Origin of the sequence: Janthinobacterium sp. DSP2-3-3 (assembly GCF_049897325.1) — a bacterium.
In the GTDB taxonomy this organism is placed as follows: domain Bacteria; phylum Pseudomonadota; class Gammaproteobacteria; order Burkholderiales; family Burkholderiaceae_D; genus Janthinobacterium.
Genome location: NZ_JAFCWA010000005.1, coordinates 1 through 113,852, shown reverse-complemented (window position 1 = coordinate 113,852; position 113,852 = coordinate 1). Strand labels below are relative to the sequence as shown.

The 113,852-nt window shown below is 62.1% G+C and carries 104 protein-coding genes, 5 tRNA genes and 1 pseudogene; 69 read left to right on the top strand and 41 right to left on the bottom strand.

Going from position 1 to position 113,852, the window contains the following annotated elements; genetic code table 11:
• The first annotated feature begins 313 nt into the window (after nt 1–313).
• Nucleotides 314–685 carry a YajD family HNH nuclease gene (locus ACP7DE_RS11775; RefSeq protein WP_010396763.1) on the top strand — a complete coding sequence of 124 codons (372 nt, stop codon included), beginning with the start codon at nt 314–316 and terminating at the stop codon, nt 683–685.
• On the opposite strand, the gene ACP7DE_RS11770 is transcribed toward ACP7DE_RS11775, so the two are convergent.
• Complete coding sequence (locus tag ACP7DE_RS11770) at nt 669–1,082, bottom strand: hypothetical protein (protein ID WP_426072280.1); 414 nt, start codon at nt 1,080–1,082, stop codon at nt 669–671. The genes ACP7DE_RS11775 and ACP7DE_RS11770 overlap by 17 nt on opposite strands.
• A gap of 79 nt (nt 1,083–1,161) precedes the next feature.
• Here ACP7DE_RS11770 and ACP7DE_RS11765 point away from each other — a divergent pair, with 79 nt between their 5' ends.
• The 8 genes from ACP7DE_RS11765 to ACP7DE_RS11730 all read left to right on the top strand — a co-directional run bounded on the left by ACP7DE_RS11765 (nt 1,162) and on the right by ACP7DE_RS11730 (nt 14,403).
• Nucleotides 1,162–2,445 carry a winged helix-turn-helix domain-containing protein gene (locus tag ACP7DE_RS11765; protein WP_426072279.1) on the top strand — a complete coding sequence of 428 codons (1,284 nt, stop codon included), beginning with the start codon at nt 1,162–1,164 and terminating at the stop codon, nt 2,443–2,445.
• On the top strand, nt 2,442–3,434 hold the full coding sequence (locus ACP7DE_RS11760) for a DUF2804 domain-containing protein (RefSeq protein ID WP_426072278.1): 993 nt from the start codon (nt 2,442–2,444) through the stop codon (nt 3,432–3,434). The genes ACP7DE_RS11765 and ACP7DE_RS11760 overlap by 4 nt, the downstream gene beginning before the upstream one ends.
• Before the next feature lie 116 nt (nt 3,435–3,550).
• Nucleotides 3,551–6,217: a bifunctional acetate--CoA ligase family protein/GNAT family N-acetyltransferase gene (locus ACP7DE_RS11755; RefSeq protein WP_426072277.1), complete on the top strand. Its 2,667-nt coding sequence runs from the start codon at nt 3,551–3,553 to the stop codon at nt 6,215–6,217.
• 162 nt (nt 6,218–6,379) lie between these two features.
• A complete protein-coding gene (locus ACP7DE_RS11750; protein WP_426072276.1) occupies nt 6,380–6,997 on the top strand; it encodes a hypothetical protein in 618 nt (205 codons plus the stop codon).
• 194 nt (nt 6,998–7,191) lie between these two features.
• On the top strand, nt 7,192–9,771 hold the full coding sequence (locus ACP7DE_RS11745) for a DUF349 domain-containing protein (protein ID WP_426072275.1): 2,580 nt from the start codon (nt 7,192–7,194) through the stop codon (nt 9,769–9,771).
• Entirely contained in the window at nt 9,768–10,241 is a 474-nt protein-coding gene (gene moaE / locus ACP7DE_RS11740) for a molybdopterin synthase catalytic subunit MoaE (RefSeq protein ID WP_426072274.1), read from the top strand. The genes ACP7DE_RS11745 and moaE overlap by 4 nt, the downstream gene beginning before the upstream one ends.
• A 121-nt stretch (nt 10,242–10,362) precedes the next feature.
• A complete protein-coding gene (clpB, locus tag ACP7DE_RS11735; RefSeq protein WP_426072273.1) occupies nt 10,363–12,969 on the top strand; it encodes an ATP-dependent chaperone ClpB in 2,607 nt (868 codons plus the stop codon).
• Between the two features lie 312 nt (nt 12,970–13,281).
• Nucleotides 13,282–14,403 (top strand): polyamine ABC transporter substrate-binding protein, encoded by a 1,122-nt coding sequence (locus ACP7DE_RS11730; RefSeq protein ID WP_426072272.1) that lies wholly within the window; start codon nt 13,282–13,284, stop codon nt 14,401–14,403.
• An 83-nt stretch (nt 14,404–14,486) separates the two neighbouring features.
• On the opposite strand, the gene ACP7DE_RS11725 is transcribed toward ACP7DE_RS11730, so the two are convergent.
• From ACP7DE_RS11725 to ppk1, 3 genes are all read right to left on the bottom strand, one after another.
• Nucleotides 14,487–14,612: a hypothetical protein gene (locus ACP7DE_RS11725; protein ID WP_254926692.1), complete on the bottom strand. Its 126-nt coding sequence runs from the start codon at nt 14,610–14,612 to the stop codon at nt 14,487–14,489.
• 299 nt (nt 14,613–14,911) lie between these two features.
• On the bottom strand, nt 14,912–15,370 hold the full coding sequence (sixA, locus tag ACP7DE_RS11720; protein WP_426072271.1) for a phosphohistidine phosphatase SixA: 459 nt from the start codon (nt 15,368–15,370) through the stop codon (nt 14,912–14,914).
• A 25-nt stretch (nt 15,371–15,395) separates the two neighbouring features.
• A complete protein-coding gene (ppk1, locus tag ACP7DE_RS11715) occupies nt 15,396–17,489 on the bottom strand; it encodes a polyphosphate kinase 1 (RefSeq protein WP_426072270.1) in 2,094 nt (697 codons plus the stop codon).
• Nucleotides 17,490–17,760: 271 nt separating this feature from the next.
• Here ppk1 and pstS point away from each other — a divergent pair, with 271 nt between their 5' ends.
• The 14 genes from pstS (at nt 17,761) to ACP7DE_RS11645 (ending at nt 32,175) form a co-directional block, all read left to right on the top strand.
• Nucleotides 17,761–18,810, top strand: coding sequence for a phosphate ABC transporter substrate-binding protein PstS (gene pstS / locus ACP7DE_RS11710; protein ID WP_426072269.1), 1,050 nt, complete (start codon nt 17,761–17,763; stop codon nt 18,808–18,810).
• Between the two features lie 223 nt (nt 18,811–19,033).
• Complete coding sequence (pstC, locus tag ACP7DE_RS11705; protein WP_225240714.1) at nt 19,034–20,005, top strand: phosphate ABC transporter permease subunit PstC; 972 nt, start codon at nt 19,034–19,036, stop codon at nt 20,003–20,005.
• A complete protein-coding gene (gene pstA, locus ACP7DE_RS11700; protein WP_426072268.1) occupies nt 20,002–20,898 on the top strand; it encodes a phosphate ABC transporter permease PstA in 897 nt (298 codons plus the stop codon). Before pstC ends, pstA begins: the two co-directional genes overlap by 4 nt.
• A 38-nt stretch (nt 20,899–20,936) precedes the next feature.
• Nucleotides 20,937–21,719: a phosphate ABC transporter ATP-binding protein PstB gene (gene pstB, locus ACP7DE_RS11695; RefSeq protein ID WP_426072267.1), complete on the top strand. Its 783-nt coding sequence runs from the start codon at nt 20,937–20,939 to the stop codon at nt 21,717–21,719.
• A 48-nt stretch (nt 21,720–21,767) separates the two neighbouring features.
• Nucleotides 21,768–22,478, top strand: a complete 711-nt coding sequence (gene phoU, locus ACP7DE_RS11690) for a phosphate signaling complex protein PhoU (protein WP_426072266.1) — start codon at nt 21,768–21,770, stop codon at nt 22,476–22,478.
• A 5-nt stretch (nt 22,479–22,483) separates the two neighbouring features.
• Nucleotides 22,484–23,173, top strand: a complete 690-nt coding sequence (locus tag ACP7DE_RS11685; RefSeq protein WP_034755074.1) for a response regulator — start codon at nt 22,484–22,486, stop codon at nt 23,171–23,173.
• Nucleotides 23,174–23,185: 12 nt separating this feature from the next.
• Nucleotides 23,186–24,502 carry a phosphate regulon sensor histidine kinase PhoR gene (gene phoR, locus ACP7DE_RS11680; RefSeq protein WP_426072265.1) on the top strand — a complete coding sequence of 439 codons (1,317 nt, stop codon included), beginning with the start codon at nt 23,186–23,188 and terminating at the stop codon, nt 24,500–24,502.
• Between the two features lie 75 nt (nt 24,503–24,577).
• Nucleotides 24,578–25,774 carry a selenoneine synthase SenA gene (gene senA, locus ACP7DE_RS11675; protein WP_426072264.1) on the top strand — a complete coding sequence of 399 codons (1,197 nt, stop codon included), beginning with the start codon at nt 24,578–24,580 and terminating at the stop codon, nt 25,772–25,774.
• A gap of 39 nt (nt 25,775–25,813) precedes the next feature.
• Nucleotides 25,814–27,760, top strand: a complete 1,947-nt coding sequence (locus ACP7DE_RS11670) for a UvrD-helicase domain-containing protein (protein WP_426072263.1) — start codon at nt 25,814–25,816, stop codon at nt 27,758–27,760.
• A 95-nt stretch (nt 27,761–27,855) separates the two neighbouring features.
• Nucleotides 27,856–28,767, top strand: coding sequence for an NAD-dependent epimerase/dehydratase family protein (locus ACP7DE_RS11665; protein ID WP_426072262.1), 912 nt, complete (start codon nt 27,856–27,858; stop codon nt 28,765–28,767).
• A 397-nt stretch (nt 28,768–29,164) separates the two neighbouring features.
• Entirely contained in the window at nt 29,165–29,548 is a 384-nt protein-coding gene (locus ACP7DE_RS11660; protein ID WP_426072261.1) for a LiaF transmembrane domain-containing protein, read from the top strand.
• Nucleotides 29,538–30,353 carry a LiaI-LiaF-like domain-containing protein gene (locus ACP7DE_RS11655; RefSeq protein ID WP_426072260.1) on the top strand — a complete coding sequence of 272 codons (816 nt, stop codon included), beginning with the start codon at nt 29,538–29,540 and terminating at the stop codon, nt 30,351–30,353. The genes ACP7DE_RS11660 and ACP7DE_RS11655 overlap by 11 nt, the downstream gene beginning before the upstream one ends.
• 5 nt (nt 30,354–30,358) lie before the next feature.
• Complete coding sequence (locus tag ACP7DE_RS11650; RefSeq protein ID WP_426072259.1) at nt 30,359–31,435, top strand: sensor histidine kinase; 1,077 nt, start codon at nt 30,359–30,361, stop codon at nt 31,433–31,435.
• A gap of 11 nt (nt 31,436–31,446) precedes the next feature.
• Nucleotides 31,447–32,175: a LytR/AlgR family response regulator transcription factor gene (locus ACP7DE_RS11645; protein WP_426072545.1), complete on the top strand. Its 729-nt coding sequence runs from the start codon at nt 31,447–31,449 to the stop codon at nt 32,173–32,175.
• Here the strand turns inward: ACP7DE_RS11645 and ACP7DE_RS11640 are convergent.
• From ACP7DE_RS11640 to ACP7DE_RS11630, 3 genes are all read right to left on the bottom strand, one after another.
• A complete protein-coding gene (locus ACP7DE_RS11640) occupies nt 32,172–34,445 on the bottom strand; it encodes a helicase C-terminal domain-containing protein (RefSeq protein WP_426072258.1) in 2,274 nt (757 codons plus the stop codon). The two genes, ACP7DE_RS11645 and ACP7DE_RS11640, sit on opposite strands and share 4 nt — an antisense overlap.
• A complete protein-coding gene (locus tag ACP7DE_RS11635) occupies nt 34,442–36,094 on the bottom strand; it encodes a VRR-NUC domain-containing protein (RefSeq protein ID WP_426072257.1) in 1,653 nt (550 codons plus the stop codon). The genes ACP7DE_RS11640 and ACP7DE_RS11635 overlap by 4 nt, the downstream gene beginning before the upstream one ends.
• A 94-nt stretch (nt 36,095–36,188) precedes the next feature.
• Nucleotides 36,189–36,893 (bottom strand): SMI1/KNR4 family protein, encoded by a 705-nt coding sequence (locus ACP7DE_RS11630; protein WP_426072256.1) that lies wholly within the window; start codon nt 36,891–36,893, stop codon nt 36,189–36,191.
• 148 nt (nt 36,894–37,041) lie between these two features.
• Between ACP7DE_RS11630 and ACP7DE_RS11625 the strand changes: the two genes are divergently transcribed.
• Both ACP7DE_RS11625 and ACP7DE_RS11620 read left to right on the top strand, forming a co-directional pair.
• Complete coding sequence (locus tag ACP7DE_RS11625; RefSeq protein ID WP_426072255.1) at nt 37,042–38,259, top strand: MFS transporter; 1,218 nt, start codon at nt 37,042–37,044, stop codon at nt 38,257–38,259.
• Nucleotides 38,256–38,885, top strand: a complete 630-nt coding sequence (locus tag ACP7DE_RS11620) for a helix-turn-helix transcriptional regulator (RefSeq protein WP_426072254.1) — start codon at nt 38,256–38,258, stop codon at nt 38,883–38,885. The genes ACP7DE_RS11625 and ACP7DE_RS11620 overlap by 4 nt, the downstream gene beginning before the upstream one ends.
• A 63-nt stretch (nt 38,886–38,948) precedes the next feature.
• Here the strand turns inward: ACP7DE_RS11620 and phaP are convergent, their stop codons facing one another.
• From phaP to ACP7DE_RS11600, 4 genes are all read right to left on the bottom strand, one after another.
• The gene (gene phaP / locus ACP7DE_RS11615) at nt 38,949–39,560 is read right to left on the bottom strand and encodes a TIGR01841 family phasin (protein WP_426072253.1); all 612 of its coding nucleotides are present in this window, start codon (nt 39,558–39,560) and stop codon (nt 38,949–38,951) included.
• Nucleotides 39,561–39,675: 115 nt separating this feature from the next.
• Complete coding sequence (locus ACP7DE_RS11610; RefSeq protein WP_426072252.1) at nt 39,676–39,870, bottom strand: hypothetical protein; 195 nt, start codon at nt 39,868–39,870, stop codon at nt 39,676–39,678.
• A gap of 47 nt (nt 39,871–39,917) precedes the next feature.
• Nucleotides 39,918–42,170, bottom strand: a complete 2,253-nt coding sequence (locus tag ACP7DE_RS11605; protein ID WP_426072251.1) for an ATP-binding protein — start codon at nt 42,168–42,170, stop codon at nt 39,918–39,920.
• A 115-nt stretch (nt 42,171–42,285) separates the two neighbouring features.
• Nucleotides 42,286–42,708 (bottom strand): winged helix-turn-helix transcriptional regulator, encoded by a 423-nt coding sequence (locus ACP7DE_RS11600; protein ID WP_426072250.1) that lies wholly within the window; start codon nt 42,706–42,708, stop codon nt 42,286–42,288.
• Nucleotides 42,709–42,825: 117 nt separating this feature from the next.
• On the opposite strand from ACP7DE_RS11600, the gene ACP7DE_RS11595 reads away from it, so the two are divergent.
• The gene (locus ACP7DE_RS11595) at nt 42,826–43,677 is read left to right on the top strand and encodes an SDR family oxidoreductase (RefSeq protein ID WP_426072249.1); all 852 of its coding nucleotides are present in this window, start codon (nt 42,826–42,828) and stop codon (nt 43,675–43,677) included.
• Between the two features lie 101 nt (nt 43,678–43,778).
• Here the strand turns inward: ACP7DE_RS11595 and ACP7DE_RS11590 are convergent.
• From ACP7DE_RS11590 to ACP7DE_RS11575, 4 genes are all read right to left on the bottom strand, one after another.
• Nucleotides 43,779–43,863, bottom strand: a tRNA-Leu gene (locus ACP7DE_RS11590).
• 76 nt (nt 43,864–43,939) lie between these two features.
• Nucleotides 43,940–44,024, bottom strand: a tRNA-Leu gene (locus tag ACP7DE_RS11585).
• 71 nt (nt 44,025–44,095) lie between these two features.
• Nucleotides 44,096–44,180 (bottom strand) — tRNA-Leu (locus ACP7DE_RS11580).
• 318 nt (nt 44,181–44,498) lie between these two features.
• Nucleotides 44,499–44,583, bottom strand: a tRNA-Leu gene (locus ACP7DE_RS11575).
• Between the two features lie 408 nt (nt 44,584–44,991).
• Here ACP7DE_RS11575 and rnr point away from each other — a divergent pair.
• From rnr to ACP7DE_RS11555, 4 genes are all read left to right on the top strand, one after another.
• Nucleotides 44,992–47,550, top strand: coding sequence for a ribonuclease R (rnr, locus tag ACP7DE_RS11570; protein ID WP_426072248.1), 2,559 nt, complete (start codon nt 44,992–44,994; stop codon nt 47,548–47,550).
• Between the two features lie 15 nt (nt 47,551–47,565).
• A complete protein-coding gene (gene rlmB / locus ACP7DE_RS11565) occupies nt 47,566–48,309 on the top strand; it encodes a 23S rRNA (guanosine(2251)-2'-O)-methyltransferase RlmB (protein ID WP_071078185.1) in 744 nt (247 codons plus the stop codon).
• A 132-nt stretch (nt 48,310–48,441) separates the two neighbouring features.
• A complete protein-coding gene (gene cysE, locus ACP7DE_RS11560) occupies nt 48,442–49,191 on the top strand; it encodes a serine O-acetyltransferase (protein WP_426072247.1) in 750 nt (249 codons plus the stop codon).
• Nucleotides 49,192–49,201: 10 nt separating this feature from the next.
• Complete coding sequence (locus ACP7DE_RS11555; RefSeq protein ID WP_426072246.1) at nt 49,202–49,900, top strand: YceH family protein; 699 nt, start codon at nt 49,202–49,204, stop codon at nt 49,898–49,900.
• 16 nt (nt 49,901–49,916) lie between these two features.
• Here the strand turns inward: ACP7DE_RS11555 and ACP7DE_RS11550 are convergent, their stop codons facing one another.
• Together ACP7DE_RS11550 and ACP7DE_RS11545 are read right to left on the bottom strand one after the other, a co-directional pair.
• Nucleotides 49,917–50,285: a tetratricopeptide repeat protein gene (locus tag ACP7DE_RS11550; protein ID WP_426072245.1), complete on the bottom strand. Its 369-nt coding sequence runs from the start codon at nt 50,283–50,285 to the stop codon at nt 49,917–49,919.
• A gap of 7 nt (nt 50,286–50,292) precedes the next feature.
• Nucleotides 50,293–50,742: a DUF4240 domain-containing protein gene (locus tag ACP7DE_RS11545; protein ID WP_426072244.1), complete on the bottom strand. Its 450-nt coding sequence runs from the start codon at nt 50,740–50,742 to the stop codon at nt 50,293–50,295.
• 324 nt (nt 50,743–51,066) lie between these two features.
• Here ACP7DE_RS11545 and udk point away from each other — a divergent pair, with 324 nt between their 5' ends.
• On the top strand, nt 51,067–51,702 hold the full coding sequence (udk, locus tag ACP7DE_RS11540) for a uridine kinase (protein WP_426072243.1): 636 nt from the start codon (nt 51,067–51,069) through the stop codon (nt 51,700–51,702).
• A 9-nt stretch (nt 51,703–51,711) separates the two neighbouring features.
• Here the strand turns inward: udk and ACP7DE_RS11535 are convergent, their stop codons facing one another.
• The 7 genes from ACP7DE_RS11535 to ACP7DE_RS11505 all read right to left on the bottom strand — a co-directional run bounded on the left by ACP7DE_RS11535 (nt 51,712) and on the right by ACP7DE_RS11505 (nt 66,558).
• Nucleotides 51,712–52,881 (bottom strand): HlyD family type I secretion periplasmic adaptor subunit, encoded by a 1,170-nt coding sequence (locus ACP7DE_RS11535; RefSeq protein WP_426072242.1) that lies wholly within the window; start codon nt 52,879–52,881, stop codon nt 51,712–51,714.
• On the bottom strand, nt 52,878–55,010 hold the full coding sequence (locus ACP7DE_RS11530; RefSeq protein ID WP_426072241.1) for an ATP-binding cassette domain-containing protein: 2,133 nt from the start codon (nt 55,008–55,010) through the stop codon (nt 52,878–52,880). Before ACP7DE_RS11530 ends, ACP7DE_RS11535 begins: the two co-directional genes overlap by 4 nt.
• Before the next feature lie 28 nt (nt 55,011–55,038).
• Entirely contained in the window at nt 55,039–56,307 is a 1,269-nt protein-coding gene (locus tag ACP7DE_RS11525) for a TolC family protein (protein ID WP_426072240.1), read from the bottom strand.
• A 135-nt stretch (nt 56,308–56,442) separates the two neighbouring features.
• Nucleotides 56,443–63,549 (bottom strand): hypothetical protein, encoded by a 7,107-nt coding sequence (locus tag ACP7DE_RS11520; protein WP_426072239.1) that lies wholly within the window; start codon nt 63,547–63,549, stop codon nt 56,443–56,445.
• A 761-nt stretch (nt 63,550–64,310) separates the two neighbouring features.
• Nucleotides 64,311–65,312, bottom strand: coding sequence for a hypothetical protein (locus ACP7DE_RS11515; protein WP_426072238.1), 1,002 nt, complete (start codon nt 65,310–65,312; stop codon nt 64,311–64,313).
• On the bottom strand, nt 65,309–66,181 hold the full coding sequence (locus ACP7DE_RS11510; RefSeq protein WP_426072237.1) for an ABC transporter ATP-binding protein: 873 nt from the start codon (nt 66,179–66,181) through the stop codon (nt 65,309–65,311). Before ACP7DE_RS11510 ends, ACP7DE_RS11515 begins: the two co-directional genes overlap by 4 nt.
• Nucleotides 66,178–66,558, bottom strand: a complete 381-nt coding sequence (locus ACP7DE_RS11505) for a GntR family transcriptional regulator (protein ID WP_426072236.1) — start codon at nt 66,556–66,558, stop codon at nt 66,178–66,180. The genes ACP7DE_RS11510 and ACP7DE_RS11505 overlap by 4 nt, the downstream gene beginning before the upstream one ends.
• Nucleotides 66,559–66,725: 167 nt before the next feature.
• On the opposite strand from ACP7DE_RS11505, the gene ACP7DE_RS11500 reads away from it, so the two are divergent.
• Nucleotides 66,726–68,081, top strand: coding sequence for a hypothetical protein (locus tag ACP7DE_RS11500; RefSeq protein ID WP_426072235.1), 1,356 nt, complete (start codon nt 66,726–66,728; stop codon nt 68,079–68,081).
• Between the two features lie 15 nt (nt 68,082–68,096).
• A complete protein-coding gene (locus ACP7DE_RS11495) occupies nt 68,097–69,056 on the top strand; it encodes a hypothetical protein (RefSeq protein ID WP_426072234.1) in 960 nt (319 codons plus the stop codon).
• On the opposite strand, the gene ACP7DE_RS11490 is transcribed toward ACP7DE_RS11495, so the two are convergent.
• From ACP7DE_RS11490 to ACP7DE_RS11475, 4 genes are all read right to left on the bottom strand, one after another.
• Nucleotides 69,053–69,796, bottom strand: a complete 744-nt coding sequence (locus tag ACP7DE_RS11490; RefSeq protein ID WP_426072233.1) for a DUF72 domain-containing protein — start codon at nt 69,794–69,796, stop codon at nt 69,053–69,055. The genes ACP7DE_RS11495 and ACP7DE_RS11490 overlap by 4 nt on opposite strands.
• A gap of 69 nt (nt 69,797–69,865) precedes the next feature.
• A complete protein-coding gene (locus tag ACP7DE_RS11485; RefSeq protein WP_426072232.1) occupies nt 69,866–70,621 on the bottom strand; it encodes a UDP-2,3-diacylglucosamine diphosphatase in 756 nt (251 codons plus the stop codon).
• 86 nt (nt 70,622–70,707) lie between these two features.
• Nucleotides 70,708–71,199, bottom strand: coding sequence for a peptidylprolyl isomerase (locus ACP7DE_RS11480; RefSeq protein WP_426072231.1), 492 nt, complete (start codon nt 71,197–71,199; stop codon nt 70,708–70,710).
• Nucleotides 71,200–71,270: 71 nt separating this feature from the next.
• Complete coding sequence (locus tag ACP7DE_RS11475; RefSeq protein WP_426072230.1) at nt 71,271–71,909, bottom strand: peptidylprolyl isomerase; 639 nt, start codon at nt 71,907–71,909, stop codon at nt 71,271–71,273.
• Nucleotides 71,910–72,186: 277 nt separating this feature from the next.
• Here ACP7DE_RS11475 and cysS point away from each other — a divergent pair, with 277 nt between their 5' ends.
• The 6 genes from cysS (at nt 72,187) to ACP7DE_RS11445 (ending at nt 78,497) form a co-directional block, all read left to right on the top strand.
• Nucleotides 72,187–73,584 carry a cysteine--tRNA ligase gene (gene cysS, locus ACP7DE_RS11470; RefSeq protein ID WP_426072229.1) on the top strand — a complete coding sequence of 466 codons (1,398 nt, stop codon included), beginning with the start codon at nt 72,187–72,189 and terminating at the stop codon, nt 73,582–73,584.
• A 32-nt stretch (nt 73,585–73,616) separates the two neighbouring features.
• A complete protein-coding gene (locus tag ACP7DE_RS11465) occupies nt 73,617–74,303 on the top strand; it encodes a DNA-3-methyladenine glycosylase family protein (protein WP_426072544.1) in 687 nt (228 codons plus the stop codon).
• Between the two features lie 54 nt (nt 74,304–74,357).
• Nucleotides 74,358–75,332 (top strand): acetyl-CoA carboxylase carboxyltransferase subunit alpha, encoded by a 975-nt coding sequence (locus tag ACP7DE_RS11460; protein WP_426072228.1) that lies wholly within the window; start codon nt 74,358–74,360, stop codon nt 75,330–75,332.
• 100 nt (nt 75,333–75,432) lie between these two features.
• Complete coding sequence (gene tilS, locus ACP7DE_RS11455) at nt 75,433–76,851, top strand: tRNA lysidine(34) synthetase TilS (protein WP_426072227.1); 1,419 nt, start codon at nt 75,433–75,435, stop codon at nt 76,849–76,851.
• A 195-nt stretch (nt 76,852–77,046) separates the two neighbouring features.
• A complete protein-coding gene (locus ACP7DE_RS11450) occupies nt 77,047–78,294 on the top strand; it encodes an aspartate kinase (RefSeq protein WP_426072226.1) in 1,248 nt (415 codons plus the stop codon).
• A gap of 110 nt (nt 78,295–78,404) precedes the next feature.
• Nucleotides 78,405–78,497 (top strand) — tRNA-Ser (locus ACP7DE_RS11445).
• 64 nt (nt 78,498–78,561) lie between these two features.
• Here ACP7DE_RS11445 and ACP7DE_RS11440 read toward each other — a convergent pair.
• From ACP7DE_RS11440 to ACP7DE_RS11390, 11 genes are all read right to left on the bottom strand, one after another.
• Nucleotides 78,562–78,780: a helix-turn-helix transcriptional regulator gene (locus tag ACP7DE_RS11440; protein WP_176375178.1), complete on the bottom strand. Its 219-nt coding sequence runs from the start codon at nt 78,778–78,780 to the stop codon at nt 78,562–78,564.
• The gene (locus ACP7DE_RS11435) at nt 78,777–79,070 is read right to left on the bottom strand and encodes a hypothetical protein (protein ID WP_426072225.1); all 294 of its coding nucleotides are present in this window, start codon (nt 79,068–79,070) and stop codon (nt 78,777–78,779) included. Before ACP7DE_RS11435 ends, ACP7DE_RS11440 begins: the two co-directional genes overlap by 4 nt.
• A complete protein-coding gene (locus ACP7DE_RS11430) occupies nt 79,067–80,059 on the bottom strand; it encodes a phosphoadenosine phosphosulfate reductase family protein (protein WP_426072224.1) in 993 nt (330 codons plus the stop codon). The genes ACP7DE_RS11435 and ACP7DE_RS11430 overlap by 4 nt, the downstream gene beginning before the upstream one ends.
• On the bottom strand, nt 80,056–80,475 hold the full coding sequence (locus ACP7DE_RS11425; RefSeq protein ID WP_426072223.1) for a hypothetical protein: 420 nt from the start codon (nt 80,473–80,475) through the stop codon (nt 80,056–80,058). Before ACP7DE_RS11425 ends, ACP7DE_RS11430 begins: the two co-directional genes overlap by 4 nt.
• Before the next feature lie 2 nt (nt 80,476–80,477).
• On the bottom strand, nt 80,478–81,179 hold the full coding sequence (locus tag ACP7DE_RS11420; protein ID WP_426072222.1) for a hypothetical protein: 702 nt from the start codon (nt 81,177–81,179) through the stop codon (nt 80,478–80,480).
• Complete coding sequence (locus tag ACP7DE_RS11415) at nt 81,176–83,314, bottom strand: DNA cytosine methyltransferase (protein ID WP_426072221.1); 2,139 nt, start codon at nt 83,312–83,314, stop codon at nt 81,176–81,178. Before ACP7DE_RS11415 ends, ACP7DE_RS11420 begins: the two co-directional genes overlap by 4 nt.
• Nucleotides 83,311–84,375 (bottom strand): UvrB/UvrC motif-containing protein, encoded by a 1,065-nt coding sequence (locus ACP7DE_RS11410; protein WP_426072220.1) that lies wholly within the window; start codon nt 84,373–84,375, stop codon nt 83,311–83,313. Before ACP7DE_RS11410 ends, ACP7DE_RS11415 begins: the two co-directional genes overlap by 4 nt.
• A complete protein-coding gene (locus tag ACP7DE_RS11405) occupies nt 84,372–84,719 on the bottom strand; it encodes a hypothetical protein (RefSeq protein ID WP_426072219.1) in 348 nt (115 codons plus the stop codon). The genes ACP7DE_RS11410 and ACP7DE_RS11405 overlap by 4 nt, the downstream gene beginning before the upstream one ends.
• Nucleotides 84,716–85,012 (bottom strand): hypothetical protein, encoded by a 297-nt coding sequence (locus ACP7DE_RS11400; protein WP_426072218.1) that lies wholly within the window; start codon nt 85,010–85,012, stop codon nt 84,716–84,718. The genes ACP7DE_RS11405 and ACP7DE_RS11400 overlap by 4 nt, the downstream gene beginning before the upstream one ends.
• Nucleotides 85,009–85,323, bottom strand: coding sequence for a hypothetical protein (locus ACP7DE_RS11395; protein WP_426072217.1), 315 nt, complete (start codon nt 85,321–85,323; stop codon nt 85,009–85,011). The genes ACP7DE_RS11400 and ACP7DE_RS11395 overlap by 4 nt, the downstream gene beginning before the upstream one ends.
• Nucleotides 85,324–85,871: 548 nt before the next feature.
• Entirely contained in the window at nt 85,872–86,642 is a 771-nt protein-coding gene (locus ACP7DE_RS11390; protein WP_426072216.1) for a S24 family peptidase, read from the bottom strand.
• A gap of 80 nt (nt 86,643–86,722) precedes the next feature.
• Here ACP7DE_RS11390 and ACP7DE_RS11385 point away from each other — a divergent pair, with 80 nt between their 5' ends.
• Together ACP7DE_RS11385 and ACP7DE_RS11380 are read left to right on the top strand one after the other, a co-directional pair.
• Nucleotides 86,723–86,998, top strand: coding sequence for a transcriptional regulator (locus tag ACP7DE_RS11385; protein WP_176375184.1), 276 nt, complete (start codon nt 86,723–86,725; stop codon nt 86,996–86,998).
• 20 nt (nt 86,999–87,018) lie between these two features.
• A complete protein-coding gene (locus ACP7DE_RS11380) occupies nt 87,019–87,639 on the top strand; it encodes a hypothetical protein (RefSeq protein WP_426072215.1) in 621 nt (206 codons plus the stop codon).
• Here ACP7DE_RS11380 and ACP7DE_RS11375 read toward each other — a convergent pair whose 3' ends face one another.
• Nucleotides 87,640–87,849, bottom strand: a complete 210-nt coding sequence (locus ACP7DE_RS11375; protein ID WP_426072214.1) for a hypothetical protein — start codon at nt 87,847–87,849, stop codon at nt 87,640–87,642.
• Between ACP7DE_RS11375 and ACP7DE_RS11370 the strand changes: the two genes are divergently transcribed.
• Nucleotides 87,848–88,264, top strand: coding sequence for a hypothetical protein (locus ACP7DE_RS11370; protein ID WP_426072213.1), 417 nt, complete (start codon nt 87,848–87,850; stop codon nt 88,262–88,264). The two genes, ACP7DE_RS11375 and ACP7DE_RS11370, sit on opposite strands and share 2 nt — an antisense overlap.
• Here ACP7DE_RS11370 and ACP7DE_RS11365 read toward each other — a convergent pair.
• The gene (locus ACP7DE_RS11365; protein WP_426072212.1) at nt 88,242–88,472 is read right to left on the bottom strand and encodes a hypothetical protein; all 231 of its coding nucleotides are present in this window, start codon (nt 88,470–88,472) and stop codon (nt 88,242–88,244) included. The genes ACP7DE_RS11370 and ACP7DE_RS11365 overlap by 23 nt on opposite strands.
• Before the next feature lie 222 nt (nt 88,473–88,694).
• Here ACP7DE_RS11365 and ACP7DE_RS11360 point away from each other — a divergent pair, with 222 nt between their 5' ends.
• The 27 genes and pseudogenes from ACP7DE_RS11360 to ACP7DE_RS11230 all read left to right on the top strand — a co-directional run.
• Nucleotides 88,695–89,462, top strand: coding sequence for a hypothetical protein (locus tag ACP7DE_RS11360; protein ID WP_426072211.1), 768 nt, complete (start codon nt 88,695–88,697; stop codon nt 89,460–89,462).
• Nucleotides 89,459–90,226: a replication protein P gene (locus tag ACP7DE_RS11355; protein ID WP_426072210.1), complete on the top strand. Its 768-nt coding sequence runs from the start codon at nt 89,459–89,461 to the stop codon at nt 90,224–90,226. Before ACP7DE_RS11360 ends, ACP7DE_RS11355 begins: the two co-directional genes overlap by 4 nt.
• 9 nt (nt 90,227–90,235) lie before the next feature.
• The gene (locus tag ACP7DE_RS11350) at nt 90,236–91,393 is read left to right on the top strand and encodes a tyrosine-type recombinase/integrase (protein WP_426072209.1); all 1,158 of its coding nucleotides are present in this window, start codon (nt 90,236–90,238) and stop codon (nt 91,391–91,393) included.
• A 1-nt stretch (nt 91,394) separates the two neighbouring features.
• Nucleotides 91,395–92,066, top strand: coding sequence for a hypothetical protein (locus ACP7DE_RS11345; protein WP_426072208.1), 672 nt, complete (start codon nt 91,395–91,397; stop codon nt 92,064–92,066).
• On the top strand, nt 92,063–92,305 hold the full coding sequence (locus tag ACP7DE_RS11340) for a hypothetical protein (protein ID WP_426072207.1): 243 nt from the start codon (nt 92,063–92,065) through the stop codon (nt 92,303–92,305). The genes ACP7DE_RS11345 and ACP7DE_RS11340 overlap by 4 nt, the downstream gene beginning before the upstream one ends.
• A 5-nt stretch (nt 92,306–92,310) precedes the next feature.
• Nucleotides 92,311–92,880 (top strand): SAM-dependent methyltransferase, encoded by a 570-nt coding sequence (locus ACP7DE_RS11335; RefSeq protein ID WP_426072206.1) that lies wholly within the window; start codon nt 92,311–92,313, stop codon nt 92,878–92,880.
• Entirely contained in the window at nt 92,877–93,167 is a 291-nt protein-coding gene (locus ACP7DE_RS11330) for a DUF4406 domain-containing protein (RefSeq protein ID WP_426072205.1), read from the top strand. Before ACP7DE_RS11335 ends, ACP7DE_RS11330 begins: the two co-directional genes overlap by 4 nt.
• A gap of 122 nt (nt 93,168–93,289) precedes the next feature.
• The gene (locus tag ACP7DE_RS11325) at nt 93,290–93,781 is read left to right on the top strand and encodes a hypothetical protein (protein ID WP_426072204.1); all 492 of its coding nucleotides are present in this window, start codon (nt 93,290–93,292) and stop codon (nt 93,779–93,781) included.
• Between the two features lie 185 nt (nt 93,782–93,966).
• Complete coding sequence (locus tag ACP7DE_RS11320; RefSeq protein ID WP_426072203.1) at nt 93,967–94,179, top strand: hypothetical protein; 213 nt, start codon at nt 93,967–93,969, stop codon at nt 94,177–94,179.
• On the top strand, nt 94,176–95,801 hold the full coding sequence (locus tag ACP7DE_RS11315; RefSeq protein ID WP_426072202.1) for an SGNH/GDSL hydrolase family protein: 1,626 nt from the start codon (nt 94,176–94,178) through the stop codon (nt 95,799–95,801). Before ACP7DE_RS11320 ends, ACP7DE_RS11315 begins: the two co-directional genes overlap by 4 nt.
• A 56-nt stretch (nt 95,802–95,857) precedes the next feature.
• Nucleotides 95,858–96,208: an HNH endonuclease gene (locus ACP7DE_RS11310; RefSeq protein ID WP_426072201.1), complete on the top strand. Its 351-nt coding sequence runs from the start codon at nt 95,858–95,860 to the stop codon at nt 96,206–96,208.
• A gap of 190 nt (nt 96,209–96,398) precedes the next feature.
• Complete coding sequence (locus ACP7DE_RS11305) at nt 96,399–96,872, top strand: terminase small subunit (protein ID WP_426072200.1); 474 nt, start codon at nt 96,399–96,401, stop codon at nt 96,870–96,872.
• The gene (locus ACP7DE_RS11300) at nt 96,869–98,557 is read left to right on the top strand and encodes a terminase large subunit (RefSeq protein WP_426072199.1); all 1,689 of its coding nucleotides are present in this window, start codon (nt 96,869–96,871) and stop codon (nt 98,555–98,557) included. The genes ACP7DE_RS11305 and ACP7DE_RS11300 overlap by 4 nt, the downstream gene beginning before the upstream one ends.
• A 66-nt stretch (nt 98,558–98,623) precedes the next feature.
• Nucleotides 98,624–99,874: a phage portal protein gene (locus tag ACP7DE_RS11295; RefSeq protein WP_426072198.1), complete on the top strand. Its 1,251-nt coding sequence runs from the start codon at nt 98,624–98,626 to the stop codon at nt 99,872–99,874.
• A complete protein-coding gene (locus ACP7DE_RS11290) occupies nt 99,852–100,700 on the top strand; it encodes a head maturation protease, ClpP-related (protein ID WP_426072197.1) in 849 nt (282 codons plus the stop codon). Before ACP7DE_RS11295 ends, ACP7DE_RS11290 begins: the two co-directional genes overlap by 23 nt.
• Nucleotides 100,700–101,986, top strand: coding sequence for a phage major capsid protein (locus tag ACP7DE_RS11285; protein WP_426072196.1), 1,287 nt, complete (start codon nt 100,700–100,702; stop codon nt 101,984–101,986). The genes ACP7DE_RS11290 and ACP7DE_RS11285 overlap by 1 nt, the downstream gene beginning before the upstream one ends.
• Nucleotides 101,987–102,038: 52 nt before the next feature.
• Entirely contained in the window at nt 102,039–102,200 is a 162-nt protein-coding gene (locus ACP7DE_RS11280) for a hypothetical protein (RefSeq protein WP_426072195.1), read from the top strand.
• Nucleotides 102,201–102,202: 2 nt separating this feature from the next.
• Nucleotides 102,203–102,544, top strand: coding sequence for a head-tail connector protein (locus ACP7DE_RS11275; RefSeq protein ID WP_426072194.1), 342 nt, complete (start codon nt 102,203–102,205; stop codon nt 102,542–102,544).
• A complete protein-coding gene (locus tag ACP7DE_RS11270; RefSeq protein ID WP_426072193.1) occupies nt 102,544–102,882 on the top strand; it encodes a head-tail adaptor protein in 339 nt (112 codons plus the stop codon). Before ACP7DE_RS11275 ends, ACP7DE_RS11270 begins: the two co-directional genes overlap by 1 nt.
• Nucleotides 102,883–102,887: 5 nt before the next feature.
• On the top strand, nt 102,888–103,376 hold the full coding sequence (locus ACP7DE_RS11265) for an HK97-gp10 family putative phage morphogenesis protein (protein WP_426072192.1): 489 nt from the start codon (nt 102,888–102,890) through the stop codon (nt 103,374–103,376).
• Nucleotides 103,373–103,780, top strand: a complete 408-nt coding sequence (locus ACP7DE_RS11260; RefSeq protein ID WP_426072191.1) for a hypothetical protein — start codon at nt 103,373–103,375, stop codon at nt 103,778–103,780. Before ACP7DE_RS11265 ends, ACP7DE_RS11260 begins: the two co-directional genes overlap by 4 nt.
• Before the next feature lie 69 nt (nt 103,781–103,849).
• A complete protein-coding gene (locus ACP7DE_RS11255; protein WP_426072190.1) occupies nt 103,850–105,061 on the top strand; it encodes a phage tail tube protein in 1,212 nt (403 codons plus the stop codon).
• 89 nt (nt 105,062–105,150) lie between these two features.
• On the top strand, nt 105,151–105,609 hold the full coding sequence (locus tag ACP7DE_RS11250) for a hypothetical protein (protein ID WP_426072189.1): 459 nt from the start codon (nt 105,151–105,153) through the stop codon (nt 105,607–105,609).
• 68 nt (nt 105,610–105,677) lie between these two features.
• Complete coding sequence (locus ACP7DE_RS11245; protein ID WP_426072188.1) at nt 105,678–105,929, top strand: phage tail assembly chaperone; 252 nt, start codon at nt 105,678–105,680, stop codon at nt 105,927–105,929.
• Nucleotides 105,930–105,965: 36 nt separating this feature from the next.
• Nucleotides 105,966–111,200 carry a tape measure protein gene (locus ACP7DE_RS11240; RefSeq protein ID WP_426072187.1) on the top strand — a complete coding sequence of 1,745 codons (5,235 nt, stop codon included), beginning with the start codon at nt 105,966–105,968 and terminating at the stop codon, nt 111,198–111,200.
• A gap of 14 nt (nt 111,201–111,214) precedes the next feature.
• Nucleotides 111,215–112,669 (top strand): hypothetical protein, encoded by a 1,455-nt coding sequence (locus ACP7DE_RS11235; protein WP_426072186.1) that lies wholly within the window; start codon nt 111,215–111,217, stop codon nt 112,667–112,669.
• Nucleotides 112,666–113,852, top strand: a pseudogene (locus tag ACP7DE_RS11230) (hypothetical protein); the annotation flags it as partial. The gene ACP7DE_RS11235 and the pseudogene ACP7DE_RS11230, both read left to right, overlap by 4 nt.

Genomic DNA, 113,852 nt, shown 5'->3' with positions numbered 1-113,852 from the left:
GGCGTTGCAGGGGTCTCGTTATCGCTATCACGGGCGCTTGCAGGCTATATTCATGGAAAAGGGGAGGGGCGGCGTGGCGCGCATGATAGCCGAAATCGGCTGCCTTGCGCGTAACCCTGTTGCCGCCGCTTCCATCGTCTGTTCGCGGTCTGTCGCTAGGCTTATTTTGCGTTAAATCAAGTATCTGTGGTGCCGCGCACGCTAAAAAAAGCACGCCGGCGGCGACACTGGCTGGCGGCGTGGCAGAAAAAGTACAATTGTGCCCCCATCCTCATTAAAATGAGTGCTTCTACCGCCCATATCGAAAGTTGTCATGCAGAGTAAAAAGCCCGACGCGGCAAGACTGGACAAGATCGTGGCCGAAGCGCGCCGCGCCGCCGACCAGCGCGAGAGCGGCTACCGCGAGCGCTCGCTGAAGATGTATCCGTGGGTGTGCGGCCGCTGCACGCGCGAATTTACGCGTGCCAATGTGCAGCAGCTGACGGTGCACCACCGCGACCATAACCATGACAACAATCCGCCGGACGGCAGCAACTGGGAATTGCTGTGCCTGTATTGCCACGACAATGAGCACTCGCGCTACCTGGAAGCGGACCGTGGCGCCGGCCTGCTGTCGGCCGAGGTGGCGCCCGCCACGCACAATCCGTTCGCCGCGCTGGCCGGCCTGATCAAAAAGAAGGACTGAGCGGGCCACCGGCGCCCACTCCATGCGCATCCTGCTGACCCAAGACGATCCGCGGCAAGAAGCCGGGGCGGGCTTTGAGGCGCACCGTGCCCGCATTCAAGGTGACGCGCTGGTTCAACTGGTAGCTGCTGCCCAGGTGCAACATGGTGTAACCGTGGTCGTCGCCCAGGGCGGCCTTGGCGGCGCGCGTGGCGGCCGAGGTGCCCGGATCGCGGAAGCGCTCGCTGCGGTACTCGGCGCTCAGCCAGCCGTTCCACTCGCGCGAGATTTCAGCTCGACGCCGCCCTTGACGGCCCAGCTTGGCGCTGCGTTCCACACGCCCTGCACGGTCTGGGTGCCGAGCTGGCCGGTAGGTCTGGCGGCCCGCGTCCGCGTCGTCGGCTGCGGTGTCGTGCACCTGGGCTGCGTGCAGTTGCCGGGCAAGCCGATAGCGATAAAACGTACAAGTGTCACGCGGAATGCGGTATCTTTCAGCTATGCACAGCCCAGACAAGCACATTCTTCCCGACCTCCCCCCTTTATCGCTGGCTGCCGCGCGCGCCTTGCACCTGGCCGCGCAAGGTTTGCTGCAGGCGCGCCGCAGGAAGGCTGTGAAGGCCGACGTGCTGGCCGCCGTGCGCCAGATGGGCGTGCTGCAAATCGACACCATCCATGTGGTGGCGCGCAGCCCTTATCTGGTGCTGTGGAGCCGGCTGGGCGATTATCCGCAGCCGTGGCTGGAGCAATTGCTGGCCGAGGGTGCGCTATTCGAATACTGGGCGCATGAAGCCTGCTTCGTGCCCATCGAGGATTACGGCTTGTACCGCCACCGCATGCTGGACCCGGCGGCCATGGGCTGGAAATACTCGGTAAAGTGGATGGCCGAGCAGGGCGATGCCGTGGCCGCCGTGCTGGAGCACATCCGCTCCAACGGCGCCGCGCGCTCGGCGGACTTTGAGCGCACGGATGGCCAGGCAGGAGGCTGGTGGAGCTGGAAGCCGGAAAAACGCTCGCTGGAAGTGCTGTTTACGTCGGGGGTGCTGATGATCGCCAAACGCCACAATTTTCAGCGCTATTACGATCTGGCCGAAAGAGTGCTGCCGGGCTGGCACGATGGCTTGCTGCCGCCAGAAGAGCAGGTGCGCCGGCGCCTGCTGCTGGCCAGCGTGAAGGCGCTGGGCCTGGCGCGGTCCAGCTGGATCAGCGATTATTTCCGCACCAAACAATCGCGCGCCAGCCTGGCGCACGATTTGCAGGCGCTGGTGGACGAGGGCGTGTTGCTGCGCTGCTCGGTGGTTGGCTGGGATGATGCCGTATATGTGCATGCCGGGCATGGCGAATTGATGCGCGCGGCGGCGGCCGGCAAGCTGGCGCCCACCTTGACGACGATATTGTCGCCATTCGACCCCGTCGTCTGGGACCGGCGCCGGGCCCTGGAATTGTTCGGCTTTGACTACCGGCTCGAATGCTATACGCCAGCCGAAAAGCGCCGGTATGGTTACTTTACTCTGCCGATTTTGCGGCGCGGCGCGCTGGTGGGGCGCCTGGATGCCAAGGCGCACCGCGCGCAGGGGCGCTTCGAGATCAAGTCGCTGGTGCTGGAAGACGGCGTGCGCCTCAGCCCCCGTCTGGTGCAAGACGTGGCCGGCGCCGTGCAGCGCCTGGCGCTCTGGCATGCGTGCCCGGATATTGCTATTGCGCAAGCGCAGCCCGCGCTATTTGGCGCGCAGCTGGCCGAAGCCCTGCAGGATGGCCGCGACGCGGTAAGGCGGGTCGCATGATGCTGCCACCAGCCCCGCCCGCGCTGCTCGACGCCGACGGCCAGCCCCGTTTTGGCCGCTACACGGGGCAATTGAATGCATTCGACTGGGCTGCGCTGGCGCCGCCGCACGCGCGCGGCGCCCTTTGGCGCTTGTTCCACCACAAGCGCTGGCATTATGTGGCCCTGTCCACGCCCACCCTGTTCTGCGGCGTGGCCATCGTTGACCTGGGCTGGACCAGTACGGCGTTCGCGTATGCCTTCGACCGCCACAAGGGCAAGATCGTGGCGACCTTTTCGCAGGACGGCATTCCCGGCCTGTGCGCGTCGCTGGCGCCGCATGCGGGCGCCAGCAGCCGCTTCCGCTTCCTCTCGCAAGTGATCTCCATCGAGGCGCAGCCGCAGCAACGCTACCGTCTGCAGCTCGACTGCGGCCATTTCGGCATCGATGCGGAATTCGGCCCGTCCGTGGCGCCCACCCTGCTGGCCGTGGGGCCCGTGGGCGAGGGCGGCAGCGTGCATGCCACGCAAAAGTCGGGCGGCCTGCCTTTGTGGGGCAGCGTACGCTGCGGCGCCAAGGGCTACAGCCTCGATGACGGCGTGGCCAGTTTCGACTATTCGAACGGCTTGCTGGCGCGCGAGACGGAATGGCGCTGGGCTTCGGCGCACAGCCTGGACCTGGGTTTCAATCTGCAGGCCGGCTATTTTGGCGCGCATGAAAACGCGCTGTGGCTCGACGGCCAGGTGTATCCGCTGGGTCGTGCGCATTTCGACTTCAATCCCGATAACCCGCTGGCGCCATGGCATGTGTGGACGGATGATGATCTGCTGGACCTGCATTTCAAGCCCGAGGGCGCACGGCGCGAGGATAAAAACCTGTGGGTCGCCGCCAGCCGCTACATCCAGCCCATCGGCACTTTCAGCGGCTGGGTGCGTACCAGCGCGGAAGCTCCCAAGCGCATCGTGGCACAGCTGGCGGGCGTGACGGAAAGCCACCGCTCACGCTGGTAGGCGCGCGCGGATTTTTTGCGAAACGCGCGACAAGGTCAAGTTTTTTTGGCAGCGCATCCTATACACTGGCGCAGCCACTCCGGCAATCCCGCTCCGGCAATCCATGAGGCCAGAACATGAGTATCCGTAATCTCGACAAGCTGTTCAAGCCGGCCTCGGTGGCCCTGATCGGCGCCACGGCGCGCGAGCACAAGCTGGGCGCCATCGCGCTGGCCAACCTGATGGGCGGCGGCTACCAGGGCAAAATCTGGCCTGTCAATCCCAAGTACGACCAGCTGATGGGTTTGAAATGCTACCGCAAGTTGGCGCAACTGCCGAAAGCGCCGGACCTGGCCATCATCTGCACGCCGCCCGCCACCATCACGGCCCTGATCCGCGAACTGGGCGCGCTGGGCACGCGCGCCGCCATCGTCATGACGTCCGGCCTCGACCCCGTGCGCGAGCAGTCGCTGCGCCTGGCCATGCTGAAGGCAGCCAAGCCGCATCTGCTGCGCATCCTGGGGCCCAACAGCATGGGCTTGCTGGTGCCGAAACTGGGGCTGAACGCCAGCTTCGCCCACCTGGGCGCGACCAGCGGCAAGATCGCTTTCGTGTCGCAATCGGGCGCGCTGGTGTCGGGCGTGCTCGATTGGGCCAATGCGCACGGCGTGGGCTTTTCCAAGTTCATTTCGCTCGGTGGCAGCTATGACATCGATTTCGGCGACTTGCTCGACTACCTGGCCGGCGACATCGACACGGCCGCCATCTTGCTGTACATGGAAGACATCCAGGCGGCGCGCAAATTCATGTCGGCGGCGCGGGCGGCCGCGCGCAGCAAGCCGGTCATCGTCTTGAAGGCGGGGCGCGCGCCAGAAGGCGCGGCCGTGGCGGCCTGGCATACGGGCGCGCTGGCCGGTTCCGACGCCGTGTATGACGCGGCCATCCGCCGCGCCGGCATGCTGCGCGTGTATTCGGCCGAGGAACTCTTCGACGCCGTGGAAACCCTCACGCATATCCGCGCCCAGCGCGGCGAGCGCCTGGCGATTTTATGCAATGGCGGGGGACTGGGCGTGATGGCCACCGATGCGCTGGTGGGCAGCGGCGGCAAGCTGGCCGATTTATCGCCCGATACCGTGATCGCGCTGGAAAAGGCCCTGCCACGGGGCTGGTCGCACGACAATCCCGTGGGCTTGCCCGGCGACGCGCCCGTGCAGCGCTATGTCGACGCCATCAAGCCGCTGCTCGACGAGCCGCAGGCGGACGCCTTGCTGCTCCTGCACGCGCCCACGGCCATGGTCTCGTCGATCGACATCGCCGAAGCCGTCACGCCGCTGATCAAGGCCACTTCGCGCACGGTGCTGTCGTGCCTGTTGGGCGGCACCACCGTGGCGCCCGCGCGCCAGGTCTTCAACCGGGCCGGCATTCCCACCTACGACACGCCGGAAAAAGCCGTGCATGGTTTCATGCAGATCGTGCAGTACCGGCGCAATCAGGAAACCCTGATGCAGGTGCCGGCGCAGCTGCCCATGTCGGCCACGCCGCGCCGCGCGCGCGTGCGCGAAATTGTCGCCGCCGCGCTGGCCGCCGGCCAGACGGTGCTGGGCGAATGCCGCTCGAAGGAAATCCTGGCCGCCTACGGCATCCCCGTGGCCATCACGCGCATGGCGGCCGACGTGGAAGAGGCGCTGGCCGTGGCGGCGGACATCGGCTACCCGGTGGCGCTGAAAATCCATTCGCCCGACATTGCCCACAAATCCGACGTGGGCGGCGTGGCGCTCGACCTCGACACGCCCGACATCCTGCGCACGGCCGCTGCCGCCATGCTCAAGCGCGTGCGCCGCATGCGCCCCGATGCGCTGATCGACGGCTTCACGGTGCAGCAGATGGCGCGCCGGCCGCAATCGCATGAATTGATCGTCGGCGTCACCACGGACGCCGCGTTTGGTCCCGTCATCCTGGTGGGGCAGGGCGGCATCGCCGTGGAAGTGACAGCCGACCATTCCATCGGCCTGCCGCCGCTGAACATGGTGCTGGCGCGCGATATGCTGGCGCGCACGCGCGTGTCGAAACTGCTGGCCGGCTACCGCAACCAGCCGCCGGCCGACATCGACGCCATCTGCTACACCTTGATCCAGGTGGCCGAACTGGTGGCCGACATCGGCGAACTGGCCGAACTCGACATTAACCCGCTGGTGGCCGACGCCGACGGCGTGATCGCCCTCGACGCGCGCATCCGTTTGCAGCCGGGCCAGAAGAGCGACCGCCTGGCCATCCGCCCGTATCCGCAGGAGCTGGAAGAACAGGTGACGTGGATGGGCCAGTCCATCCTGCTGCGCCCCATACGCCCCGAGGACGCGCCGCAGCACATGGATCTTTTCCACGCGCTGGACCCGGACGACGTGCGCCTGCGCTTCTTCACTTCCATGCGCGAGCTGCCCGTGTCCCAGCTGGCGCGCCTGACGCAGATCGATTACGACCGTGCCATGGCCTTCATCGCCACGCACACGGGCCCGGACGGCAAGCCGGAGACCCTGGGCGTGGTGCGCGCCGTGGCCGATCCGGACAATATCCACGCCGATTTCGCCATCGCCGTGCGTTCGGCCCTGAAAGGCAAGGGCCTGGGCCATATCCTGTTTGAAAAGCTGGTCGACTACTTCCGCAGCCGCGGCACGGAAGCGCTGGTGGGCGAGGCGATGGCGCGCAACAAGGGCATGCAGCGGCTGGTGAAAAGTTTTGGCGGAGAAGTCTCGCCGTCGGAAGAGCCGGGCGTGGTCAACCTGCATATCGGGCTGCGCGCGCCCTGAAAGAAGCCGCTGCGGGTTTGTGCAAGATCAAACCCGCCCCTGTCGCTAGTCTTTACACTTTCACTTCCAGGATGAGACATTCAGCGCGTTTTTGGGAGTGAGTACATGCTTACGGCAACATATATATTGGTTTCCCTGTCGGTGGAACAGGCAAGTATCCGCATGAGTTTGTTGGCATTTCAAAAATACATGCAGATGCAGCTGCGCCAGCAAAGCAGGCTGAGCCTGGCGCAATTGCAGTACACGGGCGACTGGCTGAACCGGCTGTACCAGGGGGGCTACTGGCGCAAGGTGGAGATGTATCTGATTCCCGCCATTCGCCAGGCGACGCCGCATGCCGATGGTTTGCTCAACGGTCTGCTCAATGAGCTCAACGGCTTGAACCACGCGGCGCTGGAAAGCATCAATGTGGTGCAGCAGCGCGCAGGTGCCGCCCTCGACAGCTCCGAGCAGCAGGCCGAGCAGCTGTGCGCGGCCATCGACACCTTTTGCGCGGCCTTGTTGCAGCGCCTGGAAAAAGAAGAGCGCGAATTGTTCGCGCTGGCGCGCAAGGTCATCGTGGGCGAAGCGTGGTTTGCCATCGCCTACCAGTTCCTCGCCCATGATGCGCGCGCGCAGGAAGCGCGCCGCGGCAAGGCGCAGGTGCTGCCCTTTGTTTTGCCAGTGCCTTTGCCGGCACCGGATACGCCCGACGGTGCCGCTGAAACCACGGGCATCGCCGGCACCGCCGCCACGGACGCCGTGCCTGCCGTGTCACAGCCGCAGCGCGCGCAGGCTTGAACGGATAGCGAGCGCACACCCCCGTCCGCCCGTTTGCGTCGGCTCCACGCCCTTGATTTTGCGCTGGCGCCAGCTTGGGAGATATGAGATTGTTAAATATTTAATGTTTATCATTTAGAAACTTGTACAGACCTGTTCGATGCAATACCCGTGGCTTTGTTATGATGGTGGTTTTGATCCACGCGAAACCCGTCATGTTCGAATTTCTTTTCAAGCGTTCTGCCAGCAAGCCTTCCACACCAGACCCTGTCGTGGCAGAACAGGCTGCCGCCTCGGCGCAGAGCGCATCGCGCCGCGCCGAACAGGTTGCGCGTGCCCATGCCGTGGCGGGCGACGAAGCCGCCGCCTTTGAATTCATTGTGTCCAGCGAATTTGCCGATGCCCGTCTGATCGCGGCCGAACACGTCCATGCCTTGCCGCTGCTGGAAAAACTCCACCAGGCCATGCGCAACACGGACCGCCGCGTCGCCAAGCTGATGCAGGGCCGCATCGACCTGATCCGCCACCAAGCGGCGGAAACCCAGCGCGCCCAGGCCAGCATCGATACCGCCCAGCGCCTGTTGAACGATGACAAGCTGAGCCCGAATCAGGTAGCTGAGCTGGACCGCCAATGGCAAGTCATCAAGGCCACGCCCGAACTGGCGACCGCCTTTAGCGCCGCGCGTGCCGCGCTGGCAGCCCGCCTGGAAGCGCAAGTGGTGTTGCAGCGCGCCGTGATCGACGCCGTCGCCGCCGCGCGCGCGCTGGCGAGCAACGGCCAGTCCGCCGGGGAACTGGCGCAAGCGCTGGCCCGCCTGGATGCGGAACATGTGCAGCATGCGCAATCGCCCGAACGCGCTTCGCTGCCGAAACATCTGCAGAGCGATTTTGCGCAGGCGCGCGAGCAGGCGCAGTCCGCCTTGCAAGCCTTGCAGCAGCACCAGGCCGTGTTCGACGTGCGCCAGGCAGCGCTGGCCGAATGGCAGGCGCAGGATGCCGCCACACTCGACGTGGATACCTTGAAGCGCGCTTGGCAAGCACTGCCGCGTCTGCCCGAATCGCCGCTGTCCGACAGCTTGCAGCAGCAATTTGCAGGCGTGCTGGCCAGCGCCCCGGCGCCGGTCGTTACTGCCGCGGCCGTGGCTACGCCAGCGCATGCCGAAGCGGCGCCGCGCAAGCCGCGCCAGGAGCTCGCTCCCGTGGCGAAAGAGGCGACCGAGCAGTTCTTCAAGGTGCTCGACGCCATGGAAGCGGCGTTGCAGGATGGCTTATTGCACGTCGCTTCCGAGCATGACAAGACTTTGCGCGATAGCAAACACGGTCGCCTGACACCTGTGCAAGCGGATCGCCTGGCCCATGTGCGCGGGCAATTCAAGCAACTGGCCGACTGGGCGCGCTGGGGCGGCAACGTGTCGCGCGAGGAACTGGTCAAGGCGGGCGAGGATTTGCGGGCACAGCAACTGCCAATGGCCGAGCTGGCCAAGAAAGTGGGCAGCCTGCGCGAGCGCTGGAAGTCGCTCGATACCTTGTCCGGCCCCGCGCCCAAGTCCCTGTGGGAGCGTTTCGATGCCGCCTGCAGCCTGGCGTATGCGCCGGCGGCCCAGCATTTCAAGCAACTGGCCGAAGAGCGCCACGGCAATGCGGCCAAGGCCCAGGAATTGATCGCGGAAACGGCAGCCCTGGCGGCCGAAGAGAGTACCGACTGGAAACATGTCGCGTCAAGCTCGCAGCGCCTGCGCCAGGCGTGGACGCGCCTGGGCACCATCGACCGCAAGGAAAAGAAACGCCTGGATACGGAATTCGGCGCCGCGCTGGACGCCCTGTCGAAACCGCTGGACACGCAGCGCCAGATCGAGACGGCGCGGCGCGAACAATTGATCGTCGAAGTAGGCTTGCTCAAGCCGTCCGAGCGCAACACCGTCGACATGCTGAAAGCCTTGCAAGACAAATGGCAGGAGCTGGCGAAAGCCTTGCCGCTGGAACGCCGCGCGGAACAGGCGCTGTGGCAGCGCTTCCGCGCCGCCTGCGACGATATCTTTGCCAAGCGTAAGGAAACGGCCCATGCGGCCGACCACGAGCGCCGCGAACACCTGCATGCGCGCGAGGCGCTGTGCGCCGCGCTGGAAACGGCCGTCGTGCCCGAGGGCGACGACAAGACCCGCAGCGCCTTTATCAATCACTTGCTGCGCGACACGCGTGCCGCCTGGAACGCCACCGGCCCCGTGCCGCGCACCAGTGAAGCAAAGATCGAGCAGCGCTACCAGGCGGCTGTTGCTGGCGTGCAAGCGCAAGCGGACGCCATCGCCGAGCGCGCCGATGCGGCCCAAGCCAACGCCCTGCGCGACAAGTTGCGCCTGGTGCAATCGCTGGAAGCCGCACTGGCTGATGGCGACGCCGGCGCCGACGCGCAAGCGTGGAGTGAGCGCTGGAGCGCCTTGCCGCCGCTCGACACCCAGTATGAACGCAGCTTGCAGCAGCGCTTTGCTGCCGCCCAGGCCGCACTGGGCGAGGGCGGCACCGCCTACGTGCAGCAATTGCAGGCCAACCAGGAGCGCTTGCGCGACGAGGTGTTGCGTCTGGAAATCGTCGCTGGCGTCGACAGTGGTGCCGAATTTGCCCGCGACCGCCTGAAAATGCAGGTGGAAGTGTTGCAATCGTCGCTCAAATCAGGCCAGAAGCCGCTCACGCAAGTATCGCAGCTGATGCAGTTGTGCGCGATAGCCGCCGCCACCGATGCGCGCACTGCCAGCCGCATCGAAACCTTGCTGCGGCGCATCGGAGGCCACGCCAAATGACCACTTGCGTCCGCGTCCAGCAAGCTGATTTTGACCTCAGTCAAGAAATTGCACAATTGCGTGCAGGCAATCCCAAGGTAGGCGCCGTCGTTGGCTTCGTCGGCACGGTGCGCGACATGAACGAGGGGCTGGACGTGGCGGCCATGGAGCTCGAGCACTATCCGGGCATGACGGAAAAGTCCATCGAGGGCATCGTCGAGCAGGCGCGGGGCCGCTGGCCCCTGTCCGGCGCGCTGGTGATCCACCGCGTGGGGCCATTGCTGCCGCAGGAGCAGATCGTGCTGGTGGCGGTCTCGTCCGCCCATCGGGGCGAGGCCTTTGCCGCCTGCGAGTTCATCATCGATTACCTGAAGACGGAAGCGCCGTTCTGGAAGAAGGAAGATACGCCGGAAGGCGCGCGCTGGGTCGATGCGCGCGACAGCGACGAGACGGCGCTGGACAAATGGACGGCAAAAGCAAGCGCCATTTGAATCGTGTCTGCCGCGCACGCTAGCATTTGCCCAAGTGCAGCGGTTTTCTGCTTTGTGTATGCTTGAAAAGTACTGCCTCACCCCAATTTGATTAGCAACTAATTAACCGGGAGCGCTTTTCATGCGACAAGACAAACTCACTACCAAATTACAGGAAGCCCTGGCCGATGCGCAAAGCTTAGCCGTGGGCAACGACAACCCCTATATCGAACCAGTCCACCTGCTGACGGCCCTGTTGAACCAGGACGACGGCGGCGCCCGTTCGCTCTTGCAGCGGGCCGGCGTCAACGTGGGCGGCCTGTCCAAGGCCCTGGGCGCCTCGATCGAACGCTTGCCGAAAGTGTCCGGCACGGGCGGCGACGTGCAGGTCAGCCGCGAATTCGTGGCCCTGCTGAACCTGGCCGACAAGGAATCGCAAAAGGCGGGCGACCAGTTCGTGTCCAGCGAAATGGTCTTGCTGGCCATGACGGACGACAAGTCCGACTGCGGCAAGCTGGCGCGCGAAAACGGCCTGACCCGCAAGGCCCTGGAAGCGGCCATCGACGCCGTGCGCGGCGGCAACAAGGTCGATTCGCAAGAGGCCGAAGGCCAGCGCGAAGCACTGAAAAAATACACGCTGGACCTGACGGAACGGGCGCGCAAGGGTAAGCTCGACCCTGTGATCGGGCGCGACGATGAAATCCGCCGCACCATCCAGATCTTGCAGCGTCGTAGCAAGAACAACCCCGTGCTGATCGGCGAACCGGGCGTGGGCAAGACGGCTATCGTCGAAGGCTTGGCGCAGCGCATCGTCAATGGCGAAGTGCCGGAGTCCTTGAAAGGCAAGCGCGTACTGTCGCTGGACATGGCCGCCTTGCTGGCCGGCGCGAAATTCCGCGGTGAATTCGAGGAGCGCCTGAAATCCGTGCTGAAGGAACTGGCCATGGATGAAGGGCAAACCATCGTCTTCATCGACGAGATGCACACCATGGTGGGCGCGGGCAAGGCCGAAGGCGCAATGGATGCCGGCAATATGCTGAAACCGGCGCTGGCGCGCGGCGAGCTCCATTGCGTGGGCGCCACCACCCTTGACGAGTACCGCAAGTACATCGAAAAGGATGCCGCGCTGGAACGCCGCTTCCAGAAAGTCCTGGTCGACGAGCCGACCGTGGAGGCGACCATCGCCATCCTGCGCGGTTTGCAGGATAAATACGCGCTGCACCACAAGGTGGAAATCACGGACGCGGCCATCATCGCCGCTGCCGAGCTGTCGCACCGCTACATCACGGACCGCTTCCTGCCCGACAAGGCGATCGACTTGATCGATGAAGCGGCGGCGAAGATCAAGATCGAGATCGATTCGAAGCCGGAAGTGATGGACAAGCTGGAACGCCGTTTGATCCAGCTGAAGATTGAGCGCGAAGCCGTCAAGAAGGAAAAAGACGAAGCGTCCTTGCGCCGCCTGGGCTTGATCGAGGAAGAGATCGTCAAGCTGCAGCGTGAATATAACGACTTCGAGGAAATCCTGAAGGCGGAAAAAGCCGTAGTGCAGGGCAGTACGCACATCAAGGAAGAGATCGAGCAAGTCAAGCTGCAGATGGAGCAGGCCACGCGCGAGAGCAACTGGCAGAAAGTATCGGAATTGCAATACGGCAAGCTACCGCAGCTGGAAGCCCAGCTCAAGCAGGCTGACAGCGGCATACCGAAACGCGATCCCGACCAGCCGAAATTGCTGCGCACGGAAGTGGGCGCCGAGGAAATCGCCGAAGTGGTGTCGCGCGCGACGGGCATACCCGTGTCGCGCATGATGCAAGGCGAACGCGACAAGCTGCTGCACATCGAAGAGAAGCTGCATGAGCGCGTCGTGGGCCAGGATGAAGCGATCACGGCCGTGGCTGACGCCATTCGCCGCTCGCGCGCCGGCTTAAGCGATCCGAACCGTCCTTATGGTTCTTTCATGTTCCTGGGACCGACGGGCGTGGGCAAGACGGAGCTGAGCAAGGCGCTGGCGACTTTCCTGTTCGATACGGAAGAATCGATGATCCGCATCGACATGAGCGAGTTCATGGAGAAGCATTCCGTGGCCCGATTGATTGGCGCGCCGCCCGGCTATGTGGGTTACGACGAGGGCGGCTACTTGACGGAAGCCGTGCGCCGCAAGCCGTACAGCGTGATCCTGCTCGACGAAGTGGAAAAGGCGCATGCCGACGTCTTCAACGTGCTGCTGCAAGTGCTCGACGATGGACGCATGACGGATGGCCAGGGCCGCACGGTGGACTTCAAGAATACTGTCATCATCATGACCTCGAACCTGGGTTCGCATAAGATCCAGGCCATGGAAAGCGATGATCCCGGTGTCGTGAAGCTGGCCGTGATGGCCGAGGTACGCTCGCACTTCCGTCCCGAATTCGTCAACCGCATCGATGAAATCGTCGTGTTCCACGGACTCGACGAGAAAAACATCGGCGCGATCGCGAAGATCCAGCTGAAGATCCTCGAAGAACGCCTGGCGCGCATGGACATGCAGCTGAGCTTGACGGACGCGGCCTTGCAGCAAATCGCCGAAGCGGGCTACGACCCGGTGTATGGCGCCCGTCCTTTGAAACGGGCAATCCAGCAGCAGATCGAAAATCCGCTGTCGAAGCTGATCCTGGAAGGCAAGTTTGGCCCGAAAGACGAGATCCGCATCGACGCCCGGAACGGCAACCTCGTATTCACGGGCGCGCAGGTGGGGCTGGATAAGGTGTAATGTTGGCAGGTCAATCCCTGCTGGATTGGAAGCTACCCCATTGGGGTAGCTTCCCCCGTCGGGTCTGACCCCAGTTTTTCGGCATGTGCAGTGAGGAGGATTTACAACGCCTAGCAAAACCGTAGCGAGCGGCAGTGAGTTGTGGCAGAGAAGCGCAACCGTACTTTAGTACGGTGAGCATCGCAGGCCGCAAATCGCGATGCGCAGTAGGTTTTGATAGGCGTCCTTAGGCAGGGCGGTATCAGGCTGGACCTGATGCCGCCCTTCTTGCTATCATCGTCACTATTTTCTGATTCTTCTGGAGGCGGTACGATGGCAAACACATGGCAAGCAGGGCGGCGCATTGGAGTGGGATTGACCTTGGCGGCGGCCATGTTGGCCTTGCCTGCCCAGGCTCAGGCTCAGGAAGAAAAAGTACTGAACATCTATAACTGGTCGGACTATATCGGCGACGATACGATCAAGAATTTTGAGAAGGAAACGGGCATCAAGGTACGCTACGACGTTTTCGACAATAATGAAATCCTCAATGCGAAACTGGTGGCGGGCAAGTCCGGCTACGATATCGTCGTGCCGACGGCCCAGTGGGCGCGCCTGCAGATCGACGCGGGCCTGCTGCGCAAACTCGACAAGAGCAAGCTGACGAATCTGGGCAACCTGGACCCCAACCTGCAAGCCAAGCTGGCGAAGATCGACCCGAACAACGATTACCTGGTCGACTGGCTGTGGGGCTACACGACGGTCGGCATCAACGTCAACAAGGTTAAGGCTGCGCTGGGTGGCATGCCCATGCCCGACAATGCCTGGGACCTGGTCTTCGACCCGAAATATGCAGCGAAGCTGAAGTCGTGCGGAGTGTCTTTCCTCGACTCGCCGTCGGAAGTGCTGCCGGCCGCCCTGCAATATCTGGGCAAGCCCGCGTACTCGAAAACGGCCGGCGACTACCAGGAAGCGGGCAAGGTGCTGCAAGCCATCCGCCCCTACGTGACCCTGTTTAGCTCGTCAGGCTATATCAATGACATGGCCAACGGTGCCGTCTGCGTCGCGCTGGGTTGGTCGGGCGACATCAATATCGCGCGCCAGCGCGCCATCGACGCGAAAAACGGCAATGTGATCCAGGTGCTGGTGCCGAAGACGGCCGCCCTGATGTTCGACACCATGGCTATCCCCGCCGACGCGCCGCACCCGAACAATGCGCACCTGTTCATCAACTATATCCTGCGTCCGCAAGTGCATGCCAGCCTGAGCAACAAGGTCTTCTACGCGAATCCGAATCCGGCCAGCATCAAGTATGTACGCAAGGACATTGGCGAGAACAAGGCCATTTTCCTGTCGGATGCCGACAAGCAGCGCATGGCCGCGCCGGAAGCGACCACGGCCGATATCCGTCGATTGATGACGCGCATCTATACGAAGTTCAAAACGGGAGTGTAAGCCTGGAGCGTAAAAACAACGATGGCGCGAGAGACGGGCTTGATAGCCGTCGCTGGCGCCATGCGATATTGCCGAGGTGAACACTACTCGTGGTAGCGGTCCATCAGCTTATGGTGGCTGCCGCGCATTTCTTCGATCAGTTCAAAGGCGACGAAGCCGATGATGGCGGCGAAGATGGCGATGAAGAGAAAAACGAGGAAGGTTAACATGGTCTTTCAGCCGCCGTTGGACGGCTGTCCGCTGGGTTGCTCAATGTGCCAGAGCAGCGCTCCGACACGTAGTTGATGCAATTAAACTCTAGCAGATCGGCCGCGCTTTACAAGGCTGTCGAGTTGCAATTTCTACTAGCATTTGTCCCTGCGCACTTTTTTGCGCATTTCCCTTATTTCACCACAAGGTCATGCGCCATCACGGCTTTCAAATAGACGCTGATCGGGTCGGCCGGTTCGCGTTGCGAGAACCTGTCCATTCTTGCGCTGGCCTTGCGCATTTCCCTGCTTGACTACCGTTATTTTACCACCAGGTCATGCGCCATCACGGCCTTTAAATAGACGCTGATCGGGTCGCCTAATTCTCGCTGCGAAAACCACCACGCGCTGGCCTTGCGCATTTCCCATTCCTGCTCCTCGCCCGTCAGCAGCAGGGCCGCCGCCTGTCCCAGCGTGGGCTGGTGGCCGACGATGAGCACGGTTTCCTTGCCGCCGGGCCAGTTGGCCGCCTTCAGGACGTCTTCCGCCTCGGCGCCAGGCGCCAGTTCCGGCATCAGCTTGAACTTGCGCCCCAGCGCTTCCGCCGTTTGCAAGGTGCGCAGGGCGGGGCTGACGAGGATGCGGCAATTTTCCGGTAGTTGCGAAGCCAGCCATTCGCCCATGCGGCGCGCCTGTTTCTGGCCTTTGACGGTCAGGGCGCGTTCGAGGTCGGGCAGGCCCGGCTCCGCTTCTGCGTGTCGCCACAAGATGAGATCCATGCTGTACTCCTGTGTGTAGAATTGCCTAATCGCCGACCTCCGCGCCCGGCGTGCCCAGTGCGTGCATCAAATACTGCTGGGCGCTGAACGGCGTTTGCTTGCCGCGCGGCTTGCGGCGCGCGTAGTGGCCTGTCGGCTCCAGTTCCCATGCATTCGTATTATCCTTCAAATACGGATTCAGGCCCTCGGCGATCACGCGCCGCTTCAACGCCCGGTCCAGCACGGGGAAGGCCACTTCTACGCGGCGGAACAGGTTGCGGCTCATCCAGTCGGCGCTGGCCAGGTAGACATCGTGTGCCAGGTCGTTGCGGAAGTAATAAATGCGACTGTGCTCAAGGAAACGGCCGATCACGGACCGCACCTTGATGTTTTCCGACAGACCAGGCACGCCCGGCTTCAGGGTGCAGGCGCCGCGCACGATCAGGTCGATCTTCACGCCATCGGTCGAGGCCGCATACAGGGCGCGGATCACGGATTCATCGACCAGCGCGTTGACTTTAACGATGATGCGCCCGCGCCGGCCCGAGCGGGCGATCTTCGCCTCGTTGCGGATGGCCTTGATGATTTCGCTTTGCAGGCCGAACGGCGCCAGCCACAGGTGGTTCAGGTTGTGCGGTTTGGTCAGGCTGGTCAGGTGGATGAAGACTTCGTTCACTTCCACGGCCAGGTCCTGGTTCGCCGTCAGCAAGCCGAAGTCGGTGTACAGCTTGGTGGTGGTGGGGTGATAGTTGCCGGTGCCCAAGTGGGCATAGAAGCGCAGCGCGCCTTCTTCGCGGCGGATGACGAGCGCCACCTTGGCATGGGTTTTCAGGCCCACCACGCCGTACACGACTTGCGCGCCGGCCTGCTCCAGCTTGTCGGCCCAGTTGATATTGGCTTCCTCGTCAAAGCGTGCCATCAATTCCACGATGACGGTCACTTCCTTGCCCAACTTCGCCGCCGTAATGAGTGACTCCATCAAGTCCGAGTTCATGCCTGTGCGGTAGATTGTCTGCTTGATGGCGACGACGGACGGATCGTAGGCGGCGCTGCGCACGAAGTCAATCACCGTCTGGAACGACTGGTAGGGGTGGTGCAGCAGGATGTCGTGCTTGTTGAGCGCGGCAAAGATGTCGTTGCCGATGGCTTTATGCGCGAGGCCGGGGAAGAAGGGGGGGAAGCGCAGCTCGGGCTGCTTGACGTGGTCGATCATTTCCGACAGGCGCACCAGGTTCACGGGGCCGTTGACGCGGTACAGCCGGCTTTGATCGAGGCTGAACTGGTCGAGCAGGAACTGTGACAGTTCTGGCGGGCAATTGCGCGCCACTTCCAGGCGCACAGAGGTGCCGAATTGGCGCCCCACCAGTTCGCCCTTCAAGGCCTGGCGCAAGTTCTTGACTTCGTCTTCATCGACCCACAGGTCGCTGTCGCGCGTGACCCGGAACTGCGAGTAGGCAATCACCTCGCGCCCGGCGAACAAGTCCGAGATGTGTGCATGGATGACGGACGACAATAAGCAAAAGGACACGCCATCGCCGGATATCTCATCCGGCAACTTGATGACACGCGGCAAGACGCGGGGCGCCTTGACGATGGCGATCGCCGTGCCGCGCCCGAACGCATCCTTGCCGCTCAGCGAAACGATGAAATTGAGGCTTTTATTGACCACTTGCGGGAACGGGTGGGCCGGATCGAGGCCGATGGGCGTGAGCAGGGGGCGTACTTCGCGGTCGAAATACTGCTTGACCCAGGCGCGCTGAGCCTCGTTGCGGTCGCTGTCGCGCAGCAAATGCACGCCCGCTTCGCGCAGGGCTGGCAAGACGTCGCTATTTAATATCTCGTACTGGCGTTCCACCAGCGCATGGCATTCCTTGCCGATGCGCTCCAGGTTGGCCGCCAGGGCAGGGTGGCCCGCCAGCGAACCGCCGATGCTGCCGGCCGCTAGCAGGCTGGCCACGCGCACCTCGAAGAACTCATCCATGTTGCTGCTGACGATGCACAGGTAGCGCAGGCGCTCGAGCAGCGGAATGTTCGGGTCTTCCGCCTGGGCCATCACGCGCCGGTTGAAAGTCAGTTGCGACAGTTCGCGGTCCAGCAGGATGCCCGATTTGGTCACTTCCATGTGCATTTCAGGTTTCATATTCTTTTGTCTTTGCAGATAGTTAATTCTAGCCGTATTTCATCATGTATGACGCGTTGTGAGTGTAATCATGAAATATGACGTAAGCGTGACATAAGCTGTCATAAAGCGTCGCCGGTCCTGTCATTTTTCGCGCCGAAAAGGGCATTCCTCGGGGCGTAGTCAATTATTTCATGAATTTTTATCTATGTCATAAAGCTGTCATATTCGCTTGCTAGACTGCGCAGCATTCAACCGGGACTTTGAGCCCTAACAACCCTGAGGACTTGATATGCAAATGAAGCAAATGTTCAAATTTATCGTCGTGGGTGCTTCGGCAGCGATGGCATTTTCTTCCGCTTCCGTCATGGCGGCAGATATGACAGGTGCTGGTGCTACCTTCCCGTACCCGATCTACGCCAAATGGGCCGAGACGTACAAAGCCAACACCGGCAACGGCCTGAACTACCAGTCCGTCGGTTCCGGCGCTGGCATCAAGCAAATCAAGGCCAAGACTGTTGAATTCGGCGCCTCGGACATGCCTTTGAAGGCAGAAGAGCTGGAAGAAGCGGGCCTGATGCAGTTCCCTGCCATCATGGGCGGCGTGGTCACCATCGTCAACCTGGACGGCGTGACCCCAGGCCAGTTGAAAATGACGGGTAAAGTCGTTGGCGACATCTACCTGGGCAAGATCACCAAGTGGAGCGCGCCTGAGATCGCCGCACTGAACAGTGGCGTCAAGCTGCCAGACACGGAAATCACCGTGGTGCATCGCGCCGACGGTTCGGGCACGTCCTTCCTGTTCACCGACTTCCTGTCGAAAACCAACCCGGAATTCAAATCGAAAATCGGTGCTGGCTCGGCTGTGAAATGGGCCGTGGGCGTGGGCGGCAAGGGTAACGAAGGCGTCGCCGCCAACGTACAGCGCATCAAGGGTTCGATCGGCTACGTCGAGTGGGCTTACGCCAAGAAAAACAAGATGTCGCATACCCAGCTGCAAAACAAGGACGGCAACTTCCTGCAGCCTGACGACGAAAATTTCAAGGCAGCAGCCGCTTCGGCACCTTGGACGCAAACCCCAGGCTTCGGCGTGGTCCTGACCGACCAGGCTGGCAAGAACAGCTGGCCTATCACCGGCGTGTCGTTCATCCTGATGCACAAAGTCCAGGCTGACGCAGGCAAGGCAAAAGAAGTCCTGAAATTCTTCGACTGGGCCTACAAAAACGGTGGCGCCGCTGCCGTTGAACTGGACTACGTGCCGATGCCGGCATCGGTCGTGAAACTGGTGCAAGAGTCGTGGAAAGCCAATTTGAAAGACGCATCGGGCAAAGCAATTTACTAATCCGATAGTCTGAATACTTAAGTACTGATCCTTGTCCCTCCGCCAGCAGCACGGCGGGGCAGGGAGTTAGCCAGGACCGCCCGCCAGCCCTTGCAGGCGGTCCCGGCTAAAAAAGCAAGATAAAACAAGAGTTCAAAACAGCAATACCGGCAGTACCACCCACATCTGGCACAATATGAGCGCACAATCTACCTCCTCCACGATCCCCATGCCAGGCGGCACCATGACCGATTCCATCAGTCACGCGCAAATGCTTTCCACCATGCGCAAGCAGCGCTTCCAGGATTTCATGTTCCACAAGGTGACGATGCTGTTCGCCCTGTCGGTGCTGATCGTCCTGGTCGGCATCATCATTTCGCTGATCATGGAATCGATACCGGCCTTCAAGACCTTCGGCCTGCATTTCATCGTGTCGGCCGAGTGGGACCCCGTCAATGACCAGTACGGCGCCCTGATCCCCATCATCGGTACCCTGGTGACGTCGGTGATTGCCCTGCTGATCGCCTTTCCCGTCAGCTTCGGCATCGCCCTGTTCCTCACGGAGATCTGCCCGGCATGGCTGCGCCGCCCGCTGGGCACGGCTGTCGAATTGCTCGCCGGCGTGCCATCGATCATCTACGGTATCTGGGGCCTGTTCGTGTTTGCGCCCCTGTTTGCCGACCACGTCCAGCCCATCCTGAAAGCCACCCTGGGCAACGTGCCGGTCATCGGCCAGCTGTTCAGCGGCCCCATGATGGGTATCGGCTTGCTGACGGCCGGCCTGGTGCTGGCCATCATGATCATCCCCTTCATCGCTTCGGTGATGCGCGACGTGTTTGAAATCGTCCCCGCCGTGCTGAAGGAATCGGCCTACGGCCTGGGCTGCACGCGCTGGGAAGTGGTGCGCAAGATTGTCTTGCCTTACACTAAGACCGGCGTCGTCGGCGGCGTCATGCTGGGCCTGGGCCGCGCGCTGGGCGAAACCATGGCCGTCACCTTCGTCATCGGCAACGCGAATAAACTGTCGTGGTCGTTGTTTGCCGCCGGTAACAGCATCACCTCCTTGCTGGCGAATGAATTTGGCGAAGCGCAATCCGAGTTGCATGTGGCATCGCTGTTCTCGCTGGCCTTGATCCTGTTTGTCATCACCTTTATCGTCTTATCCGCCGCCAAGCTGATGCTGGCTGGCATGTCCCGCAAGGAAGGCACGAAATGAGCCAGCTCAGCCAAGTTAGCCCCCACGACGCTCCGGCCAAGCCGGCCATGAACCCCGTCTACCGCAAGCGCCTGTTGATGCACCGCATCGGCATCGCCCTGTCGGTGGCCGCCATGGCCCTGGGCCTGGCCGTGCTGGTATGGATACTCTTCACCCTGATTATCAAGGGTTTCGGCGCCTTGTCCGTCGACCTGTTCACGCAAACGACGCCGGCCCCCGGCAGCGAAGGCGGCGGCCTGATCAATGCCATCGTCGGCAGCGCCCTGATGGTGGGCCTGGCTACTGTCGTCAGCACCCCGATCGGCATCCTGGCCGGCATCTACCTGGCCGAATACGGCGAAGAAAACAAGCTGGCGCAAGTGACGCGCTTTGTCACCGACATCATGCTGTCGGCGCCATCGATCGTCATCGGCCTGTTCGTGTATGCGCTGTACGTGGCCCACGTCAAGCACTTCTCCGGTTACGCCGGCGCCATCGCCCTGTCGCTGATCGCCGTGCCGGTAGTGGTGCGCACGACGGACAATATGCTGCGCCTTGTACCGAACAGCCTGCTCGAAGCCGCCTTTGCCCTGGGTGCGCCGCGCTGGAAGGTCGCCACCCTGGTGCGCTTGCGCGCCGTCAAGGCCGGTGTCATCACCGGTGTTCTGCTGGCATTGGCCCGCATCGCCGGCGAAACGGCGCCGCTGCTGTTCACGGCCCTGAATAATCAGTTCCAAAGCTTTAACATGAATGCGCCGATGGCCAACTTGCCGTCCGTCATCGCATCGTTTGCGATGAGCCCGTACGACAACTGGCGCTCGCTGGCCTGGGGTGGCGCACTGCTGATCACTTTCAGCGTGCTGGCCTTAAACATCCTGTCGCGCACCGTGTTCAGCCAAAAAGTCCCTAATTAAACAGATATCGAGCGAAGCGAACCCACATGAATACGCAAATGAATCCAGCCCAAGACTTGGCACCAAAGAAAAAAACCATCGAGATTTCGGGCCTGAATTTTTTTTACGGCAAAACGCAAAGCTTGCATAACGTCAACCTGGACATCCACGAGAAGAAGGTCACTGCCTTCATCGGCCCGTCCGGTTGCGGCAAATCAACGCTGCTGCGTACCCTGAACCGCATGTATGACCTGTACCCGGGCCAGCGCGCGGAAGGCTCGATCTTGTACCGCGGCCGCAACGTGCTCGACGCCGACCAGGACGTCAACATGCTGCGCGCCAAGGTTGGCATGGTGTTCCAGAAGCCGACGCCGTTCCCCATGTCCGTCTACGACAATATCGCCTTCGGCGTGCGCCTGTATGAAGACATGTCGAAAGGCGAGATGGACGAGCGCGTGGAATGGGCCTTGAAAAAGGCCGCGCTGTGGGGCGAAGTCAAGGATAAACTCTCGAAGAGCGGTCTGTCGCTGTCGGGTGGCCAGCAGCAGCGTTTGTGCATCGCGCGCGGCGTGGCCGTGAAGCCGGACGTCTTGCTGCTCGATGAGCCGACCTCGGCGCTGGATCCGATTTCGACCTCGAAAGTGGAAGAGCTGATCAGCGAACTGAAACAGGATTACACGATTGCCATCGTGACGCACAATATGCAACAGGCGGCGCGCTGCTCCGACTACACGGCGTACATGTATCTGGGCGAGTTGGTGGAATTCGGCGAAACGGACCAGATCTTCATGAATCCGGCCCGCAAGGAAACGCAGGATTACATCACGGGCCGCTTCGGCTGATCCGTCGCGCACCGCTATATACAAGACAACTGAATACGGAGAGACAGCATGATAGGCGAACATTCATCCAAGCAATACGACAACGAACTCGAAGCGATCCGCTCGAAAGTGCTCCTGATGGGCGGCATCGTTGAAACCCAGTTCCTCGACGCGATGACGTGCTTTCGCATCGGCAACCCGGAACGCGCCGACCGCGTGATGCGCGAAGACGACGTCGTCAACCAGCTGGAAGTGTCGCTGGACGATGCCTGCAGCCATTTGATAGTGCGCCGCCAGCCGGCCGCCAACGATTTGCGCACCATCATGGCCACCATCAAGGTGATTACCGACCTCGAGCGCGTAGGCGACGAGGCGACCAAAATCGCTCGCGTGGCGAAGAGTCTGCACAAGCGGGGCAACGGCGTCGTCAACCATTACGAGATGGTGCGCGGCATTGCCAACACGGCCACCGACATGCTGCACGACGCGCTCGACGCGTTTGCCCGCAACGATGGCAAGCAAGCCTTACAATTAATTGCACAAGATGCCATCATCGACCATGAGTTTCGGTCTATCATGCGCAACTTGATCACCTTTATGATGGAAGACCCGCGCACGATTTCGGCGGCGCTCGACACCCTGTGGGTGGCCAAGGCCATCGAACGGATCGGCGACCATGCGAAAAATATCGCCGAATACGTGATTTACGTGGTTGAAGGCAAGGACATCCGCCACACCAAGGTGGCTGCTCCCGCCATTTCCGAGGAGCTCCCTGAGTAAGCTTTATGGCATCTGATAAAACCACGGTACTGATTGTTGAAGATGAGCCGGCCATCGTTGAACTGGTGACCTATTCGCTGCGCGAATCCGGCTGGAATTGCTGTTCTGTACAAAACGTTGCCGATGCCTGGGAATTCATCCAGCACCGCACGCCGCACCTTATCCTGCTGGACTGGATGCTGCCGGACCAGACGGGCTTGCGCCTGCTGTCGCGCATCCGCGCCGACCGCAATTTCGCCGCCATCCCCGTCATCATGCTCACCGCCAAGAGCATGGAAGAAGACAAGCTGGCCGGCCTGAACAGCGGGGCCGACGATTACGTCACCAAGCCGTTCTCGCCGCGCGAGCTGCTGGCGCGCGCCAAAGCGCTATTGCGACGCAAGAGTCCGGAACACGCGCAGGCGCCCATGCGCGCCGGCAACGTGGCCTTGGACCCCGTCAGCTGCACCGTGATGATGGATGAACAGAAGATCGATATCGGCCATGCCGAATACAAGCTGCTGAAATTCCTGCTGGCCCATCCGGAGCGCGTGTTTTCGCGCAGCCAACTGCTCGACAAGGTGTGGGGCGACCATGTGGTGATCGAGGAACGGACGGTCGATGTCCACGTATTGCGCTTGCGCAAAGCCTTGAAAGAGGCGGAAAGCCTGATCAAGACGGTGCGCAGTGTCGGCTACATGTTGTCTGAAAAATAAAGCCTGTCTCTTATGAATCCGAAATTGCTGTTCTGGGTACCGGCCGCCTTGCGCATGGTGCTGGCGCTGCTGGGCGTGGCCGTCGTCTGGTATCTGTTTGGCGCCACGTATGCGCTGGGTATCGCCTTCGTGCTGATGGCCATGATGGTGTTCGTGCAGCTGTCGTACCTGTTCCAGCTGAGTAACTGGCTGGACAATCCGCAAAGCGCCAAGCTGCCCGACGGCTGGGGCGCCTGGACCAGCATCTTCGCGCGCCTGTACCGCATGCGCCGCGACGACGAGAAAAACCAGGCCGAGCTGACGGAATGGCTGGCGCGTTTCCGCCAGGCCATGCATTTGCTGCCCGACGGCGTCGTCATCATGGACGATGTGCTGTTCCTCGAATGGTGCAACCCGGCCGCCGAGAAACATCTGGGCCTCACGCACGAGCGCGACAAGGGCATGCGCGTCACCAATCTGATCCGCAGCCCCGAGTTCATGGATTACATCATCCTGGGCCGCTACGACCAGCCGTTGACGATCACCTTCCGCAACCGCAAGCTGATCGTGCAGATCATCCCGTTTGAAAACCGCCGCCAGATCCTGGTCACGCATGACGTGACGGAGACGGAACGCATCGAAATGATGCGCCGCGACTTCATCGCCAACGCATCGCACGAACTGCGCACGCCGCTGACGGTCATCGTGGGTTTCCTGGAAATCGCTTCTGCCGAGCTGGACCTGGATGCCGCCACGCGCGCCGCCCACCTCAAGCTGATGACGGAGCAGGGCCACCGCATGCAGCATTTGATCGAAGACATGTTGACCCTGTCGCGCCTGGAATCGGTCGACTATCCGCTGCGTCCCGAGCCGGTGGATGTCAAACAGCTCATGCAGCAAGTCTTGCGCGACGCCAAGGGTTTGTCGGCCGGCAAGCATGAAGTGAGCATGGAATGCAAGGGCCCCGATGTGCTGGGCAGCTATGACGAGCTGTACAGCGCCTTCGGCAACCTGGCCTCGAACGCCGTGCGCTATACCCCGGCCGGCGGCACCATCACCCTGCGCTGGCAGGATGGCCCGGCCGGACCGCAATTCATTGCGCAAGATACGGGCATCGGCATCAGCCCCGAGCATATCTCGCGCCTGACCGAGCGTTTCTACCGCGTCGACAAGAGCCGTTCGCGCGAAACCCAGGGTACGGGCCTGGGCCTGGCCATCGTCAAGTATGTGCTGCTGCGCCACGGTGGGACTTTGGCCATCCAGTCCGTGGCCGACAAGGGCAGCAGCTTCATCGTCAGCATGCCGAAGTCCGTCGTCACGCCGCTGCAGGGCGAACTGCTGGTCAAGTAGTCCGGGGGAGGGTAGGCCTCTCCCTGTTTCCTCGGCGACTGGTGCAATGTTGGCATAAGTCGTTACAATCAGGTCATGACTTTAATCAACACTTCTTTTCGCCACGCCGGCGCGCAGCAACTGGCCCAGTCGCTGCAGGCTGCGCGCCAGGATACCCTGTCCCTATTCGACTGTTATGTCACTGCCGGCCTGGACGTGGTGGCGGGCCTGCCCCGTCATCCGCGCTTCAATCCGCCCTTATGGCAATTGGCGCATATTGCCTGGTTCGCCGAGTGGTACATCCTGCGCGAAGCCGCTTCCAGCCATCCGGCCGACGCCATCTACAATTCCCTGCTGACGCGCGGCGACGACTTGTTCGACGCCAACATGGTCGAGCACCGCGCGCGCTGGAAGCTGGAATTGCCCAGTCCGGGCGCCGTGAAGACGTATTGCCACGAAGTGCTAGACAGGGTCTTGGATAAACTGTCGCGCGAAGCCAATGTCGACAGCGTCCTGGCGCCATACCGGCTAGCGCTGGCGCATGAGGATTTGTGCGGCGAGGAAATGCTGGCCGGCTTGCAATGGCTGGGCCTGGAAGCCCCGGAGTCCCTGGCTGCCAGTCCCGTCTTGTCGGCAGGGGCGGGGGAGATCGCTTTTCCTGGCGCTAGCATCGAACTGGGCTCGCCGCGCGGGGCCGGATTTGCCTTCGACAATGAATCTCCACCCCATAGCTGCTACGTGCCGCCGTTCCGCATGGACGCCGTACCCGTCTCCAACGCCCAGTTTGCCGATTTTGTCGCCGATGGCGGCTACCAGAACCGCCAGTTCTGGAGCGCGGCCGGCAGCGCCTGGCTGATGCAGCAGGAGCGCTCGTCGCCCCTGTACTGGCTGCGCGAAGCGACGCAGTGGCGCACCATGCGTTTTGGCCAGCGCACGACCTTGCCGCTGAATGAAGCCGTGCGCCACATCAATCTGTATGAAGCGCAAGCGTACTGCGCCTGGGCGGGGCGGCGTCTGGCGACCGAGGCGGAATGGGAGTATGCTGCGCTGTCCGGCCATCCGCGCTTTCACTGGGGCCAGGTGTGGGAGTGGACGGCGACGCCGTTCGAGCCGTATCCGGGCTTTGTGCCGAATGCCTGGCGCGAGTATTCAGCGCCGTATTTCATGCAGCACCAGGTGCTGCGCGGCGCCGCCTTCGCCACGCCGCCGCGCCTGCATTCGGCCCGCATGCGCACCTTTCATGCGCCCGAGCGCGGCGACATCTTTGCCGGCCTGCGCACCTGCGCCTGGTAAGTCCGAGACAGCCAGCTGCTACCCTTTTCAGGAATTCTTTTGAGTACAGATAACGCCCCGCAGTTCATTCCCAAACGCATCATACCCACGCCGGAGCAGGTGGCCATCCAGACGGCGCAAAAGAAAGTGGTGCTGATCGACGCCAATGCCGGCGCGGCCAAGACGACGACCCTGGCCCTGCGCCTGGCCGAGGCGCTGCACCGGGGCCGCGCGCCAGAGCGCATGCTGGCCCTCGTGTTTACCGAGGCGGCGCGCCTGGCCCTGCGCCAGCGTCTGCTGGAAGTGGGGGTGCCGCTGGGCGTCGTCAAGCGCCTCGTCATCGACACCTTTGACGCTTTTGCCGCCAAGGTGCTGCTGCAGCTGGAAAACATGCAGGTGGCGTTCATGCGCAGCGATGAAGAGTTGCGTCCCGTGGCCTGGGAAGCACTGGAGGTGGTCTCCGAGAAGTACGCTGACCGTTATCCGTTGGAAATCAATACGACGAACGGGGCGATAGCCGAATTTCTGAAACTGCAATTGCGCACCAAGGCGCGCCTGGATTTTCAAAATCCTGATTTCGAGAGCAATTCGCTGGACGACAACCTGGAAATGCTGGGCATGTCGCGCACGCATTATCTGTGGCTGCGCGAATACGAGGGTTTGCGCGGCGCTGACACGGGCGATATCCAGTTCCGCGCGCCATTTGACGCCACCTACGACCTGGTGCGCATGCTCGATGGCGACGAGCCGCTACGCCAGCAATTGCCTGCCTTCCAGATCATCGTGGCCGACGAATTGCACGATTTGAATGAGGCGTCGTTCCGCCTGCTGACCATGCTGATACGCCGCGGCAACGCGTTTTTCTGCGGCGCCGGCGACAAGGATCAAGTCATCTATACGTGGTCGGGCGCCGACCATCGCTTCCTGCGCCAGCGCTTCGAGCAGGAATTCCCCACCTTGCAGCGCTTGCCGTTGACGGCATCCTACCGCTACGGCCCGCAACTGGCGCAAGCCGTGGGCGTGCTGAAAAACAAGGCCAGCGTGTCGGCCCTGTCGCGTGCCACCCACATCGAAGTGCTCGAGTATGACCATGCGCAGCCGCAAGCGTGCAGCGCCCAGCTGATCGCCGCGCTTGAACACGCGCATGCGGGCACGACGGCCATTCTGCTGCGCGACCGCGACCAGGCCATCCGCGTGGAAACGGCGCTATTCCAGAGCGGCATCGCGTATGGCCTGGTGGACATGAACAGCTATCTGCTGAGCCTGGAAGTGCTGATGCTGCGCGGCATGGTGGCCATCGCCCGCAAGGACTTGCACGCCATCAAGAACGGCCCGCGCCGCGGCGAGATCCTCGAAGCGCTGGTGACGTTTGCGGAAATCCCGTTTACGCGCGGTGAGCTCCAGCAAGCCAAGGCCGACGTGGCCAATTACCCGGACTTGCTGGAAGGCTTTTTGACGAACCAGCTGGCCAAGTCGCACAACCGGGACAAGGCGGCGCTGACCCTGGCCGCCGTCGATTACCTGCGCGCGCTGCCCGCCGACGCTTTGGCGGGCGATGCCTTGCAGCATATCTTTGGCCTGATGCAGCTGGAACAGACGGCGCGCCGCATCTATGTCGACCCGGCCCAGGCGCGGGTCGTGGCCCGTTCCCTGCACGGCTTCATTGCCGTGTGCAGCGAAGCGGGCGTGGCGCTCGGTGGCTTTGCCGGCTGGCTGGGCGAGATGGAAGAAGCTGTGACGGTCTCGACCGGCAAGGCCAGGCTGGTGATCGCTTGCATCGACCAGATCAAGGGCCTCGAGTACAACCACGTGATTTTGCCCTACCTGGCCGTCGACGAATTCCCGCGCAGCAAGACTGACCCGCTGGAAGAAGAAAACCGCTTCTATGTGGCCGCCACGCGCGCGCGCGACAGGCTGACCTTGCTGACGCCGCAAGACCCCGCCTATCGGAGCCGCTACATCGCCGCCTTGCAGCTCAAACAGAAGATTGTTGCGCCCAAGGCATAGATCTTTTGCCGTGTGGCTGCTTTTTGCGCAAGATGAAAGCGGGCATACTGGGCTGGTGTGATTGATAGCAATCTAACTAGACAGGGAGTGACGGCATGAAAGTATTCTTGACAGGCGCGGCAGGTTTCATTGGCAGTTCCATCGCGGCGGGCCTCGTGCGCGCCGGCCATCAGGTCACTGGCCTGGTGCGCAAACCGGAACAGGTGGCCGAGCTGGCCAAGGTCGGCGTGTTGGGCGTGCAGGGCGATTTGAACGACCGCGCATTGCTCATCGAGCAGGCGAAGGCGGCCGACGCCGTCATCAATGCGGCCAGCAGCGACCACCGGGGCGCCGTGGAAGCCATCCTGGAAGCGCTGGCCGGCACCAACAAAGTGTTCCTGCATACCAGCGGCTCGTCCATCGTGGGCGACGCCTCGGGCGGCGAGGGCACGGAACAGATTTATGACGAAGACAAGTTGCCGGCGCCCACGGCCGACAAGGCCGCCAGGGTCGCCATCGATGAGCTGGTGCTGGCCAGCGCCGCGCAAGGTGTCCGCGCGAGCGTATTGTGCAACACCTTGATCTACGGCCATGGCGCTTTGCCGCGTGACAGCGTGCAATTGCCCCGTTTGCTCAAGCAGGCGCGCAAAAGCGGCATCGTGCGCCACGTGGGGCCGGGCCGCAACATCTGGTCCAACGTGCATATCGACGATGTCGTCAGCCTGTATTTGCTGGCACTGGAAAACTCGCCCGCCGGCACCTTTTATTTTGTCGAGTCAGGCGAAGCGGCCTTCCGCGACATGACGGCTGCCATCGCCAAGGCACTGGACCTGGGTCCCGCGCAGGATTGGCCGCTGCCCGAAGCGATTGCCGAATGGGGCTACGAGATGGCTTCCTACGGCCTCGGCTCCAACAGCCGCGTGCGCGGCGCGCGGGCGCGCAAGCTGGGCTGGCAGCCGCAGGGTCCATCCGTGCTGACATGGATCGAGAACGACATGCTCAATGCGCCGCACGCCATCGCCGTTTGATGCAGCTCAGCAAAGCCGCATCTGTGTGCGCTAGCGAACGGTGCAATGTGACGATCAGGAGTATGATGACTTTGCTTGGTTGAGACGCACTGCCGTGAAGTTGGCGGCATGTTCGATCTTCCAGCAGGTCAGCCGGTCGCCTCAAGGATCGGCACCAGATTTCCGCTGCCGGCGCGTTGGCGCGTTGGCGCATTGGCGCCATGCGGCTGTGCACTGCAACTCCAGGTCGCGATGCGTACTGCGAACCCCTTCAAGGCCGGCCCTAGCCGGTCTTTTTTTGCCTGTCGTTTCTGCCGTTGCGCCATTCACCGCTGCCTGCCCGCCATTCGCCGAAGCGGTGTTTTCGCGCGCCCGAAATCCGCGTATCTTTACGATCAACCAACTCAAAGGGGTGACCGTGAAACCTGAACCAGCTTATTGCCGTCGTACCCAGCTGCTGTGGGGCGTGCTGCTTATCGCCATCGGCGCCGTCATCTTGCTGGACCGGCTCGATGTGATCTATCTCCACGATTACTATGCACTATGGCATTATTGGCCGCTGATACTGGTCGTCTTTGGCCTCAACAAGTTGCTCACGCCCGTGTCCCCGAAGCAGGTACTGAGCGGCCTGTGGCTGATCTTTTTTGCCGCCTGGTGGTATGTGTCGTACGAAGAACTGTGGAACTTGAATTTCTACAATAGTTGGCCGGCCTTGCTGATCGCCTGGGGCGTGGGCCTTGTGCTGGAACCGCTGCTGAACAAACATTTTATTGCCTATCGGGAGTCCGAGCATGAAAAATAAACCGCCGCTGCACTCGCCATCGCAGATCGTGCTGGGCGTCATCGTCATCGGCCTGGGGCTGTTGTTCCTGCTCGATAATCTCGGCTTCATCAATGTGCGCTACACCTTCCGCTTCTGGCCCACCATCCTCATCATTTTCGGCCTGCTGAAAATATCGCAAAGCCATACACGCTCCGGCTACGTGCTGGGCGGCGTGATGGTCTTGCTGGGCCTGAGCTGGACCCTGAAAGCCATGGGCTTGTTGTATATCAACTGGAGCATGCTGTGGCCGCTGCTCATCATTGCCGTCGGCGTGGCCGTGGTGTCGAAATCCCTGCCAAGCGGGCAGCGGCGGCAGCGCCGCCGACACTTTGCCGCACCGCCGGATGGTAGTGCGGCGCCTGACTCATTCGGCCAGGCCAGGAATGGCGCCGTGTCGCTGGACAAGGCGGCCACCGATGCGACGGCAGCACCCGGCGCCGGCGGGCAGGCAGACGATGACAGCATCATCGAAGTGACGGCCATCCTGGGCGGCTATGTGCGGCGCGTGTCGTCGCAGCGCTTCAGGGGCGGCGATATCAATGTCATCATGGCCGGCTGCGAAATCGACTTGCGCCAGGCGTCGATCGAAGGCGAAGCCGTGCTCAACGTGTTTGCCCTGTGCGGCGGCGTCACCATCAAGATTCCGCCCGACTGGAGCGTGGTGCTGCAGGGCACGCCCATCCTGGGCGGCTTTGAAGAAAAAACCATCGTGCCGCCGAACCAGAACAAGCGTTTGTACGTGACGGGCTACGCCATCATGGGCGGCCTGGAAATCCGTAACTAGGCGCCATGTCCGGGCCTTTGTCGAAGCGGCGCGGCGCCGTGGTGGTGTTCCTGGTATGCATCGCGCTGGGCCTGGCCCTGGCCTGTATCCTGGCCAGGGTGGCCCACGCGCCCTGGCTTAATGCGATCCTGCTGGTGGTGCCCGCCACGCTCGTGTATGCAATCGGTTCGGGATTTTCCGCATTTTATCTATGCCGCGCCTATCCCTTGCACGCCCGCCATCCGCTCGCCATCGCCGGCGTGATGGGTGTGGCGGCCCTGTTTGCGGGCTTGTTGTGGGCGACCCTGCTGCAATTTTTGAACAGCGTCAGCCTGTTGCTGGAGCTGCGCTGGCTGGGCGTGAACCTGACGCAGTCGCTGCTGGCCCTGTTCTTCGGCCTGGGCGTGCTGCTGTATTGCCTGGCTGCCGCCGTGCATTATCTGTTGCTGGAATTCGTGCGCGCCAGGATGGCCGAACAGCGCGGCCTGGAAGCGCAGCTGATGGCGCAGGAAGCGCAACTGCGCATGCTGCGCACGCAGATCGATCCGCATTTCCTGTTCAATAGCTTGAACTCCATCAGCGCCCTGACGTCCATCGATGCGGCGGGCGCGCGCCAGATGACGGTGCAGCTGGCCAGTTTCTTTCGCCAGAGCCTGAGCCTGGAAGCGCACAAGCACATCACCGTGGAGCAGGAACTGGTGCTGATCCGCCACTTTCTCGCCATCGAGCAGGTGCGTTTCGGCGCGCGCCTGCAAGTGGCGGTAGCCATCGACGACGCTGCGCTGGCGTGTTTGCTGCCGCCCATGCTGATACAGCCGCTGGTGGAAAATGCCGTCAAGCACGGTATCTGCGGCTTGACAGAGGGGGGGCTGATCGCCATCGAGGCCAGGCGCGCAGGCAGCCTGTTGCAGATTGCCGTGCGCAATCCGGTGGATGCGGATCAAAGGTCGGAGCGCGGCAATGGCGTGGGGCTGGAGAATGTGCGTCAGCGTCTGGCCGGCGCCTATGGGCACGAAGCCAGCGTGCACTGGGGCCGGCGCGACGGCCATTTCGAGGTGATGATTTCCATGCCGGCGCAGACCGGCGACACGGAGGAAGCATGATGCAGGCAAGAATGCGGGTGGCCATCGTCGATGATGAATTGCTGGCACGCAGCGTGCTGCGCGAATACCTGGCGCGCCATGATGATATCGATATCGTCGCCGAGTGCGCCAACGGTTTCGAGGCCGTCAAGGCCATCGCGGACCTGGCGCCGGAACTGGTCTTCCTCGATATCCAGATGCCGCGCCTGGACGGTTTTGAAGTGGCGGAGCTGATCGGCGCGAAGACGCGTTTGATCTTTGTCACGGCCTACGACGAGTATGCCTTGAAAGCGTTTGAATGCCATGCCCTGGATTATCTGCTGAAGCCGTTCAGCGAACAGCGTTTCGACCAGGCGCTAGCCCACGCGCGCGCCAACCGCAGCACACCCGAGACTGTGCTAACGGTGGCGCGCGAGGCGGCCACGCGCACCGCGCACCTGGACCGCGTGCTGATACGCGATGGCGCCAAGGTCCACGTGATCGCCAGTGGCAGGATCGATTACATCGAGGCGCAGGACGATTACATCAGCATCCGTTCCGAGGGCAAGTCCTACCTGAAAAGCCAGACGCTGGCGGAGCTGGAAGCCCAGCTCGATCCTGCCAAGTTCTTGCGCGTGCACCGGTCGTATCTGCTCAATATCGACGGCATCCGCCGCATCGAGGCAGCCACCAAAGACAGTCACGTGGCTATCTTGCGCGATGACACGAGGATACCCGTGAGCAAGGCGGGTTACCAGAAGCTGAAATTACTGGTTGGCTAGCTGGCCAGCTGCACATCCCACCAGGTGGGCAATAGCTGGCGGATCTCCGGCCGGGAAAAACGGTCGTCGATCAGGTACACGACGCCTTTGTCCGACTGCGTGCGTATCACACGGCCGGCGGCCTGCACCACCTTTTGCATGCCCGGATACAAATACGTGTAGTCGTAGCCGGCGCCGAAGATGTCGCCCATGCGCTGGCGGATCTGCTCGTTGACGGGATTGATCTGCGGCAAACCGAGGGTGGCGATGAAGGCGCCGATCAGGCGCGCGCCCGGCAAGTCGATGCCTTCGCCAAACGCCCCACCCAGCACGGCAAAGCCGATGCCGCGCGTGTCCAGGCCGAAGCGGCCCAGAAATTGCGCACGGGCAGTATCGTCCATGCGGCGTGGCTGCTGCCAGATGGGTACGTCGGGATAATGCTGGGCAAACAGGGTGGCCGTCTTTTCCATGTAGTCAAAACTGCTAAAAAAGGCCAGGTAGTTACCCGGCGTTTCTGCGTACTGGCGCGCCATCAGTTGGGCGATGGGCAGCAGCGAGGCGGCGCGGTGCTGGTAGCGCGTGGAAATGGTATCGGCCACGCGCACGGATAGCTGCTCCGCCTGGAATGGCGATTCCACGTCGACCCAGGCCGTGTCGGCCGGCATGCCCAGTGTATCGCTGTAGTAATTCCACGGGCTCAGGGTGGCGGAAAACAGGGCTGTGCTGTGGCTGGCCGCGAAGCGTTCCTTGAGGAAGGGCGCGGGCACGATGTTGCGGATGCACACGGTGGAGCCAGCAGTGGATCCCGTATTTGTCTTGCTGACGTCGAACAGCGAATGCTCGCCAAAGCTCTCTGCCAGGCGGTTGATCAGCAGCACGTCGAAATAAAAGCGCTGCAAGTCTTCATCGAGCGCCGCCGCGTGGTCGGCCAGGTAATCGCCAATGGCCGTGGCTACCCCTTGCAGGGCGCCAAAGAATTTGTCCGGCAAGGCGGGATGCACATGGTAGTCGCCATCCTGTTCCTTGAGCAGGGCCGTCCACTGGCGCGCGAGGCGATCCAGCGGTTTTTTCAAGGCTTCGGGCGCGAACTTGCGCAGCAGCTTCAGATTGATCTGCTCCAGTTCGGCCGAATACATGCTGCGCGCGCGCGACACCATATTGTGCGCTTCGTCGACCAGCACATTGACTTTCCAGTCGTGGGCCAGGGTCATGCCGTACAGCATGGCGCTGAGGTCGAAGTAATAGTTGTAGTCGCCGATGACGACATCGCTCCAGCGCGCCAGCTCCATGCCCAGGTAGTACGGGCAGATACCCTGCTGCAAGGCGATGGCGCGTATGGCTTCCTTGTCCAAAATCAAGCCACTGGCCAACGCGACTTCGCGCGCCAGCGGCAGGCGATCGTAAAAACCCTTGGCCAGCGGGCATGATTCGCCATGACAGGCCTTGTCAGGATGTTCGCAGGCGCTGGTCTTGGCGCTCAGTTCCAGCACGCGCAGGGGCAGCAGGGGCGCGCTATTTTTGAGGATGGCGCAGGCGTCGAGCGCCATTTGCCGGCCCGGCACCTTGGCGGCCAGGAAAAACAGTTTATCGAGGCCATGCGCGGCCGTCGCTTTCAACATGGGAAACAGGCTGCCCACCGTCTTGCCGATGCCCGTGGGCGCCTGCGCCAGCAAGCCGCAGCCACGGCTGCTGGCCTTGTACATGGCCTCGGCCAATTGACGCTGGCCCGGACGGAAGTCGGCATGGGGGAAGGCCATGGCCGTCAGCTGCGCGTCGCGGCTGGCCCGGTGTGCCATTTCCTGCTCGGCCCAGTCGAGGAACAGCGCGCAATGCTGTTCAAAGAACAGACGCAGCGCCTCGGCCGTGCATTCCTCGTGCATGACCGTTTCCTTCTGGCTGACAATATCAAAATACACGAGCGCCACGCGCAGCATGGGCAAGTTCAGCTGCTGGCACAGCAAGTGGCCGTAGATGCGCGCCTGCGCCCAGTGCAGCTGGCGGTGGTTGGCGGGCATGGCGTCCAGGTCGCCCCGGTACGTCTTGATTTCTTCCAGCTGGCGCCGCGCCGGGTCGTAGCCATCGGCACGGCCCCGCACATGCAGGGGGCCGAAGTCGCCGGCCAGGCTGATTTCGCGCTGGTAATCGTCGTCGCGCCGGCCGGTGACGGTGGCGTGGCCGGCCATGCCTTCCTGGGCCGTGGGCGAGGGCGTGAAACGCAAGTCCAGGTCGCCCACCTTGGCCGTGAATTCGCACAGGGCGCGCACGGCGATCGTGTAACTTTTGCGGTTCATGCGGCCACCTGCCATTGCAGGTAGCACACGCTGACGGGCATGGCGTGCTCGGCGCAATACGCGATCCAGCGCAGCTGGTTGTCTTGCAGGCGGTCGCCCGGACCCTTGACTTCGATCATGCGGTAGCGCTGCTCTGCCGGCCAGAACTGGATTAAATCAGGCAAGCCGCTGCGGTTGCTTTTGATATCGAGCAAGATGCGCTCGAACGCCTTTTTCAGGTGGGCGGCCGGGATGCAGGCCAGCGCCAGGTCCAGCAAGCCGCCGTCCAGCACGTCCCAGCTGACGAAGGGCGAGACGATGCCTTGCTTGGCGGTAAGCGTGGCGCGGATGGCTGCCTGATAACTGCCGTCGTCCAGCTGCGCCAGACAGGCGGCAAAGTCCAGGCTGCGGCGCTGGTAAAAATCGGCGCTGTGCAAGTCGGCCGGGCCACGGTGGAATGGGTGGAAAAAGGCGCCCGGCATGGCCTTGAAAATGACGGGCCAGCACAGCAGGCCGAACAGCGAGTTGATCAGGGTGTTTTCCACGTAGTACACGGGCGCGTCATCCTGCATCAGGTGCTGCTGCACCACGCCTTCCACGTAGCACGCTTGCGCCGGATACGGCAGCAGCAGGTCGATGCGGTCCACGGTGGCCGCCGCGCTGGCCGCCTGTTTTGCGTGGCCCAGCTTGCGCCGCAAACGGGGCCCCATGCGCAGCAGCAATTGCTGTTCCGCTTCGCTTTCCGGCGCGGCCAGGGCGAGCATCAGGCGTTCGTAGGCCGCTTGCGGCTGCTCATCCTTTTCCAGCACGCGGATGGCGCGGCCCCGGGCGCCCGGATAGCGGCAATCGGCATAGGCGCGGTAGGCGGCCGGCCAGTCCTGGCATTTCTCCAGGTGTTGGGCGATCTGGAAGCGCAGCTTGTCGCGCCGGCTGGCCAGCCAGGTATTGTCCTGGGACAAGGGCAGCGCCGCCAGTTCCTGCAGCACTTCGTCCGCCGGCGCGCTGTCGTTGTAGCGTTCGCGGCACTGGTGCAGCACTTCATAGTGCTCGATATCCTGGCGCGTGCGAAAACCGCGCGATTGCGGCGAGAATTCCACTTTTTCGTATTGATACACACCGAGGTCGGACAGCACGAATTCAGACCAGTCCTGGTGATAATTGCCAAAGTAAATCAGGCGCAGGCGGTCGCACAGGGGCTGCAAGCCGATGCGGTACAGCACGTCGGTGCAGGCCGGATGCCATGCGGAGAACGGTTTTGCTTCCACATGCAGTTCGCGCAAGGCGTCGAGCTGCTCGGCCTTGCGCGCCGCTTTCAGGGGCGCGGCGAGGTGGAAAGCCTGGGCGATTTCTGCTTTCAGCAGTTGCTCGAACAGTGTATCGAGCGAGATGGCAGGATCGGCTACCACCCAGCCCGTGGCCAGCAAGGGCAGGGCGGCGGCGCGCGTGTCGCCGATTTCCGGGTAATTGAGCTTGCTGGCGCGAAACAGGCAGCCTTTGCGCATGACCAGGCGTACGAACAGGGCGCGCGATGGCTGCGGCAGTGCGCCGAATGCGGCGATGAATTGTGTTTCCTCAAGACTCAGCAGATCGGCGTAACGCGCGCCTATCCAGCTCAGCACATCCTGGAAATTATCCAGATAATACAGGGGATTTTCCAGGACTCTCAGCATGGGGATGACAATAGGGCAAGGTGCAAGGTGATGAATTTTACTGTGTTTATATACAGTTTAAACCTTCCACCGCCGCTTGCCCAGCGATTTATGTTCAGCCAGCCGTGCTGTAGGTAAAACAGCTGTCGAACTTTTCGTAAGGAATGAATTCCTCGCGCAGGCTGGCCAGTTCGATATCGGTCAGCAAGCCTCGGTGCACCTCTTTTCTGCCTTTGGGCAGCACGACCTCGTAATCGACGATATCCCTGGCCAGCAGCGTTTGCAGGACCTGCGCCTGTTCCGGTGTCAGGTAGCGCGCATGCGTGCCCAGGGTTTTTGCCAGTTGATCCCTGAATTCTTCGTCGCTGATGTCGTTGTAGGTATCCTGGTCGGCCATGCTGTTCAACAACATGTGAAACATAAAATCTTGCAGGTTTTTCGCCAGGTACTGGGCTTCATTCTGGTCGTGCCACAGCAGCACGATGGGCAGCTCGCCATCCTGCGCGCTTGCAGCAAAAAAACAGTAGTGGTCGCCCGCGCCCGTTTGCGCGAACGGGATGAACTGGAAGGCGGGGTCGATGTGCCGATAGTCGTCCGCGTCCAGCAAGGTTTCCACAGCTTCGGCAACGGCCTTGATATTGAGCAATTCGAAATCGTCCGCATGCAGCAGCAAGGTGGGATGATCTTTTAATGTGGGAAGCACCAGCTTGTACCAGTCGGGACCGTATTCGCCTACGGCCAGCATGCCGTCGCGCTCCAGTTGCCGGTACAGAGTGGGATAGCTGAAGTCGTGTTGCTGTTCAATTTCTGACAGTGTCATGTTTGCCTTGTTAAACGTGATTCATGGGGTAATGATAGCCGAGGCGATGGCGTGCACGGCAGCAATGAACAACGCAATTAATAAACATTTTAGTTTACTAATGTGGCATGGTCACGTAGTCTTGCCAGACACTATCCATCGAGCCCGCATGAAAAACATTATTTTAATTTCCGCCGCCTGTCTGCTGGCGCTGCTGTCGACCATCGGCGCCTCGCTGCCATACCCGATCCTGCCGCCCCTGTTCGCCGCCGAGGCGCCGAATGCCTTCAATAATTTCCTGGGCTTGCCATCCAAATTGCTGTTCGGCCTGGCGCTGACCATCAATCCGCTGGGCTTGCTGATCGGCTCGGCCGTACTGGGGCCGCTGTCGGACCGCTATGGCCGCCGTCCCTTGCTGATGCGCACGGCCGTGGGCGCCGCCATCGGCCACGCCATCACGGCCTGGGCGCTGGTGATCCAATCCTACCCGCTATTCATCGTGGCCCGTTTCATCACCGGTTTGCTGGAGGGAAACGGCGCCGTGGCGCGCGCCATGCTGGCCGACCAGTTGACGGGACCGTTGCGCCTGCGCGCCATGTCGTGGCTGAATGGCGCGTTTTACCTGGGCTGGCTGGTGGGCCCCATCTTGGCGGGCGCCACTCTGCATTGGGGTGTGACGGTGCCGTTCTGGATCGCCGCCGCCGCCCTGATGCTCGTCGCCGTGCTGGTGGCCGTCGGTTTGCCGCGCGAAACACCCTCGCTATTGACGACGTCGTGGTGGCAAGTGGCGCGCGACCGGCATTCGCTGAACCTGCTGCGCCATGAGGAGTTGCGCACCCTATTCATCGTGCAACTGGCGCTGACCTGTGGCGTGGCCAGTTTTTACGAGTTTTATCCGCTGTGGTTGGTCGAGACGGCCAGTTACCGTGCGCAGGAAATTGCCTGGGTGAATGTGGGACTGTGCGGCACGATGACGGTCACGTCCCTGCTGGCGGGTGGGCCCAGCCGGCATGCGCCGCTGTTGCGGGCCAGCTGGTATGCCCGTGGCGTGGCGCTGGCGGTGGGGATCTTGGCGATGGGCAATATCTGGGTGGGCATCGCCGCCATCGTGCTGTTCGGCATTCCGAATGCGCTGTACAACACGGTGATCCAGGGCTGGTGCGCCGAGCGTTTCAGCGTGCACGGGCAGGGCGCCGTGATGGGCTTGCTGGCCACCACCTTTTGCATCGCCAACATCGTCGTGGCTCTGAGCGGTTCCGTGCTGACTCTGATCGACACGCGGCTGATCCTCGTTGCGGGCGCTGTGTCCGCCGCCTGGGCTGCCTGGCGCATGGCGGCCTGGCGCCGCCAGCTGGACGGCACCGGTGACGCGAAGGTCGTGGCATGAATGCCAGCACGTCGGAGCAAACCCTGTTCCTGTTGAAGATGCGCGGGCCGCAGACGGCGCAGCAGTTGGCGGCCTTGCTCGAGATCACCTCCATGGGCGCGCGGCGCCAGCTCGAGGCGGCGCAAGACAAGGGTCTGGTGGCGCACGAGGACGTGGCCGACAAGGTGGGGCGTCCGTCGCGGCGCTGGGCGCTGACGCGCGAAGGCCATGCGCGCTATCCCGACCGCCATGCCGACCTGACGCTGGAATTGATTACGCAAGTGAAAGCCCTGTTCGGCGACGAAGGGCTGGATAAATTGATCGGCGCGCGCGAACGCAGCAGCGAGCTGGCCTACGGCAGGCTGGTCGACTTGCGGCTTGCGCTGGTGCAAAGAGTGGACAGTCTGGCGCGGGCGCGCGATGGCGAGGGCTACATGGCCCATGCCGAGCCGCAGGATGATGGCAGTGTCTTGCTCGTGGAAAACCATTGCCCGATTTGCGCGGCCGCTACGGCGTGTCAGAATTTCTGCCGCTCGGAGCTGGCCATTTTTCAGCGGGTATTGGGGGACGATTGCACGGTGGAACGCAGCGAATATCTGCTGGAGGGGGGGAGGCGTTGCGTGTACCGGATCATGCCGGTGAGGTGAGCCCGGCAAAAAGCCGGGGTCTACCCTGCTGGGTACGACCCCGGTATCTGCTCTTGGGGCTTGTTACTTTTTAGCCGCCTTCGGCTTGGCAGCCGGCGCCGCCTTTTCAGCCGCAGCTTGTACACCTGCTGTGGCCTGTTCCGTTGCCTGCGCGACTTGCGCGCTGGCCTTGGCAATTTGATCTTCCACGGTTTTCACGGCTTGCCTGGTGGCCTTGGTCACTTGTTCGTAACCGAGGAAGGCGTTGTCGATGGCGGCCTTGACGATGGCCACGGCGTTTTCCGAGCCTGGCGGCACGTTCTTCGTGACGTCGTAGATCAGGGCGCTCAAATTGCTTTTCGCTTCGGCCACGTGGGCTTCGGCGGCCGTGGTGAATTCCGTGTGGATTTCCTTGATGATGTCGTCGAGTTGCTGTTTATACGCTTTTGCACCGGCCACGCCCGGTTGCAGCTGGGCGGCGGCGGCGGCCATGGCGGCCTTCGGATCCTTGGCCTGGCTGATTTCCTTGCCGGCGGCAAGGCCATCCTCGATGCCGGACTTGGCGGTGGCCATGTTGAGTGCCAGTACCTGTTCCACGCCTTGCACGGCCTTGGAGGTGAGGGTGTTGAAGGTCATCAGCTGGAATTCAAACAGGGCCTTGGTGGCCGATGCGAATTGTTCGGGATTCGTAAACATGTGGTCTCCTCGGTTTGAATAGATACGTTCTTATCGTTCCATACTCTTTCGACGCCGCAATGCCATCGCTTGCTTTTAAATAATCAAGCCGGTGCCCCGTGTGGTCATGACCCCATTATTTAACAAGCGCCGGTTTTTCGCAACGGCTATCTTTGTACGGTCCCGAGGCCAGCTCCCAGCCAAATCCCAGAGTGGACTGGGCGCATGACAGGGTGCCGTCGATCTTGCTGCGCCACTGGTACCAGGGCGCCGGTCCGGCCGTTGCGCAGGCACAGGCGGCCAGCAGGGTCGTGGCGATCAGGTATTTCATAGGTGCTCCGAAAGAAAAGCCTGCGGGTATTGTAGCGCGCTTGCCGTTCAGGGAGCGGGTGATTGCGGCGCCGCAGTGGGCAGCTGCAGGGTGAAGGTGGTGCCGCTGCCGGCGCCGGTGCTGCTGGTGGCATCGATATGGCCGCCCAGCACGCCCGTGACGATGTTGTGTGCCACGTGCAGGCCCAGGCCCGAGCCGCCCGAACCGAGCTTGGTCGTGAAGAAGGGGTCGTAGACATGCGCCAGGTCGTCGGCGGCAATGCCCACGCCGGTATCGCTGATGGACAGGGTGATCGTCTGCCCATCGTCGCTGCCGCGCGCGGTGATGGCGATATTGCCGCCGCTGCGGCCCTCGAAGGCATGGCGCAGGCAGTTTTCCAGCAGATTGCTCAGCACCTGGCCCAGCGGACCCGGATAGCTGTCCATGGCCAGGCCGTCCGGCACGTCCTGCGTCAGGCTCAAGCCGGCGGCCTTGAGCGGCGTGCACATGGGCAGCATTAGTTCGGCGATGAACTGGCGCAGCAGGAAGTGGCGCCGCTGCGAACTGGCGCGGTCGACGGCGATCTGCTTGAAGCTGGAGACCAGGTCGGCGGCGCGCTGCAGGTTGCGCAGCATGATGGCGTCCGCTTCGCTGGCCTGGCTCAGGTAGGCGCCCAGTTCGGAGCGACGCAAGCCATCGAGGAAGCTGGCCTGGATTTCGCGCGTGCGTTCGGCCATGGTGGTGGCTACCACCAAGCCGTTGCCGATCGGCGTATTGAGTTCATGCGCGATGCCGGCCACCAGCGCGCCGAGCGCGGCCAGCTTGTCACGGCGCACCAGTTCTTCCTGCGTGATGGAGAGGTTTTCCAGCGCCGCGGCCAATTCGCGGTTCGCCTGTTCGGAGTGTTCCTTGGCCAGCGTCAGGGCGGCCGTGCGTTCGTCCACCAGCTCTTCCAGGTGGGCGCGGTGGCGCTGCAGCTCGCGTTCATGGCGCATGCGGCCGATAGCGATGCCGGCCAAGTCAGTGGCCGTGTCGATCAGCTCCAGGTCGCGCGCATCGGGCTTGCGCACTTCGCGGTAATACATGGCGAACGAACCGAGGACGGCGCCATCCTGGCTGAAGATGGGGCGTGACCAGCAGGCGCGCATGCCGAACGGTGCCGCCAGCTCGCGGTAGGGCGCCCACAGCGGGTCGCGCATGATGTCGCTGACCACCACTTGTTCGCGCAAGTACATGGCCGTGCCGCAGGAGCCCACGCCGGGGCCGATGGCCACGCCTTCGAGCAGGGCCATGTAGTCGGGCGGCAGGCTGGGGCCGGCCGCGCTGTGCATGTGGATACCGTCGTCGTCGAGCAGCATGATGGAGCAGACCACGCCGCGCGACTGGCCTTCGATCAGCAGCAGCAGCTGGTTCAGGGTGGGGGTCAGGGGCGCGCCCTTGGCGACCATTTCCAGCAGGGTGCTCTGGCCCGCGCGCATCGCTTCGGCGAGGTTGCGTTCGGTCAAGTCGATGATGCGTGCATGCACGAGCTGCCGGCCCGGCACGGATAAGCGCATCAAGCGGATTTCGCAGGCGATCGGGTGGCGGTCGCGGTGGCTGCAGTTGGCGCGGAAGACGACGATCTTGCCTTGCAAGGTATCGCGGATCTTTTCTTCCAGCAGTTGCGGCGAGGCGAGACCATTGTCCTGATGCTTGGGGAACAGCGGCTCCATGCCGCCTTGCAACAGCTCGGCCAGCGGCATGCCGAACAATCCTTCGGCCAGGTGGTTGGCGTCGATCAGCAGGCGGTTATCGATATCGAACAGCAGCACGGCGTCGGGCGAACCGGCCAGGATGGAGTGGTAATTGACTTCCAGCGTTTGCGGATGCTGGGGGCGCGGTGGCGTGGCCGGAGTGGCGAAGGGGCGGGCGGCGGGCGCCTCGGCCTTGTGCAGCGCCAGTTCCATGAGGATTTTTTCCGCCACGTCGCGCGCATTGAAGGGCATCTTGATGTAGTCGCTGGCGCCGGCGCCCACGCTGCGGCCCTGTTCTTCGGCGCTGGGGGTGGCCGACATCAGTAGCAGGGGCACGCCATGGCGTCCGCCCGCATTGCGCAGCCGCATGCAGGTGGCGCCGATATTCGTGCCGGCCAGGGCCGCGTCGAGCAGGATCAAGTCCGTGCCGCCGGCCGCCAGTTCCACGCCTTCGTCGATATCGCCCGCCAGTCCCGTGCCCAGGTTATGCCGGTCCAGCACATACAGCAATTCGCGCACATCGTTAGTCGAATTGCTCACCAGTAGTACTTTGGCCCGGTCGGCGATGGAAGAAATCAACTGATTCATGGTGTCGCGCCCTTACGCGTATCGTGAGGCTAGTATTACATCAAGGCAAGTAGGAGTAAACGATAATTCTTGATGACCAAAAGCAATGCGTTTGTGTGCCGTTTTACGCTGCGTTTTACGCGTTTTGCGCGTTCTGTGGCGCCAGTTCGGCGCGCGCCTGTTCGATGCGCGTGTAATTATCCTCGATCCAGTCGACCAGCACGGCCAGGCGTTCGGCCGCTTCGCGTCCCAGCGGCGTGAGGCTGTATTCCACCTTGGGCGGTATCACCAGATACGCCTGGCGCAGTACGAAACCGTCGCCCGCCAGCGCTTCCAGGGTTTGCGCCAGCATTTTTTCGCTGACCCCGCCCACTTCGCGGCGCAGTTCGCTGAAGCGCCGCGTGCCGCTCAGCAGTAGTACCAGTACCAGCACGGCCCAGCGGCTGGTCAGGTGGCTGAGCACGGCGCGCGACGGGCAGGCGGCCGCCAGCAGCTGCGCTCCCTGGTTTTGCTGGGCGAGGGCGGCGCGCAGGCTGGCGCCGGGAGTGTCTGTGGACATGATAGTAGGCCTTCAAGATTGGCGTGTGAATTCATACTTACCAAAAGGTACGTACTTACAATAAGTAAGTAATAGTCCTATTATAGAGTCTTACCACCCACCCTCCAAGGAAAAATCATGATCGTCATCACCGGCGCCACAGGCAATCTGGGCCAGCACGTCATTGCCAGCCTGCTCACATCCGTCCCCGCAGCCAGCATCATCGCCGCCGTGCGCAACCCGGCCAAGGCCGCCAACCTGGCTGCACTGGGCGTGCAAGTGCGCCAGGCCGATTACAACGATGGCGCCAGCCTCGATGCGGCTTTCAAAGGTGCAACGAAAATCTTGCTGATTTCGTCGAGCGAAGTGGGCCAGCGCGCGCAGCAGCACCAGAACGTCATCGATGCGGCCAAGCGCGCTGGCGTGGCTTTGCTGGCCTACACCAGTGTCTTGCGTGCCGACACGTCGCCGCTGGGCTTGGCTGCCGAGCACGTGATCACGGAAGCGGCCATCCGCGCGTCCAGCCTGCCGTACGCTTTCCTGCGCAACGGCTGGTACCTGGAAAACCACACGGAACACTTGGCGCCCGTGCTTGAGCATGGCGTGGTGCTGGGCGCGGCGCAAAACGGCCGCTTCTCGTCCGCCGCACGCGCCGATTACGCTGCCGCCGCTGCTGCCATCCTGACGGCCGAGCAGCCGCACGCCATCTATGAGTTGGCCGGCGACCAGGGCTTTACCTTGGCCGAGTACGCAGCCGAAGTAGGGCGCCAGTCGGGCAAGGCGATTGTGTATAAAGATTTGCCGCAGGCCGATTTCAAGGCGGCGCTGGTAGGCGTGGGCGTGCCGGACGGCTTTGCCGACTTGCTGGCCGATTCCGATGCGGGCGCGGCCAAGGGTGGCCTGGAAGACAATGGCAAGCAATTGAGCGCGCTGATAGGCTGTCCGACGACGAGCCTGTTTGACGCCGTCAAGGCGGCGCTGGCGAAATAAGCAGAGGGAGGGTGCCGCAGGTGTGGGAGGCCGCGCGGCATCCGGAAATGAAAAAAGCCGCAAACTCGTGAAAGTTTGCGGCTTTTTTGCGAATTAGGTAATGGTGCCCACGAAGGGACTCGAACCCCTACACCCGAAGGCACATGGACCTGAACCATGCGCGTCTACCAATTCCGCCACGTGGGCACTGATGCTGCTTGCTGCTTATTACTGCTGTCTCACTACTTTACTGCGGACTACAACGACAACAACTCGTTGCTGGTGGTGCCCACGAAGGGACTCGAACCCCTACACCCGAAGGCACATGGACCTGAACCATGCGCGTCTACCAATTCCGCCACGTGGGCATTGTGCTGCGAATTACTTTGTTGCCTTACTACTCTACTGCGGATCACAACAATCGATAACTTGTTGCTGGTGGTGCCCACGAAGGGACTCGAACCCCTACACCCGAAGGCACATGGACCTGAACCATGCGCGTCTACCAATTCCGCCACGTGGGCATTGTTACTGCTTGCTACTTCACACTGCGTGTTCTGCAGCGAGGACAAAATCATAAGGGCTGGCGCGCATTCGGTCAATCAACATTTTGCACTTTTCTTCAAGAAACATGTTTTTTCGCCTGAAAACGGCTGCTCCCTATGAAAAAAGGTTAAATCTGCCTCATTTTTCAGCGTTTTTGCGCAGGTTTCCGTCCTTGGGCGTGCCGTGCAGCCCAGCTGCCGCAGTGCTGCCGTCTTGCTGGGGGGGGGCTTTTCTCTGCGGAAATGAAAAAAGCCGCAAACTCGTGAAAGTTTGCGGCTTTTTTGCGAATTAGGTAATGGTGCCCACGAAGGGACTCGAACCCCTACACCCGAAGGCACATGGACCTGAACCATGCGCGTCTACCAATTCCGCCACGTGGGCACTGATGTTGCTGTGACTTAATACTTTACTGCTCGAGTACTTGTTGCAAAATAACTTAGCAACAATTCTGCTATTATAGCGACTTGAAGAGTTTTGCGCCAGATGAGCTTTCGCTCCATACTGCACATCAACCCTGTACCGCTTTCCTGTAACTGCATTCCCGTGAAGGTTTGTCGCTGCAAGAGGGCTAGATTATAGAGCAATATTTGCCGAAGTCAAATGTATTGCGCAGCTTTTCCTCTTTTTTTCATCGGCGGGGCACTTGTTCGGTTTTCGCTACGCTGTCCGTTAGGCAAACCAAGGCGTCCTCCGGTACACTACCGGGTATCACCGTGTCAATATTGACGGTGATGTCATCGGTCTTTGTATTCCGTTTGATCACTGTCAATAACAACTATAGAAATACTTTTGAGCCAAAATACCCACACCATCCCCAGCCGGGAGGACATTCTCGGCATATTCCGCAGCGTCAGCGCGCCTCTCGATCCGCAGTCTCTCGGGAAAACGCTGCAAGTGCATGCCGATTCCATGGATGTCCTGGTTCGTCGCCTGAAGGCGATGGAGCGCGACGGCCAGTTGAAGTCTGATGCCAGCGGTGTTTTCAGCCTGGCCGACCAGAGCGCGCTTGTCGCCGGTCGCGTCACCAGCCACCGCGATGGCTTCGGTTTCGTCATTCCTGACGATGCCAGCGCCGACCTGTTCCTGCCTGAGAAAGAAATGCAGAAAGTCCTGCATGGCGACAAGGTCATGGCCCGCATCGTCGGCACGGACCGCCGCGGCCGCCCGGAAGGCACAATCGTGGAAGTCACTTACCGCGCGAATAGCCACGTCATCGGCCGGCTGATCCAGGAAAACGGTACCTGGGTGGTGGCGCCGGAAGACCAGCGCATCGGCCAGGACATCCTGGTAACCGGTTCGGTGGGCAAGGCGAAGGCCGGTCAGATCGTCAGTGTCGAGCTGACCGAGCAACCGATGCGCTTCAAGCAGCCAGTCGGCAAGATCGTCGAAGTGCTCGGTGCGCTCGATGATCCCGGCATGGAAATTGAAATTGCCGTGCGCAAATTCAACGTGCCACACATCTTTTCCGCCGCCGCTCTCAAGCAAGCTGAAAAGCTGCCGTTCGAAGTGCGCGACGCCGACCTGAAAGACCGTGTCGACCTGCGCGATGTGCCGCTCGTCACCATCGACGGCGAAGATGCGCGCGATTTCGACGATGCCGTGTATTGCGAACCCGTCAAGATCGGCCGCGCCAACTGCTTCCGCCTGATCGTGGCGATTGCCGACGTCAGCCATTACGTGAAGCCGAATGACGCGCTCGATATCGATGCGCTCGAGCGCAGCACCTCCGTCTATTTTCCGCGCCGCGTGATCCCGATGCTGCCGGAAAAACTGTCGAATGGCCTGTGCTCGCTGAACCCGGCTGTCGACCGCTTGACCCTCGTGTGCGACGCCGTCGTCAGCGACAAGGGCGAGCTGAAGGCGTACCAGTTCTACCCGGCCGTGATTCACTCTGCCGCGCGCCTCACGTATGACGAAGTCGCTGCCGTGCTGGGCAACACCAAGGGACCCGAAGCGGCACGCCGCGCGGACATCCTGCCGCACCTGCAAAACCTGGAAGCCGTCTACCGCGCCTTGCTGAAAGCACGCACGGAACGGGGCGCCATCGATTTCGAGACGACGGAAACGTATATCGTCTGCAATAGCGCCGGCAAGATCGAAAAGATCATCCCCCGCACACGCAACGAAGCGCACAAGATCATCGAAGAGTGCATGCTGGCAGCCAACGTCTGCGCGGCCGATTTGTTGCTGCGCAACAAGCACCCGGGCACGTACCGCATCCACGCCAGCCCGACCAAAGAAAAGCTCACGCAAGTGCGCACCTTCCTCAAGCAGGTCGGCCTGAACCTGACGGGCGGCGACACGCCATCGGCATCGGATTACCAGACCTTGATGCAGCAGATCAAGCTGCGTCCCGACGCGGCCTTGCTGCAAACGATGCTGCTGCGTTCGATGCAGCAAGCCGTCTACAGCCCGGACAATATCGGTCACTTCGGCCTGGCCTACGAGGCCTATGCCCACTTCACCAGCCCGATCCGCCGCTATCCCGACCTGCTGACGCACCGCGCCATCAAGGCTATTTTGCAAGGCAAGAAATACGAGCCGAAGCTGTCCGATAAGGTCGTGTTGAACACCAACGTATCGAACGCCACGCGCAAGCAGCAGGCCAAGGACAAGGCCGACGGCAAGCCGAAGAAAACGGATCTCACCATTTGGGACGCGCTGGGCGTGCATTGCTCTGCCAACGAACGCCGCGCCGACGAGGCGTCGCGCGACGTGGAAGCGTGGCTCAAATGCTACTTCATGCAAGATAAGCTGGGCGAAGAATTCACCGGCACCATCACGGGCGTGACCACCTTCGGCGTGTTCGTGCAGCTCGATACCCTGTTTGTCGAAGGCCTGGTGCACGTCACCGAGCTGGGCACCGACTACTTCCAGTACGACGATGCGCGCCATGAATTGCGTGGCGAACGCACGGGCAAGCGCTATCAACTGACGGACCGTCTGACGGTGCAAGTGGCGCGTGTCGACCTGGAAACGCGCAAGATTGACCTGCGCCTGGTCACCGATGCGGAACTGGCGGGCGAAGAAGCGCCGGCCAAACAGTCGGGCGGCAAGCGCAAGGGCGAGAAGAAATCCATGGTCAAGCCAGGTCCCGCGACCGAGCAGCGCCACGAGATCAAGACCAGCGTTACAACTGGCGCCAAGGCCGGCGGTAAGCCCGGCAATGGTTCCGGCGGCCGATCCAACGGCGCCAAGCCTGCAGCCAAGGCGCAAGCCAACGCAGCCCCGAAGGAAGCCCCTAAGGCGGCAGCGCCGAAGCGCAGCAAGAAACCTGCCGCGGCACCTGCCGCAGCGGCACCACGTGCAGCAAAAACTGTATCAAAAACAAGCAAAAGCAAGCGATAAAAGAAGCGATAACACATGAAGAATAAAATGATTTTCGGCTTCCACGCCGTCACCTCGCGTCTGCGTCATGAAGCGTCGTCCGTGGAAGAAATTTTTGTCGATGCCAGCCGCGTCGACGGCCGCATGAAAGACATGATCGCCGCCGCCAAGGCTGCCAACGTGCGCGTCATGCCCGTCGACTCGTCGCGTCTGGACAAGATCGTCGGCACGCGTCGCCACCAGGGCGTGATCGCCTTTGCGTCGCAACTGTCGCTGGCGCGCAATCTCGATGAGTTGCTGGACGCCATCGATGGCCCGCCGCTGCTGTTGATACTCGACGGCATCACCGACCCGCACAACCTGGGCGCCTGCCTGCGCGTGGCCGACGGCGTCGGCGCACATGCCGTCATCGTGCCGAAGGACCGCGCCGTGGGTTTGAATACCACGGCCGCCAAGGTCGCCAGCGGCGCCGCCGAAACCGTTCCGTACATCACCGTGACGAATCTGGCGCGCACCATGCGCGAACTGAAAGAGCGCGGCATCTGGCTGATCGGCACCACCGACGATGGCGAAAAAGGTTTGTACGAAGCCGATTTCACGGGCCCGACGGCCCTGGTCATGGGTTCCGAGGGCGAAGGCATGCGCCGCCTGACGCGCGATACCTGCGACATCCTCGTCAGCATCCCGATGTTCGGCTCCGTCGAGAGTCTGAACGTGTCGGTCGCTTCCGGCGTGTGCTTGTATGAAGCGCGCCGCCAGCGCATTGCGCTGGAAGCATAAAAACGTCCTGACCGTTTTGTAGCGCTTCCAAAAGTCAGCCGCCGCCCTTGAGGCGGCGGTTGTTTATCTGCCTCTCCGGCAGCACGCCGCCGAATACGCTACCATTTGCGTTCCACCTTATCTGTTTTCATTATGTTCCACCACCTGCGCGAAGACATCAACAGCATCATCGAACGTGACCCCGCCGCCCGCAATGGCTGGGAGGTGCTGACCTGTTATCCGGGCTTGCACGCCATCGTCATGCACGGCTGGGCGCACTGGTGCTGGACGCGGCACATGAAGTGGGTGGGGCGCTTCATTTCCTACCTCGCCCGCATCATCACGGGCATCGAAATCCACCCGGGAGCCACCATTGGCCGGCGCGTCTTCATCGACCATGGCTTCGGCGTGGTGATCGGCGAGACGGCCGTTGTCGGCGATGACTGCACCATCTACCAGGGCGTGACCCTGGGCGGCACCTCGCTGCACAGCGGCAGCAAACGCCATCCAACCCTGGAACGCGGCGTTATTGTCGGCGCCGGCGCCCAGGTGCTGGGCAGCTTCACGGTGGGAGAGTATGCCAAGGTGGGCTCGAACGCCGTGCTGTTGAAGCCCGTGCCATCGGGCGCCACGGCTGTCGGCAACCCGGCGCACATCGTGCAAAAGGATGTCAACGCCTTGCGCGAGGGTAGCACGGCCCACCTGTTCGCCGCGTATGGCGTCACGCCCAACGGCGACGATCCGCTGTCGAAAGCCCTGCAAGGCTTGATCACGCATGCCGTGGCGCAGGAACAGCGCATCGAAACCATTCTCGCCACCCTGAAGGCGGCGGGCATATGCTGCCAGGCTGTGCCTGAGTGCGATAAATTTGATTCCGAGCAAATGAACAAGCTGGTTGATTAAGGATATAGGCATGAACACCGATGTGACAGCAGGCGAAAAAAGTACTGACAATCCGAATCTGCTCGACCCCTTCGAGATCCGCGTGCTGGCCGTGCTGGCCGAAAAGGAAGCGCTGACGCCGGACAGCTATCCGCTGTCGCTGAATGCCCTGACGAACGGCTGCAACCAGTTGTCCAGCCGCGACCCCGTCATGGCGCTCTCCGAGGAAACCGTCTACGACGTGCTGCAGCGTTTGATGCAGCGCAAATTCGTCAACGGCATCACGCAGGCCGGCGCGCGCGTCGCCAAGTACGAACACCGCATGCGCATCAAGTGGTCGCTGGAACAGGACAAGCTGGCTATCCTGGCCATATTGATGCTGCGCGGCTTGCAGACGGCCGGCGAGATCCGCAGTCGCAGTGGCCGCGTGCATGAATTCAAGTCGGTGGCGGAAGTGGAATCGGGCCTGCAGTTTTTGATCGACAAATACCCGCCGCTGGTGGCCAGGCTGGCCGTCGCCCCCGGTGCCAAGGAACCGCGCTACGGCCACTTGCTGGGCGGCGCAGAAGCGCTGGCGCAAAGCGAGACGGCGGCCGGTTTTGCCGGCGTTGTCAGCGCGCCGCAGCAGGGCAGCCGCGTGGCCCAGCTGGAACAGGAAGTGCTGCAATTGCGCAGCGACTTCGATGGCCTGGCGGCGCAGTTCGAAGCGTTCCGCAAGCAGTTCGAATAGTTTTCCGAGCACGCGCCTATTGGGCCTGCGGGTCGAAATAGGCGGTCCAGGTTTGTCTGGAAGCGGCAAGGCCCCGCGCCTTGCCAAATTGTGCCATGGCCTTGCGGGGTTTTGCCAGTCCGGCCAGGGCCACCCCCAGGTTGTAATGGGTATGGCTGTCCGTCGAGCCCAGCTTGAGCGCCGTTTCCAGTACGTTGAAGGCTTCCCTGTACTCACCCTGGTCACACAGCACGGCGCCCAGGCAAGTGATCAGGGCGGTATCTTGCTGGGCCGCTTGCAAGGCGCTGCGCAACACGGCTTCAGCTGCCGCCATATGCGCATCCCATTGCCCGGCATCGCCTTCGGCCAGCTTTATATGCGCCTTGCTTGCGGCGATGGCGTCCATTGCCGCCTTAGCCGGGCCAGGCGGCGGCATTGCTTCCGGTTTCATAATCGACGCTGGCGGTAAAATCCCAGTCATCGGTGTCACGCCCTGTCTTCTCTGACCAAGCTTCGGGAGCGACGCTCAACAGTTCTTCCAGCCAGTCGTCCGTTTGATCTGGCATCAGTGTGGGGTCGGCCAGAACGCTGTCATAAGTAGCTTTGCCCGAGCCGACGACGAAACAGCGCGCATACAGGAAACCGTCACCCGACTTTCCTGATGCACCGGCATGGTCCGCAAACACTTTGCCATCGAGCTTGTACAGTGCCTGAGCCAGGCACTCCTCGAAGCCCTTGATGTCCTTGACCGGCAACTCGGCGAGCGCTTCGGTCAACGGTTCCACCGCAGCATCGGCGTCGCCATCTTCCAGGGCCTCTCGATCGATTTGCTCTATCAGCTGCCAAAATTTTTCTTCGTTCATTATATATTCCTGGTAAATGGTCAATCGATACTGAAAGAGGTCAGGCATGCAATGCCGGTGGCGCCAGTCGTCCCGTCTGCGCATCTTGAGCTTGTTCAGAATATCATCTTGCTCGAATACCAAGCGCACCGTTTCCCGAAGTAACTATTTTGCATTCAACAAGGAGATAGGCCGTGTCCTTTACCATTCCTTCCACGCCGCAAGCAGTTCGAATGATAGCGCTGGTCGGATCAGGCGGCGTGCCCTTACTCATCCGACCAGCGTAACGTCATTTTGGATCAGCCGCTCCCTGTCAGTCCGGTCGCGTTTCCGGTATCATTCGGCATGAATAATATTTCCTTCCAACCGTTTGTTATTGGTGTCGCTGGCGGAAGCGGCAGTGGCAAGTCCACCGTATCCCAGCAAGTGCTCGCGTCGTTTGGTGCCGACATGGTCTCGGTCGTGATGCAGGACGATTACTACTGCGACCAGACGCACCTCAGCCCTGAAGTCCGTCGCCAGCAGAATTACGACCATCCGCAGGCGTTCGAGTGGCCATTGCTGGTGCAGCATATCCAGGCCTTGCGCAACGGCGAGGCGATCGAGATGCCGGAGTACGACTTCACGCTGCACAATCGCTCCAGCAGGACCATTCCAGTCAAGCCGGCTCCGGTGATCGTGATCGAAGGCCTGTTTGCCTTGTATGACGAAGACTTGCGCGACATGATGTCGCTGAAGATCTTTGTCGACACCGCTTCTGACGTGCGCTTCATCCGCCGCATGCAACGCGATATCACCGAACGCGGCCGCTCGGTGGAAAGCGTCATCGAGCAGTATCTGGAAACAGTACGTCCGATGCACAAGCAATTCATCGAGCCGACCAAGCGCAATGCCGATGTCATTTTGCCGCATGGCGCGAATGGCCCCGCGGTCGACATGATTACCGCCAAGGTGGCGAGCGTCATCGGTCGGTTGAAATAGCCCGCTACATTACCGCTCCCCCATCGACTCTGAAAACGTCTTGGTGATCGGTTTCGTCAGGTAGCGCAAGACAGTTTTGCGGCCCGTGTTGATTTCCACGGTGGCCGTCATGCCGGGCTGGATCAAAATCGGTTCGCCATTCTTGCCCATCAGATTGCGCCCGCTGGTCTTGATCTGCACGCGGTAGTACGGCTGTTCGTTGCCTTTGTTATCCTCGCTCAAAGTATCCGCGCTGATGTAGCTGACGGTGCCGCGCAGGCGGCCGTAGATGCCGTAGTCGTAGGCGTCCAGTTTCACGGCCGTGGGCAGGCCGGGCTTGATGAAGGCGATGTCGGCCGGCTTGACTTTCGCTTCGATGATCAAGTCGTCGTCCGTGGGCACGATTTGCAGGATTTCCTCGCCCGGCTTGGCCACGCCGCCCAGGGTGGTGAGCCGCACATTGCGCACGATGCCGTCGGTGGGCGCGTAGATATCCGTCGAGCCCAGCTGCTCCTTGCGCTGCGTCACCGTTTGCAGCACGCCGGCCAGGTCTTCCTGGGCTTTCACCAGGTCCGTCTGACTATCTTGCAGGTATTTGTTGCGCCGGTTGGTGATCTGCGCCTGGATGTCGACCACCTGGCGCCGCAGTTTCAGCACTTCGGCGCGGCTGACATCGCCCGTTTCCAGCAGCGGCAAGTTCATTTCCAGCTCTTCCTTGATCAGTTTCATGGCGCTTTCCAGCGAGCTCACTTCCGCTTGCACGGCGCCCTGGCGCTTGCTGAACAGGGCCAGCTGGTTGGCGCGAAATTCCGGGAACGCCTGCAGCTCGGACGGGAATTTCGGCGCGCCGCCAAACACTTCCGCCTGCAGGCGCGCCACAGCCGCCTTCAGCCCGGCCGCCTTGGCCGTGCTTTCCAGATAGCTCGTCTCGGCCCGTGTGCGGTCGAAGCGCGCCAGCAGTTCGCCCTTTTTCACCACGCTGCCTTCATGCACGCGCAGCTCGGCCAGCACGCCGCCATCGGCCACCTGGATGATCTGATTGCGCGAACTGGCGATCACCTGGCCATTGGCGCGCGTCACCTGGTCCAGCTCCGCCCACGATGCCCAGGCGATGACACCCGCCAGCGCTAGCGTGCAGCTCCAGATCAGCAGCCGGCTCCGTTTCGCTTCTTCCCGCGTTGCCACTTTGGCCAGTTTCATGCCACGGCTCCTTGTGCCACCGGCGCAGTTGCGGGACTGGGTACGGCCTGCGGCTTGCCCGACAGCTTGGCCAGGACAAAGTCGCGCGGGCCGTCCAGCAGCACTCGTCCCGCCTGCACCACCACCAGGCGGTCGAGCAGGGGCAAGAGGGCGTTTTTGTGCGTGGTGGCGACCATCGTCACGCCTTCGGCCGCCAGTTCGCCCAGCAGCCCGACGATGCGCGCTTCCGTTTTCGCATCCATGGCACCCGTCGGTTCGTCGAGCAGCCAGATGCGCGGCTTGGCCAGCAGCAGGCGCGTGACGGCGATCAATTGGCGCTGGCCGCCCGACACGCCCCGTCCTCCTTCGGTGATGCCCAGCGCCAGTCCCCGTGGCTGGCCCAGTATCAGCTCGATCAAGCCCGTGCGTTTGGCCGCCGCCAGGATCGCTTCCTCGCCCGGGTCGGCCAGTCCCAGCAACAAGTTGTCGCGCAGGCTGCCGCTGAAGAGCCGCGTTTCCTGCGGCAGGTAGCCGACCATCTCGCGCACCACGGCCGGCGCCAGCAGGGCCATGTCGACGTCGCCCAGATACACCTTGCCTTCGGCCGGCTGGTACAGGCCCGAAGCCAGTTTCAGCAGGGTGCTCTTGCCCGAGCCGATGGCGCCCACCAGGCCGACGCGCTCGCCAGGGCGGATAGCGAGACTGTCCACTTCCAGCGCCACCTTTTGCGCGCCGCCATACGTAAAACGGATGCGTTCGAAGCGCAATCCCGTATCGAGGCTGCGCGGCGTCAGCGCGAACTGCGCATTGTCCGCCTCATTGGGCAGGCTGATGACCTGTTCCAGGCCGTCGATCGAGGCGCGCGCATGCGCCCATTGCACCATCACGGCGGGCAGCTGCACGATAGGCATCAGGGCGCGGTTGCTGATGATGGTGCACGCCATCAGCGCGCCCATGGTCATCTGGTTTTCCGCCACGAACCACGCCCCCATGGAGATCAGCGCCACGTTGGTCAGCTGCTGGAAGGCGGCCGTGATGTTTTGCGACAGGGCCGCATAGTCGCGGATATTCTGCTCCGCGTGGCTGCTCTCGGCCACCAGTTCGGCCCAGCGCGCCTGCATCATCCATTCGGCGCTGCTGCCCTTGAGCGTTTCCACGCCATCGACGGCTTCCACCAGCAAGCCCGCCTTGCGGTTGCTGGCGTTGAGGTTTTTGCGCGTGTGGCTCTCGATGGCGCGCTGGAACATCAGGCCGCACACGAGGGCCAGCGGCAGGGCCACCAGCGGCACGACCACCAGCCAACCGCCGATGATGGTGATCATGGCGAGAAAAATCAGGGCGAAGGGTACGTCCGTCAGCACGAACAGCGACGTCGACGTGAGCACGCCGCGCACCATTTCAAAGCCTTTTACTTGCGCCGCCAGGGTGCCGACGGAAGCGGGGCGCGCTTCCATACGGATGCCCAGCATGCGCTGGAAAAACCACTCGGACAATTCATGGTCGACGTCATTGCACGAGTGGTCGACGATGCGGCTGCGCACCTGCTTGAGGATGAATTCCAGGCCGATCGACAGGGCCACGCCCACCACCAGCACCCACAGGGTGCTGAAGCTCTGATTGGGAATCACGCGGTCGTACACCTGCATGGAGAACAGCGAGGTGGCCATGGTCAGCAGGGTCACCAACGCGGTGGCCAGCACGGCGTCGACAAATACGCTTTTTTTCAACCACAGGGCGTTGCGCACCAGGCCCAGCGCGCCGGGGCGGGCGCCGCTTTTTTCGCTGCGGCGCGGCAGGCCCACGCAAGCCAGGCCGGCCAGTGTCGCCAGTTGCAAGGCGCGTCCATCGATGCTTTCACCGCGCCAGGCGCCGTCGGCGCCGCGCGACTGTAGCAAGCCCCAGCCCGTGCTGGCGCTGTAGACGGCGAATGGCAGCTCGCCCGGCGTCGGCTGGTGCAGCGGACGCGCCACGCCTTCCAGCCCGGCTGCCTGCCAGATGGTGGTAAGGATCACACTGGGCGCGCCGTTGTCATCGACGTCATCGAGCTGGCGCTGCAGGTCGGCCAGGCGCGCGGCGGGCACGTGCTGGCCCGTCAGGCGCGCGGCCCGCTCGGTGAGTGTCAGCAAGCCATGTTTGATGGAGGTATCCACGCTGTCTCCTGTTGGCATCATGTCGGTGTCAATTCTGGCGCGCCAGGCTTGCCGGCGCCGTGCGCCCGGCCAGGGTGCCCGTCTGCGCGGCCAGGCGCAGGCTGGCGGCAATCGCTTGCGCACGCGTGTCCTCCAGTGAAAACTGCGCCTGGGTCGCTTCGCGCACGGCGTTGAGCACGTCGTTCCAGCTCTTGCGGCCGATCACGTACTGGCGCGCATACGATTCGAACACCTGCGTCGAGGTGGTGCTGGCCTCGCCCGCATTGCCCAGGCGCTGGCGGCTCGCTTCTGCCTCGTTCCAGTCCAGCGTGAAACGCTCGCGCACCTCGCGTTCGGCCACATCGTGCGCCGCGCGCGCGCCTTCGCGCCGGGCGACGGCGGCGTCCACGCCAGCCTTGGCCGATAGGCCGGCGCCCGGCTGCGCTTGCAGCACCAGCATGGCGCGCGTGCGGTTGTCGGCATTCATGCCGCCCGTCGGCTTTTCCATGCGCAGCACCACTTTCGGCATGTAGGCCGAGCGCTGCAGGGTGATGTCGGAATCGGCGGCCTGCGCCTCGAACTCGAGGCGGTGCAGGGTGGGGGAGTAGGCTATGGCCTGGCGCATGACTCTTTCCAGGCTGGCGTCGGGCAGCGGTTCGCCCACGCCGATACCCGTGGCGCTGACCAGGCGCACCGGCTTGCCGGCCAGTTGCGACAGCTGCGCCAGCGCGTTCTCCAGCGCCTGGCGCGCAGTCGACACGTCGTTGGCCGCCTGGTAGGCGCGCGACTCGGCCAGGCGCTGATCCGTTTGCGAACTGACCGACTGCACCACGCGGCGCTTGATCATGTCCAGCAGGCGCTGGTGCTCGGCCAGGCCGGCTTCGGCCGAGCGCACGCGCGCCGTCTGGCGCAGCGCCTCGGTGTAGGCGGCGATCACGCGCAGGGAGAGGGTCAGGCGTTCTTCTTCGATGGCCGCGCCGGCCGCGTCGACCCGGCTGCCGGCGGCATCGATGCCGGCGTCGATGCGCCCGCCGCTCCACAGCGGCTGCTCGATGCGCACCACGCCGCCCGTTTCCTGCGAACTGGTGGGCACTTCGGCCGACAGGCTGGGAAAACGCTGCCACTGCGCCGCATCGAGGTCGGCGCGCGCGGCCGCCTGCGCCGAGCGCTTGCCCTGCACGGCGGGATGGCTTTGCAGCGCCTGCTGCAAGACCTGGTCGAAGCTCCAGGCGGTGGCGCCCTCGGCATGCGCGCAAGACGCCATGGATGCGATTGCCAGGGCCGCCAGCAAGGCTGCGATGCGTGGCAGTAAGGACAATGCTGGGAAACCGCGTAATCTCATCCCGTGCTTTTCTGGCCCAAGGCCTGACGCATTTCAAGGTATGGGCGGGAGCGCGCTGTTTTGCGCTCCCGCTGCCGTGCCAGGCGCGGCGCCTGGCGTGGGTGCACGGCTTCAGACGACGAAGTTGGCCGCCGTCAGTTGCGTGATGTTTACCCCGCTCAGCAGCACCAGCGCCGTGTCGATGGCGTTGGCGTTGCTCAGGTCACTCGAGTGATATACCGTCACGGCGCCACTGTTTTGCGCATCGGCGATGACGATGTAGCCCTGTCCCGACAAGACGCTGTTGTCGGCCGCGATGGCGCTGGCCGCCGCGCCGATCGACACGGACGTGCCGTCGAAGATGAACAGGTTGTCGTTGCCAAAGTCCGTGTTCAGATTGACGCCCACGGCCACCGCTGCCGTCAGGTCGGCGATGGCCGACATGTCGATCACGTCGCCGCCGGCGGCCGGCAGGCCGGTGCTGAAGTCGGCCACCGTCAGCGGGTTGTGCAGGGCATTCTGGCTCAGCACGAACAGCTGGCTCGCATCCGTCAGGTCGGCCAGGGCCTGGGCAGCTGCCGCCGCTGCGGCATCGGCATTCGCCGCCACCGTCAGCGAGCCCGCGTCCGTCAGGTCTGCCTGCGCCTGCGCTTGCAGGGCGGCGGTGGCTGCCGCATCGGCGGCCAGGTGCAGGGCGCTGGCGTTCGTCAGGTCGGCCGTCTGCGCCGCGGCCAGCGCCGCTGCCGCTGCCGCATCGGCGGCCTGGGTGAGTGCCACGGCATCGGTCTGGTCGGCGATGGCTTGCACCGCGGCGGCGTGGGCGGCATCCGCATTCGATATCACCGCCAGGGCGTTGGCGTCGGTCTGCGCGGCGAGAGCATTTGCCTGCGCCAGGGCGATGTCGGCTGCCTGCGCGTCGGCATGGGCTTGGGCTGCCGCCGCGTCATCTGCATAGGCCGCGTTGGCATTGGCATGCGCCTGCGCCGCTATTGCTGCCGCGCTGGCGGCGGCGGCATCGTCGGCTTGCGCCGCTTGCAGGGCCAGCAGGGATGCGGCTGCCTGTGCCTGCGCCAGCGGGGCCGCCGCATCGGCCGCATGAGCTGCCAGCGCGGCGGCTGCCGCGCTGTTGGCGTTGAGCGTGGCAGCGGCAGCCGCCGCATCGTCGGACTGTGCCGCCTGCGTGAGTGCCAGCGAGATGGCGGCAGTGGCGGCCGCGGCCGCTGCTGCGTCGTCGTCGTTCTGCGCCGCGGTGGCCGCTGCCAGCGCGCTGGCAGCCGTCGCTGCCGTGCTGATGGCCAGGGCATCGGCGGCGATGGCTGCTGTGTGCGCGGCGGTGGCGGCGGCGGCATTCGCCGCTGCCTGATTGGCGGCCGTGTCGTCGGCTTGTGCTGCCTGTGCGGCAAGCAGTGCGGATGCCGCTGCGGCGGCGCTGGCGGTGGCTGCGGCATCGGCTGCTGCAGCGGCCGTGGCAGCCGCTTGCGCCAGCGCTGCGGCAGCGGCGGCGTCTGCTGCAGCCTGGTCGTCGGCGACGGCAGCGTTGTGTGCTGCCTGGGCGTTGGCCGCATTGGCCGCTGCCAGCGCGGCTGCCGCATCATCGGCCTGCGCCGCTTGCGTGGCTGCCAGGGTAATGGCGGCCGCGACGGCCGCTGCTGCGGCCGCAACATCGGCGTCATGCGCGTTTTGCGCCGCCAGCTGGGCGGCCGCTGCAGCGGCGGCGCTGGCGGCGACGTCGGCGTCGGCGGCCAGGGCTGCATTCAGCGCCAGTTGTGCATTGGCGGCGGCCGTGGCGGCGGCTGCCGCCGTGGCATCGTCCGCCTGGGCATTGAGCGTAGCGGCCAGCGAGATTGCCGCTTGCGCCGCTGCCGCTGCCGCAGCGGCATCGGCATTTTGCGCCGCGACCGCCGCCGCATGCGCCGCAGTCGCATTGGCAGCAGCGGTGGCGGCCGCCGCATCGTCGGCCTGGGCCGCTGCCAGCGCCGCATGGGCCGCTGCCGCATTCGCATTGGCCTGGGCCGCATCATCGGCCGCACCCTGGGCGGTGATGAGGAGGTTCAGTTTCAGCGTCCTGTCATTGTCGGCATCCGTGGCGTTGACATCGGCCGTCACGGCGGCGTTCAGGTTGGCAATGGCCGCGTTGAGTGCGGCATGGGCGTTGAGGGCCGCTGTGTCGGCCAGTTGCGCCGCCAGGGTTGCCGCCGCCGAGAGCGCGGCCGTATGCGCGGCATTCGCGGCGGCATCGTCGGCAGCCAGCGCCGCGCTGGCTGCAGCCAGTGCATTGTTGGCTGCCGTTGCAAGAGCGGCCAGCCCTACATCGGCCACCAGCGCGGCATCGGCAAGCAGCTGTGCGGCTGCCGCCGCGGCTGCCGTGCTGGCCGCCGTGGCGTCGGCGCCCAAGGCGGCATTGGTGGCGGCGAGCGAGGCGCTGGCCGTCAATATCGCCGCGTTGAGTGTGCTTGTGGCCGCACTCAGGGCTGCCTGGGCGTTGGTCGCCGCCGTGGCTGCTGCTGCGGCGAGGCTGTCGTCGGCCAGGGCCTGGTTCAGCGCGGCCAGTGCGTTCGCTGCCGCTGTCGCAGTCGTGCCGACGGCGAGATCGGCTGCCTGCGCGGCTTGCGTGGCTGCCAGCGAGATGGACGCCGTGAGGGCGGCGGCGGCAGCGGCGATATCGTCCGCTTGTGCGTGCTGCGTGGCGGCGGCCGAGATGGCGGCGATTGCGGCAGCTGCCGCGGCAGCCGTGTCGGCGGCGCTAGCGGCGACTGCGGCGGCCGTTGCATTGGTGGCGTTCAGCACAGCCGCAGCCGCTGCCGCATCGTCGGCCAGGGCCGCATTCAGGGAGGCCAGCGCGTTGGCGGCGATGGTGGCGGCGCTGGCAGCGGCGTTGTCGACCGTTTGTGCAGCTTGCGCAGCAGCCAGCGAGTTGGCGGCCAGGGTAGCGGCCGTCGCCGCCGCCAGATCGTCGCTGATGGCGCTAGCGGTGGCCGCGCTCGCCGTCACGGCGGCGGCAGCCGTGGCGGTCGCATTCGCGTCCGCCTGCAAGGCCGCATTCAGGGCGGCCAGGGCATTGGCGGCCGTCGCTGCCGTCGCGGCGGCGGCGGTATCGGCCGCTTGCGCCGCCTGGCCCGCTGCCAGCGAGGTGGTAGCCACGCCGGCGGCGGTCGCCGCGAGTGTGTCGTCCAGCTGCGCCGCCGTGGCTGCCGCCTGGGAAGTCAGGGCCAGGGTAGCGGCGGCAGTGGCGGCATTGTCGGCCGCGAGCGCATTGTTCAGGGCTGTCAGGGACGCTGCGGCCGTGGCTGCTGTCGAGGCGGCAGCCGCGTCATCCGCCTGCGCCGATTGCGCGGCGGCGAGCGACAGGGATGCCGTGGTGGTGGCGACGGTGGCCGCCAACGCCGCCGCCAGGTCGAGCGGGTGGGCCGTCGAATAGGCTGCCAGCGCGGCGGCATTCGCGGCATCGTTGTTGGCGACGGTGGTCAGTGCGGCGGCATTCGTCAAGGCGGCCTTGGTGGCGGCCACGGTGGCGGCCGTGACATTGAGCGTGTGGGCGGTGCCCAGCAGGACGGCGTCGGTCAGGCCCGCAACCGTGGCGGCCGTCGTGGCGGCGGTGGCATTCACGGTCGCTACCAGGCCCAAGGCGACGGCGTCCGTCAGGTTGGCTGTCGTTTGTGCGGCGGTGGCGGCGGCCGCGTCGACGGTCGCCGTCAGCCCCAGGGCGACGGCGTCGGTCAGCGCGGCGGTGGCGGCAGCCGTGTTGGCGGCAGCCGTGGCGGCTGTCGAAACGCTGCCCAAGGTTACGGCATCGGTCAGGCTGGCGGTGGCGGCGGCAACGCTGGCGGCCGTGTTGGCGGCAGTTGAAACGAGGCCGAGTGCCACGGCATCGGTAAGATTGGCCGTCGTTTGTGCCGTGGCGGCCAGCGCTGCATTGGCCGTGGCGACCAGGCCCAATGCCGTGGCGTCCGTCAATGCAGCGCTGGCGGCAGTCGTGTTGGCGGCCGTGGTGGCGGCTGCCGAGAGCGTGCCCAGCAACACCGCATCGGTCAGGTTGGCAACATTCGTCGCCGTATTGGCGGCGGCGGCAGCGGCCGTGGCGATCAAGCCCAGTGCGGCGGCATCCGTCAGGTTGGCCGTTGCCTGCAAGGCGTTGGCGGCGGTCGCGTCGGCCGTGGAAATGAGTGCCAGCGCCGTGGCATCCGTCAGCGCCGCCAGGTTGGCGGCCGATGCGGCAGCCAGTCCATCCGCGGTGGAGATGAGGCTCAGCGCGATGGCATCGGTCTGGCCAGCGGTCGTGACGGCCGCGGCGGCGGTCGTATTGGCGGCCGACGAGACCAGACCCAGGGCCACGGCATCGGTCTGGTTGGCAACAAATTGTGCCGTGGTCAGGGCATTTTGCGCCAGCGTATTGGCGGCGGTCAGCGTGGTGACCGCCACCTGGGCGGCAAGTTCAGCTGCTGCGTCGGTGGTAGAGACCAGGGCCAGCGCACCCGCATCGGTCAGCGCGGCTGCGGTGGCGGCAGTCGCGGCGGCGGCCTGTGCTGCGGCAGCTGCGCTGACGGCCGAGATATCGATCCCGCCTAGCAGGGCAGCCGCTTCCGCCGCCGAGACGGCATTGGCAGCCACGGTGATGAGCGCTCCGGCGTCGGTCAGGCCGGCGGTGACTTGCAAGCCGGCCGCCAGCACGGCATCGGCGGTAGAGACGCCGGCGAGAGCGAGGGCATCTGTCAGGCCGGCAGTGATATCGGCATTATCGGCATCGAGCTGCAAGGCATTGACGGTGGCCGTCAGGTCGATGACGCTGGTCTGGCCAGCCGTGACGTTGGCGGCCAGGGCGGCGAGGTTGGCCAGATTGAAAGCATTCAGGGCAACATTGACGTCCAGCAGGGACGCTTGCGCATTGGCGGCGGCCGCATCGGCATCGGCTTGGTCGGCGGCTTGCTGCAGGGCGACAACATCGGTCTGGTCGGCAACTGTTTGCGCATTGGCCGCATCGCTGGCGGCGGCAGCGTCGGCTGCCGCCAAGGCCGCCGCATCCGTCTGGTTGGCGGTCGTTTGCGCCGCCAGCGCGGCAGCGGCATCGGCGTCGGAAATCACTTGCAGCGCGGCGGCATCGGTCAGCCCCGCTTGCGTGGCGGCGCTGGCGGACGTGCTGGCGGCCGCATCGGCCGTGATTTGCAGTGCCGCTGCGTCGCTCAGGCTGGCCGTGACGACGGCATTCGCTGCCACGGTGGCGGCAAGGGCTGCGGCGGCGTCAAGTGCGGCGGCATCGGTACTGGCGGCCAAGGCGGCGGCAGCCGCAGCGGCGGCGTCGGCATTGGAAATCACGGCCAGCGCGGCGGCGTCGCTCAGGCCAGCCTGCACCTGTGCTGCATCGGAGGCCAGGGTGGCGGCATCGGCGATTAGCCCCAGGGTGGGCGCATCCGTCATGTTGGCCTGTGTTTGCGCGTTTGCCGCGTCCGTGGCGGCCGCGTCGGCGGCGGCCTGCAGGGCGACAGCATCGGTGGCATTGGCGATCGAGGCATCCCAGGCGGCGATGCCGGCAGCGGCGTCCGCTGCCATGGTCAGCGTCACGGCGTCGGTCAGACCCGCTTGCGTACTGGCTGCGGCGGCGGCGTTCGTGGCGGCAGTGGCGGCGATGCCCAATGCCGCAGCGTCGCTGGCATTGGCGGCTGTCGCGGCATTCGCTGCCGTGGTGGCGGCGGCAGTTGAGGCGGCGGCGAGAGCGGTGGCATCGGTGGCGGCGGCCACGCTGGCGGCCGCGGCGGCGGTAGCCGCATCGGCATCGGAGATGAGTGTCAGGGCGGCGGCGTCCGTCAGGCTGGCCTGTATGCCGGCCGCGACGGCGGCATTGGCGGCGGCCGTCGCCGCCAGGTCCAGCGCGGCGGCGTCCGTGGCATTGGCCAGTGCCGTGGCAGTGGCGGCAGCGGCGGCATCATTGGCCGAGATGATACCCAGCACCGCTGCATCGGTCAGCGCTGCCTGGGTATTGGCTGCTGCGGCGACCACATCGGCTGCATCGGCGATGGCTTGCAATGCCGGGGCGTTGCTTTGGTCTGCTTGCGTTTGCGCCGCATCGGCTGCGGCGTGCGCGGCGGCGGCGTTGGCGGCGGCCGTGGCGGCAGCCGCATCGTCATTTTGTGCCGACGTGGTGGCGGCCTGGGATATGCTGGCGGTAGCGGCCGCCGCAGCGGCCGCGCTGTCGTCATTCGTGGCGGCGGTAGCGGCCGCTTGCGCACCGGGGACGACGGCGGCCGTGCTGACTGCCAGCGTATCGTCACTGGTGGCACTATTGGCAGCGAGCAAGGCTGCTGCCGCAGCGGCGGCGGCCTGTGCCGCCAGTTGATCGGCGAGGATGGCGGCATTTGCCGCTGCCAGCGAAGCTGCTGCCGTGGCCGCTGCTGCGGCGGCGCTGGCGTCATCGGCCAGGGCATTGTTGGCGGCGACGACGGCTGCCGCAGCGGCCAGTATGGCCGCGTCGGTCACGATGATGGTGGTGGATTGGTTTCCCGTGCCACCCTGGCCGCCGGTCGAGCCTCCCGTACCTGTGCCTCCCGTACCGCCCGTCCCGCCCGTGCCGGTACCACCGGTACCGCCGGTGCCCGTGCCTCCCGTGCCGCCGGTGCCCGTGCCTCCCGTGCCAGTCCCTCCCGTGCCAGTCCCTCCCGTGCCGCCCGTGCCCGCGCCCCCTGTGCCGGACCCGCCGGCCGCGCCTCCGCCTCCGCCGCCACCGCCAGCTGCGGCGGCAACCAGACCAAGGCCGCCGAGCGCACCCAGCACGCCGAGTCCACCCAGGCCGGCCGCAGCGCCGGCGCCGCCACCCGCGCCAACCGACGCGCCGGCAACGTCCACGACACTGCCGCTGGGGATGCCGGCGGCACCTGCGCTAGTGCCGGCCGCGCCAGCGGCGCCGCCATTGTTATCGCTTTGCGGAGTGCCGAGGTCGGCGCTGCCGGTGCCGGTGCCGGCCTGGCCGGCGGCCGCGCCGCCGCCACCGGCGGCCAAGGCAGCTGCAGCCACTGCGGCGGCCGCGCCCAGGGCGCCGGCATTGCCGCTCTCGGCGCTTCCTGTGACTTCGACGACATTTTCAGGCGGCATGGTCTGGCTGGCGTCGCCTCCCTGTATGAGTTCATCGTCGTCATACTGCTTGCGCTCGCCGGTTTTTGGATCGACGGCTTTTTTTGCGGGCATGGCGATCTTGCTGCCAGCGCCTTCGGCATTGACGGGAACTTGTGCTGGATTTTGGATGGTGGCCATTTGAAATTCTCCAGAAGAGGTTATATATTCGTTAAATTTTTTAAGATATTAAAAAATTAATAATGTAATTCGTTTCCTTACTTACTCCGGCGTGGCTTGGGCCGTGGTCGAACTTAGGTGTTGCCGATGTTGATAGTGGCAAGTAAAACATAACTGGAAAAAAATCGCTGGCGCAAAAGATCGCTACCTCAGTAACATTAAAAATGATAATTTTGCACTTATTTCAGAGGGGGACTATTTCTTGTATTTTGTTTCGTCCGCCACTGGCTTGCCTGGTGATGCTCGCTCGCAGGACAGCGCATTTTCATGAGGTCTACACCTGCGCTCACTATAATGGGGGGTTTCATTTTTGAAACTTTAAATTCTATTTTGATCACTCTCCATGACCTTATTCTGTCAAGCTTTGCGCAAGGGAATAGTCACGAATTGTCACGGAATCGAGTATTTCTGCTGAGTTTGCTACCATGCGCCAGTATTTCTGCGCCCTTTATTCAAAAAGCCATCCCGCTATCGAATTGCTAGTTGTTGTTTTTTGTTCTCTGATTCTAAAATGTGATTGTAAATAAAATACGATGTAAATAATTATTTGCAATTTTTATATCTAATTAATACTATCGTTTGAATAGCCTTCATTTGATGCGGAGATTCGTTGATAATAACTATCAGGAAAGTAGCTATTATTTCAGGTGGCTGGGCGGTGCGGAAATAGAAAACGCCCCGACGGGCGGGGCGTTTTTGATGGGGTAGTGATCGTGCGCTGGTCAGCCTTCCTCGCGCCAGCGGCGCAGGCGGATGGCGGCGTAAATCAACGCCGCGCCTGCCGCCGCACCCAGCCAGACGGCTGGCAGGGCCAGGCTGGACCAGGAATTGCTGAACACATCGATGCGTGTCATGTGCGATCCCCCTGCTGCCAGGGCGTACATTCGCGGCAGCAGTTCCGGTTCAAACAGATACCAACTGCCGGGGAGAGTACCCAGCAGGGCGCGTCCGATGACATTCATCTGTATCCAGTTGAGGTCGCTTTCCGTCTGCGTCAGCTTGCCGGCCCAGACTGTCAAGATGAGCAACAGCAGCGGCAGGCCGACGGCCCAGAGAAAGACTTTCGACTTGGCCCAGCTCGAGACCATCAGCAACCAGCCAACCGTCGGCAAGGCCCACAGGCAATACACGGGCAGCAAGCCGAACACGCGCAGCGGTCCCAGGTACAGGCCGGGAGAGCCGAGCAGTTCGGCAAACACGTGGATGCCGTTGGCCGCCAGCACGCCGCTCAGTATCAGGATCAGGGCCAGCGAAGTCAGGCTGGCGGTGGCGGCCACGATCAACGGCGCGACCAGCAGGGCGATGGCCGCTTTCGACAGCACCGTCTGCGCATCCGAGATGGGCAGCGATTTCCAGAACAGCACGCTGCGGTCGCGGCGGTCGTCATGCAGGGCGCTCAGGCAATAGAAAAACACCAGGAAACCCAGTGCCAGGAACAGCGGCGCCGCCGCGTACGTATAGTTGTTGGCGACGGCGTCGATGATTTCCGTGCGACGCGGGCCGAAGGTGCGGGTATTGAAGATGGTGCTCCAGGAAATTTCCTCGCCATTGACGATGAGCGCCGTGTGCATTTTGGTCCTTGCGACGGTCGCGGCCGCCATCAGGGCGCCCAGCACCGTCATGACCACGCCGATCAGGGCCGGCGTCCACACCAGCATGCCCTTGTGTTCCCACAGTTCGCGCCGGAGCAGCCATTGCAGCTTGTTTGCAGGGGAAATACTCATTGGTACGATCCTTTCATGGTCGCGACAAACAGGTCAGCCAGGCTGGGCGTGCGAACTTCGCCCAGGGCGGCCAGCTGGGTGCGGGCGACGCCGTCGAATAGCATCACCGACTTGCCGAACACGCTGCGTTCGCTGATCGGCTGCAGGGCGCGCGCCGGATTGACGTGTTGCGGTCCCACCATCACCTCGATGTAGCGCTCGCCCACCTCTTCCATGGTCGAGGCCAGCACGATCTTGCCGTCGCGAATGAACATCAGGTCACTGAGGATGTGTTCCACTTCCTCGATCTGGTGCGTGGTAATGACGATGGTCTTGTTTTCATCGAAATAGTCTTCCAGCAGGTTCTGGTAAAACTGCTTGCGGTACAGAATATCCAGGCCCAGGGTCGGCTCGTCGAGCACCAGCAGTTTGGCGTCGATGGCCATCACCAGCGCCAGGTGCAACTGCACCACCATGCCTTTCGACATGGCCTTGACCTTCATTTTCGGCGCCAGCTTGGTGTGGGCCAGATAGCGTTCGGCCTTGCTGCGGTCGAAACGCGGATGCACGCCAGCAACGAAATCGATGGCGTCAGCCACGCGCAGCCAGCCCGGCAGGATGGCCACGTCGGCGATGAAGCACACGTCCTCCATCAGCGCGTCGCGCTGCACGCGCGGATCGCGCACCAGCACCGACAGTTCGCCTTCGAAACCCGTCAAGCCCAGGATGGCTTTCAGGGTGGTGGTCTTGCCGGAACCGTTAGGCCCGATCAAGCCGACGATGCGCCCTGGCGCGATATCGAAGCTGATGCCATCGATGGCCACCTGCTTGCCGTACTGCTTGTGCAGGCCGCGCGCGCTGATGACGCTGTCCTTGTTCAATCCATTCATGCGTTCTCTCCATGTGCGCCACTGTCGCGGCTCGCTTGCAGTAGTTGCTCGATGTCCAGGCCCAGTTGCGTGATGCGTTCCAGCATCGCCGGCCATTCTTCGCGCAGGAAGCGCTCGCGTTCACTGGCCAGCAATTTGTCGCGGGCGCCATCCAAGACATACATACCGAGTCCTCTGCGTTTTTCCACCAGGGCATCGTCGACCAGTTCCTGATAAGCGCGCGAGACCGTGATGGGATTCAATTGATAATCGGCCGCCACCTGGCGCACCGAAGGCAGGGCGTCGCCGGACTGCAGCACGCCATCGAGCATCATGCCCACCACTTTGGCCTTGAGCTGGCGGTAGATGGGGCTATTGTCGTTCCATTCCGCGCTCATGGGATGCGCTCCGACAAGGGCGGGGCGGGGCGGCGCGTGAAAAATGCTGTAGGCATCGAAGCTCCGTGATGTATTGATTTGGTGTTGTAGTGAACTATAACAGTGAAAATCCAAATGTCAACAGTTCGATGTTTTTCTAATCATATGGAAACTATAATGTTGTGTGTTTGAAAAAATTACTTGATAGCTTGTGGCACATATTGTCGCCAGTCACCAAGAAAGCAGCAATGATCAATCGATATGATGAGTTGCAAAACCTATTCAGACGCGCCGGCTGTGGCGTCGCGCTGTTGGCCGTATTGAGTGCCTGTGGCGGCGGCTCAGGCGGCGACACGGCCACGCCGTCCACCACGCCTGCCGTCGAAACGCCGCGTTACCTGCTGGGCGGCACGGTCAGCGGCTTGCTGCCTGGTGCCAGCGTCGTGTTGACGAACGGTACAGATAAAGTGACCGTCACGGCCAACGGTCCCTTCAGTTTTGCCGGCAAGCTGGCGGCGGGAGCCAGTTATGAAGGCAAGGTCGACAGCGCTTCCGCGGGCCTGGGCTGCAGCATCGCGCAAGGCGCGGCGACCATGGGCAGTGCGGATGTCAGCACCTTGGTCGTGCGTTGCCTGCCTGTTTTGCTGGCGGGGGTGCAGGAGAAAATCCAGCAGGTGGCAGGTATGGTCAGCGATGCCGCTGGTAATTACTATATCGCCGATGCGGGCAATCAGGTCATCCATAAATTGGGAATTGACGGCACCTTGAGCGTGTATGCGGGGGTGATGGGCAAGCGCGGCGCAGATGACGGCCCGGTGTCGAACGCGACGTTTTCCTTTACTGGAGGGAGTCGTTTGGCCATCGACCGCCAGGCGAATCTCTTTGTGAGCGATTATTGCCACGCCGTGCTGCGTAAGATCACGCCGGAGGACGTGGTCAGCACGGTTGCCGGCCAGCGGCGCAGCAGTTGCGAAGCCGATGATCTTGAGCCCGCTTCAGCGTATGTGGATGGGCAGGGGGCGCAAGCTCGTTTTGGCTTGCTTGGCAGCCTGATCACGGACGCGAATGGTGATGTGCTTCTGGTGGATATCCACAAGAACGCCATACGCCGTGTCACCGCAAGTGGCGTGGTCAGTACGTTGCCGTGCGCGTATGCTCTCATGCCGGAAGTGCCCAGCGACTTTCGGCGCGTGGGCCGATTGGCGATCGATCCTGCCGGTAACGTGTATTTTAGTGATGTTACAGGAGCTTATATATTCCGCATCGAGAATGGTGTTGCGGTCAAGGTGGCGGGGAACCGCTCGCAGGCGGGATCGGTTGACGGTATCGGCGGCGCTGCCAGCTTCTCCCGCATTGGCAGCATGCACTTCAACCGTGATGGCGCGTTGTTGCCGGTCGATGGTGCCACTGTCCGCAAAGTGCAGGCTGACGGCAAGGTGACGACCTTATTCGGTGCTGGCCTGCATGATGCGAATGGCCAGGCAGCAGGCTTCAAACAGCTCAGTGCAATGCTGCTGGAACCGTCCGGTGCCCTGGTCGTCTAGGACCAGGGCCGGCATATGCTGCGTAGGCTGGATCAGGATGGGATACTGTCGACCCTGCCAGCCTTGTCTGGGCAAATCGGTCTCGTCGATGGTGTGGGTGCTGCGGCGCGTTTGACACTGGGCTATGCAAGAGCCGTTGTGGCGGATGTGGCGGGGAATGTCTACCTGGCCGACGACGTTAACAAGGTCATACGCCGCGTGGCGCCCGACGGTGCGGTCAGTATCTTCGCGGGTATTGCCGGCCAGGACGGCAGCGTCAATGGCGCGCGTGGAACCGCAACCCTGGAGGGACCGGTGGCCATGGCATTTGACACGAAAGGCGACCTGTATTTCGCCGACCAGTACCATGGACAGCCTTGGCTCACTTTACGTAAGATCAACAAGCAGGGGGAAGTGTCCAGTATTGTGGCCTTGCCAACTTCACATGGCACTCGCTTCGCGCTGGCGGTCGACCAGAAAGATAATATTTATTGGGTGCACAATGTAGGCAACGGTATCTATCGGCGTCCGCCGGGCGGCGAGTTTTCCTTGTTTATGCCATACGATAATGCCTTGAAGGCATTGAATGGAAAGATAGGTACGCGTGACTATATTTCGGCCGCCACCCTGGCCGTCGACAGCCAAGGGGGGCTTTACTTTGAAGACGTTCAGCACCATGTGATCTTCAAGCTTGCGCAGAACGGTGATGTCAGTCACTTTGCCGGCACAGCTCTGCAGAGTGGAGGCAAGGATGGGCCGCCCGGAATCGGGCATCTTCCGTCATCCGACTATTTCCCGTTGATGATAGACGCCAACGACAATCTGTACACGGGGGGCCAGGACGCGATACGCAGAATCGACACTACCGGTGTGATTTCGACGCCGCAACTGGGTTGGGGCACTCCTGTACTGAGCACCTTCGCCATTGGCAGGGGCGTGCTGGGCGTGCTATATGGCTTTACTGCTCAGGCCGTGATCCAGACGCCCCTGCCCTAGCTGCACAGTTGTGCGGCTGGCAAGTCCATCAGCCGCGCCTGCAAGTCCAGCGCATTGAACAGGGCGGCCCCGGCCGCCGTGTTGTCGAAGATGCACCAGCTGCCTGTCTGTGTCTGTTCTTGTAAGGAGGTGGCCAGGTTTGCCAGATAGTCGGCCGGGTAGTCAGAGTAATAGATTCTCGGGCTGCCGTGCAGGCGGAAATACGCCGCGCTTGTCGTCGGCACGTGCGGACCCGGCTGGCCGGCGGGCGGATCGGCCCGTACGCGGGTGATGCGTTGCATCGTCAAAAGTTCGGTCGCGCCTGCCTCGAACCAGCTGGCGTGGCGTGCCTCGCAAGCGAGCATGCCGTCGAAGCGCTGGCGCAGCGCACTGAAAAAAGCGGCGGCCACGTCCGCCTCGAAACGCAGGCTGGGCGGCAACTGCACCAGCACGCAGCCCAGCTTACTTCCCAGTTGCATGACTTCTCCCGCAAAGCGTTCCAGTTCCGCCGTGCCATCGCGCAAACGCCGTTCGTGCGTGATGCTGCGCGGCAATTTCACGCTGAAGCGGAAATGCTCGGGCACGCTGGCGGCCCAGCGCGCGTAGGTGGCGCTCTGGTGCGGACGGTAGAAGGAGCTGTTGATTTCCACGCAAGACAATACGCGCGCATAGCGCTGCAAATGGCTGCCATCGAGGGGAAAGTGGCTGGCGGCGGCGCTGGAAAGGTTCCAGCCGGCCGTGCCGATGTAGAGAGTGTGCATGGCGCCATTACAGCGCAGGCTGACCTATGACGCTATCGGACTAAACCCCGTGGCGGAGTCAGCTTTCGCCTAGTCGATGACGTTGCCGTTCAAGTCATGGCGCGTGATATTGCCGCGCGCATCGATGGCGATCCAGCCGCCGCGTGGCTGTTCCGGCGCCGTCACGTCGCATTCCCAGTCGGGCAAGACATAGCGCAAGGTATTGTCGACTTTATGCACGGCAGGGCGGTGCGTATGGCCGTGAATCATCACAGTGCTGGCATGTTCGGCAAACACTTGCGCGACGGCATCGGGTGTGACATCCATGATGTCCATGGATTTTTCGCCATTGTGCTCGCGGCTGCTCTGACGCAAACCGTCGATGATGGCCTTGCGCTGCTCCAGCGGCATGGACAAGAACTGTTTTTGCCACGCGGGTTGGCGCACCATGGCGCGAAATTCCATGTATTGCACGTCTTTCGTGCATTCGGCGTCGCCATGCAGCAAGACGATGCGCCGGCCGGCAATGTTCGCCACATGCGGTTCGCTGAGCAGCGTGGCGCCGGCGGCGGCGGCAAAGCCGGAGCCAACGAGGAAATCGCGGTTGCCGGCGATCCAGTAGACGTGCACGCCAGCATCGCTGATGGCGCGAATGGCAGCCGTCATGCGCGCATTGAACGGGTCTTCCAGGTCATCGTCACCGGCCCAGTATTCGAACAGGTCGCCTAATAGATACAGCGCGTGCGCATATTGCGCATGGTGTTCCAGGAAAGAAAGAAACGCCGCGCTGGTGCGCGGGTGCGAGCTCTGCAGATGCAGGTCGGAAATAAAGAGTGCGGCAGGCATTGTCATCGTTCAACGCTCCCAAAAAGTGAAGTGCATGGAGAGGCGCAAACGCTGCAATGCCTGTTATTCATGATGCCAGAGCCGTATTAAGCGGCTTCGACTTTCTCGATGACAACATCGGTCACTGGCACATCGGCAAACATGCCGGTGCGCGAGGTTTTTACGGCGCGGATGGCGTCGACGACTTCTTTGCCGTCCGTGACTTTACCGAACACGGCGTAGCCCCAGCCGTCCTGGCCTGGATAGTCGAGGAAGCTGTTGTTCTTGATGTTGATGAAGAACTGGGCCGATGCCGAGTGCGGGTCCGACGTGCGGGCCATGGCCAGCGTGTAGGTATCGTTTTTCAGGCCGTTCTTGGCTTCGTTTTCCACGGTGGTGTCGGCAGGTTTTTGTTTCATGCCTGGCTCGAAACCGCCGCCCTGGATCATGAAGCCGTCGATGACGCGGTGGAAAATCGTGTTGTCGTAGTGACCGGCTTGCATATAGGCCAGGAAATTGGCAACCGTTTTCGGCGCTTTCTCGGCGTCCAGTTCAGCGGTGATCTTGCCCAGATTGGTGGTGATGATGACGGAGGTCATGATGATCCTTAATAAATTAGATGAAGAATGATTCGACGGCCCGCGTGGTTCAGGGCCGCAAAAACGCTATTTTACAGTTTTGCGGGCGCGGATTTGAGTAAAGTCGCCGATTCGATCACCACGGGGGTGACCGGCACGTTCTGGTGCGGTCCCTTGTCGGCAACGGCCACGGCCTTGATCTTGTCGACCACGTCCATGCCGCTGACAACTTTGCCGAACACGGTGTAGCCGAAGCCGTCGCGGCCAGGGTAGTCGAGCGCGCCGTTATTGCCCACGTTGATGAAGAATTGCGACGTGGCCGAATGCGGGTCGCCCGTGCGTGCCATGGCGATGCTGTAGCTGACGTTTTGCAAGCCGTTTTGCGCCTCATTCTTGATCGGCGCTTTTGTTGCTTTCTGCTTCATGTTCTTGTCGAAGCCGCCGCCCTGTATCATGAAGCCATCGATCACGCGGTGAAACACGGTACCCTTGTAGTAACCGCTGTTGACATACTGCAAGAAATTGGCCACGCTTTTCGGGGCTTTTTCCTGATCCAGTTCCAGCACGATCTCGCCCATGCTGGTTTTCAGGGCCACGTGCGGCGTGGGGGCGAGGGTAGCCGAAGGGGTTGCAGGTGCGGCTGCCACGACGGCGCCGCCCAGCGTGAGGCCGGCAAACAGGGTGCAAAAGCGGGCCAGGAAAGACAGGCGTTTCGATGTGAGTTCTTGCATGAAGGTGTCCTTGATCGTTATTTTTCTCTAAACTTGCTGTCGTACTAAAGAAATGAGTTTCGGTTGAACATCGTAAAAACCTGATCCATATCGGGCCAGTCTGGTTTTTATCAATGTTATACTTGACCGCTAAGGCCCTAATTCTAACAAACAAGAACAACACTATAGCGGCTCGACCAGTCTTGGCGCACACGGCAGTTCAGTGGCGCGGCACCCCCGGTGTCCGCGCCTGTCTGTCGTTTTGCCAGGCTGGCGACCGCTCCACTTGCAAAGTACGATGAGCAATCTAAAGATTTACAATACCCTGGCTCGAGAGAAGCAGGTATTCGTCCCGATGGAAGCTGGCAAGGTACGCATGTACGTCTGCGGCATGACCATCTACGATTATTGCCATATCGGTCATGCGCGCATGATGATGGCCTTCGACGTCATCTACCGCTGGCTGAAAGCCTCCGGTTTCGACGTCACCTATGTGCGCAACATTACGGACATCGACGACAAGATCATCCGCCGCGCCGTGGAAAACGGCGAGACGATTTCACAGCTGACGACGCGTTTCACCCAGTACATGGATGAAGACACGGCCGCGCTGGGCATCTTGACGCCCGACCACACGCCGCGCGCCACCGACTACGTGCCGCAGATGCTGCGCCTGATCGAGCAGCTGGAAGCGAAGGACCTGGCTTACCAGGGTGCGGATGGCGACGTCAATTACGCCGTGCGCAACTTCCCCCACTACGGCAAGCTGTCGGGCAAGTCACTCGACGACCTGCGCGCGGGTGAGCGCGTCGACGTGAACACGGGCAAACGCGATCCGCTCGACTTCGTGCTGTGGAAGTCATCGAAAGAGTCGGAGCCGGAAGAAGTCAAATGGGATTCGAAGTGGGGCAAGGGCCGCCCGGGTTGGCATATCGAGTGCTCGGCCATGTCGTGCGCTCTGCTCGGTGAACAGTTCGACATCCACGGTGGCGGCGCGGACTTGCAATTTCCGCACCACGAAAACGAAATCGCCCAATCCGAAGGCGCGTTCGGCCATACCAGCGTGAATTACTGGATACATAACGGTTTCGTACGCCTGGACAATGAAAAAATGTCCAAGTCGCTCGGGAATTTCTTCACCATCCGCGAAGTGCTGCAAAAGTTCGATGCCGAAGTGATTCGCTTCTTCATCCTGCGCGCGCACTACCGCAGCCCCCTCAATTACTCGGACGTGCACCTGGACGACGCCCGTTTGTCGCTGACGCGTTTGTACACGGCGCTGGCCGACGTGGTGGTGGAAGAGGGCGCCATCGACTGGAGCGAAGCGCATGCCGCCCGCGTGGCCGAGGCGATGGATGACGATTTCAACACGCCGCTGGCCGTGGCCGCCCTGTTCGACCTGGCGACGGAAGTCAATAAGCACAAATCCCCGGCCCTGGCGCGCCAGCTGAAAGGCCTGGCGGGCGTGTTCGGCTTGCTGGAGCGTACGCCGCAGCAATTCCTGCAAGCGACCGTCGGCGCTGCCGCCGGTGGCGAGGATGAAGCGGCCGGCATCGAAGCGGCCATCGCGGCGCGCAGCGCGGCGAAAAAGGCGCGCGACTTTGCCCAGTCCGACAAGATCCGCGCTGAACTGTTGGCGGCAGGCATCATTCTCGAAGATAAGCCTGACGGCTCGACCAACTGGCGCCGCGCATGATGGCTACGTCCAGGGAAAACGGGGAAGCGCCCATGGTGACGGACTTGGCGCAAGCGATCCAGGTGCCGCACTATTGGGAAGAGGCGAAGATCGAGCTGATGAAGCGCGACCGCATCATGAAAAAGCTCATCCCGCAATTTGGCGACCTGCACCTGGTCGGCCACAGCGACCCGTTTACCACCCTGGCCCGTTCGCTGGTGGGCCAGCAGATTACGCCCAAGGCGGCGGATGCTGCCTGGAAAAAGCTACTGCTGGCTTGCCCGAAATGCACGCCGACGCAAGTGCTGAAGGCGGGCGCCGAGCAGCTGTCCGCTTGCGGCTTGTCCAAACGCAAGACCGAATACATCCTCGACCTGGCCGACCATTTCAAGGCCAAGCGCGTGCACGCCAGCCAATGGGACCAGATGGATGACGAAGCCGTCATCGCCGAACTGGTGCAAATTCGCGGCATAGGGCGCTGGACAGCGGAGATGTTTTTGATATTTAATCTGCTGCGACCGAATGTCTTGCCGCTCGATGACCCTGGTTTGATTCAGGGTATCAGCGTCAATTATTTCTCCGGCGAACCTGTTTCCCGCAGCGATGCACGCGAAGTTTCCGCCAATTGGGAACCGTGGCGCACCGTTGCCACTTGGTATTTGTGGCGCAGTCTCGACCCCGCAACTGCCGCTACTGCACCCGATGCAGCCCCCGGCGCAGCAGCCGGTACGGTAAAATAAACATAGATGACGCCGCGCGCCCTGGCGCCGTGGCCGGTAAAACCTGGAGGTACAATGACTAAAACGACTTTCCTCAATTTTGAACAGCCGATCGCGGAACTCGATTCCAAGATCGAAGAGTTGCGCTTCGTGCAAGACGATTCGGCCGTCGACATCTCGGAAGAGATCGACCGCCTGGCCAAGAAGAGCCAGCAGCTGACCAAAGATATCTACGCCAAGCTGACGCCTTGGCAAGTGGCGCAGATCGCGCGCCACCCGCAGCGTCCCTACACCATGGATTACGTGAATGAAATCTTTACCGATTTCCACGAATTGCATGGCGACCGCAGTTACGCGGACGATCTGTCCGTCGTGGGCGGCCTGGCCCGCTTCAACGGCCAGCCGTGCATGGTCATCGGCCACCAGAAGGGTCGCGACACGAAAGAGCGCGCCCTGCGCAATTTCGGCATGCCGAAGCCGGAAGGCTACCGCAAGGCCATGCGCCTGATGAAAGTGGCTGAAAAGTTCAACTTGCCCATCTTCACCTTCGTCGACACGCCAGGCGCCTTCCCCGGCATCGACGCGGAAGAACGGGGCCAGTCGGAAGCCATCGGCCACAACCTGTACGTGATGGCCGAACTGAAAGTGCCTTTGATCGCCACCATCATCGGTGAAGGTGGCTCAGGCGGCGCGCTGGCCATTGCCGTGGGCGACGCCGTGCTGATGCTGCAATACTCGACTTATGCCGTGATTTCGCCGGAAGGTTGCGCCTCGATCCTGTGGAAGAGCGCCGAGCGCGCTTCCGACGCGGCTGAAGCGCTGGGTCTGACTGCCCACCGCCTGAAAGCCATGGGTTTGATCGACAAGATCATCAACGAACCGCTGGGCGGCGCCCACCGCGATCCGAAACAGATGGCGACCATGCTCAAGCGCGCCCTGGCCGACACCTTGCGCCAGTTCCATGGCATGAAAACCAAGGACTTGCTGCAAGCGCGCCATGAAAAACTGTTGAGCTACGGCAAGTTCAAGGAAACCACGCCGAGCGAATAAGCCATTGCCGGCGCGAGTCGGCAGCAAGAACACCGGGGACAGGCTGCCAAACGACATGATTCGTTTGGCCACCTGTCCCTCTTTGCATTCCAGGAGTCATATGAAAAAGCAACAAACTGCCACCGTGCCCGATATCTTTGCCCGCGCGCTGGACGCCTGTGCGCCGACAGCCGGCAGCATGGTGGGCATTGCCCTGAGCGGCGGCCTCGATTCCGCAGCCCTGCTGCATTTGGCGCATGCCTGGGCGCAGGAGCAGGGAGTGACCCTGCATGCGTTTCACATGCACCACGGTCTGAGCCAGAATGCGGATGCCTGGCTGGCCCACTGCGAGCAGGCGTGCGCGGGGCTGGGCGTGCCCTTTGCGGCGCGCCGCGTGACGGTGGAAAAGAATGCGAAGACGGGCACGGAAGAGGCGGCCCGCAAGCGCCGCTACGCGGCCCTGGGCGAGCTGTGCGCCACGCATGGCGTGCGCCTGCTGCTGACGGCGCACCACCAGGATGACCAGGCTGAAACGGTGCTGCTGCAATTGCTGCGCGGCTCAGGCACGGCGGGCTTGTCCGGCATGGATGGCGCCAATAGCGCGCCCGAGCTGCTGGGCAATCCGGACCTGGTGATGGCGCGCCCCTTACTTTCCGTGGCGCGCAGGCAGCTCGAAGCGTATGTGGCGAAACATGCGATTGTGCATATCCACGACGAGTCGAACGACGATCCCCGCTTTGCCCGCAATGCTCTGCGGCATCAGGTAATGCCCGTGCTGGCGCAGGCCTTTCCCGGTTTCCAGGAGCGTTTCGCGCGTAGCGCCCAGCATGCGCAGTCGGCGCAGCGCCTGCTGACGGAACTGGCGACACAGGATTTGGCAAACTGTCTGGACGGTGATTGCATTGAGCTGGCGAAATTGCGCGAGCTGAGCGCGGACCGCTGCTACAACCTGCTGCGTCACTGGTTCGGCACGCGCGGCTTGCGCATGCCGTCGACGGCATGGCTGGCGGAAATGCTGGCGCAATTGCTGGAAGCGCGGCCCGATGCGCAATTGCTGGTGACGCACCCCGAATGCCATGTGCGGCGCCACCGCGATCGGCTGTACCTGACGCCGAAGCTCGATGATCTGGCCGGCATGCGCGACAAGAGTGACGCGAACATTCCCGGTCTGGAAAAAGCCAGCCAGCAATTTTCCTGGCAGGGCGAGGCCAGCCTGGCGTTTCCCGCGTATGGCGGCGTGCTGCATTTCGATGCGGTGGAAGCGGGTGGTCAGGGCATCGATATTGCCTGGTTGCAAGCTCAAACCTTGACCATCGATTTCCGCCAGGGCGGCGAGCGCCTGAAGCTGGCCCTGAACCGTCCCACCAAGAGCTTGAAATACCATTACCAGGCATTTGACGTGCCGGCCTGGGAGCGCGAACGTCTGCCCCTTGTCTGTGCGGCGCAACAATTGCTGTTCGCGGCAGGGATTGGCCTCGATTGCCATTGCCTGAGCCTGCTGGATCGTCCCCGCGTGGCCTTGCGTTGGGTCTCCTGCTGAGCGTAAAGGCAGCCGCCACGGCCACTCTCGGGATGGCCGGCAAGTGGCTGTCCATGCGCTCCCGACTGCATGGATTGGTTATTTCCATATGCGCAATCGGTATGAGCTAATGCGCTTTTTAGCTTGTTATTTTGCATTGCGGCATGTAGAGTAAAGCCCTCTTTTTTATTCTTCTTGAGCGGAAACTTCACTCTTATGGCTTTAATCGTCCACAAATATGGCGGTACGTCGATGGGCTCGACTGACCGTATCAAGAATGTCGCCAGGCGCGTTGCCAAGTGGCACGACGCCGGGCATCAAATCGTGGTGGTGCCATCGGCCATGTCGGGCGAAACCAACCGCCTGATTGGACTGGCCAAGGAAATCATGGATCAACCCGATCCCCGTGAACTTGACATGATCGCCTCGACAGGCGAACAAGTGTCCGTCGGCCTATTGTCGATGGCACTGCTGGCGATCGGCAAACAAGCCGTATCCTATGCTGGCTGGCAAGTCGCGATCAAGACCGATTCCGCCTTTACCAAGGCACGCATCCAGTCGATCGATGACGAAAAAGTCAAACGCGACCTCGATGCGGGCAAGATTGTCATCATTACCGGTTTCCAGGGCGTCGACGAGAACGACAATATCGCGACCCTGGGCCGCGGCGGTTCCGACACCTCGGCCGTGGCCATCGCCGCCGCCATGAAGGCGGCCGAATGCCTGATTTTCACTGACGTCGACGGCGTCTACACGACCGACCCGCGCGTGGTTTCCGAGGCGCGCCGCCTGAAGACCATCACCTTTGAAGAAATGCTGGAACTGGCTTCGCTAGGTTCCAAAGTGCTGCAAACGCGTTCGGTGGAATTTGCCGGCAACTACCGCGTTCCCACGCGCGTGCTGTCGTCGCTGACCGACCCGATGTTGCCGCTGGAAATAGAAGCCAATTCAGGCACCCTGATTTCGTTTGAGGAAGATACAAACATGGAACAAGCAGTCATCTCCGGCATCGCCTTCAACCGCGATGAAGCAAAAATCACCGTGCTCGGCGTGCCCGACCGCCCAGGCGTGGCTTACCACATCCTGGGGCCGGTGGCGGACGCGAACATCGAAGTCGACATGATCATACAGAATCAGTCGGTCGACGGTAAAACGGACTTCACCTTCACCGTTTCGCGCGGCGAATACACGCGCGCGCTGGCCGTGCTGGAAGCGAACCGCGAATCGTTGGGCGCGGCCAGCATCACGGGCGACGCGAAAGTGTCGAAACTGTCCGTCGTCGGCGTGGGCATGCGCAGCCATGTTGGCGTGGCATCGCAAATGTTCCGTACCCTGTCGGAGGAGGGCATCAACATCATGATGATCTCCACTTCCGAAATCAAGATCTCCGTGCTGATCGATGAAAAGTACATGGAACTGGCCGTGCGCGCGCTGCATAAAGCGTTCGAGCTGGAAAAAGCTTAAATATCTAAAAATATTGCCCCACGCCCTTGACCAAAGGGGGGGCAGTCGATATTATGACGTTCGTCGCTGCAGCGCAGTTAGCTACAGAGACATAGTTGAGTAATCAGCTAGGAGACGTGGCCGAGTGGCCGAAGGCACATCCCTGCTAAGGATGCATACGGCTTATACCTGTATCGTGGGTTCGAATCCCACCGTCTCCGCCAGTATTGTGAAAAAGCCCCTATGACGGGGCTTTTTCTTTTTCCCCTACCCCCATTTCTACCCCCATTAGTTTTTTGCCGACGGCGCGCGCGCATCCTCGATAATTTTTTCCTGCCATGCGGCAATTGCTGTCGAATCCCACACTACAGCGCGTGGGCCCAGGCTGATTGGCGCAGGGAAGGTGCCCTTCTTGATGCGGTCGTAGATGGCCGTGCGCTGGATGCCGACGATTTCAATTACTGAGGGCAGGCGCAGGAATTTTCGTACTTCGTTCATTGTGCTCATAATGTGCTTTCCAGTTGTTTCAGGGGTTTGATAAGGTCGAGCTGGCGGGGATCGCTCTTGTCCAGCACGTAGATGTAGGTCATGCCGCCTGGCGAGCGGTCGTCGCAGTCCGGCTGGTCGTTGGCCGCCGCAAGCTTTGCGGCGCTCGAGCACACGCCCACGGAGCGCTCGAACAGGCAGCCCTCGCAGCTGGGCGCGTTCGCTTCCTGCGCTTTGAAGCGCACAGTCGATGGATCAACTGGCTCGCTGCGGTCGCCTTGCCATTTGTCGCTGGTGATTTTCGTCGTCATTCGCATAATCCGTAAGCAGAGCTACATGCTGTTGGTTCGGCCAACGCTGTGAGCAGTGAAAATTGTTTGCCGCCGCGACTGGTCTTTGACCACTCAACCACTGCTTCGATGGTCGACGCCTGGCCAGCGTGCGCTTTGGTGCCCATGTGGAAAAACGACACGGGCGAGCGTGGCCGGCACACTTCCGACACCAGAGCCTCCCATTCCGCGATTCGAGCGATGTGCTCGGGGAACCGGCGCGACACCTCGTGCAGCTCCCCTTTGCTGCAATTGATGCAGGGCATGCAACCGACGCGCGACATGCCTTGCTTGTAGAGCGGATTTGGCTCGATACCGGCCAAGCGATGGGCCTCGAACACGTCACCGACGTTCCAGCGCAAGATTGGCCGGTAATTGAACAGGCCTCCGCCCACCACCTCAAAGTGCTTAACGCATGCACCAGTACCTTGCAACCGCTCGCGGCGTGACAGGCTTTCGTCGATCCGGACGCCTTGCCAAGACCAGATCGCATCGCATTCATGATCGATCAATTCCATGGCGAACTCCGTCAATGGCTTGGTCTTGAGGTACTCCGTGCAAAACTGCCGCTTGCGCGATGGGAAGCCGCCGCGCACCATGCAGAGGTCCAGGTATGGGTTCCCGGTAGGATGCAGCAGCTCAAGCGCCCGCTGCGCCGCCTCGGCCGTCCAGTGATATTTGAACACGCGCTTGCCATAGACCGCAGTTTCGGGCTCTCCGGCTGCGATACGTGCCAGATTGGCGCGTTTAGTGGTGAATTCATCAGCAAAATCGGCGCGCACTACATCAACCTTGATGCCGAGGGCGGACGGCAAGTAGTCCAACGCATATTCCAGCGTGCTCTCGTGCTCGTTGCCCGTATCGGCCATGACGAAGCGGCACGCGGCCACACCGTGCTGCTCGAGCGCGAGGATGGCGGTGGCTGTGCTGTCTTTGCCGCCAGATAAAGAGACCAGATGAATCAGGCTCATGGCGCGCTCCGGACACAGGTAACGCAGCGACCATACTGGCGCAGCTGGCGCGCCGTACTGACCTTGCCGCAGGCGCAGCGCTTGCGGATCAACGAATAGGAGGGTGCCGCCTGGTTCGCCATGTGATGGCGAATGAGTTGGGCGGGATTAATGACCATGATAAACTGAGAGTTACGATTGTGACGGAGCGGTAAATGGCACTTACGGTGTGGTATGGCGAGTACAAAATACAGATTCAGTCCATTGAAGGATTTCCTCGTGGATCTTGGTTCAGCATTTTTCAGATCTTTCGTGGACCGGAATGCATCAATGCAGACACTGTGGATTTTTTGGCCATTAATGCCGCAGATGCGGAGAGATTCGCTATTAAGCGGGCAGAGGCATACATTGACGAATTGAAGGGTGGATAGGTTCATCGTCAATCCTCCATCGCGCGCTTGATGCCAGGGGCGTCGAGGCCAGCGGCCTTGCAACCCAGGTGAGTGGCGTGGAAATAGGCCTGCGTATCGCTTTCGTGGCCGGCCGCGGCCAAACCTGCATCTACCAGGCGCTGCATAGCCTCTCGCGCAGCGCCGGAAGAGTTCGCGCAATAGTAATTGCGATAGCCCCAGCGATTCTTCGGCTTGCCCTGCACGGCGCCCAGCATGTGCTGCAGCTTGGCGAAGTCGCCGGGCATGATTGCGGCGCGAACGGCCGTCAGTGCGCAAGCGGCGCATTTGCCGTGCTGGGCCAGTTGCTTGGCGATGCTGGCCTTGCCGCAGGCGCAGACCTTGCGGATCAGCGAATAAGCGGGCGCGGCTTGGTTTGCCAGGTGGTGGCGAGTAATCTGAGCTGGATTGGCGATCATGTTACGATGTCCTTTTAATAATTCGAGGTCGAAATGATTGATAGCATCCCGCATCGATCTTTTGTAATCCTGTCCGATGTTCACGAAGTCAAAATTGACGGCAAGCCGATGTTTTTGAGCGTCGTAGGCGTGCAGCCGAACTTCGGTGGTGCGCCTATTCGTATTCCCGGCGCGCTTCCTTCGCCAACTCGTAAAGAGGCTCTCACCTGCGGCCAAGATGCGGGCAAACGCTGGATAAATCGATGGTTGGGCCCGGAGGCCTGATAGATTCATGCCACCCTCGCAATCTCGCGCTCATGGGCGAAGTTGGCGAGGATCAGCGCCTTGGCCATGGGCGGGCAGACCGAATTTCCGCACATGCGCACCTGGGCGCTCTTCGTCAGTTTCAGGCCCTGCGCCGGGTCGTCGCCGATGATGTAATCGTCGGGGAAGCCCTGGGCCCGGAACAGCTCGCGCGGCTGCAGCATGCGCAGGCCGATATCCACGATCTGGTAATCCTGGCCGTGGATCGTCACCAGGCCGAAGCGGTCGCGGCTCGTGACGGTGGCAAGCGGCCCTTCAATCTCCGGCGCCTGGTCGGTACCGTAATAGCTAAGCAGGAACGCGCGCACCTCGGCGTGGTGCTGGCCGCCGGCGCTGACGGTGCCCAGCGGCTCGTCGGTACCGGCCGCCGTGCTGGTGCCGCGCAGCTTGATCATGTTGCTGGTGACCAGTGCCGACTTGCCGCCACCGCCGGCCGTGACCGTGCCAAGCGGCACATCAGCGGCGTGGCCCACGCTGGCGCCCATGTCGCGCTGGATATGCGCCGTGACGATGCCCATGGCGTTCCCTGTACCTGGCCTGGCCTGCTGGCCGCCAGCCGTTACCGTGTGCATTGGCTCATCGAGGGCGCTGCCGGTGGCGCCGGTACGGAATTTGGTGATGTGCGCCGACACCATCGAAAAATGGCCGCCCTTTACCTGAGCGCAGATCGTGCGCAGCGGCGCATCGGCCGGCATTACGCGCTGGGTGCTCGCATTGGCATGCTCCGTCAAGAACGCCGTCACCAGGCTGTGGTGGTCGCATGCGGTGACCGTGCCGATAGGGTCGGCCAGGTCGGACCCCACGACTCCCGTGTAATGCTTGGCCAGGAAGGCGGTGGCCACGGCCTTGTTTCCGCTGGCCGTCACGGTACCGAGCGGCGCCTCGACGTCATGCGCGCCAGTCCCCCAGCGCTTCACACCACCAGGCGATACTTCGCCGTGGGCGGCGTCGACCAGCACGGCAGATACCAGCGCGTGCTTGCTTTCTCCGACGACGGTCCCCAGCGGCTTCTCGATGTCCAGCGCGCGCGGCGCCTGGCCCTCACGCTCGCCGTACCCCACCTGGACCAGCGTGGCCACGCCCAGCGCCTTCTCGCCGCGGTGCGCGCCGGTGATGGTGCGGAATGGCTCGCCGATCGATTCCGTGCGATCGCCGCCCGGGTGCGTGACCGGGACGATGGTAGGCGCCACGACGGAAAACCCTGGTGCGCTGGTGATGGTGCGCAGCGGTTCGGCCGTTTCCCAAATGTTCGGAGCCCTGCCGGTGGTCTTGCTGTTTGCCGTGTTCACGATGAATGGATCGGCCGCGTCCACCACATACCGCATGATCCCCTTGGCGATACGGCGCAGTGTGGCCGGCGCCAGCGGCCGGTCGCGCTCGAAGATCGACGGGCACGGCAGGCTGAAATCGATGCACTCGGCCGCCGTGCGGTATGGCAGCAGCTTGCCGGCGCGCACGCCGATGCTGTCTGGCGCGCCGTGGGTAGGCTCAGGCCATTGAATAGCGATGCCATCCCGGCGCGCCACCAGGAAGAAGCGCTTGCGGATGGTCGGCGTGTCGTGATCGCAGCCGCGCATTTCGCGGTAGTCGACGGTGTAGCCGTGCGCGCGCAGCTGACGGATGAACGAATCGAACGTCTTGCCCTTCTTCGCCGGATCCGGCTTGGCGCTGCCGTCGGCCTCGACCAGCAGTGGGCCCCACGTTTTAAATTCTTCGACGTTCTCCAGCATGATCACGCGCGGCTTGCACTTGGCGGCCCAGCGCAGCGTCACCCAAGCCAGGCCACGGATGCGCTTCTCGACGGGCTTGCCGCCCTTGGCCTTGCTGAAATGTTTGCAGTCCGGCGACAGCCAGACCAGGCCGACGGGACGATTGTTCGTGACCTTGATAGGGTCGACGTCCCACACGCTCTCGCACAGGTGCGTGGTGTGCGGGTGGTTCGCCGCGTGCATGGCCAGCGCCTCGGGATCGTGATTGATGGCGATGTCGACCGGGCGGCCGAAAGCCTGCTCCAGGCCGGTGCTGGTACCGCCGCCGCCGGCGAAGTTGTCGATGATCAGTTCATTGCCCAGGTCGAGCGCCATGGTGAAGAGGTCGCGCTTCATGCCGCCGCCTTTTCATCACCGGTGATCTGGATCACCTTGTTGGGCGCACAGTCCCAGCCGCGCACTTCGTCGGCCGTGAACTTGCCAGCCTGCGACAGGTCGCTCGTATAGCCCCGGCAGCCTGCGCGGTGGTACACCTCACTCTCGGCGTGCCAAATCGCGAACAGTGGCGGATTGCCTGGGAAAAGAATGTCACGCAGCAATGCGGCGCGCTCAAAGTTCATCGCTTTGATTGCCTTCGCCAGTTCGCCTTCCAGTCGTCGGCGGCGCTGATCGCTGTTGCGTTTTACGCGCGGGTCGCCAGGGCATTCGGCGTAGACCTCGGTGTGCCATGCATACGTAAGGCCGTAGCGGCCGGTGACGATTTGCCAGTTGCCGTTGAGGCTATAGAAGGCGGTGCCGCAAATCACGCGGCCGGCGCGGTCGAATGCAAAGACCTTACTGCCGTTCTCCAGTGCCACACCATCGGCCGAGAATCCTTGCCCCTTGTTGCTGATATTGGCCCGATCGAGTGCCTTGACGTAGTGGCAGCTTGTGCGGCGGGCGTGCGCAGCAACCTCGATTGCCGTGGCTCCGTTGATGCCCAAATTCGGGTTCGATGGCTTGAACTCGTAGTCGGTCAGCACGTTGAGCAGGTAGTCGCGGATGCGGCGCCGTGTGCGCTCCATTTCGATGCGCAGAAGATAGGGCATGTGAGCTTCCTTGCTGAAGTCATAGCGGCCACCGTTGCTATTCTCGGACGGCGTGACGTCCTGCCACATCTCGAATTTGATGCAGCGGCCGGACACGTTGAGCTCGCCCTTGAGGTCGCCCTTGCTGCAAGTGCGGTGATCGAGCGCGATCGCCTTGTACTGATCGGCATTGTCCCAAGGCCCGACGGTCCAGCCGATCCGGTGCAGGGTCTGCACGATGCGAGCGAAGACCTCGCGCTTGAACTGGCGATTCCAGGCTTTCTCCGCCTGGTAGTTGCCAGCGGCGCGAATGCCTTCTTCCCAGATGCTCAGGGAGGCATCGCCAAAATTGATATTGCCAGCGCGATTGATGCGGCCGATGGTCATCATGCTGCACCCCGCATTGCTGTTGCCGACCGGCGCACCACCAGCACCGGCATGGCGCCCGCCACGCCGCGGAAGTGCGGCGCGGCTACTTGGCCCTGCGGCGGTGGCTTGATGCCCAGCATGGCGTCGCGTGACGCGTCCTTGAGCTCGTACAGGATGCCGGACACGCGCACGTGGCCTTGGATGCCGCGCGCGAAGATCATGCGCAGGCGGTGCTCGATGCCAGGTTCCTCGATATCGAAGCCGGCGCGCTCGGCGATCTGGTAGAAGGTGCCTGGCCCGGCGCTCAGCGCCTGCAGCAGCGCGGAGGAGCGGCTGCCGGGCTTGGGCAGCAGGATGCGCTTCACAGCACACCGCCTTTCGCATCCACCAGCTGCGCGATCTCGCGCTCCAGCCGGTTGCGGGTGGTGATCAAGCAGCTGGCCTGGATGCGGCGGCCGGTCTCGATGCTGGTCAGACGGTCGATCTCGGCCTGCGACGACATGCTGCCGGCGCCCCAGCCCAGCACCAACACGGACAAGAGGATGATGGCGGCGCTGGCCGCTGGCTCGATTTCGCCCAGGCTCATGGCCAGGCTACCGGTGATGGTGCCGATGATGGCCACAGCGATCAGCAGGTAGATGTTGATCTTGAATTTCATGCTGTACCGCCTTCCAACGCGGCGAGGGCGGCCTTGAAGTTGAGGCGGGACATGCGCGCGTCGGCCTGGGCCTGATCCATGCCCCAGTTGTGCATGAACATGGCGCGGATCTCGGCGACGAGTTCACTGTCTTCGGGCCACAGTTCAGCGTCGACCAGGCGGTCGGCGATCAGGTCGATGGCTGATGCTGGCGTGGCGCCAGGCGGCTCGCTGGCCTTGGCCTGGATGATTGCGTTGCAATCGGAGCAGGTGAGGTAGGGGATTTTGACGGTGGCGCTGGGTGCTGGTGTGCTGCTGGCGGCGTGTGACATTTTTTCTCCATCGGTTTGGGTGGTGCGTCGATGGGATGAATCGTAGCATTGCTATTTATTAATAGCAATAGCAATGCTATTTAATTTTAATATTTTTCATGAGGCGAAAAAAAACCCGCATGTTGCGGGCTTGTGTGAGTGTGAGAGTGGGGCTTAGACGGGAAAGATTTCTCCGCACCTGTTGCATGAAGGTGCATCGCCGGCACCCATATAGCGGCACTTTGAGCATATGGACACGGATACACTAGTCGCACCGGACGGGATGCTATTCGACGCGTCGACTACTGGCGATGGGACCGACTCTTCACGCAGGGCCGCCTTCGAAATCGAAGAGAACCCGACCAGGATAGCGCCGACGACCGATAAAATCCCCGAAAAAATGAGGTAACTCTGTCGCTTTAAAATGAGGTCAATATTGGATATACGCATGTCCCGCGAAGACACACCGTATCCGTAATCCCTTGCTGCTACAGCAACAGTGGTATCCATAAATAGAGAAAAAATCGCAAAAACCAAGCCTGCGGTCAAAATCACAATTCCTGCGAACTTCATATCCGTTCCGTTTCCCTTTTAACGACCTTGCCGATTACCAGGCACTCGCCGTCACGGCAGCGTTTTCGTCGATACTTCTGCTGGTCCGGGTTGTCTGATGACAGCCACCATTCACCCGAGTCACGCATGAAGCGCTTCACTACTGCCTCTCCTTCATAATTCACCGCGTACACTGAGCCATCAACAATCTTTGTGTCACCGGTGTTCACAATAACCAAGTCGCCAGCATATAAGTTCGGCTCCATACTCTCACCTTTCACTGACAGCGCTATTAGCTTGCTTGGAGAGAAGCCATTTCTGTCTACCCAGTTCTTGCTTACGCTTAATTTACTGCCGTCGTAAATTTCAGGGACCGTTTGAAATCCAGTTACTCCAGCGGAAAGCCTCAGCTGGACTTTCGGGATCTGGTAGAACGCCGGGTTATTTGGGTCTGCAAGAATCACCTCCTGATACTCCCCAGCCAGCTCTCTTACGTCATGTTGAGGAGCAGATGCTGCAGACTGCGAAACATAGTCAATCTGAGAAGCGAGAGTAGGGCTGAAGGCCTTTACAGCCACGGAAAGACCGCGAGCAAAGGCGGTGGCCGCCTTGATGTTTAGTGGGCGGTGGCCTGACAGATACTGCCAAACCATTCCTTGAGACCCAAGTCCGTGCTGGGCGCCAAATTCTGCTTGCGACACTTTTGGCTCGCGCGCGGCGAACAGCTCCTTCAGACGCGCTGCGTCTTCAAGCTGCCAAGGATCAAGTGTCTTTATTTCTTTTTTCATGTTCAAAGTATAGCAATGCTATTTAATAGAGCAACGAGCATTGCTATTGACTTGTGCAATAGCAATGCTATTATTGCGACATGAACCTCTCAACCTACTTGGCAAACTCGAAGATCCGAAAGGCTGACTTCGCCCGGCTTCTCAAAATTTCCCCTGCAGTGCTTCACCAATGGCTGAAGGGGATTCGACCTATTTCAATTCGATATTGCGCCGCAATCGAAGGTTTGACTAACAAGCAGGTAACCAGGCAAGAACTGCGACCTAACGATTGGAACTTGATTTGGCCTGATCTCGTCACCGTTTCTGGTGGGGCGTTGGTCCTCGAAGTGTCCAGCATTCAACCGAAACCAGAGTAACCCACCCCGAGGAAAAAGACATGCGCAACGAGTCGCACAAAACCCTGATCGGCATCCTGCGCGAGCACGTGGCCGGCTGGCGCCGAGCAGCCGGGCTGTCGAGCGCTAGCGCCATCGACATGATCATCGCTGCGCATGCGCAAGGTGGCGGCCCTGCCGTGACCGGTATCCGCTTCGATGCTCACGTGGATGAGTTCCAGCGCATGAAGAACAACTCGGACCGCGTACTGCGCTGGCTCGACGACGAAACCAAGGACAGCAATTTTTTACCGGCGAACTTCGTTTTCTCCATCCTCGCCGGCATGCCCGACGACGCGCGCGTGCACTGCCTGAACGACATGCTGCGCCGCTTCGGCCTGTGCGTGCGCGCCATCGAGACGCAAGACGAGGGAGGCCTGGGCCTGGGCGATATCTGCGACCTAGCCAGCGCCGACGCTGACGCGATGGCATCGCTGGCGGCCGTTGTAGCTGAGCCCACGCAAGCCAATTACGAGATCGCGCTGCGGAAGGCGGCGAGGGCGGCCGAGAAGAAGGCGCGCATCGTGCGCATCCTGACAGGCGCGCGCAAGGCAATGTCCCGCACCAAGGACGTGCTGCAGCGGGTGCTGCATCCCGGGCGCGGGGCGAGGGAGAAGGTTTAGTCAGAAGGGGATATCGCGGTCCCGCAGATCAGGCGGAAACCTAAGGTGCAGCGAAATCTGCGCGCTTTTTGTCTCGGGTAGGTCGTCAGATTCTTGGAAGTCGATGTCGTTGACGGTCACCACACATGCCCTGTTGGTCAGTTTCTGCAGCGTATCCGAGAGGGCAATTTGAAGTTCAACCATTGAAATGTTTTTTAAGGGATGTGTCATGGGAATTACTACTCCGTTGGTGGATGAAATTTTGCAGCATTTCGCCAGGGTCTTTCCAATGCCTGGCCATATTGATGGCCGCGAGGATTACCTGGCGCTGGTAAAGAGCTGGTCCGACCAGCTCGAACCATACAGCGACGATCAAGTGAAAGAAGCTTGCCGCCGCCTCATGGGCAAGCTGAAGCGCTTCCCTTATCCGTCGGACGTGCGCGATGAGTTAATCCCAACTAATGCTGCGCCGACTAAGGCGGCGCCAGCGCCAGAAGTCATCTGCAAGCTGGTTGTGAAAGTCGACACCAGTGAGGTTGATGCCGCCTTGGCCAAGGTTGAGCACTTAAAGTTGGTCTCGAAGATCCAGGACCTGCGCGTCCAACTGGTTTCGTTGCGCAGTGTTATTCCTGACCCGCAAGAATGAGTGCCCGCTTACGGCCCTCCGTTGCTACTTCACTGGTTGATGCGGTGCCGCTAAGCGTGTGAATGGTAGTGATGATGCCCTTTGCTAGTGCTGGGTCGCGTCGGTGCAGCTCAATGCTGAGGGCCTGAAGGTAGATGTTGATGCCGACTATATCGATAGAAGTTTCCTTGGCCAGGTCGAATAATTCTTTGCCGACTGCGTTTCCCATGGGTAGTTCCTTGCATAAATTGTTGAGTGGAATTAGCAATTTAACACGCGCAGGGACTGCCCACCCAATTCCCGGCCATCGCGCCGGAACAAGTTTCAAACGGGGCAGCGGCTGCGCAGCTGCGACCAGGCGATTCCAGCCCGCCGGTCACGCCCCGACCCCATTCACGGCTGGATGGAAGGTTGGAGATGAATTTGAGTAACTACCTGATGGGAAAGCGAGATGGCTAATCCCTGGTGCCGGTTATGGGCCGATATGCCGAACGATCCGAAGTGGCGCACCATCGCGCGCGTTTCGAGGCAGCGCATCGGTGACGTGATGGCTGTGTATGTGCACCTGATGGTGTGCGCATCGAACGCAGACGAACGCGGGCAAACGCAGTCGTTCGTTTGTGAGGACGTGGCAACCGCACTCGACCTTGAAGAGGAAAACGTGACAGCAATTCTCAGCGCCATGCAGGGGCGTGTATTGAATGGTGAACGGCTTGCTGGATGGGAAAAACGTCAGCCGTTGCGTGAAGACGGCTCGGCCGAACGCGGAAAAGAGTATCGCGAGCGTCAAAAAGCCGAAAAAGAACGCCTGAAAACGGAAGGTGAACAAAACCAAACGCAACCGAACGCACAAAAACGCCCAGATACAGATAAAGATACAGATACAGAAGAGAAGATAACTACAAAAGCAAGGTCAAGAGCAGAGGCGAATGCCACCGCGACGCGGTTGCCTGCTGACTGGGCTGCATCGGCCGAGGATATCGAGTTTTGCAAAACCGAGCGCCCGGAACTGATTCCGGCGCAGACCGAGCAGCGTTTCCGCGATTACTGGATTGCCCAGCCAGGCGTCAAGGGCCGCAAGGCGGATTGGCCGGCCACCTGGCGCAACTGGGTGCGTAACGAGCGCGCGCCGCACGGTGCGGCAGCAGGGCGCCCGGCGAAATTTGACCCGACCGAATTCGTCAATCGTGGCCGGCCGCAACCAGGGAGCCCGACATGAGCGCACTTGCTGCAGCTGGCAGCCCAAGCTGCTTCCTGGGCGAGTCAAGCACGGCGCCTGACTCGCGCTGGTTCGAGGTGCATCCGACCCTCAAGGTGTCGATGATCGAACACCTGTACAACCGCCTGGACGGTGCATATCCGCACTGGTGGGCATCCAATTTCGCCAGCGAAGTCGCGCTGCGGAACTGGGCCGAATCATGGGTCGAGGCCTTCGAGGAAGAGGGCATCACCCCCAAGGACGTCGCAGTCGGCCTGAAGGCCTGCCGTCTGCGCTACCAGAAGCCGCCGAGCTGCGCCGAGTTCATCCAGGCATGCAAGCCCTTCGCAGACCCGGTGCCGGCGTACCACGAGGCCATCGTCGGCATCGAGGCCCGCCGCAAAGGCGAGTGGGGCGTCTGGTCCCATCCGGCGGTCTACTGGTCGGCGACGCTACTGGCACGCGATTTGATGATGCAGTCGTACGGTCAGGTAAAGGATCGCTGGGCGGCCACGCTGAGCGCGCAGCTGGCGCGCGGCCAATGGGCCGAGATCCCGGCGCCGGCGCCGGCGCTGCCAGCGCCGGGAAAGGGCAGTCTCTCCCGCGAGGATGCGGCCCGCATGCTGGCCGAGCTGGAGGCCAGCGGCGTCACCAAGTCGGCGCGGGCAACGCATTTCGACCACAAGACGTGGGCGCGCCGGATCATGGACCGGCTGGCGAACGGCGATAAGTCGCTGCATGCCATGCAGATCACCAACGCCAAGACCGCCCTTGGCATTATTTGAAAGACACGAATGAGTTTTCACCTGTTCCGGGCTGGCAAGGCCAAGAATTACCACTACCGCTTCCAGATCGCTGGCGCGCGCGTGCAGCGCAGCACCCGCGAGAGCAGCAAAGCGAAAGCCAACGCGGTAGCGCAGCGCGCGTACGACGAGGCGCTGATCCTGACCAATGGCGGCAAGGTCGTGCCCACGCTGGCGGCCATGGCGCAGGAATGGCTGGAGGTGAACGGCCCGATCAGCAGCGCCGCGCACCAGCGCAGCGTGGAAACGACTGCACGCCTGCACTTTTACGACTTGGGCGACCTGCCATTGAACCAGATCACCACCAGCCACGTTGAGCTGGCGCGCAACCTGCACCTGGTCGACCACAAACCGGCCAGCGCGAACCACTGGCTGCGCGTGCTCAAGCTGATCGCCAACTGGGCAGTGAAGCGCGAGTTGATCAGGTCAATCCCATGGCAGGTGCGCATGCTGAAGGTGCAGAAGCGCCCACGCTCGATCCTGCCGATCGCGGCCGTGGCCGAATGGTTCGCCGCAGTTGACCAGGTCACGCGTGCCGATCCGTCGGTTGCCACGGCCATCCGCCTGATGTTTGGCCTCGGCCTGCGCGAGTCCGAGGCGGCCGGCGCGCGCTGGGAATGGCTGGACTGGCAGCGCGCCACCTACACGCCCGGCATCACCAAGGGCCGCGAGGCCGAGCCCGTGCCTGTACCGGCCTGGCTGGTCGAGCAGCTGGCACCGCACCGCCAGGTGGAGGGCCTGATCGCCGGCAAGCGCGGCGGCGCCCAGCAGCACCCGCCCGGCTTCGCCCGCAAGGCCATGAAGTCAGCCAACCTGAGCTGCAAGATCAAGGGCATCACCCCACACAGGCTGCGCGGCACGTTCGCCACCATGCTGTCGGAGCAGGGCGTGCCGATCCAGACCATCCAGGCGGTGATGCGCCACAAGTCGCCGATGACCACCATGGCCTACCTGGAGAAAAACCGGGACACGGCGGCGCAGGCGCAGAACGATATCGCCGAGAAAATCGGTTTTGGGCGTGGCGAGAAAGTGGCGGGAGCCACCCCGCAAAGCCGCATAGATACACATCTTCATGATTATCATCAGTCATCAGTTGATGGCAATTCGGGCGCCGAATCGACGCCGGCCGAACCAACCGCAGGAGAGTAAATTGGAAGAGAAAACCGGCAAACTGGCAGTGAAGGAGTGCCCGATGTTGTTCAGCGCGCCGATGGTGCGCGCGCTGCTGGACGACAGTAAGACGCAGACGCGACGCGTTATCAAGTTGCCACCGGCGCCGAACAGTCTGGGCGAGTGGCAGGCATCGACAATCGGCGGCCAAAACGGCGGGTTCACAGCAGCCGGCCAAGAGGTCCCGCTGCAAGAGGTGATCTGGCACACGCGCACCGGCAAGACTTTAAGCTGTCCACACGGCCAGCCCGGCGACCGCATCTATGTGCGCGAGACATTCTGCTTGGATGATAACGGACATGAGGAATGGCCTATCTTCCGCGCTGATGGCACCGCGCTTCCGCAGCGGCCGACGACGCGAAAACCAGCGCGCTGGACGCCCAGCATCCACATGCCGCGCTGGGCCAGCCGCATCCTGCTGGAGATCGTGGCGGTACGCGTCGAGCGGCTGAACGCCTGCAGTGATGCCGACGCCGTTGCCGAGGGCATCGGACTGAATCCGTCGGCCATTGGCATGAAGTTGACCAACCCGCCTGGCGAGTCGATGGCGATCGCCATGTATCGCGCGCTGTGGGACAGCATCAATGGCGCCGGCAGCTGGGCCGCAAACCCTTGGGTGTGGGTTATCGAATTCAAACGGGTGACGCCGTGAGCGCGCGCAGGCCAGTACCGGCGCCGGAAACCCCGGCCGAGGCGGCGTACAAGCGCGACCGCGCCCTGCTGCGCGCGCTCTACACCTGCCAGCCCGTGCTGTTCGCCGGCAAGCAGCACCACCTGCACAGCATGTATCCCCAGGTGATGGGCGGCGGCATCTCGACAATTATTTACCTGATGGGCGACGCGACGCCGCGCCAGCCGAACGAAATCACTTTTTTGGAGCAAGCAGAATGAACAGCATGAGCAGCATTGACCTACTAGCGGGCGCACAGAGCGAATATGTGAATGTGCCGATGGTTCTTGACCCGTGCTGCGGCAGCCGCATGATGTGGTTCGACAAAGCAGACCGGCGAGCTGTGTTTGGCGACAAGCGTTCGGAAACGCTGGTCGTAACGGACCGTACGCACCGCCCTGATGGTACACGCACGCTGCGTATCGAGCCGGACACGTTGATTGATTTCCGTGATTTGCCTTTTGCAGATAGCACTTTCAAGTTGGTAGCGTTTGATCCTCCGCATCTGGAGCGGGCAGGGCCAAAGAGCTGGCTGGCGGCGAAGTACGGCAAGCTTTCGCCGGACTGGCGCGCGGATATTGCCGCTGGTTTCGTCGAATGCTTCCGGGTACTGGAGCCGCACGGCGTATTGGTGTTCAAGTGGAATGAAACGCAGGTGAAGTTGGCTGAAGTCTTGGCGCTCACACCTTGCGCGCCATTATTTGGGCAGGTATCCGGCAGGAGCGGTATGACTCACTGGCTTGTTTTCATGAAGCCCGCCAACTCAATGCCTACAGGCGATAAGGGGAATCCATGAAAATCTACGTTGCCGGCCCGATGACTGGTCTTCCCGACCAAAACTACCCTGCGTTCCACAAGGCAGCGGCTGCCCTGCGCGCTGCTGGACATGAGGTCATTAATCCAGCTGAGAACCCGCCGCCGGAATGCGGCAGCTGGCTGGGCTACATGCGCATGAGTGTTCCCCAAGTCGCGCAAGTAGATTGCGTGGCCACATTGCCAGGCTGGTGGAACTCGCCCGGCGCCCGGCTCGAACGCCACATCGCGGAAAAGATGGGACTGAAGATCATGCACCTCGACGCGTAGAGGCAAAAACGTTGGCGGGAAAGTGGCGAAGACCACCCCGCAACACCGTATATTTCCTCACTTTCATGATTATTGTGAATCATCGGTTAGAACACTTCCAGCACCACCAAACAGGGATTGACATGCAACGAGAAAAAATTACGCTGGGATGGGCCGGCAAGAGCGCGCCAGTGCCTGATGTGATCTTTGAAGACTATGTGGAACCAGTTTCCGCGCCGGTGCAGCTCGCGCCTGCCGCGCGCGGGCCTGCACTTCCATCGATTCGGCCACGCACGGTGCTGGAGCAGCACCACGATAACGTGCTGTTGCTGCTCGACCGCTGGGCTGACTGGATGCAGACCAGTGAGCCGCTGGCAGAGGGCGCGCCACGGCAATGCATAGGCGCGCCCGATGCGCGCATACACTCCTTCGAAGACATGGAGATCGAGGTGAACAAGCGCTTGGTGCGCGAGGTGCACACGGCAGTTTGGGAATTGCCGGTGATGCTGCGCGAGGCAGTGATGATGAACTTCGGCTTGAGCACGCGCTGCGTCTGGCGCGCCCAGTTCGACGCCATGTTTGACCAGGCAGTGCATAGGCTGTACGAAATACTCAAGGGCCGCGTCGCGTGCTGACCCTTGCGCACGCCGCGCAGGCGGTGTAAGATTCGTTCATCGGGACTTTCTGCGCCCGGAAATATTGAAGCCTGCCACCTCCCGGTCGCAGGCTTTTTTGTTTGGAACTCCACTTTCTCCGCCTTCCCTGGCTTTAGCCGCTGACCGCAATCGTGCGCCAGCGGCCTTTTTATTTGAGGTGTTCGATGAACCCGCGCCACTACCGGGACATGATTGTCCGCGCTGTTGGTGAACCTGACGGCAAGACGCTTGGACTCATCGTCGAGCATGTCGTTGACGCCGAACGCGCCAAGGAAATCTTGCGCGCGAACGGGTACGGCGTGGCGGGCTTGTCTGCCAGCGCGACGGCCGCCCTTGTGCCGCAAGTAAAACCAACTGAAAGAAAGCTACTTCCATGACCGTCCGCCTGCTGAAGCCTTATGCCCAACGCCCTGTCGGCGCCATTGCCACCTTCGATACCAGCACAGAGGCGGGCATGATCGAGGCGAAGGGAGCGTCGGCAGACCTGACGGGTGGATTTGAGTATTTCGTCACCCGTCCCGGCCTGCGCCTACAGGCACCGCAGATTGCAGTGGGAACGCTGACTCTGCGTGCGGCCGAGCAAGCTCCGGCGCTCTTGCCTGAGGGGCAGGTTCTTTATGTGTCGGGTGCGGTGGGCGCTGTTGGTAAGGTCCATCGACTAGACCCGTCAGGCGGCAACACACCCCTGCAAACATGGACTATCGGCACCGGCGCACTTGCACCGATCGGGCCGTATTCCGGCCAGCAGCGCTTCCTGATGACATGCTCGATCGGAAGTGTTGATGCAAGTGTGGGGAATGCCGCGCTTGGTGTTCCACGTATTGTAAAAAGCGTGGCTGGACTTGTTGATAATGATGGTGTTCCTCTGCCGGCCAGCGGCCCAGCTGGTGTCTTGAACTTCAATCCCTCTCGAATGCGGAAATGGTGTGTAGCGAAAGCCCGCGTGTTGTCGAAGGCTGGGCGTGGAGTTATTGCCCTGATGGGGGATTCTCGTACTACAGGATTCGGTGCGGCTGGTGCTGCCAATTTTGTCGGAGCCCGCGCCAAGAACAGGGCGGCGCAGCTCGCTGCGTTTCTGAATGCGCGGGGCCTGCCTTCCCATACCGACAGTTTCTTCTGCGACGGCAATATCAATTCGGTAGGCGTCACTGCGCCCCAATACGATCCACGCATCACCATGGGGGCGGGCTGGACCAACAGCGGCGCTTTCAACGTCGTACAGTGGACGGGTTTTGGCATCGCGTTCTCGAACCTGACAACGTTGAATGCAATGACGTTCACTCCTGACAACCCGACCGACACGGCGGACGTCTATTACTTGACGCGCCCAGGCTTCGGCTCATTCACGATCAGCGTGGGCGGCAATGTCATTAAGACCGTAGATGCCAACGTGGCGCAGAGCATCAAGAAGGAGACCGTGACGTTTCCGCGCGGCGCGAATACCATCACGTTCATGCCCGTGGCGCTGGGCTCTGGGGTGTTCGTTTATGGCTGCGATTGCTATGACTCGACGATGCCAAAGATTTCGGTGTGGACGCTTGGAAATTCCGGTGGCGGCGTGGCCAACCTGATCTACAACACCTATCCATGGGAGGGCACGCAGCCCTTCAAGCTTGGCGTGATGACACCCGACGTCGTCATTCTCGATATCGGCGTCAACGATGCCAACAGTGCGATGGCCCTTGCCACGTACTCGCAGCGTCTCACTACCATTGTGGACAACGTGCAGATGGGCGGGAGCAATTGCATTCTCAGCACATTTTTACCAGCGAGCCTGGCTTCATGGCCAAGAGCGGCACCGCCTCTGGTCCAACCGTACTGGGATGCGGTCACTAGCGTTGCGCTGGCAAAGGGCCTGCCGCTTATTGATCACGCATCACGTTTCGGCTCGTATGAGCTTGCAAACCCGCTTGGTTTGTATGCGGACACCCTGCATCAGAATGGTGTGGCGATGGCAGATCAGGCTCAGATTGATGGTGCAGTATTGCTGGCGGCTTGATGTCTCGTCTGCAAGCGTTGAAGCCTCGGCTTCAGCAGGTCAGCGCACGTGCGCCAATGATGCAGCCTGGCTCATGGCGCACGGATCAAACGAGTAGCACCAAGCGCGGCTACGGCTACGCCTGGCAGAAGGCCCGCGCCGGCCATTTACGTAGCCACCCGTTCTGCGTGTACTGCCTGCGTGAGCCCGTCTATGCGGCGATCCGTGACATGGTGCCAAGCACGGCCATTTTGTGTTGTGCTGAGTTGGGCCTGGATGCTCCCATGGCCTCCGTGGTCGACCACATCGAGCCACACCGTGGCGACCAGGTGCTGTTCTGGAATAAGGCCAACTGGCAGTCGCTGTGCAGCACCCATCACAGCGTAGACAAGCAACGCGAAGAGGCGGCCCATTGGCGGGGTGAATAGATGGCATCAAAGCAACATTATGGAATGTTTCAAAAAAGAAATGTTTATGTCGTTGCAAAGTAGCAACATGTATCAAAAGAAATATTTCAAAAATGCAACATCAGGGGAGGGGGGGCGAAAAGTTCCCGACCTCTCGCCGACCTAGACCGCGTCCTCTCCCACGCGCAGATTTTATTTCCCTTTGGAGTAAATGTTAATGGCTTTAACAGGCAAAAAGCGGCGATTCGCCGATGCCGTTTTAGCCGGCCTCTCCAATAGAGACGCGGCTATCGCGGCTGGGTACAGCGCCGCCACCGCGTCAGCTGCAGGGTCGCGGCTTGTTAAAGACGCAGACGTTAAAAAATGCCTGGAGGCGGGCAAGGCGGCAGTTGACGTCAATCTGGAGCCGCAGCCGCATGGTGGCGCGCTTAAACGGTCAAAGGCCGCTCCCGTCGAGCATCCGGACACGGATATGTTGAGTTTGTTGCAGGAGATTGCGCTGGGGCGTGTCGATGCGACCACCACTCAGGTGAGGGCTGCGATAGCAGCTGTGCAATACACGCACAAAAAGAAAGGTGACGCGGGCAAGAAGGAAGAGAAGTTGGTCGATGCACAGAATGCTGCTTCCGGCCGCTTCGGCTTGCCACCAGCGCCGCCCCGCCTGGTGGCCAGTGGCAGTAAATGACGCCCTATCCGGAGTGGACCACGGCGTGCCACGACTGGGAAGCGCGCATAGTCGCTGGCCGGCCGCTGACGCCATGCCCGCCGCTCTATCCTGACCAGGCTGCTGCCGCATGGGCGATTTTTTCCGAGCTGCGCATGGTGGATGCGCCCGGCAGCCCGAAGATGGGCGAGGTGGTCAAGCCTTGGGTGCGCGAGTTCGTAGAAGCCATCTTCGGTGCGTACAATCCGGAGACCGGGCGCCGGCTGATCAAGGAGTTCATGCTCCTGATCAGCAAGAAAAACGGCAAGTCGACCATCGCCGCCGGCATCATGATCACGGCGCTGCTGCTGAACTGGCGGCTGGAGGGTGAATACATCGTCCTAGCGCCAACGAAAGAGGTGGCCGACAACAGCTACAAGCCGATGGCGGCTATGATCCGCGCCGATGACGAACTGGCCGTGCTGTTGAAGGTACAGGATCATATCCGCACCATCACGCACCTGACCACCAACGCCACGCTCAAGGTGGTGGCCGCCGACGGTGAGACGGTGTCAGGCAAGAAGGCGATCGGCGTGTTTGTCGACGAGCTATGGCTGTTCGGCAAGAACCCACGCGCCGACGCCATGCTGCTGGAAGCGACTGGCGGCCTGGCCTCGCGGCCCGAGGGCTTCGTGATTTTCGCCACGACGCAGTCGGACGATCCGCCGGCTGGCGCGTTCCTGTCGCGGCTGCTGTATGCGCGCGGTGTGCGCGATGGACGGATTCACGACCCAGCGTTTTACCCGGTTCTGTACGAGTTCCCGGAGCACATGCTCAAGGCCGGCGCGCATCGGGAGGTGGCGAACGCCTATGTAACGAACCCGAACATGGGCACATCAGTTGACGAGGAATTCATCGAGCGAGGCTTCCGCCAGGCGCAGGAGAAGGGCGAAGTGGAGTTCCGCGGCTTCCTGGCCAAGCACTTGAATGTGCAGATCGGCCTGGCGTTGATGTCGAACCGCTGGCCTGGCGCCGAATTTTGGGAGCAGCAGGGCTTGCGCCCGGCGCTGACCCTGGACGAGCTGCTGGCGCGCAGCGAGGTTGCCACCGTCGGCATCGATGGCGGTGGCCTGGACGACTTGCTGGGCCTGGCAGTGATCGGCCGCGAGCGCGAGACGCGCCGCTGGCTGCTGTGGACTCGGGCATGGGCGCACCCTTCGGTGATGGAGCGGCGAAAAATCGAAGCCGCCCGCTTTGAAGACTTCGCCAAGCAGGGCGACCTGGTGCTGGTCAAGCGCATCGGCGAGGACGTCGAGCAGGTGGCGGCGGCCGTGCTGCAAGTGGAGCAATCCGGGCTGCTCGACAAGGTGGGCGCCGACTCGGCCGGCATTGGCGCCATTCTCGATGCGATGGTAGAGGCCGGCGTGCCGCAGGAAAAGATCGTTGCCATCTCACAAGGCTGGCGCCTCGGCGGTGCGATCAAGACCACCGAGCGCAAGCTGGCCGAGGGCGTGATCGAACACGGCGGCCAGCCGATGATGGCCTGGTGCGTGGGCAATGCCAAGGTCGAGCCGCGAGGCAACGCCATTTTGATTACCAAGCAGGCGAGCGGCTCCGCCAAGATTGACCCGCTGATGGCGACCTTCGACGCCGTCTCCCTGATGGAACTGAATCCGCCGGCGCAATGTGGCTCGGTGTACGAATCGCGCGGTATAAGGACTGTATAACCCATGAGCTTTTTAGATTTCTTCCGGACAGCTGCAGCGCCGGAGGCACAGTCACGCCCAAGCGATGTGAACGAAGTCCCGGCGCCGGCCGCCGCAGCGCCGGTGGTGCCGAGTATCCAGGCGTCGACCGGACACCTGTTTGCCGGCCTGGATGATCCCGACCTGCTGGCCTTCATGCGCACCGGTAGCGGCACAGCGTCGGGCGCCTACGTCAATGCGTCGAAGGCGCTGCAGAACATGGCCCTGCTGCGCTGCGTCACGCTGATCTCGGAATCGATCGGCATGCTGCCGCTCAACCTGGTCGAGCGCGGCGATGAAAAGCGCTATGCCACCGAGCACCCGCTTTACGACATTTTGAAAGCCAAGCCGAACAGCTGGCAGACAGCCTACGAATTCAAGGCGCTGATGCAGCTGCGCGTGATGATGCACGGCAATGCCTACGCGCGCGTGATCTGGTCGCGAGGCCAGGTGCTGCGCCTGATCCCGATGTGTCCGAAGCGCGTGACGGCAGAACTGGATGACAGCTGGAACATGACCTACAAGTTCGCCCGCAAGGATGGCAGCCAGATCCCGCTGCCAGCGGAAGAGGTATTCCACCTGCGCGACCTGTCGGAAGACGGCGTGACGGGACTGTCGCGCGTGCGCCTGGCGCATGAGGCCATCGGCATCGCGCAGCAGGCCGAGAAGGCTGCAGCGCGCCTGTTCAAGAACGGCGTCATGGCCGGCGGCGCACTATCGGCGGCTGGCGCACTTACCGACAAGGCCTTTGGCCGCTTGCAAGACTCGATCAACGACAAGACCGGCGCCGAGAACGCTGGTAAATGGATGATCCTGGAAGAGGGCCTGAAGGCTGAGCAGTGGGCAACCACTGCGGCCGACGCTCAGCACATTGAAAACCGCAACCACCAGATCGAGGAAATCGCCCGCGCCATGGGCGTGCCGCGCCCGCTGCTGATGATGGACGACACATCTTGGGGCAGCGGCATCGAGCAGCTGGCCATCCTTTTCATCCAATTCTCGCTGCAACACTGGTTCACGATCTGGGAGCAGGGCATCGAGCGCACCCTGCTGTCGAAAGATGACGGCAAGAAGCTGCGCGCCAAATTCAACGAACGCGCGCTGCTGCGCGGCACCTTGAAGGACCAGGCCGAATTCTTTACCAAGGCGCTGGGCAGCGGCGGCCACGCGCCGTGGATGACACAAAACGAAGTGCGCGATCTGCAAGACCTGGCCCGTTCCAATGACACGGGCGCAGACGAGCTGCGCGCGCCCGCCAACCAAGCGAAGACACTCAATGACCCTGTTAAAACTGCCTGAAATCAACGCCGCCCAGGGCCTGGGCAACATCCAGTTCGACATGCGCCCTGACGCGCTCGAGCGCTGGGAGCCGGGCATCCGCGCGGCGGCCGACGACGACGGCCCCACCATTTCCATCTACGACCGCATCGGCGAGTCGTACGACGGCGAGGGGGTGACCACCAAGCGCATTTCCGCAGCCCTGCGCAACATCGGCGCGCGCGACGTGACGGTGAACGTCAACTCGCCCGGCGGCGACTTCTTCCAGGGCGTGGCCATCTACAACCTGCTGCGCGAGCACAAGGCCAAGGTCACCGTCAAGGTGATGGGCATCGCCGCCTCGGCCGCGTCCGTCATCGCCATGGCCGGTGACGAGATCCTGATGGGTGACGGCGCCTTCCTGATGATCCACAACGCCTGGGCCATGGCGATCGGCAACCGCCACGACATGATCAAGGCATCCGAGCAGCTGGCGCCCTTCGATGCGGCCATGGCATCCGTCTACGCCGCCCGGTCCGGGCTGAGCGCGGCGGAAGCGGCCGCCATGATGGACAAGGAAAGCTGGCTGGGCGCAGCCCAGGCTGTCGAGCAAGGATTCGCCAGCGGCATCCTGGCGCGCGAGCAGATGGGTCACGATCCCGAGGCCAGCGCCGACACGAAATATCTTGCGATGGTGGAAGCGGCCATGGCCCGGGCGGGGCATTCCCGCTCCGTGCGCCGCGAAGCCATCAAGTCCCTGTTTTCTGGCACGCCGGGCGCTGCTGGAAAAATCGCCACGCCGAGCGCTGGCACCAAAGAAGTCGCAGCGTCACTGCAAACCCTGATCAACAATATGAAAGGCAAATAATGAAAAAAGTAATGATGACCAGCATCGCCACGGCGATGATCGCCAGCGCCCTGGCGGCGCACGCTACCCAGGCCAGCCAACCCGTTCCGCGCGGCATCGTGGCGGTGCGCGCCGACGGCGATGTGAATGCGCTGATCGAAGGCGTCAACAAGGCATTCCATGATTTCAAGGCCGAGCACACCAAGCAGCTGGACGAAATCAAGAAGGGCAACGCCGACGCGCTGCAGGCGTTGAAGGTGGACAACATCAACGCCGATATCGCCAAGCTGCAGGCGGCTGTCGACAAGGCCAACGAGCAGATCGCGGCGTCCGCAATGAATGGCGGCGGCGCGGCCCTGAAGGACAAGGAATATACCAATTCCTTCCAGTCCCACATGCAACGTGGCACCGTCGAAGCGAGCATGAACAAAGGCGCTGCTCCAGAAGGCGGTTTTCTGGCGCCAACCGAATGGGATCGTACGATCACCAATCGTTTGCTGGTGGTATCGCCAATGCGCGGTATCTGCTTCGTGCAGCCGACGTCGAAAGACAGCTTCACTAAGCTGTTCAACAACCGCGGCGCAACCTCGGGCTGGGTGGGTGAGGCCGCTGCGCGCCCAGAAACCAATACGCCAACGTTCGGCAGCTTGACCTACAAGCCTGGTGAGATTTACGCCAACCCGGCGGCAACACAGCAAATGCTCGACGATGCCGAGGTTAATCTGGAGGCCTGGCTGGCCGGCGAAGTCGATGGTGAATTTGCACTTCAGGAAGGCGCTGCATTCCTGTCTGGTAATGGCGCCGACAAGCCAACCGGCATCCTGACCTACATTACCGGCGGCGCCAATGCGGCGGCGCACCCGTGGGGCGACATTAAAACCGTCGCCAGCGGCTCGGCGGCCGCCTTGACCTCGGATGGCATCATCGATCTGATCCACGCCCTGCCTGAAGAGTACACAGGTGAGGCGCGCTTCATCATGAGCCGCACGACGCAAGGCTCGATTCGAAAAATGAAAGATGGCCAAGGCAATTACCTGTGGCAGCCGTCTATGCAGGCAGGCCAGCCTGCAACCCTGTCGGGTTACTCCATCACTACGATGCCCGGCATGCCGGCGGTAGCGGCAAACAGTACGCCGATTTTGTTTGGCGACTTCCGTCGCGGCTACATGATCGTCGACCGTATGGGTGTCCGTGTGCTGCGTGATCCATATTCGAAAAAGCCTTACGTCCAGTTCTACACCACCAAGCGCGTCGGCGGTGGCCTGTTGAACCCCGACACCATCAAAGCCCTCAAGGTCTCAGCATAACCGTAACGCCCCGGTCCACCCCGGCCCGGGGCCGCTATTGAAAGGAAAAATCATGATTTTCAGTAAAGTGTTTCAAGGCGTGCGCGACGGCGAAATCTACCCCGAAACGTTCCAGCCAGGTGACGAATGCCCGCCCGAGCTGGTCGACGCGGCGCTGAGCCTGGAAGTGCTCGAAGTGCCTGAGCCGGTCGAGTCGAAGAAAAAGGACAAGTAATCATGTTCCTGACACCTGAACTGGCCAAGGGCTACCAGCGCATCGTCGGCAACGATGAGGACGCCGTGATCGGCCTGATCCTTTCGGCCGCTGAGCGCGCCGCGCTGGCCTACCTGAACCGCCAGGTGTTCGTCGACTTTGCCGCCATGGATGCGGCCATCACGGCCGGTACCGCCGGCGAATTTCCGATGGTAATCGAGGACGATATCAAGCTCGGCATGTTGAAGATCTTCGGCGACATGTACGAGAACCGCGAGGACAGCGTGCTGGCCGTGTCGGTGGCGCGGTTGCCGCTGAGCTCGAAAGAGCTGCTGCGCCCGCACCGCATCGGGAATGGCGTCTGATGCGCGCAGGCCAGCTGGACCGCCGCGTCACCATCGAGCGCCCGGGCATGGTCGAGGGCGAGTATGGGCCGCAGCCCGGCGGCTGGGCGCCGTTCGCCACGCGCGTACCGGCCCAGGTGCAGGAAGCCTTGCCCAGCAAATCCGAAACGGTGCAAGAAGGCTTGGCCGTGGCCACGCGCCCGGCGCGCCTGCGCATGCGCTACCTGCGCGGCATCACCTCCGACATGCGCATCACGCTGCATGGTGAAACCGACGTGGTTTTCCAGATCGTTGGCGGCCCGGCCGAGATTGGCCGCCGGGAATGGCTGGAAATGACTATTGAGCAATATTCAACCTAGGGGCAATGATGGCTGACGACCGCAATATCACCGGCGGCAAGGCGCTGGACGATTTCCTCAAGTCCTTGCCGGCCAAAATCGAGCGCAACATCATGCGCTCGGCGCTACGCCAGGGCGCCAACGTATTCAAGGCCGAGGTGCGCGAAAACATTCCCGTCGACAGCGGCGAGCTGCGCCGCAGCGTGCGCGTGGTCACCAAGGCAAAGGGCGGCCAGGTTACGGCATCCGTGCGCGTGGGCAACAAGCGCGCCTGGTACGGCCACATGGTCGAGTTCGGCACCAAGCCGCACAAGATCGTGCCGAAGAAGAAGGGCGCCCTGGTCATTGGCCAGACCCGCGCCATGGTGGTAGACCATCCAGGCGCCAAGCCGCACCCATTCATGCGCCCGGCGTTCGATACCAAACCCGCCGCTGCCATTGCTGCCGTGGGCGCGCAGATCCGCAAGCGCCTGACTGCCGAGGGCATCAACGTACCGGCGCCAGAAACCGAATGAGCGCAGTCAAGGCGATCCGCACGCTGCTTGTTGGGAATGCGCCGCTGGTGGGATTGGTTGAAGCCGCGAAGATTGTTGCCGGTACGGTCCAGCAAGGCACCGTCTTGCCAGCAATCGGCATCAAACACATCGGCACCGTGGCTCTGGGGGCCATCGATGCGCAAGCTGAGTCCTCGCTCGTCACGAGCCGCGTACAGGTGACGGCATACGCGAAGGGCTACTACGGTACTACCAAGAAAATCTTGGAGGCCGTGCGCAAGGCGTGCAACTACCAGCGCGGCAACCTCTCCGGGGTAGACGTGGTCAGTGTCCTGATAGATATGGATGGCCCGGACCTCGAATACGACGATGCTATCCACTGCCAGTCGACCGACTACATGGTGACGTTCCATCGACCGAATTAGCAGCCGTCAGATTTTTTTAACCAGCCCGCAATGCATCCGCTTGCGGGTTTTTTTGTCCAAAGGAAATATATGGGTACCGCAAGCGGAATTTATAAGCAGGTCACGTACAAGGAAGAATTGACGTACGGCGTGCTGCCGGCCTCGGCTGCCGGCCAGTCGATCCGGCGTGTCTCGTCGTCGCTCGACATGACGAAAGACACCTATCAATCGGCCGAGATCCGGACGGATTTCCAGATGGCCGATTTTCGCCATGGCGGGCGCAAAGTGGCGGGAAGCATTAATGGTGAACTGTCGGCCAAAACCTATTCGGATTTCATGGCAGCGGCATTGAAAAAAAACTTCACTGCAACGGCACCGATCACCGGCGCCTCGATCACCGTCGGCGGCGTAGCCGGCGCCTACACGTTCACGCGAGCCGCCGGCAGCTTTCTGACCGACGGAGTAAAAATCGGCGACGTTGTTCGCCTGACGGCCGGCGCATTCAACGCGGCCAACATTAACAAAAACATCATGGTTACCGCAGTGACCGCACTGGCTCTGACGGGCTTGGTGCTGAACGCATCGCCGCTGGTCGCAGAGGGCCCCATCGCCAGTGCCACCGTAACTGTGGTTGGCAAGAAGTCGATGATTCCGCAAAGCGGACACACCGATAAATCGTTTTCGATCGAACACTGGTATCCGGACGTCCCGACGAGCGAGGTCTTCAGTGGCTGTAAAGTGTCGAAAATCGCGCTTTCACTTCCTCCTACCGGCATGGCCACGTGCAATGTTGAATTCACCGGCAAGGACTCCGTCACCAACGCCGCGCAGTATTTCGCGAGCCCGAGTGCGATCACTACCACCGGCACGATGGCCGCGGTCAACGGCGTGTTGCGGGTGGCGGGCGCCACGATTGCCAACGTTACCGGGCTGACAATCGACATTGCATCGGCTCAGAGCGGAGAGCCGACGGTCGGTTCGAATACTGTCTCCTTCCAGGCGGCCGGACGTGTACTGGTCACCGGCCAGATCACCGCGACGTTCGACTCGACTGCACTGCGCGATGCGTTCTACGACGAAACCGAAATCAGCCTCTACGCGGCATTTACTGCTGACAACAGCGCATCGAGCGATTTCATCACATTCGCCATTGGCCGCATCAAGGTCGGTGGCGCCTCGAAGGACGATGGCGAGAAGACGATCACTCAAACCGTCCCATTCCAAGCGCTGCTGAACCTTGCCGGCGGCGCTGCGCAGGCCACCGATCTGACCACTATCGCCATTCAAGACTCAGCAGCTTAATCGCCGCACCACCAGCGCGGTCTGGCCGTCGGCGCCTTCGCAGGCCCGTCGGTTGGGCTGGGCATTTTATCTACCCGTGAAAGAAACCCATGAACACCCAAGACCAAATCCAAGACCCTAGCAACCTGATGTCCGCCCTGATCGCCAAACTGGACCTGAACGACTATGAGGACATCCCGACCGGCACGCTGGTCTTGACCCATCCGGTCACCGCAGAACCGACGGATTCCCACATCATCCTGGCCAGTGCAGAACACGAGTCGCGCAAGCGCATCGACCTGGCGCGCACGCGCAAGCTGCGCACCCAGTATTCGCAGACCGGCAAGGTACCGTCGAGCGATCCGGTTGATGACATTGCCGACGAGACCGATTATCTGGTCGCGGCTACGCTCGGCTGGAATCTGACCAAGGGCGGCGCACCGCTACCGTTCTCGGCCGCTGCCGCGCGCGAGCTGTACAGCGATCCGAAAAAGCAATGGTTGCGTGCCCAGGCATTGGCTGGCCTGCGCAAAACCGAGCTTTTTATCAAGGACTCCGCGAAAGCCTAGCGGAGTGTTGCCGCGCCGAGTACGAGCTTGCGGCGCGGCAGGGTGACGGCGCCAGTCTGAGGACGCACTTGCGGCGGCTGGCCGCCAACACCGGCAAGGTTGACCCTCGCCTCCAGATCGAATGGCCGCCGCTGGGCCGGTCGATCTGGGACGTGTTTATACGGCTGGGCCGGCCTGCATCCATGAATGGCATGGAGCCGATCAGCATTCAAGAAATCGCAGCATATCAGGACGTGTATCGAGTTCGGCTGACAGGCTGGGAACTCGATGTAATTGACATGTTCGATTCGATTGCGCTTGAGATTTCAAACAACAGATAAAGCCGCCCAGTCCGCGGTTCGTGTAACGGGGAAAATATGATTGTTGGCGATATGGAAATCCGGCTGCGCGCCGATATTGCACGGCTGCAGTCCGACATGACCCAGGCGCGCCGTGTCGTCACCGAGACGCAAGACAGGATCAATGCGGCTGCCAATGCCATGAAAACGGCGCTGGCGGGCATTGGCATCGGCGCCGGTCTGGCCGAAATCATCAAGATGGCAGATGAATACGCCAAGTTCACGGCGCAGTTGCGCCTGGCGTCGACGTCGCTTGCCGACTATGCCGCTTCCTATGAGGCGGTGAAGCGCATTGCGAAAACCTCGCAGCAGGACTTGGCCAGCACGGGGGTGCTGTATGCCCGAATTGCCAACGGGACGCGCGAGCTCGGGACGACGCAAAAGCAAGTTGCCGCCATCACCGAGACCGTCAACCTGGCGCTGCGCGTGAGCGGCGCCACGGCGACCGAGTCGGCGTCGGCCCAGCTGCAGCTGTCGCAGGCGTTCGCATCGGGCACGCTGCGCGGCGAAGAATTCAACGCCGTGAACGAGGCGGCGCCGCGCCTGATGAAGGCGCTGGCTGACGGCATGGGCTTGCCGGTGGGCGCGCTCAAGGCGATGGCAGGCGAGGGGCTGATCACGTCCAACATCATGGCCACAGTGCTGCCGAAGGCGCTGGAATCGTTGCGCGAGGAAAGCAAGAATATCCAGACGATTTCGGGCGCCTTTACTGTTCTCAAGAATGAAATGCTGGAGTTTTTTGGTATCCAAGCGCAGGCCAATGGCACCGTCGCGATGATCACCGGTGCAATCCGGTTGCTCTCTGAAAATTTGGGAGGGTTGGTAATTATCCTTAAAACCCTGACGGCGTATCAAATCGGTACGTGGTTGGCAACCTGGGTGACCAAGACGTATCAGCAAGTATCGGCAAGCATTGCTTTGCGAGCGGCTACGGTAGCAGCGGCTGAGGCCGAAATGGCAAGAACTACTACTCTTGTGGCGCAGTCGCAGGCAGCCATCACCGGTCTTGCAGTCACACATGAGGCTACGCTTGTCAGGTTGCGCTCGGCAAATGCCGACATTGTTGCTGCTGAAGCTGCAATCTCTGCTGCCAGTGCGGCCGGTGCGTTGAGTTTTGCACTTCGCACACTGAGATTGGCAACGGCAGAGCTTGCGGTCGCAGAAACGTTGCGAGCGGCGTATCTGGTAGAGTCGGCAGCGCTTGACCGCGCCAAGGTTGCGGCTCTTGCGCAACTTACAGCGGCAACGGCAGCGCAGGCCGCCGCCCAAGCAGCTTTGAATGGCGTCACTGCCGCAGGCATTACTGCCGCCGGTGTTGCGTCCAAAGCGATCGGATTCTTGGGTGGGCCAATCGGCGCGATTATCCTGCTTCTTGGTACTGCAGCCCTGGCATGGGAGGTGTTCGGAAAAAAAGCCAAAGCAGCCAATGAACAAGCGGCAGAATCTTTTGAAGAGGCCCATGCCAGGATCATCAAGGCCCTTGATACCCAGATCGATAAGCAGCAAAACCTGCTGCAGCTTAAAAATCTTGGTCTGACCAATCAGCAGGCGGAAAAAGAGCTGCCCATCATCAAGCAGCTGGAGGCGGCTACTAAAAGGATGGGCGACCTCAATGCGCGTACTGGTGATTTTGCAGGAATCAGCAACGATGATGCGATTTTCAAGCGTATTGAGTTGAACAAGCAAATTAACGAGTTGCTTGAAAAGCAAGCAAAAGCTACCAAGGGCGCGGCCGATGTTGCGAAGGTCACGGGCAACGAAGCCTATAACGAGTGGAAAAAGACCTATGCCACCCGCGAAGAGCAGCGCGCCGCCGAGATCGCCGACTTGAAATCGCGCAATTTGAACGCTGAACAGTACGCCGATATCCTGGGTCGCATCAATTTGAAGTACGCCGACAAGGGCGCTGCTGCAGGCCTAAAGAAAGAAGAGCAGGCCTATGCCACCCTGATCGCCAGCATCCGCGAGAAGATCGAGGCCGGGCGCCTGGAGAACGCCACCGACGTCGATGCGACCGAGAGCCAGAAGCTGCGCATCAAGCTGGAAGAGGAAATCAAGACAGGCAAGCTGAAACTGGCTGACGCGCACCTGGGGGTGGCGCGCGCGGCGCTGGACGAGCTGGCAGCTGAGGAAAAGATCGCCAAGGCCCGTGCCACAGAAAAGGACGTATCCGCGCGCATTCAGGAAAGCACGCTGGCGCGCCAGGACTCTGCGGCGGCGTTGGCGGTGGAATACCAAATGATGGGCAAGTCCAGCGACGCACGTGAATTGGCCATGGTGGCGGTGCGCGAGCAGACGGCGCTGGAGAAGTTCCTGTTTCAGGAAAAACTGGCCGGCAAGGCGGTCACCGAGGACCAGATCAAGCGCCTGACGGAAGAGGCGGCCGCGCGCGTGCGCGTCGAGCAGGCCACACTGGCGCAGACCAAGGCGCTGGGCTATGCCGCCCAGCTGGCCGACGAGAACCGCCGCTTTGCTGCCGAATCGCTGTTTGACGAAAAGGCGCGCGCTGCCGCGCTGCTAAAAATCGACGCCGCCATGTGGCAAGAGCGCATTGCTTTGGCAGGTGATGGTACCGAGGCCCAGAAGCGCCTGCAGGAACAATACTCGACCTGGTACAGCAACCAGCTGGCCAAGCCCGAGATCGAAGCCAACCGCAAGATGTGGGAATCGATCGATACGACTGCACACGATACGTTCGTGTCCATCTTCGATTCGGGCAAGTCGGCTTTCGACCGCCTGCGCGACACCCTGAGAAACGGGCTGCTGGACCTGCTGTACCAAATGACGATCAAGAAGTGGATCCTGAATATCGGTGCATCAGTGTCCGGTACCGGGGCAGCTGGCCTGGCTTCGGCCGAGGGCCTGGGCCTGACTGGCGGCGCGGCAGGTGGCGGCCTGGGTGGCGTTGCCGGCTTGGCGCAGAGCGCCAAAACGGCCTACACCATCGCCACGCAGGGCTTTTCCGGCGTGGCTGCCGGCATCGGCGGCAGCATCGCCACCCTGGGGAATCTCTTTGGCTCCTCGGCGGTATCTGCGTTCGGTACGGGCATGAGTCTGACCGCTGCGCAGGCCAGCACTGCTGCTGCGGCCTATGGTTCGGCGGGTATGGCAGGTACTGGATCGGCGCTGACGGCCGGTGCAGCGGCTGGGCCGCTGGTTGCCGCGGCTGCAGGCATTGCTGCGGGCGTGCTGGGTGGGCGAGCAATTTCTGGCCAGTACGGCAGCAACTCAACGGTGAATGCCGGTACCGGCATCGGCGCCGTCGCTGGCGCCTTCATGGGTGGCCCGATTGGTGCGGCTATCGGCGGCGCCCTGGGCGGCGTGATCGGCGGCCTGGCAAACCGCGCCTTCGGCATGGGCGACAAGAAGTATGGGGAAACGGGGATCACCGGCACGCTGTCCGGTACAGGCTTTAGCGGTACCGAGTATGCCAAGTGGACGCAGAAGGGGGGCTGGTTCCGTAGCGACAAGAAAGATACGGACCGAAAAGCCGTCGACGCTACGACGTCCAATGCGTTTGTGGAAACATACGCTGCCATTCGCAATGTCTCGGCCGCGCTGGCCGGTACGCTCGGCGCTGACACGTCCAGCCTGGCCACGCGTGTGCAGGCGCTCAACATCAACCTGACCGGACTCACTACTGAGGCCGACAGGCTGGGCGCCGTCACCAAGTTTTTTGAGGGTGTAGGGAATGCGATTGCGCTTGAGCTGGTCCCGAGTCTCGGCCAGTTCAAGGTCGGCAACGAAGACCTGAGCACGACCCTGCAGCGCGTAGCCGGGAATTACGCCGGCGTCGACGCGGCCCTGCAGCTGATCGGCCGCACGTCGCAGGATGCCTTCGGTGCCGTGGGCGTGGCCACCATTGGCGCGCGCGAGAACCTGATCAAGCTGGCGGGTAGCCTGGACTCGCTCACCAGCGGGACCAGTTTCTTTGCTGAAAACTTCCTGACGGAAGCTGAGCAGATGGCGCCCGTGCTGTCGACGGTGGCCGATACGCTGAGCAAGCTGGGCCTGTCCGGCGTCAAATCGGTGGAGCAATACAAGGACGTGGTGCTGGGCCTGGACTTGGCCAGCACGGGCGGGCAGGAAATGTATATCAAGCTCCTGGCCTTGGCCCCGGCATTCAAGGCGGCGGCCGACCACACCAATCTGCTGGCCGCCGCGACCGGCAACTATGCCGCTGTTGTCAAGACCGCCAGCGAGATCGCCAGCGAGCGCATGGATCTGCAAAAGCAGCTGAACGAATTGACCAAAAGCGAATCGGAACTGCTGGCCATCCAGCGCGCCAGCATCGCCGCCGTCAACCGTGCACTGTTCGACCAGGTGCAGGTGGAAAAAGCGGCGGCTTCCGAGCGTGATGCGGCGGCCAAGACTTTGGTAACCGCCAAGGATGCGTTGACCAGCGCCTACCAAGCCGAAAGCTCGGCGGCGCAAAGTGCGCTCGATAAGGTGAAGAATTGGGTTTCGAGCCTCAACAGCATGAGTGCCGGCCTGGCCCTCGGCAATCTGTCCACCCTGACGCCAGAGCAGAAATATGCCGAGGCAAGGGCACAATTCGAGAAAACGCTGGCGGCAGCCAGGGGTGGGGATGCGGAAGCGCAATCGGGCCTGTCGGCCGCAGAGCAGGCATTCCTGACGGCATCCCAGTTGGTGAATGCAAGCAGCACAAAGTATGCGGCAGATTACGCCCTGGTGCAGGCGGCCAATGCTGAGGCGCTGAAGTATGCGGCTGCGCAGGTCAACATGCAGCAGGCCAGCCTGGACGCGCTCAAGGCCCAGGTGTCGGGCCTGATCACGGTCAATGCCAGCGTGCTGACGGTGGCGCAGGCCATCGCCGGGCTGCGGGCGGCGATGGGTGTCGCCACCCGCCTGGGGGTGCCGTTCGATGGCTCCCATGCCGGCGGCCTGGTCAGTGTGCCGTTCAACGGCTATGCGGCCGAGTTGCACCAGGGCGAGGTGGTGGTGGATGCCGCAGCAGCGGCCGCCATGCGCCGCTATTTTGGTGGTGCGCCAAGTCAGGGCGGCGGAAATACGGACGCTCTCGTGGCCGAAATCCGCGCCCTGCGCGAAGAGAACAAGGCTACGCGCGAAGAGCTCAGGGGCTTACGTGCCGATCAGGCCAGGCAAACCGGCGACATCATTCTGGGAAATTACGATGCGTCGGACAAGGCCGCCAACAAGCAAGTGGCCGGTGCCAAATCTGCAGCAATGGCTCCCATTTATGCAGAAAAGATGAAGGGTAAATTAGCATGAACGATGTAGATTTCTTGACCTGGCTGAAAAACCCGCTGGCGATTCCGCTGGTTTTGATCGAGGTGGCCGTGCGCGTCTCGGGTGTGGAGACGACCAAGTATTTGTCCACTGGCGTTTTCGTCACTGGTCCGGCCGACACGCCGTCCAATCTCGCCTATGAGCCCATCGTGTCGACGGGCGTCCAGTTCAGCGAGCAGCTGTCGCTCGATGGCGAGGCCAGCCTGTCCACCGGGGATATTGAGTTGAGCAACGCCAATGGCGAGCGTGACGGCTGGCTCGGTGCCGGCAGCGTCTGGACGAACCGGCCGGTGCGGGCATGGATAGGTGATCCGCGCTGGCCAAGGGCGGACTTCCGCATGATCTTTAACGGCATCGTGGCTGATATCGCACCGAAGGGGCGCGAGATGCTTGCCCTGAAGCTGCGCGATAAGATGCAGTGCCTCAACGCGCCGGCCACTGAAAGCAAGTTGGCCAGCTCGCTGAATGCCGACGCCGTTTTGCCGCTGTCCTTTGGCGAGGTGCACAACATCACGCCCTTGCTGGTCGATCCGGTCATGCTGCAGTACCAGGTGCATGACGGCGCGTGCGAGAGTATTTTTGAGGTGCGTGACAACGGCCTGCCGGTGGCGGCCGTGGCGGTCAACAGCACGGGGAAATTGACGCTCAATGCCAACCCGGTCGGCGCCATCACCGTATCGGTGCAGGGAGACAAGCCGGGCGCCTACGCCAACACCATCGCGGCGCTGGTGCAGCGCCTGGTCACGGGATACGGCAGCGCAGCCGACAGGTTCACCAGCGCCGATCTGGATATTGCCAGCCTGGCGGCATTCGACGCTGCGCACCAGCAGCCCGTCGGCCTGTACCTGCAAGGCCGCACGAATGTGATCAGCGCCTGCCAGTCGCTCACGGCCAGTGTCGGCGCGCAGATGGCGCTGTCACGGCTTGGCCAGCTGCGCCTGATCCAGATTGCGCTGCCGGCTCCCGGCACGCCGACCGAGATCCGTCCGGCACATATTGTGGGCGATACGCTGGAGCCGACCATGCGCCCCGAGGTCGTTGCGGCTGTGAAGCTGGGTTTCTGCAAAAATTGGACCGTGCAGCCAGGCCTGCAAACGTCGATCCCCGCCCAGCACAAGGAATTGTTCGCAACCGAATGGCTGACAGCGACGAGCACGAACGCCCCGGTGCGCACCATTTATCGCCAGACGCTCGATCCAGCCCAGCAAGACACGATGCTGCTGCGCCGCGCTGATGCGGATGCCGAAGCGGCGCGCCAACTGGCCCTGTGGTCGTCTCCACGCATGGTCTACGAGTTCGAGGGGCTGCCGGAAATGCTGATGCTGGAGCTGGGCCAGCCCATCGTGATCTATAACCAGCGCTTCGGGATGGAAGCCGGTGTGCCTGGGATCGTGATTTCCCTGGCGCCCAACTGGGAAAGTGCGCATTGCAAAGTGGGAATTCTCGTATGAGTGTTGTTTTGAATGATCGTGATGCGATGTTGCAAGGCACAATACCGCGCAATATCGACCCCAGTGCCGGCAAGGCGTTGATTCTGCAGGCAGATGCGCAGGCCTTCCGTGTGACGGAAACCGGCATCGGCTCGCCGGAGGCCATCATTTTGCGCGCGCAGTTGATCGGTATTCCGGGCCTGGTCACCTGGAGCGCCACCGACGGTAGTGTGTTGACGGGCACGGGTAACGCCCGCAGCCTGGCGTTCACGGCGATGGGTGCGAATTCCGTGACCGTGACCGCACAAATCTCGCATGATGACGTGACGTACACGCAAAGCCGGGTCATTGCCAAGGCTTTCGATGGAATAACGGGGGCGGCCGGCAGCAAAACTGCAACGGCATATCTGTACCAGTGGGCGGCGACGGCACCAGCGGTACCAAGCGGTGTGACGAAATACACCTGGGCCACCGGCATTAATTCGACTTATTCCGTCAGTGATGGCTGGTCGGTGTCGGTTCCGGCCAATCCTGGCACGCCTGGGCTGCAATTATTCACTGCAACGCGGGTGTTGACCGTCGCGGGGGATACCGCTACATCGACGGTCGGCTACGCGAACGCCGCCATTGCATCAATCGCGGTGAATGGCGCCGTCGGACCGCAGGGTATGCCGGGTGTGAAGAGTGGCACCGCGCGCGCTTACCAATGGGCGACGAGCGCGCCGACGATCACGGGCAGCGCGATCTGGACATGGGCGACAGCCAGTTACAACACCGTGCCGGTGACGGGCTGGAGCGCGACCAAGCCGGCGGCGCCAGCGCTGGGATATACGCTGTACGAAGGCGCGGTCAATCTGGTCGACGGCGCCGGCGCCACCACCTCGCCGATCAACTGGTCGACCGCAACGGTGGCGGCAATCGGCTATGCAGGAACGAACGGGGCACCAGGAAGCAACGGCGCCAATGGCACCAATGGTGCATCGGTCGCTATCGCCTACACACTGGCGGATGCCTTCACGCTTAACCTGACGCCAGCGACGGCATCCCGCGCCGGCACCGCCTATCCCGCTGTCGGCACCTGGGGAGAGACACGCGCCTGGGTGGCGCAGCCGACGACCGCACCGGCGGCCGGCCAGGCATGGTTTCAGTCGGTGGGCATCTACGATGGGGTCAATACGGTATGGGGCGTGCCGTACCTGTCGAA

Bases quoted from the DNA above. Each gene is read 5' to 3' on its own strand.
- ACP7DE_RS11775 (WP_010396763.1), top strand. From the start codon at position 314: ATGCAGAGTAAAAAGCCCGACGCGGCAAGACTGGACAAGATCGTGGCC.
- ACP7DE_RS11765 (WP_426072279.1), top strand. From the start codon at position 1,162: ATGCACAGCCCAGACAAGCACATTCTTCCCGACCTCCCCCCTTTATCG.
- ACP7DE_RS11760 (WP_426072278.1), top strand. From the start codon at position 2,442: ATGATGCTGCCACCAGCCCCGCCCGCGCTGCTCGACGCCGACGGCCAG.
- ACP7DE_RS11755 (WP_426072277.1), top strand. From the start codon at position 3,551: ATGAGTATCCGTAATCTCGACAAGCTGTTCAAGCCGGCCTCGGTGGCC.
- ACP7DE_RS11750 (WP_426072276.1), top strand. From the start codon at position 6,380: ATGAGTTTGTTGGCATTTCAAAAATACATGCAGATGCAGCTGCGCCAG.
- ACP7DE_RS11745 (WP_426072275.1), top strand. From the start codon at position 7,192: ATGTTCGAATTTCTTTTCAAGCGTTCTGCCAGCAAGCCTTCCACACCA.
- moaE (WP_426072274.1), top strand. From the start codon at position 9,768: ATGACCACTTGCGTCCGCGTCCAGCAAGCTGATTTTGACCTCAGTCAA.
- clpB (WP_426072273.1), top strand. From the start codon at position 10,363: ATGCGACAAGACAAACTCACTACCAAATTACAGGAAGCCCTGGCCGAT.
- ACP7DE_RS11730 (WP_426072272.1), top strand. From the start codon at position 13,282: ATGGCAAACACATGGCAAGCAGGGCGGCGCATTGGAGTGGGATTGACC.
- ACP7DE_RS11725 (WP_254926692.1), bottom strand. From the start codon at position 14,612: ATGTTAACCTTCCTCGTTTTTCTCTTCATCGCCATCTTCGCCGCCATC.
- sixA (WP_426072271.1), bottom strand. From the start codon at position 15,370: ATGGATCTCATCTTGTGGCGACACGCAGAAGCGGAGCCGGGCCTGCCC.
- ppk1 (WP_426072270.1), bottom strand. From the start codon at position 17,489: ATGAAACCTGAAATGCACATGGAAGTGACCAAATCGGGCATCCTGCTG.
- pstS (WP_426072269.1), top strand. From the start codon at position 17,761: ATGCAAATGAAGCAAATGTTCAAATTTATCGTCGTGGGTGCTTCGGCA.
- pstC (WP_225240714.1), top strand. From the start codon at position 19,034: ATGACCGATTCCATCAGTCACGCGCAAATGCTTTCCACCATGCGCAAG.
- pstA (WP_426072268.1), top strand. From the start codon at position 20,002: ATGAGCCAGCTCAGCCAAGTTAGCCCCCACGACGCTCCGGCCAAGCCG.
- pstB (WP_426072267.1), top strand. From the start codon at position 20,937: ATGAATCCAGCCCAAGACTTGGCACCAAAGAAAAAAACCATCGAGATT.
- phoU (WP_426072266.1), top strand. From the start codon at position 21,768: ATGATAGGCGAACATTCATCCAAGCAATACGACAACGAACTCGAAGCG.
- ACP7DE_RS11685 (WP_034755074.1), top strand. From the start codon at position 22,484: ATGGCATCTGATAAAACCACGGTACTGATTGTTGAAGATGAGCCGGCC.
- phoR (WP_426072265.1), top strand. From the start codon at position 23,186: ATGAATCCGAAATTGCTGTTCTGGGTACCGGCCGCCTTGCGCATGGTG.
- senA (WP_426072264.1), top strand. From the start codon at position 24,578: ATGACTTTAATCAACACTTCTTTTCGCCACGCCGGCGCGCAGCAACTG.
- ACP7DE_RS11665 (WP_426072262.1), top strand. From the start codon at position 27,856: ATGAAAGTATTCTTGACAGGCGCGGCAGGTTTCATTGGCAGTTCCATC.
- ACP7DE_RS11655 (WP_426072260.1), top strand. From the start codon at position 29,538: ATGAAAAATAAACCGCCGCTGCACTCGCCATCGCAGATCGTGCTGGGC.
- ACP7DE_RS11650 (WP_426072259.1), top strand. From the start codon at position 30,359: ATGTCCGGGCCTTTGTCGAAGCGGCGCGGCGCCGTGGTGGTGTTCCTG.
- ACP7DE_RS11645 (WP_426072545.1), top strand. From the start codon at position 31,447: ATGCGGGTGGCCATCGTCGATGATGAATTGCTGGCACGCAGCGTGCTG.
- ACP7DE_RS11640 (WP_426072258.1), bottom strand. From the start codon at position 34,445: ATGAACCGCAAAAGTTACACGATCGCCGTGCGCGCCCTGTGCGAATTC.
- ACP7DE_RS11635 (WP_426072257.1), bottom strand. From the start codon at position 36,094: ATGCTGAGAGTCCTGGAAAATCCCCTGTATTATCTGGATAATTTCCAG.
- ACP7DE_RS11630 (WP_426072256.1), bottom strand. From the start codon at position 36,893: ATGACACTGTCAGAAATTGAACAGCAACACGACTTCAGCTATCCCACT.
- ACP7DE_RS11625 (WP_426072255.1), top strand. From the start codon at position 37,042: ATGAAAAACATTATTTTAATTTCCGCCGCCTGTCTGCTGGCGCTGCTG.
- ACP7DE_RS11620 (WP_426072254.1), top strand. From the start codon at position 38,256: ATGAATGCCAGCACGTCGGAGCAAACCCTGTTCCTGTTGAAGATGCGC.
- phaP (WP_426072253.1), bottom strand. From the start codon at position 39,560: ATGTTTACGAATCCCGAACAATTCGCATCGGCCACCAAGGCCCTGTTT.
- ACP7DE_RS11610 (WP_426072252.1), bottom strand. From the start codon at position 39,870: ATGAAATACCTGATCGCCACGACCCTGCTGGCCGCCTGTGCCTGCGCA.
- ACP7DE_RS11605 (WP_426072251.1), bottom strand. From the start codon at position 42,170: ATGAATCAGTTGATTTCTTCCATCGCCGACCGGGCCAAAGTACTACTG.
- ACP7DE_RS11600 (WP_426072250.1), bottom strand. From the start codon at position 42,708: ATGTCCACAGACACTCCCGGCGCCAGCCTGCGCGCCGCCCTCGCCCAG.
- ACP7DE_RS11595 (WP_426072249.1), top strand. From the start codon at position 42,826: ATGATCGTCATCACCGGCGCCACAGGCAATCTGGGCCAGCACGTCATT.
- rlmB (WP_071078185.1), top strand. From the start codon at position 47,566: ATGAAGAATAAAATGATTTTCGGCTTCCACGCCGTCACCTCGCGTCTG.
- cysE (WP_426072247.1), top strand. From the start codon at position 48,442: ATGTTCCACCACCTGCGCGAAGACATCAACAGCATCATCGAACGTGAC.
- ACP7DE_RS11555 (WP_426072246.1), top strand. From the start codon at position 49,202: ATGAACACCGATGTGACAGCAGGCGAAAAAAGTACTGACAATCCGAAT.
- ACP7DE_RS11550 (WP_426072245.1), bottom strand. From the start codon at position 50,285: ATGGACGCCATCGCCGCAAGCAAGGCGCATATAAAGCTGGCCGAAGGC.
- ACP7DE_RS11545 (WP_426072244.1), bottom strand. From the start codon at position 50,742: ATGAACGAAGAAAAATTTTGGCAGCTGATAGAGCAAATCGATCGAGAG.
- udk (WP_426072243.1), top strand. From the start codon at position 51,067: ATGAATAATATTTCCTTCCAACCGTTTGTTATTGGTGTCGCTGGCGGA.
- ACP7DE_RS11535 (WP_426072242.1), bottom strand. From the start codon at position 52,881: ATGAAACTGGCCAAAGTGGCAACGCGGGAAGAAGCGAAACGGAGCCGG.
- ACP7DE_RS11520 (WP_426072239.1), bottom strand. From the start codon at position 63,549: ATGGCCACCATCCAAAATCCAGCACAAGTTCCCGTCAATGCCGAAGGC.
- ACP7DE_RS11515 (WP_426072238.1), bottom strand. From the start codon at position 65,312: ATGAGTATTTCCCCTGCAAACAAGCTGCAATGGCTGCTCCGGCGCGAA.
- ACP7DE_RS11510 (WP_426072237.1), bottom strand. From the start codon at position 66,181: ATGAATGGATTGAACAAGGACAGCGTCATCAGCGCGCGCGGCCTGCAC.
- ACP7DE_RS11505 (WP_426072236.1), bottom strand. From the start codon at position 66,558: ATGAGCGCGGAATGGAACGACAATAGCCCCATCTACCGCCAGCTCAAG.
- ACP7DE_RS11495 (WP_426072234.1), top strand. From the start codon at position 68,097: ATGCTGCGTAGGCTGGATCAGGATGGGATACTGTCGACCCTGCCAGCC.
- ACP7DE_RS11490 (WP_426072233.1), bottom strand. From the start codon at position 69,796: ATGCACACTCTCTACATCGGCACGGCCGGCTGGAACCTTTCCAGCGCC.
- ACP7DE_RS11485 (WP_426072232.1), bottom strand. From the start codon at position 70,621: ATGCCTGCCGCACTCTTTATTTCCGACCTGCATCTGCAGAGCTCGCAC.
- ACP7DE_RS11480 (WP_426072231.1), bottom strand. From the start codon at position 71,199: ATGACCTCCGTCATCATCACCACCAATCTGGGCAAGATCACCGCTGAA.
- ACP7DE_RS11475 (WP_426072230.1), bottom strand. From the start codon at position 71,909: ATGCAAGAACTCACATCGAAACGCCTGTCTTTCCTGGCCCGCTTTTGC.
- cysS (WP_426072229.1), top strand. From the start codon at position 72,187: ATGAGCAATCTAAAGATTTACAATACCCTGGCTCGAGAGAAGCAGGTA.
- ACP7DE_RS11465 (WP_426072544.1), top strand. From the start codon at position 73,617: ATGGTGACGGACTTGGCGCAAGCGATCCAGGTGCCGCACTATTGGGAA.
- ACP7DE_RS11460 (WP_426072228.1), top strand. From the start codon at position 74,358: ATGACTAAAACGACTTTCCTCAATTTTGAACAGCCGATCGCGGAACTC.
- tilS (WP_426072227.1), top strand. From the start codon at position 75,433: ATGAAAAAGCAACAAACTGCCACCGTGCCCGATATCTTTGCCCGCGCG.
- ACP7DE_RS11450 (WP_426072226.1), top strand. From the start codon at position 77,047: ATGGCTTTAATCGTCCACAAATATGGCGGTACGTCGATGGGCTCGACT.
- ACP7DE_RS11440 (WP_176375178.1), bottom strand. From the start codon at position 78,780: ATGAGCACAATGAACGAAGTACGAAAATTCCTGCGCCTGCCCTCAGTA.
- ACP7DE_RS11435 (WP_426072225.1), bottom strand. From the start codon at position 79,070: ATGACGACGAAAATCACCAGCGACAAATGGCAAGGCGACCGCAGCGAG.
- ACP7DE_RS11430 (WP_426072224.1), bottom strand. From the start codon at position 80,059: ATGAGCCTGATTCATCTGGTCTCTTTATCTGGCGGCAAAGACAGCACA.
- ACP7DE_RS11425 (WP_426072223.1), bottom strand. From the start codon at position 80,475: ATGAACCTATCCACCCTTCAATTCGTCAATGTATGCCTCTGCCCGCTT.
- ACP7DE_RS11420 (WP_426072222.1), bottom strand. From the start codon at position 81,179: ATGAATCTATCAGGCCTCCGGGCCCAACCATCGATTTATCCAGCGTTT.
- ACP7DE_RS11415 (WP_426072221.1), bottom strand. From the start codon at position 83,314: ATGAAGCGCGACCTCTTCACCATGGCGCTCGACCTGGGCAATGAACTG.
- ACP7DE_RS11410 (WP_426072220.1), bottom strand. From the start codon at position 84,375: ATGATGACCATCGGCCGCATCAATCGCGCTGGCAATATCAATTTTGGC.
- ACP7DE_RS11400 (WP_426072218.1), bottom strand. From the start codon at position 85,012: ATGAAATTCAAGATCAACATCTACCTGCTGATCGCTGTGGCCATCATC.
- ACP7DE_RS11395 (WP_426072217.1), bottom strand. From the start codon at position 85,323: ATGTCACACGCCGCCAGCAGCACACCAGCACCCAGCGCCACCGTCAAA.
- ACP7DE_RS11390 (WP_426072216.1), bottom strand. From the start codon at position 86,642: ATGAAAAAAGAAATAAAGACACTTGATCCTTGGCAGCTTGAAGACGCA.
- ACP7DE_RS11385 (WP_176375184.1), top strand. From the start codon at position 86,723: ATGAACCTCTCAACCTACTTGGCAAACTCGAAGATCCGAAAGGCTGAC.
- ACP7DE_RS11380 (WP_426072215.1), top strand. From the start codon at position 87,019: ATGCGCAACGAGTCGCACAAAACCCTGATCGGCATCCTGCGCGAGCAC.
- ACP7DE_RS11370 (WP_426072213.1), top strand. From the start codon at position 87,848: ATGGGAATTACTACTCCGTTGGTGGATGAAATTTTGCAGCATTTCGCC.
- ACP7DE_RS11375 (WP_426072214.1), bottom strand. From the start codon at position 87,849: ATGACACATCCCTTAAAAAACATTTCAATGGTTGAACTTCAAATTGCC.
- ACP7DE_RS11365 (WP_426072212.1), bottom strand. From the start codon at position 88,472: ATGGGAAACGCAGTCGGCAAAGAATTATTCGACCTGGCCAAGGAAACT.
- ACP7DE_RS11360 (WP_426072211.1), top strand. From the start codon at position 88,695: ATGGCTAATCCCTGGTGCCGGTTATGGGCCGATATGCCGAACGATCCG.
- ACP7DE_RS11355 (WP_426072210.1), top strand. From the start codon at position 89,459: ATGAGCGCACTTGCTGCAGCTGGCAGCCCAAGCTGCTTCCTGGGCGAG.
- ACP7DE_RS11350 (WP_426072209.1), top strand. From the start codon at position 90,236: ATGAGTTTTCACCTGTTCCGGGCTGGCAAGGCCAAGAATTACCACTAC.
- ACP7DE_RS11335 (WP_426072206.1), top strand. From the start codon at position 92,311: ATGAGCAGCATTGACCTACTAGCGGGCGCACAGAGCGAATATGTGAAT.
- ACP7DE_RS11330 (WP_426072205.1), top strand. From the start codon at position 92,877: ATGAAAATCTACGTTGCCGGCCCGATGACTGGTCTTCCCGACCAAAAC.
- ACP7DE_RS11325 (WP_426072204.1), top strand. From the start codon at position 93,290: ATGCAACGAGAAAAAATTACGCTGGGATGGGCCGGCAAGAGCGCGCCA.
- ACP7DE_RS11320 (WP_426072203.1), top strand. From the start codon at position 93,967: ATGAACCCGCGCCACTACCGGGACATGATTGTCCGCGCTGTTGGTGAA.
- ACP7DE_RS11315 (WP_426072202.1), top strand. From the start codon at position 94,176: ATGACCGTCCGCCTGCTGAAGCCTTATGCCCAACGCCCTGTCGGCGCC.
- ACP7DE_RS11310 (WP_426072201.1), top strand. From the start codon at position 95,858: ATGATGCAGCCTGGCTCATGGCGCACGGATCAAACGAGTAGCACCAAG.
- ACP7DE_RS11305 (WP_426072200.1), top strand. From the start codon at position 96,399: ATGTTAATGGCTTTAACAGGCAAAAAGCGGCGATTCGCCGATGCCGTT.
- ACP7DE_RS11300 (WP_426072199.1), top strand. From the start codon at position 96,869: ATGACGCCCTATCCGGAGTGGACCACGGCGTGCCACGACTGGGAAGCG.
- ACP7DE_RS11290 (WP_426072197.1), top strand. From the start codon at position 99,852: ATGACCCTGTTAAAACTGCCTGAAATCAACGCCGCCCAGGGCCTGGGC.
- ACP7DE_RS11285 (WP_426072196.1), top strand. From the start codon at position 100,700: ATGAAAAAAGTAATGATGACCAGCATCGCCACGGCGATGATCGCCAGC.
- ACP7DE_RS11280 (WP_426072195.1), top strand. From the start codon at position 102,039: ATGATTTTCAGTAAAGTGTTTCAAGGCGTGCGCGACGGCGAAATCTAC.
- ACP7DE_RS11275 (WP_426072194.1), top strand. From the start codon at position 102,203: ATGTTCCTGACACCTGAACTGGCCAAGGGCTACCAGCGCATCGTCGGC.
- ACP7DE_RS11270 (WP_426072193.1), top strand. From the start codon at position 102,544: ATGCGCGCAGGCCAGCTGGACCGCCGCGTCACCATCGAGCGCCCGGGC.
- ACP7DE_RS11265 (WP_426072192.1), top strand. From the start codon at position 102,888: ATGATGGCTGACGACCGCAATATCACCGGCGGCAAGGCGCTGGACGAT.
- ACP7DE_RS11260 (WP_426072191.1), top strand. From the start codon at position 103,373: ATGAGCGCAGTCAAGGCGATCCGCACGCTGCTTGTTGGGAATGCGCCG.
- ACP7DE_RS11255 (WP_426072190.1), top strand. From the start codon at position 103,850: ATGGGTACCGCAAGCGGAATTTATAAGCAGGTCACGTACAAGGAAGAA.
- ACP7DE_RS11250 (WP_426072189.1), top strand. From the start codon at position 105,151: ATGAACACCCAAGACCAAATCCAAGACCCTAGCAACCTGATGTCCGCC.
- ACP7DE_RS11240 (WP_426072187.1), top strand. From the start codon at position 105,966: ATGATTGTTGGCGATATGGAAATCCGGCTGCGCGCCGATATTGCACGG.